Here is a 115,343-nt window from a genome sequence, read left to right as displayed (position 1 = left end):
TCTACCGGATCATGCTGCCTAACGCGATTCCTTCTATTGTTACGGTGTTGCTCTTCTCGTTTGTGTGGCAATGGAACGACAGCTTCTTCACCACGACCTATCTGACATCCAGTAAGGTGATGGCAACCCAGCTCGGCTCGCTGCCGTATAATCTGCAGATTCTGCTGGAGGACGGCGCCAATTCCAAGGCCGATCCGTTCTACCTCAGCATGGTCCAGGATACAGGGATACTGCTGGCGATTCTGCCGCTGATTATTATCTATCTGTTCGTGCAGCGGTATTTCGTGGAGAGTATTGAACGTACCGGGATTGTCGGGTAACCGTAGAAGGAGGATAACTGTGCGCCAAAATAACAGAACAAGCACTCCGGCCAGACTGGTCCGGAGTATAGTCTTCGCAGCCGCGCTTCTAGGGTTATCCGGCTGCTCCGCTTCTGGCGGGGATGCGGCTCCGGCCGCCCCTTCGCCCGGGCCGCAGGAGAGCGCAGCTTCATCCCCGGCCGCTTCACCCGCCGGGACTCCGGCACCTTCTGCCGCAGCTTCGCCTGAAGCTGCGGCGGAAGCTCCGGTGCAGCAGGAGGCCGCGCCGCTGGCGGCAGCCTATGCGGATTACTTCCCCATAGGCGCTGCGGTGGAGCCGGACCAGACAGAAGGAGCCACGGCAGAGCTGCTGAAGCGGCATGTGAACTGGCTCGTGGCTGAGAATGCCATGAAGCCGGATGCGATTGCACCGGCTGAGGGTACCTTCACCTGGGAACGGGCCGACCGGATCGTTGCCTTCGCCAAGGCGAACGGCATGGGGCTGCGCTTCCATACTCTGGTGTGGCACAGCCAGACACCGGAGTGGTTCTTCCGGGATGAAGCCGGTAAGGCGATGGCGGATGAGACCGATGCAGCAAGGCGCGAAGCGAACAAGAAGCTGCTGCTGAAGCGGCTCGATAGTTACATCACCGCTGTTGTCAGCCGTTACAAGGACGACATCTCCTCCTGGGATGTAGTGAATGAGGTGATTGAGCCGAACGACCCTGACGGTATGCGGGCCAGCGACTGGTACAAGATTACCGGCACGGGATTCATCGAGACTGCCTTCCGGTCGGCCCGCAAGGCTGGAGGACCGGAGCTTAAGCTGTACATTAATGATTACGGCACAGAGAGTCCGGAGAAGCGGGACCGTCTCTACGAGCTGGTGAAGGACATGCTGGCGAAGGGAGTGCCGATTGACGGGGTTGGCCACCAGACCCATATTAATCTGGAATATCCTTCGGTGGAGAGCATAACCCAGTCCATGGAGAAGTTCCATGCTCTGGGCCTGGATAATCAGATCACCGAGCTGGATATGAGCCTGTATGTCTATAATGATCTCAGCGATGTCGGCCCTGTAATCCCCGAGGATATCCTTCAGAAGCAGGCCGCGCGGTACGGCGAGATATTCGCTGCACTAAGAGACCGGAAGGAGCTGTTAAGCGGGGTCATGTTCTGGGGGATTGCGGATGATCATACCTGGCTGAGCAGCTTCCCGGTCAATCGTACCGAGGCGCCGATGCTGTTCGACCGGCAGCATCAGCCCAAACCGGCCTTCCAGGCGGTCACCGATTTTTAAATGGTAAAGAACGGGTAAGCCAAACAAGAATTGCACCTTACAATTCCTTTATTTTTGCCGGGATAATATAATATTCTGGTAGTAATAATCTTGCAAAGTGAGGTTGCAACTGGTGCCCATAACAATCAAGAACACAATGGCCTGGACTGTCGCTGCATGCATGGTCGTAGGGCTGATGACCGCTTGTGAGAGGGGCGATAGCCTTGCGGAGCGTTCTCCGGTCCCTGAGGGACAGCCGGGGAGCGCTCCGCTGTATGAGGAGCCGGGTCTTAGCAAATATGATCCGCCGATTCAGCTGTCGTTCGTACGTGAGAACAACGATGCGCTGGAAGAAATACTGAAGGAATTGCCGGGGGAGACGCTGGAGCATAACCGCTGGACCGAGCTGTATGAAGAGGTACTCGGCATTAAGATTACCTATGACTGGACGGAGTGGAGCTCCATCTACTCCCGCAAGCTGGGGGTATCCCTGGCCTCTGGGGATATCCCCGATATTGTGCGGGTGAATGCTTCGCAGCTCAGGGTGCTGAGCAATGCAGGGCTGATCCAGGACCTGAGCGGAGTCTATGACGAGTATGCAACCCCGTTAACCCGCAAGGTGCTGAGCGAGGAAGGGGCGGGTCCGTTCGAGACGGCTACGCTTGACGGCAAGCTCATGGCGATCCCGGAGACCAATTCGTCGATTGAGGGCGCGATGTTCCTGTGGATTCGGACGGACTGGCTGGAGCGGCTCGGCCTTAAGCCGCCGCAGACGATGGCAGAGGTGCTGGCTATTTCGAAAGCGTTTACGGAGCAAGATCCTGACGGTAACGGCAAGCATGATACCTACGGTCTTGCGGCAACGAAGTACCTGTGGGACCCGGTTATGGGACTTACCGGGTTCATGGCCGGTTATGGTGCTTATCCCGGCATCTGGATTAAGGACAAGACCGGTAAGCTGGTCTATGGAGGTATCCAGCCGGAGGTCAAGCATGCCCTGCAGGTACTTCAGGATTTGTACCGGACGGGACAGATTGACAGGGAATTCGCCTTCAAGGATGGGGTCAAGGCCAGCGACTGGATTGAGCAAGAACAGGTCGGAATGATGTACGGGGAGCAGTGGGGCTCCTTCCTCGTGCAGCTCAGCCGTGAGCATAATCCGCAGGCCGAATGGCAGGCCTTCCCGCTGGTCTCGGAGTCCGGGGCACCGCCGAAGGTGCCGCTTCCGTTCAGCACCAACCAGTTCCTGGCGGTCAAGCGGGGCGTAGAGCATCCTGAGGCGCTGATCAAGCTGATTAACCTGCATCTGGAGAAGAACTGGGGGGCTACGAGCGAGGTGGAGCGGTACTATAATGCTCCGCAGGCGGTGTGGAAGCTCTCGCCGGTGACACCGTTTCCGGTGCAGAAGAATCTGGAGGCCTTCCGGGAGCTGGAGACCTTCCGGCGCACCGGCGATGCCTCCGTACTTCAGGATGAAGCGAAGACGATCCAGAAGCGGATTGCCGCTTACGAGGCCGGAGGTGCGGACAGCGAGACAGGCTGGGGCTGGGAGCGGACATATGGGCCTTCGGGCGCTTTTTCCATCCTGGACGGGTATGAGCGTAATCACCAGCTGCTCTATGAGAGCTTCGTCGGTGCACCTACAGAGACGATGATCGAGAAGCAGAATATTCTAAATAATCTTCAGATTGATGCCTTTCTTGATATCATTCAGGGCAGACCGCTCAGCGAGTTCGATAATTTCGTGGCACAGTGGAGCAAGCTGGGCGGCGAGCAGATTACGGCTGAGGTCAACGACTGGTATGCAGAGAAGGGCGGAAGCGGCAAATGATCGGACATGAGCAGACGAGTGGAGGCGGTGCACATGCTTAAGTTTCCTGCGGTGTCGATGCGCCACACTATTTTTATCCGGATGGTTGTCACTTATCTTGCTATTATTCTGCCGATTCTGCTGCTTGGACTCTACCTCTACAACTGGAGCTACAAGAATGCAAGTCAGGACCTGTCCAGAGCGACCCTGTCGCAATTAAAATATTATCTGGAGGACCTGAACCGCGAGGTGGAGTGGATGGAGATCCAGCAGTATGATCTTGCCCAGGATACCGAGCTGAACAAGATTGCCGTTACCTGGAACTATATGGATGATGTTCAAAAGCGGGAGAGTCTGAACTACATTACGCAGCGGCTAACTTCCCTGAAGAACAGCAGCGCCTACATCGGTGATGTGTTCGTACATATCCGTACCATTAACAAGACGCTGTCTGCGATGAACGGCATTGATCAGTTTGACAGCAGCAAGTTCAATTTCTTCCGGTCGGTTGATCTGAGAAAAGAAGGGCGGCTGATCAACTGGAACAACTTCCTGGAGCTCAGCGTTACCCAGTCGAGCGGAAGGATGGGCGAGCCGCCGCTGTTCATTGTTCAGATCGAGCTGGACAACGAGAAGCTGAGGGATTCGCTCCGGGCGATTAACGCGTACGAAGAGAGCGGCTCGCTGCTGGTCTCGCGCCTGACGGATTACGCACTCGGTACAGAGAACAGCTCCCCGGAGCTGATTAAGAGCTATCACCAGGCAGTTGATGAAGGGAACCTGTACAACTGGGAGCTGGACGGAATCCGGTATCATATTGACAGCTTCACCTCCGACAGGCTGGGGATGGCTGTTGCCACCTATTTGCCGGAGAAGGCGGTCAAGCGCCCGCTGACCAAGTTCGTGGTCTGGGCGTGGCTGTTCGCGGCGGTGTCCTTCCTGGCGGTGCTGATCTATTCTTACGCGACCTATAAGTTCGTCCAGAAGCCGCTGCTTGTGCTGATCCGCAGCTTCAAGCGAATGGAGAGCGGCTCGCTGGATATTCAGATTGACCATGGCCGCAAGGATGAATTCGGCTATCTGTATCTCCGGTTCAACCAGATGCTCAGCAGGCTGCGAATGCTGATTGACCAGGATTACACCCAGAAGCTTATGATGCAGCGGGCGGAGCTGAAGCAGCTCCAGTCGCAGATCAACCCGCATTTCCTGTATAACAGCTTCTTCATTCTCAGCGCCCTGGCGAAGCAGGGGGACAGCTCCCGGATTGAGGAGTTCGCGGGCATGCTGGGCGAATATTTCCGGTTCATCACCCGTAACGGAGAGGATAATGTCCGGCTTGCGGAGGAGACGCGCCATTCCCGGATGTACACGGAGATTCAGAAGATGCGCTTCTCCAGGCGCATTCAGGTTCAGTTCGATGAGCTGCCGGAAGCCATGGAGGAGCTGCGGGTTCCGCGCCTGATTCTCCAGCCGATTATCGAGAATGCCTATGAGCATTGTCTGGAGAAGCAGGCGGAGGATGGGGAGCTGCGGGTTTCTTTTGAACAGGAGGAACGGGAGATCCGCATTATTGTTGAAGATAACGGAAGCGGACTGACCGATGAACGGATCGAGACCTTGAGAAGGCGGCTGAATCAGAACAGCGGTACGCATGAAGTCACCGGCATGAGCAATATTCACCGGCGCATCCAGTTAATCTACGGGGAAGGCAGCGGCCTGTTCCTGGACAGAAGCACACTAAGCGGCCTCCGGGTTGCAATCCGGATCAGGCTCACAGGAGGTGAAGGTCTTGTACAGACTATTGATCGTTGATGATGAAGAGATTATAACGGACGGCTTATACGAGGCGTTCAACCAACTGCTACCGGACAAGCTTGATGTCTACAAGGTCTATTCGGCCAAAGCAGCCCTGGAGTGGCTCTCGCGCACCCGGATCGATATTGTGCTGACGGATATCCGCATGCCCGGCATGAGCGGGCTGGAGATGTCTGAGCAGATCCGGGAGTTTTGGCCGCGGTCGCGGATTGTTTTTCTGACCGGCTACAGCGAATTCGATTACGCCTATAGTGCGCTGCAGCTTCCCGGTGCCCGTTATCTGCTGAAGACGGAAGGCTTCGACAAGATTATTGAGACGGTGCAGGAGGTGCTGCAGGAGATTGAGCAGGGCAATATGCTGAGCGAGCTGCTGGAGCAGTCCAGGGAGCAGCGCGATTCCATGGAGACGGCAGCACAGGGGGATTATCTCCGCCATCTGCTTCAGGACAGCCAGTCCTTGTGTGCAGATGCGGACACGTTACGTGCAGATTTCAGCAAGCTGGGTATCACCCTTAAGGCTGAATCTCCGGTGATGCTCGTTCTTGGACGGCCTACATACCCGGAGGGCATCTCTTATATGGACCGTCGCGAGCTTCTGACCTCTTCCCGGCTGATCTGGAATTCGCATCTGGCGGAGATGACCCGGCATGCCTGGGTGCTTGACCGGCACGGAGATCTCTTGTGGCTGCTGCAGCCTCTGGATAATGCCGGGGCTGCCTTCGGCGGGAATTTCACGCGGTATCTGGAGGGAACGCTGGAGATGATTCAGGATTCCTGCCGGCAGACGCTGGGCCTGCCGGTTGCTTTTACAGTCAGCGGCTCAGCCTGTGCCTGGACAGAGACCGGCCGCCATTACGAGCGGCTTCACCGGCTGCAGCAGATGAAGATCGGGGACGGCATCTCCATGGTGCAGATTGACCGCAGCGGTCCGCCGGGGCCTGACGTCATCCGTGAGACGGGGGTCCGGCTCCACCAGCGGGTGGAGAATCTTGCGGCTCATCTGGATGCCGGACGGCGGGAGCGGTTCGCGGAGACGCTGGAGGAGATCCGGGAAGGCATTCATTCGGGCATCTCTGCGGAAGAGGCAGCCGAGCTCTATTACACGGTTGCGCTTGTGCTGCTGTCCCATATGAACCGTTCGGAGCTCTACAGCCTTGTCAATGAATACGGCAAACTGATGCGGCTGGACGAGCATTCATCCCTGGGGGAGGGCATCTATTATCTGGAGAGGCTGGCCTCAGATCTCTTCGAGCGGAGAAGCACAGCCGAGAAGGAGCGCTCCTCGGAGGTCATTGAACGGATCTGCGATTATATCCACAGCCACTTGGGCGAGGATCTGTCTCTGGTGCGGCTGGCTGAGCTGCATTATTTCAATCCGTCGTACCTGTCCCGCTTCTTCAAGCAGGAGCAGGGCATTAACCTGTCAGAGTACATCGATCAATGCCGGGCGGTCAAGGCGAAGGAGCTGCTGGGAAATGAAGCGCTCAAAATCCGCGATGTAGCGCTGTATGTCGGCTATGAGGCCCATCATTCCTTCACCCGGTTCTTCAAAAAAATGACGGGAATGACGCCCCAGGAATACAGGGAGTCTATGCATGTAAATCTATAATTTATAAGTAAATAAACTATAATCTGTAAGTCTATCAACTATAATCACACAGGTTTCCGCCCGTCTCCGCGCAGAGTACAATTCAGATGTATTCGCTTTCATTAAGACGGCATCCGCCGATTCCATGAAATGAGAAGGAGATGGGTATCTGTGAGAAAAAGGAAGTTAAGCTTATCCATGAAGCTGCTGGTGATGCTGGCCCTGCTGCTGACGCCAATGCAGTCCGGCGGCGGCAAGGCAAGCGCTTGGGAGGGTTCGCCTGTTCCCAAGCTGCATGTTAGCGGCAATCAGCTGGTGAACAGCAGCGGACAGCCTGTACTGCTGAGCGGCTGGCATCAGCCTACCGGGGCTTACTGGACGTATCAGAACAGCAATTATTATCTGAACCGCAACGGCGGGAACCGGCATAAGGCCACTCTGGAGTACCTGAAGGAGATCACAGATACCTTCACCAGCACCTCCGGCAAATACGGGAACAGCCACGGCTGGTACTCGAATCAGGTCCGCTTGTTCATCGACCGGGAGGATATGGGCGATGTCGCTGCAGGAACGTATAACTTCGCGGGCCTTCAGGCAGCTACCCAGAATCTGATCATTCCTTATGTAGAGTACGCGAAGACGAAGGGGCTGTATGTCACGCTGGGACTGGACTTCACCCTGCTGGACAACAAGGCGACTACCCAGGCTAACCTGGACAAGTTCAATCAGATCTGGGGTTATCTGGCCTCCCAGCCGGGACTCAAGAGCGCGGATAATGTGATGTTCGAGCTGGTGAACGAGCCGGTGCTGAGCGATGTGAACGGACAATGGGGCGGCAATCCCTCCCAGCCGAACTTCGCGGCGTTCTGGAATTCTTTGAAAAACTTCCAGAACTCGATGATCTCAACCATCCGCAGCAAGGGCGCGGACAATGTGATCTGGGCTTCCGGACTTGGCTGGGATCAGCATTATCAGCTGACGGCATCCAGTCCGCTGACCGATCCGCTTAACAATTACGGATATGCCGTGCACTGGTACCCGGGCTACGGCGCTTATGACAACTACAACTCGCTTCAGCAGATATGGGATAGCAGCATCAAGCCAGCGGCCGATGCTTACCCGATCAATATTACTGAAACCACCTGGTTCAAGAACCAGCCGGGCGACTCCTCGTATTGGGATCTGTTCAACGGTACGAACGCAGGCTTCGGCAAGAATACCAAAGCAATCTTCACTGCCGCCGGCAATGTCAGCATTGCCGTCCATATGAACGGCTTCCTGCTCGATCCCGGTCCCAAAAGCTCCTTCGCCGATCCGGACGGCGGATTGCTCTATGACGGCAATACGGTCCGCGACGGCATGGCGCGCTTTATCTTCGAATGGTACTACGAGCGGGCCCAGTTCAACCCTTGGAACGGGGTGTGGAACGGAGTCACCAACAATGCGAAGTATAAGCTGATCAACCGGGGGTCAGGCAAAGCGATTGACGTTCCGAACGGGCAGAATACGAATTCCCTTCAGCTCCAGCAGTGGCCGGAGAACACCGCACTGGCTCAGCAATGGACGGTTACGGATATGGGCACGTATAACAATATTTACCGGCTGCGCAGCGTGAACTCCTCTGACAACAAGGTGATGGATGTGCGTAACGGCACGAAGAACAACGGCGAAGCCATCCAGCTGATGCAGGATTTGAACAACACCGCCCAGCAGTTCCGGCTCATCAAGCTGAGCAACGGCTACTGGAGCATTCTCAATGTGAACAGTAACAAGGCAGTCGAAGTCACAGGAGCCTCCACCGCAGACGGCGCGAAGCTCCAGCAGAACCTCTACCGCGGCGACCTGCACCAGCAATGGAAGCTGGTTCAGGTGAACTAGAGCTTAATGGTAAAAGCCCCCTTCTCCATCTACGGGGCGGTCCGGGACAGTACCGGATTGCCGTGTGGGGGGAAGGGGGATTTTTTGAGCGTACGGCAGGCGCGTTGGGGAAATGTAATCGAAAAACCGATTACATTCGGCGCTGCGGAGGGGCGTGGGCTCAATGTAATCGAAAAACCGATTACATTGGGCGCTGCGGAGGCGCGTGGGCTCAATGTAATCGAAAAACCGATTACATTCGGCGCTGCGGAGGGGCGTGGGCTGAATGTAATCGAAAAACAGGCATGACAAGACAGAGACCTTGTCACCCCCAGGAATGAAAATAAGTGGGTGGCATCCGTCGCATCCATTCTAAAAGAGGCTGTAGTCGTCAACACTACATATACAAATCAAAGGGCGGAAACGGTTACTGGGATACACCCCGTGCGAAAAACTGTTCTATTGCGCTTTTCGAGCATCGCCTATTGTAGCCCCCAAAAGTACGTGTATTAAATTACACTCACTCGAGCGCATGATTTGTAAGCTGACGATGGAGGATGATTGGAATGGATGCTGTACGTATGTGTTGCGCCGGTCTGGACGTGCACCAGGAAACCGTTGTGGCCTGCGTGTTGAAAGGACCGATCGAACAGAAACCCCAATGTCACCTGAAAACCTTTGGGACGACAACCAAAGAATTGCTAGGCCTGCAAGATTGGCTGAGTGAACAAGGCTGTCGGGAGGTGGTGATGGAGAGTACGGGCGTGTTATGGAAACCGGTATGGAACATCTTAGAGGGCAGTTGTGATCTGGTCTTGGCCAACGCCCAGCGGGTAAAGAATACGCCGGGTCGAAAAAGTGACATGCAAGATGCGCGCTGGTTAGCGCAATTGCACCGTTGCGGGCTCATTGAAGGCAGTATGGTGCCCGAACAAGACATCCGGGATTTGCGAGACTTGACCCGTTACCGGAGTAAGATGGTGCAGGCGGTGACGGCGGAGAAAAACCGCATTCACAAAATCCTGCAGGATGCCAACATTAAGCTAACCACCTTTATGTCCGATCTATATGGGGTTTCGGGACGGGGCCTGCTCCAGAAGATCATGGACGGCGAGGTCATCGACGAAGGGACCGTTAAAAACCTGGTCAAAACCCGTTTGAAAAAGAAAGTTCCGCAGTTGCTAGACGCGCTCAATGGCAAGTTGCGCCGTCATCACCGCGAGATGATTCGAGACCACTGGGACCACTTGGTCTATTTGGAGAAAAGGATCACGGAGCTGGAAGCTCGAATCGAGGCGAAGGCAGAACCGTACCTGGAGGTGATTGAACAAATTGACTCCATTCCAGGAATTGAGCGGACGTCTGCCGTGACCATCTTTGCCGAAGTGGGGCCGCATGTCGCGGAAATGTTCCCGAGTGATGCGCAGTTTGCATCATGGGCGGGGGTGTGTCCAGGGAACAACGAAAGCGCGGGAAAGCGAAGAAAGTCAAAAACGATGCAAGGGAACAAGCATCTGAAAGGGGCCTTGTGTCAGGCGGCTTGGGCGAACTCTCGCTCCTCGAACCGGATCGGCCAATTTTTTCGACGAATACGTAAGAGAAGAGGCGATAAAAAAGCAAACGTCGCCACCGCGCATTTGCTGATTCGAATCCTCCATGCCCTGATGCGGGAGAAGAGGTCATACCAAGAAATAGACGTCTCACTAGGCGATGAGACGTCCAAGAAAAACACGTTAGATAGGTACGTGAACTATATCCAGCAGTTAGGATATAGCGTGCAATTAAATCCTATCCAATAGTCTTCCCTTTTTCAAAAAAAACGAAACGTTTTTTTGGGGCGGTGGGTCTTTTTTTGTCAAAACCCGTTCTGCTGCGCATTTTCCGGTACTTTTATTTTCGTATTAAACCGATTACATTCAGCGCTGCGGAGGCGCGTGGGGGAAATGTAATCAAAAAACCGATTACATTCGGCGCTGCGGAGGCGCGTGGGGGAAATGTAATCGAAAAACCGATTACATTCGGCGCTGCGGAGGGGCGTGGGCTGAATGTAATCGAAAAACCGATTACATTCGGCGCTGCGGAGGCGCGTGGGGGAAATGTAATCGAAAAACCGATTACATTCGGCGCTGCGGAGGGGCGTGGGGGAAATGTAATCGAAAAACCGATTACATTCAGCGCTGCGGAGGCGCGTGGGGGAAATGTAATCGAAAAACCGATTACATTCGGCGCTACGGAGGCGTGCGGGCTGAATGTAATCGAAAAACCGATTACATCGGGCGCTGCGGAGGCGCGCGGGCCCAATGTAATCGAAAAACCGATTACATTGGGCGCTGCGGAGGCGCGAGGGGGAAATGTAATCGAAAAACCGATTACATCGGGCGTGTGAAGAGGTGCGGGAGACGGGTGTCGGAGGCTGGAGGGCCGGGCGCAAATGTGTGGAGGGAAACAGTTGCCTTTTATACACTTGCTGATGAATGAAAGGCTTCTCCTGCGCCAACGGTTGGAAAAACAACACTTAATTTTGCGCATTTCCACCAAAGTGACGAGATCAAACTAAATAGTTGCTCCTTTTCCACTTACTCCCGCCCAATCCTGAGATTCCAGTAAACTAAGGTACGTTTTTCCACCTATTTCCGAGAGAGAAGAGATGACACAAGTAGTTTTGCTTGCAGCAGGGCCAGAGAAGGTATGATTTTTCAACCAGCCTACCCGCCCAGTCCCCTCGAAGTTGCTGCATTCGCGCCCACAAGCATCACAATCCGCATAAAACAAACCAAGCTCTTTACACCTTCCACTCTCTCACTCCTTATATATGAAAAGCAACATACATCCATACAAAAGCAACGTTAAGCTATGTATTATAAAGGGTTTGTGTGATTAAATACATAAAGAATACAGCATTTTACCCAGGGATCAATATCTGTCATAATGCGAAAGGAATGAATACAAATTATGGACAAACAGCAACAGCTCGGCTTAACGCCGCCGATGGGATGGAATTCGTGGAACACTTTTACTTGGGATATCAACGAGCAATTGATCCGGGAAGCAGCTGACACGCTCGCAGCCGACGGATATAAGGATGCAGGGTACGAATACATTGTTATTGACGACTGCTGGAGCCTGAAAGAACGGGACAAGGATGGCAAGCTGGTCGCAGATCCGGTCAAATTCCCGAACGGAATGAAGGCGGTTGCAGATTACATTCACTCCAAAGGACTGAAGTTCGGGATGTACTCTTGTGTGGGAACACATACCTGCGCCGGGTATCCGGGCAGCTTCGAGCATGAATTCCAGGATGCTGCGTCGCTGGCGGAGTGGGGTGTAGATTTTCTTAAATATGATTACTGCTTCAAGCCCAGACATATGTCGGGGGAGCTGCTGTACAAACGGATGAGTCTTGCGCTTAAGAACTGCGGACGGGATATTCTTTTCTCCGCATGTAATTGGGGCGAGGATAATGTCTACCAGTGGATTCGTGAATCCGGCGCACATATGTACCGGTCTACCGGCGACATTCAGGACAGCTGGGAATCGATCAAGACCCTCGCGCTGTCGCAGCTTGACAAAGCCGCCTACACCGGGGCCTACTGCCACAATGACCTGGATATGCTCGTTGTCGGCATGTACGGGGGCAGCAACAGTGACTTCATCGGCAGTCAGATTGGCGGCTGCACGGATGTGGAGTACAAGACCCACTTCTCGCTGTGGAGCCTGCTGGGTTCTCCGCTGATGATCGGCAGTGACATCCGGAAAGTAAATGAAGCGACCAAGAATATTCTGCTTAACCCGGATCTGATTGCTATTAACCAGGATATCGAGGGCCGCGGAGCTTACCGCATTAAGCCTGAGCCGCAGTGGTTCCATACCAATGAAGTATTCATGCTGGTAAAAGTATTGGCAGACGGTGACCTGGCCATCGGGTTCTTCAATCTGAGTGACGGTCAGCGAGAGATGTCGCTGCAATTCTGGGATTTCGGACTTCCGTATGCCTCCGGCAAATCGCTGTCCCTGTATGACTGCTGGGAGCACAAGGAGCTTGGGGTGTTCAGAGAACGCTTCGCTCCGGTCGTGCCAGCCCATGACTGTCTGATCGTGCGGGCGAAGCTGGTATAGAGACAAGAAAGAAGAGAAGCGTATGAGCATGAACAGAACCTGCAGGCAATGCGGTGTTCCGCTGATGACAGATGATGTGGCGATTTACCTGAAGCTGGTCACGCGCAATGCCCAAGATTTCCTGTGCATCGACTGCCTCGGCGTTCAGTTGAAATGCGGACGAGAGCCGATTGAGCGGCTGATTAAGTATTTCCGGGAATCGGGAAAATGCGTGTTGTTCCGTTAACACCTGCCAAAATGTAAAATTAGGTCTGTTCCGCAAGGCATTAGCGCTTGTGTGGGACAGGCCTGTTTCGGCTGAGCGTACCTATGGAATCCCAATTAACAGTCAACAGTAGGCTAGATGCAGGAAGTGAGAGGGATAAATCCCTCTGAATGGGCCGGATGTAGACGGAATGTGGAAATGAGATGTATAAATCCCTCTGAATGGGCCGGAAGTAGACGGAATGTGGAAATGAGATGTATAAATCCCTCTGAATGGGCTGGAAGTAGACGGAATGCGGAAATGAGAGGGATAAATCCCTCTGAATGGGCCGGAAGTAGACGGAATGCGGAAATGAGAGGGATAAATCCCTCTGAATGGGCCTGGAAGTAGACAGAATGCGGAAATGAGAGGGATAAATCCCTCTGAATGGGCCGGATGTAGCAGAATGAGCAAATGTGAGAGAGATATCCCTCTAGGTGCTGGAGTGAACGGCCAGGGGGGATTGGGAGGAATAGATGGTAGATTGAGCCCATTGCGAGGGAGGCGTAATTGAATAAACAGAGCAGCATATCTCCGGTATTCAATACCCAAAGACTGCTGCTCTGTTTGTTATTGACTATGAGTGTGCCCTGTAAGTAACCAACCAGTATCTAGCGGGTCAGTTCACGAAGCCCGCCTGCTCCAGTAATCTTAGAATCACAGTAGCGGCCTCCGCGCGGGTGGCCGATTGGCCCGGGTGGAATTGCCCGTCAGGCGTTCCGGTGATCAGACCTGCCTGAACCGCCTTGGCAACATCCTGCTGTGCCCAGTCGGCAATCTGGCCTGCGTCCTTGAACGCTGCTTGCTGTGACGCTGAATCTGGGAGCGGCGCACCTGCAAGGGCCATAGCCTTCACCAGGATGGCTGTCATCTCCTGGCGTGTAACCTTGTCGCCCGGCCGGAAGGTATTGTCCGTTCCACCCCGCACCAGGCCCAGCTCAGCGGCTGTCCCGACGCTTCCGGCGTACCATGCACCGGCGGGGATATCCTTGAACGAACTGGCTGCCGGACCAGAAGAGGAGAAGCCGAGCGCACGGACGATCATCGCTGCGAATTCAGCGCGCGTTGTGGTACTGTCCGGTGCGAATTGGCTGTCTGTTAAGCCAGTCAGAATAATCTTGGAGGCCAGCTTGTGGACAGCTTCCTGTGCCCAGTGGCCGTTCATGTCTGCAAAGGTCCTGTTGCTTGAGATTACAGTAAATGTACCGTTGCTAGGACTGTAGAAAGATGCTTCGCTTCCGTTAAAAACTGCCGGGACGAAGGTGAAGCTGCCGTTATTCTCCAGCCTCACGACTGTCGCATTGCGGCTGTTCACCGGAGTGCTGAGCGGCAGGGTATGCCGGGCATAGCTGCTGCCGAAGCCCGGGATCTCCACCGACTTGCCGCCAGCCTCCGCCTTCACCGTATATTCTACCGCCTGGCCGATGAGCTGGCCTTGAGCAGAGAGGGCAGCTTGACTTATCGCTTGCTGCCGCTCTTCCGGGAGTATCGTCATGCTGACGGTAAGCTTCCAGCTCTCACTGCCCAGTTGCTGCCCCAGCGCTGCCGGATTAAGAGCCCTCACAGGGAAGTGGATGGTGCCTAGTGTAGAGGTAACCGTAATCTGCTCTGCCGCCTGAACCTGCTTGGCGTCCAGAGTGGCTGTTGCCAAGGTGCCGTTAACCGTAGCTTCAACGTTAAGCTGATTGCTGCCCGGAGCTACAGTCTGCACCGAACCGACGGTAGTATTACTAGTGCTACTTCCACCATTACCACTAGAAATCCCGCCATTGCCACCGCCGCTATTACCGCCGCTGCCATTACCGCCGCCGCCATTACCGCCGCCGCCATTATCGCCGCCGCCATTATCGCCGCCGCCATTACCGCCGCCGCCATTACCGCCGCCGCCATTATCGCCGCCGCCATTACCGCCGCCGCCATTATCGCCGCCGCCATTATCGCCGCCGCCATTATCGCCGCCGCCATTATCGCCGCCGCCATTATCGCCGCCGCCATTATCGCCGCCGCCATTATCGCCGCCGCCATTATCGCCGCCGCTATTACCGCCGCCGCCATTATCGCCGCCGCCGTTATCGCCGCCGCCGTTATCGCCGCCGCTTACTTCAAGCGTGTGGCGGGCATACAGATCAAACCGGTCGAATGCCGGTGTGTACTGGCGTGGAACCGCCGTGTAAGGCGTGAAGCCTTGCGCGCCGCTTCCGCCATAGGGGTTGGAGCCGCCGTTGTACGTATTATTGTTGGAGAAGCGGATCGTATTCATGCCTGCCTTCAGCTCCACATCCAGCGTCTGGGTAGCAAATTGCTGCCAGGAGATGGTGTTCTTGAAGTAGACCGTCTGAGGTTCGCCGCCGTTGACGCTTACTTGCGCATAACGCTCAACGACATCATTGTTGTAAGCATGGGTTCCCGCACTTTCACCGTTAGCATAAGTGACCACCAGCTTGTAGGTGCCTGCCTTAGGCGCGTTAATGTTCCCAAGCTCCAGATAGCGCTCTGCCCCGTCGTAAGTGGTAATGCCACTCACATATTTGCCGCCGGAGGCGTATTTGGCGAACGCATCCTCCCGGATAAGCGGCAGCTCGGAACCGGCAGGCGTTCCGACCACGGTTGCCGCCTCAGCCTCCACAGAATATAGAGCGGCCTTATTTACAAAGGCTGCATTAATGTAATCCAGACTGAGCGCCGCGCTGGAGTGCACGTCGATCAGGTTAATGCCTTTGCGCAGGAAGACTGGAGCTTTGGCATCCTGCCATTGACCGTTCGTATTCACCACAGGGAGATCAATCAGAGGCTTGCGGTCATGGGCAAGCTGCAGCTTCCCGCTGTCCGCAGAAGCATAGCGCGCTGTCAGCTCATACATCCCGTCCTCCAGAACGCTGAGGACGAACCGCGTGTTCGCTGCTTGGCTGCCGCCGTAGCCGCTCACATATCCGGCCCCCTCGAAGCCTTCCAGGCTGCCGGCCCGGGACAAGCCCTGCTCTGAATCATAGTCGGCGAATTCCGCCTGCACACGATAATTCGGAAGTGCGCCAGGCAGCCCGTTATACGTCAGCTCGATGGCATCCAGAGTGGATTCGCCCTGGCCTGCTTCTCCCGTGTCCGGGTTGGTTCTGCTGATGCCGATGGAATGGGTGCCCTCCGTCAGATCGGCGAGTAACGTATTGCCGCCAAGCAGTTGCATATTGTAGTCAGCACGCAGTACGATTTTGGCTGCCGGCTGATCGTCAATTTTGACGAACCATTCGGAATTGATGCGCTGATTCGCATCACCCGTGTTCGATTGATTACGCAGCGAAGCGGTCGCGCCGCTGCCGCCAATCAGATCCAGCCGGTAGTTCCCATCTGCAGGAACGGTTACCGAAGTCCATTTCACGAGGCTGTCCGCTGCCTTGATGCCTGACACATACTGGCCGTTCGAAGACGAGCGCCCCGTACTCTTGCGCGGGTATTGGTCCACCTTGGACACATTCGTCTGTACCTCTGCATTCTCCGCTTCGTAACGCTTGACGAAAGTCTCCTTCGGAGCATGGCCCACCGCTGGTGTAATGACGGCATAATAGGCCGAGGTGTAATCATTCAGGTTAATCCCCAGCGTAACCGAGCCGTTCTTGACCGGAAGATTGCGGTTCAGAATCTGCGCAGGCTCCACCAGGAAGCCGGTCAGGCCGGTATAACCCGCATAGAAGACAGAGACATGCACTTCTTCAGCTCCTGCCAGGAAGGAAGGGCTGTTCCCGTTACCGGTGACGTTGTTGAACACGATCTGACCGTCGCCTTGGGTCCCGCCGAAGGCGATACTGACCTGCTGCTTCTGGTCTTGAATCGAAGTTAACCCGTACAGGCCGGGGCCGAAGGCGTCATTCTCAGCTCTGGCGTTAATCACATTGACCTTAGCCATGTCGCCGCCCATCATGTCGGCATACCACTTGTAGAGCCACCATGCCCCGTTCGGCTCGTTCTGTCCGGCGAGCAGGGACCCGTAGGAGTTGGCCGTATTCCAATACGGCAGCATGCTGTTCATCTTCAGCTCATCGTAACGTGCGATGTAATGGATAAGCGAGCCGCCCACAGCGATCTCTGAAGTGGCCGCATATTCATTAATATCGACTTTGAGCGGGAAGGGAAGAGGGCGGTCCGGGTACAGCTCTTTATAGCGCTGTAAGGACTTCGCTTCCACTGCTCGGAAGGTTGTGACGTTCGAGGCCGCCTGATTGAAGGCTTTGTCCCACAGCATATGCCAGCTGATGATATCGGGCAGACAATCATTCTCCACACAGAAGGGAATGAAATCCTCGAAGACTTTAGCCCCGTACTGGGTCAAATTAACGCCGGAAATGACTGCACCGGGATCGATTTCTTTGATCTTCTTGACTACGGCGAGCCAGTCGGCATTGAACACGGCTCTGGAGTTCTTCCCCGTCTGGCTGTCGGACAGCAGCTGGGGATAACGGGTATTATTCTGTTCAGGCTCATTGAACGGGATATAGATGAAGCTGGAATTGACATTGCGGCCCGGATTCTCCGCTGCCCATTGATCCTTGTAGGCTTTGACCGCCGTGGTGATCGGAATGACTGCTTCCTGGATATATTCCTCTGCCGTTCTGGAAGGATAATACCAGTGCTGGTAATAATCCTGCATGACGATATTTACGGCTTCCCCGCCAGCCTCGAAGAAATAATCAGACACTCTGAGCGCATCGCCTGTAGGATGCTGGATGCCGTTCGGCGGCTTCTGCGAGATATGCGAGGGCTTGATCGGTATCAGCGTGTTGATATCCGGCACGTTCGGCTCACTGAGGGCATACAGAGCGCCGGAAGCCCCGTGGTATACAGGTCCTAGCGAGCGGTCGGCGAGATCGACTGTTATTTTGGCCGGGTTAGTTACAATGACCTCTTCATGCTTGGTCGCTGTATAGAGTGCGCTGACCTGACTGGCCGTGAGCTGGACATTGTAGATCCGCAGGTCGTCGAATCTCCCCTTGATATCTCCATCCGAGGTGTAGAGCGACCTGCCGAACGCATTGAACTTCAGGGCGTCCAGATAGTCACGCGCAAAAAAGTGCTGGAGTACCGAAACCATCGTTGCACCTGATGAGCTTTTGCTCTGATCCAGTCCCTTGATGCCAACCGGGACGCCGTTCAGGTAGATCTCATAGGCTCCGCTGCTGGTCATAGTGACGGTCACCTGCTGCCATTTGCCCTTGGCCGGGTTGCGGTTCCAGACGATATCGCCTTTGTAGCTGGCAATCTGGCTTGGGTTCGTCCCGGTATAGATCCGGTTGCTGAACGTGCCGTCCCCGGCGATCATAATGAACTCCGAGTCCTGCCAGCCGCTTACCCCGGCATTCGTCAGCCCCTTCTCGGTAATCGTGGAGGACAGCAGACGGGTATAAGCGTTAGCCGAAGAGTCAATGTTGGCCCAAAAGGAGATGGACAGCTCATCCTTGATCCCGCTGTAGAGCTGATCGGGCAGCTTCAGCCAAGCAGTACCGTTCCCGCCGCCGGGCAAGGAGAGGACGTCTCCGCGCTGTTCGTCATAGACAATGGAAGCTACTCCCTTCAGCTCGGCGCGTTCAGCGGCCGCATCGGGGTAGACGCTGTTCACTACCGAGGTGCGGCCAATCACCTGCCCGGAGCGGAAGCTCCACTGGAACAGCGGGGACGCTTCAGCGGCGGCTTTCATCTGGACTTGAGGCGCAGTCTCCTGAACAGGAGCAGCCTCCGGCCTTGCGGCCGTATCTGGCCCTGACGAGGTCGCAGGAGCCACAGCAGGCTCAGGCTCCACCGGTGCATCAGGTGCTTCATCAGAATCAGGTGCCGTAACCGGATCGGTTACTAACACCGGCTCAGTCACCCATACAGCATCTTCCACAGGAACCGGGTCTGCAGGGGGAACGTTGGAAGCGCTTGCCAAACTGGAGGGCAGGAGAGTCAGAATTGCCAGTATAGATATCAGTGAACGCTTAAGATATAGCCTCAATAGATACTCACCTCTTTTGTTTTTTGAGATACCTTTGCCTAATGTCCTAATGTCCTTACGGTGATGATCGTCTGCACAGTCTGCCGTGAAGGCCCCCGCACTTGGAACGCTTTCTTATCCCCTCACCCGCTATCTCCGCATAGGCACCGCAACCTCCCTGTCATGGCTGTTTCGCTTCACCGAGAATGTTAAGGGAATGACTCTTACTATAAAATCAAGCTTTTTTACTGTTTTTGTTCTTTTCTTTACGTGTCTGGGTTACTGCCTGGAGCGGGCAGCCCGGGGAGCTTGAGCGGTAGCCGCAGAATTCTTCCAGCCCTTCCTCCGTAATTCCGGTACATGTAAAAAAGGGAACGAAAAGAGTAAAAAAAAGACATGCAGAGCAGGGTGGCGGGAACGCAGCCGGGAGTCTATCATTAAAGGTATTCCACAAAACTCTGCTGCCGGAGGTTATGACTTGAAAGCACCCTTCCCTTTGAAGCCCAGCCGCCGTTTTGTGAGCGTGAAGAACAAAATGCTGTTCTTTTTTCTGCTGGCCATTCTGATTCCGGTTGTGATCCTGTTCGTGAACTCCTATATCTCCTCGCAGCAGATGCTTGAACGCAAATATACGGACCTGCTGGCCGATGTGACGAGACAGTCGAATATCCGCATTGAGGAATTCCTGGAGGACACCAAGCAGATTTCGCTTATCGCCAGCTATGGAATCAATAGCTACATTTCTGCCGTCTCTCAGGAGAATTATCCGGTGCAGAACTATCTGCACGAGAGCTCCGTGACGAACGAGCTACAGGCCACGCAGCTGCTGATGAACTACATAACAATGAAGGACCGCGCCATTTCTATCTATGTCTACAATTTGGTGAATGGCAGCGATCTCTATGTGGCCCCGAACAAGCCTGTCGATTATACCTACAACCCCCGCAAGGAGGACTGGTTCACCGAATTCCTGCGTTCTGACGATATTACGCGGGATTTGCCGACCCGGCTGGACCGGCAGACCAAGGCGGACAACAACTGGACGATCTACAATCTGCGCAAAATCTTCGATATGGAGAACGGCAAGCTGCTCGGCGTTATGGCGGTAAGTGTAGACATAGATTTCATCAACCGGCTGAACAAGCGGATGGAGGCAGGCAACCGTTCAGCCTTCACCGTTACCGATGACAGCGGTAGGATTATATTCAACAACAATTATAACCTGATCGGCAAGCCGTTCAGGACACTCTTTCCGGTGCGTGAGGAAGAACTCGCCGCAGGTTCAGGCAGGCAGATAGTCCGCGTAGCCGGGAAGAACTATATTCTCATCCAATCGCCGTTTGAGGTCCATAACTGGAAGACTTATATGTATATGCCGGTGGAAGAGCTGGCGGTCGAAGGCGACATCCTGAAGCGCAACCTGTGGACGATTGCTGTTGTGCTTATCCTGTTTGCCCTGGCCAGTTCGGTGTATATGTCGAATCTGATCACCCGTCCGATCAAGCAGCTGATCCGCAATATGACGCTGGTGGAGCAGGGGAAATTCGATAATCTGCCGGCGGTCCGCTCGAATGATGAGATCGGGGTGATGGCCAGCCGGTTCGAGCAGATGTCTGCAGAGCTGAAGCAGCTGGTGGAGCGGATCTACGTGGAGCAGGAGCAGAAGGTGGAGGCCGAGATCCGTGCATTGCAGGCGCAGATCAGCCCCCATTTCCTGTATAATACCTTGAATTCGGTCAAATGGATCGCCACCATGCAGCAGTCGGAGAAAATTGTCGAGATGACCGGGGCGCTAATCTCCATGCTCCGTTATACCGCCAAGACGGACAACCGGCTGGTGCCGGTCCGTGAGGAGCTGGAGCACATCAGGCATTATATCGTCATTCAGAAGGTGCGATATTTCAACCGGATCGAATTCCGCTCTGAGGTGGAGGAGACCCTTGCGGAGCAGGAGATTCCGAAGCTGAGCATCCAGCCGCTGGTGGAGAATGCGATCTTCCACGGGATTGCCGACCAGGAGGACGGACTGCTGTCCATCGAAGTCAGACAGGCCGGAACTGCAGAACTCACCATTACGGTAAAGGACAACGGCGCAGGCATGAGCGCTGAGGCGGCTGCGAAGCTGCGCAGCAGGCTGGGCGGCGCAGAGGACAGCGGCGGCATCGGGGTGATCAATGTGCATCAGCGTGTACGCCGGTTATACGGCGAGCCGTATGGGGTATCATTCGAGAGCAGCCCGGAGCAGGGTGCAGTATTCGTGATCACCATTCCCATTCGGGACAGGAAGGGGGACTATTGAGTATGCTGGGTGTGATTATCGTGGATGATGAGCTGCTGATGCGTATCGGTCTGAAGTCGATCATCCAATGGGAAGATGAAGGATTCACGATTCTGGGCGAAGCCGCCAACGGGCGCGAGGCGCTGGAGCTGGCCAGGACGCACCGGCCGGATCTGATTATTACGGATATCAAAATGCCGGTGATGGACGGCCTGGAGCTGATCCGCGAGGCCCGGCGGCTGGACATCGGCGGGCAATTCGTCATCCTTAGCTGTCTGGAGGAATTCCAGTATGCGCAGGAGGCGCTCCGGCTTGGGGCGGCGGACTATCTGATCAAGAGCGATATGAAGCCGCAGCAGCTGGTGAATGTGCTGGAGACAGTCAAAAAGCGGGCCGTCCGCCTCTCCGCAGGCGGCTCCGCCGGAATGCCGCCCGGGTCCTACAGGGAGAGCATCGAGCATTTGAAGGAGATGCTGTTCAAGGAAGTGCTGAGCGGCTTCAAGGGCGCCGAAGAGGTGCTCGCCCGGCGCGAAGCGCTGCACATCCGCCTGCCGGATCAGCCGATGGTACTGATGAAGCTGCGGATCAACCGGTTCGACCAGCTGCGGCGCAAGTATGTGGAGCAGGACGAGAAGCTGCTGCGCTATTCAGTGGCGAATATTCTGGAGGAGATCCTGCCCCGCAAACGGGCGAAGGAGATCATCGTCATGAATTCCGCAGAATATGTGCTGCTGCTTGATCTCGGAGAGGAAGGGCGGATTGTGCGCGCGGAGATCGAACGCGCCGCCGCCAAGATCCAAGAGGCGATGAAGGATTTCCTGAAGCTGACCCTGTCGATCGGCGTCAGCGCTCCGGCCTCCGGCTTCGACCGGCTGAAGCGTGCATACCAGGAGGCCGACATGGCCCTGGATGCACTGTTCCTGGAGAACGGCAGCGGCCTGTGCTTCTACGATCAGGCCCGCAGCAGGCAGAGAAGCGGAGAACGGCTGAACCTCGACAAGTCTGCCCTGCGCAGATTCAGGCAGGATACAGAGAGCGGCAGCGGGGAGGCGATAGCCTTCCTGAACCGCTTGAAGGAGTCCTTGCTGCAGGAAGGCTGCACGAAGCAGGCAGCGCGCTTAGTCTATATCAGGATGCTGGCGGTCATTCAGTCCTGCTTCCCGGCACTGCCCGAGCCGAACGAGGCTGGGCTGACCCTGTATGAGAGCATCCTCGGGGAGGAGAGTCTGCAGGGGCTGCACGGGCTCATTACCGGTTATCTGGAGCAATGCAGAGCGCAGATGTCGCAGGGACAATCCTCCCGGAGCTATGCGGAGCAGGCGAGTGAGCTGATGATGCGGCTCTACGCAGAGGATATCTCGCTGCAGTCGGTGGCGGAGCAGATTAACGTGAATGCCTCCTATCTCAGCCGGGTGTTCAAGCAGGAGACGGGCGAGAACTTCGTCAGCTTCCTGACCCGGCTGCGTATGGAGAAGGCCAAGAGCATGCTAAGGGACAGGAACGTCAAGGTCTATGAGGTTGCCGAGCGCGTGGGCTATCCGAACACCGCGTATTTCAGCAAGCTGTTCAAGAAGCTGAACGGCATAAGTCCTGAGGAATACCGGGGCTAGAGTGGCAATTGTCAAAAAAAGAACAGAGTCTGTAAAAGAAGTGCATCCGCTGCGGGTGCACTTTTTGCCGCTTCCGGGGATTGGTCAAAAAAGGGAATGTTTCCGTAAAAAACGGCCATTCCGGGAGCGGCGGGGTTCGCCTACCATTGGAGATGCAGCAGATGCAGCATATCCTAAATGGAAGTTGGGGGTAATTCTAGTGAAGAAAAAAGGCTTAGCGGCCGTATTGTCCATCCTGCTTACAGCGGCCACCTTGACCGCATGCGGTAACGGCAACGGCAACGGCAATAACAAGGCAGCTGCCCCATCGGCAAGCGCGCCTGCAGAGGCGGCGGCAACACAGCAAGCAAGCGGAGAGAAGGTCCAGCTGACCTATGCAATCTGGGATTCCAATCAGGAGAAGGGCCTGCGGACCATCGCCGATGAATTCGAGGCTAAGAACCCGGACATCAAGGTCAATATTGAAGTGACCGGCTGGTCCGATTATTGGACGATGCTGGAGGCCGGAGCTACCGGAGGCTCGCTGCCGGATGTCTTCTGGATGCACTCGAACGAGATTTACCGCTATGCCAGCAACGGCATGCTGCTTGATCTCACAGACCGGATCGGCAAGAGCACCGAGGTGAAGCTGGAGAATTACCCGGAAGGTCTAAACCAGATCTATAACCTGAACGGCAAGCAGTACGCGGTGCCGAAGGATTTTGACACGATCGGGCTGTGGTATAACAAGACGCTGTTCGATCAGGCGGGCATTCAGCACCCGGATGAGAATTGGACCTGGGATGATCTGAAGCAGGCGGCCAAGACGCTTACAAAGGACGGGGTCTATGGCTTTCTTGCTCCGCTGCATAATCAGGAGGGGTATTACAACTTCGTCTATCAGAACGGCGGAACCATTATTACAGCGGATAAAAAATCAGGCTACGATGATCCCAAGACCATTGAAGCGCTTGATTTCTATATCGGCCTGGTGCGTGAGGGATTGTCACCTGAGGTCTACGGCGATGCCGAGCGTGCCGATCTGCTGAAGAACGGTAAGGCGGCCATGGGGCTGTTCGGCTCCTGGAACCTGAGCGGCTTCACGGAGAATGAATACATGGCTAAGAATTTCGATGTGGCTGTGCTGCCGAAGAAGGAGAAGCAGGCCTCGATCTATAACGGCCTCGGCAATGCCATTGATGCCAAGACCAAGCATCCTGAGGAAGCTTGGAAGTTCGTGGAATACCTGAGCTCCAAGGCAGGTCAGGAGCGGCAGGCAGAGCTTGGCGTAGCGATCTCCGCATACACAGGCGCAGCCGATAAGTGGGTGGATTCCAACAAGACCTTCAACATCAAAGCCTTCGTGGATATGGTCAGCTATGGCGTGATCCGTCCCTATTCCAATACAACGGCGGTCTGGGAAGACAAGGCCTATGAAGCGCTTAAGCCTGCGTTCACCGGCAAGATACCGGTAGCGGAAGCCGCGAAGAATGCGGCTAAGGTGATGAATGAGAGCTTGGCGGAAGAGAAATAAGCTTGAGAACAGGACCGCGGCGCCCTGAGGGTGGCCGCGGGTTTGACTGGAAAGATAAGAATTTATATGCTTCGCGCTATAACTATCCTTATCTTTCTCACTGAAACGGTACCGTCCTTCAAAAGGACGGCAAAGCCGTTTCCACTTGAAATATAACGATGCGTCCCCTACAAGGACGGCAAATCCTTTCCGCTTGAGAGGTGAGTCCATGAATCAACCCGTGAAGAGAAGAATAGGAGCTGCCACCCGGAACGAATGGTACTGGGGCTGGCTGCTGATCGCACCCACCATGCTCGGGCTGCTGGTGCTCAATTTTATTCCGATTATCCAGACCGCGTACCTGAGCTTCTTCAAGAGCGGAGACTTCGGCAAAGGCAACATCTACATCGGGTGGGACAATTACAATAAGCTGATTCATGATCCGCAGGTGTGGCATGCTGTAGGTAATACCCTGCTGTATACTCTGCTGGTTGTACCTGCAAGTGTGGCTATCGCTATGCTGGTGGCCGTGCTGCTGAACGGCAAGCTCGTGGGCCGCTCGCTGTACCGCACGATCTACTTCATCCCGATGGTCGCTGCACCCGCAGCGGTCACCATGGTCTGGCGGTGGATGTACAACCAGCATTATGGCCTGATGAATTACGGGCTGTCCAGAGTGGGCCTGCCGGCGGTCAATTGGACGACTGATCCGCGTGTTGCGCTGATCTCCATCGCCATAATCGGCATCTGGAGCGTGATCGGCTACAATATGGTGCTGCTGCTCGCCGGTCTGCAGGAGATCCCGAAGGACTTTTATGAAGCGTCTGATATCGACGGGGCCAGCAGAGTACGGCAATTCTTCATGATCACCCTGCCGCTGGTCTCGCCAACCCTGTTCTTTGTAGTGGTGACCTCGGTCATTCAGGCGATGCAGGTCTTCGACGTGATCTACATGATGATTGATGTGACCAACCCGGCTTATGATCATACCGTATCGCTGGTGTATCTGTTCTATAATAATTCGTTCAAATACTCGAACAAGGGCTATGGCTCGGCAGTTGTACTGGTGCTGCTCACACTGATTATGATCATTACGTTCTTTCAGATGCGGGCGCAGAAAAAATGGGTCAACTACATGTAGGAGGGTGCAACATGGATAATCCGAAGCGTTATAACCGTATTCTGTCCCACACTGTGCTCCTCCTGGGAGCGGCCGCAATGATTCTGCCCTTCGCCTGGATGCTGCTCACCTCCTTCAAGACGGTGACGGAATCGACCTCCATGAATCCGTTTGTATTCCTTCCTAGGACCTGGAGATGGGAGAATTACATAGAGGTCTGGCGGCAAAATAACTTTTTGATGCTGTACTGGAATACGTTTGCGATGATGGCTCTGCGGGTGCTGTGCGCGGTGATGTTCAGTGCAATGGCAGCGTATGCTTTTGCGAGGCTGAGATTTCCGGGGCGTGACTTCTGCTTCAGTCTGGTGCTGTTCCAGATGATGGTGCCGACCCAGATCTTCATCATCCCGCAATATCTGATGGTGGATGCGCTGGGGATGCGCAATACGATCTTCGCTCTGCTGTTCCCCGGGCTGGTCAGCGCCTTCGGCACGTTCCTGCTGCGGCAGTTCTTCATGGGGCTGCCGAAGGAGCTCGAGGAGGCGGCGAAGATCGACGGCTGTAATATCGGCCAGACCTTCGCCAGAATAATGCTCCCGCTGGTCCGCTCCGGCCTGGTTGCACTCGGCATCTTCACGGCTCTCTTCTCCTTTAAAGACCTGATGTGGCCGATGATCGTTAACACCAGCTCGGATGCAGCGACCCTCTCCTCGGCCCTGGCGAAAATTCAGAGCGCCTTCTCCGTGGACTATCCTGAGCTGATGGCGGCTTCCGTGCTGGCCATCTGGCCGATGCTGCTGATCTACATTCTGTTCCAGCGGCAGTTCATTGAAGGCATTGCCACCTCGGGCGGCAAGCTCTGATGACCCGTTGACGGGAAACGGAGATGTCCGTCAGAATAGAGGGAGAATGGCTGAAGGAGGGAGAGAAGCCCATGATGGCAAGAAGAACCGGGAGACTGTGCGCCGCTGCACTGCTGCTCTTCGTGCTGGCTGGCTGTGATGCACAGGAGCGCACGGACGCCTCCCTTCTGTCCAGCCAGCTGCCCGGTGAAGATGAACCTGTCACCCTCCGCTACTCCAGCTATCTGCTGGATACGGCGCAGGCGGGCAAGGTATATTTCGATGCGATTGCCGAATTTGAACGTCTGCATCCCGGGATTAAGATTGAAGCCGACTTTATTCAGAATAATAATTACACGGCAGGGATCAAGATCAGGCTGCTGGGTGGCGAGAGGGTGGATGTATTCGATACATGGTCGCCCAGTCTGTTCGAGGAATTCCGCGCTCTGCGCAGCGATATGTATCTGGACCTGACGGGCGCTGAATTCCTTAAGGAGTTCTACCCCAATTCACTGCTGCCGGTAACTATTGACGGCAGGGTATACGGCGCTCCTGAAGTGATGCACAGCGACGGGCTGCTGTACAACAAGACCCTGTTCGATGAGCTGGGACTGGCAGTCCCGCGCACCTGGGATGAGTTCCTGGCGCTCTGCCTGAAGCTGAAGGAGGCCGGGGTGATTCCGGTAGCGATGGATGCGGAATGGTCTACGGCCCAGTTCTTTTGGGGTTCAATCATGTCGGACAACGGGGCGGATGCCGCCTGGACGAAGAAGCTGGAGCGCGGGGAGATCACTATTGATGATCCGGTGTTCACCGATGCAATCAAGAAGCACCGGGAGATCATTGACCGGGGGCTGGTGCCGCCGAACTGGAAGAGCCTGAAGCATGAGCAGGCGAAGGACCTGGTGGGCACGGGCCGGGCAGCTATGATCATTACCGGAACCTGGGATATTCCCAGCATCAAGGAGCGGAATCCGGCGCAGGATATCCGCTTCATGATGGTGCCGGGCAGTGTGCGGACGGTGCCGAACATCAATGTCGGTACGTACCGTGTCATCAGCTCCCGGACGGAGCATCCGGAGGAGGCCAAGCAGTTCGTGGCGTTCATGAACGGCAGAGCCACGCAGGAGAAGCTGGCCGCAGGCGCACTCGCCGTGCCATCCGTCATCTCGGCGCCCACGGACCGCAGCGATTCGGTCTCGTCCATTGCCGCTGCAGTGACGCGCGAGGATGCGACCCTATACTGGCCGCATACGGTATCGACGGAATCGCTCCAGGTGAAGATTCTGGAGGGGGTCAATCAATATCTGGCCGGACAGCCGCTGGAGACCGCCCTGGCCGGCATCCAGCGGGCGGTTGATGAGGCTGCGGCTAAGCGGCGGGCAGCCCGATAGCTGACGGGAGGGATTTATCCCTCTCATTCCGGCAATCGGCCCGCATACGCCGAATTCAGAGGGATTTATCCCTCTCATTCCGGCAATCGGCCCGCATACGCCGAATTCTGAAGGTCTCAACTTAATGGTTGCTGCGGGCGCTGTTCCTCGGAATTGCTTCGCTGCCCATCCGGTATTCCCGCAGAGTTCCCTTTCACTTGTAGTCTAGTCAGTGCTCCCGGCATCACCCCGATGCCCCATTCTTCCTCCCGTTCCCGCCTACAGCGACTTGCGGAATTCCGCCGGAGTCATGCCGGAGAAGTTACGGAACAGCTTGATGAAGTAGCTGACGTTGTCATAGCCAAGCTGCTCCGCGATCTCCACGATGGTCAGGTTCGTCTGATTCAGGAGATCGCGGGCCTGCTCCATTTTCACCCTCGTTACGTACTCAATGAAGGTCAGTCCGGTCTCCAGACGGAATAACCGGCTGAAATGGGTGGGGTTCAGGCCCAGGCGCTTCGCCATCTCCTCCATTCCAACCTTCTCGCTGATATGATTCATGACATAACGTTTGGCTTCAGCGACCTCTTTGCGGACATTCTGCTTCCACATGGAGCTCAGCATGAGTATTTTATCCTTCAGGAATTCCTCCAGCCATTCCATGAGCTGCTCCAGCGTTTCGAATTCCTGGATCGAGCGCTGAAGCCGCTCACTGTTGAAGTTGTTGACGAAGTTCTGCATGACTACATATTTCAATTCCAGCTCCATCACCATCTTGAGCAGCCAGCTCTTCACACTCTCTACCGGATATTTCTGGTCCCCGATATACTGCTTAATCTCCCTGACCTTGGCCGCAATCTGCGAGCTGTCCTCCTGCTGAATGCAGTCCCTTAGCTGCTGTAGAATCTCCGAATAATGCACGAACAGGTCCTCGCCGCTGGTCTGGACAGGCGCATACTTCATAATCGCCCCCTCGGCGGTATAGAATCGCAGGGCATGGGAATCCAGCAGCGCCTGAATCTGCTTCTTGATGTCAATCAGACTTGGAGTAGCCTCCCCGTAAAAGAAGGAAATCCCCATCCGCAAATGCAGCTTCGCCATTCTCTGAACATGCCGGAAATGATCACGGAACTCCTCATACAGATTGCGGACGAGGATATGCGGCAAAGGAATGAACAGGATGAACTGCCGTTCCGTCAGCGCGAACTGGATAATGCCATCGATCTCCAGGAATTCCTGCAGCACATTATCCATCACGAACTGCAGGTTCACCACTCCGCTGAACCGCCGTTCCAGCTCATAGGAGCGCTCCGGGACCGCCAGTACGGGCAGATACGGGGTGCCTTGGTGCAGGCTGATGCCCATCGCTTCGGCTTGTCCGAACCACTCGGCTTCATCCCAGACCGGCTGCTCCACGAACATGCGGATGAACCTGGTCCGGATGGCGGCGTGGTTCTGGCTGACCAGCTTCTCCATCTGGAGGTAGTGGTTACGGGATTTCAGCTTCACCTCCAGCCGGGCTACCGCCTCCGTTAATACAGCAATCACTTGATCGATCTGCAGGCTCTCCTTCAATATATATTCGGCCACATTCAGCTTCACAGCCTGCTGGGCATATTCGAATTCCCCGTGGCAGGACAGGATAATCGTCTGCAGCTGAGGGTTCATCTCCCGCGCCTTCCGGATTAATTCCAGTCCATTCATCGCCGGCATGCCGATATCCGTAAGCAGAATATCCGGCTGATGCAGCTGGCAGGCTTCCCAGGCCTGTCTGCCGTCCGAGCAGCAAGCCGACAATTCAAGGCCGAGGGTGTCCCAAGGGATCGCAGCACTTAAATACTCCAGGACAGGATAATGATCATCTGCTAGTACTACTTTATAGGTCATGAATATCTGCTCCTATCCGCTTCACGGGCATGATTAACTGTACGGTGGTTCGCTCCCCGTGAATGCTCTCAATGTTCATCTCGAAGCGCTCCCCGTAGATTAGCTTGAGCCGCTGGTAGACGTTGATTAATCCGATGCCGTGAGCGGGCTCAGCCACGGGCGTCCCGTCAGCACTCAAGGCGCCTATCTCCGCATCCTTCTGCCTGATGTGCTGAAGCAGGGCGGCGAGCGTATGCTCCTCCATTCCCGTGCCGTTGTCCTCAATGTGAATGGTCAGCCTGGACTGAACGAGTCCGATGGTAATGACCACCCGTCCTCCGCCCTGCAGGAACCCGTGCTTGTAAGCATTCTCAATAATAGGCTGCAGGATGAACCTTGGCACTGTCTCCAGCAGCAGCTCTTTGTCCACATGCACTGCATAATCCGTAGGATATCTCATCGTGAACCGCATTAATTCCATATACTGTTTGGTGAAATCAAGCTCACTGGCAATCGAGACGAATTCCTCCCGGCTGGAAAAGCTGGCCCGCAGCATAGCAGATAGGGAGCCGACTATAGCAGCATTCTCCTCATCCTGCTTCATGAGCAGCTTGAGCCGGATCGAGCTAAGCACATTGAACAGAAAATGCGGGTTGATCTGGGCCTGCAGCATCGCAATTTCCGCCTGGCGCTTCAATTCCTGCTCCGTCTCCACCTGTCTGAGCATCAGCTGCACCCGGTCCAGCATGTTATCGAAGGAGTGCCCGAGGCTGCCGATCTCATCGGTTCCCCGGATGCCCGAGCGGACCATGAGATCTCCGTCCTCGACCCGGCGCGCCGCCTTGCCCAGGACAAGCACGGGCTTGGTGAATCTCCGCAGCAGAACAGTAAGCGCGAACAAGAAGCTGAGCGCAAACACTGTCTGAATAATCAGGCCGGTCCGGTTCATCCCGTTCAACCGTTCCGTCAGCTGCTCATAGGGAGCGACACTGATCAACTTCCATTTGGCATATTTCAGCGGCAGCGAGAGGAGGAGCTGGTTCTCCCCCTTGAACTTGACGATATCAGGGAAGGCCAGCTCATCTACAGGCAGCAGCTTGTCAAAGCTTGTGCCTATCAGCTCATGGCTGCGGTTCGACAGAATGTTATCCTCTTCATCCAGCAGATACACATCCTCTTCCAGTGAAGCAAACCGCTCACGGATCGAAGCCTCACTGCGGCTGACAATCAGGTAAGCGTAGGGGGCGGAAGTCGTTTCTTCTCTTAAGGCACGCGCTGTCATGAAGATATACGGCTGCTCAGCCTTCAGGGAGGTCAGATAGTTGTCCTCTGCTCCCATAAATAAGGTGTCATACGGCGGGAGCTGCTCCAGCGTAGCGAACCAGCGCCGCTTCAGAAATTGCCGGGGATCATAATCATAGAAGGAATAATCGGAATAGGCATGTCCTTCCTTGTCCAGCAGGGTGATCCGCAGATCAATGGTGTCTCCGGCCACCTGCTCCAGGCGGCTGGTCAGGGTCCGCGCTGCTACGGGATTGGTCTTGGCATCCTCCAGCAGGGTCTTGATCTCCGGATCGAAATGGACGAAATTCGACACCGATACCATCTCTTCGAAGATCACATCAATCTGCGACTGGACAATTCTCAGGGACTGCGTGGACTTCTCCAAGGAATGCTCCCGGATAATCAGCTTGGAATAGACATTGGTAATATATAGCATCCCCAGTGCCGGAATGACCAGGCAGGCGATGGAGGTAAGGATTAGCTTTTGCCGGAAGGAGAGCTGACTGAGCCTGTGCTTTTCTTTCATTAATATCCCTCCCGTAGTAGACCTTCACAGACTTATGGTACTTGATTCTGCGGTTCGGCTCATCCAATAATTTTTTCAATTTAGAAAAAATAATGCTATACAAAGTTTTCGCCACAGATAAATTCGTTGCATGTGCTATGAAATTTGCCCTTCTATAATAAAGCTACAAACATAAAAAGAGGTGGATAAAGTGGAGGTTATTACTGAAGAGGGGACGGCAAAACGGTCCGGCAGCCCCGGGATAAGCAAGATGCGCAAGCAATCCTTTTACGACAATATTGCAGGGTATTTATTCATTGCCCCCATGCTCATTCTGACCGTAACGCTGGTAATTATTCCGATTCTCCTATCCGGTGTGATCAGCTTCTCGAACTGGAACTTTGTATCCGGTCTGGACGGGTTCGGGTTTGTCGGTCTGGATAACTACACCCGGCTGGTGCAGGACGAGTCCTTTCACCGTTCGCTCTACAACAACCTGATCATGATCGGCGTCGTTCCGGTGGCGATGTTCCTGGCGCTGGTGCTGGCGGTGCTGATCAACAAGGCAACGTATTTCAAAACCTTTTTCAAAGTGATCTACTTCATGCCCTTCATCTCAAGCTTCGTGGCGATTGCCCTGCTCTGGAGAGTGCTCTATCACCCGAACAACGGTCCGATCAACGGCTTCCTGAGATCCATCGGGGTGGAGCATCCGCCCATGTGGCTGGCTGATCCCAAGTTCGCCCTGATCTCGGTCATGATTATTATGGTGTGGACCTCACTCGGCTTCAATATGGTCATCTATCTGGCCGGCCTGCAGAATATCTCACGGGATCTGTATGAAGCCGCCGATGTGGACGGGGCCTCACCGCTCAGACAATTCTTCAGAATTACACTGCCGATGCTGTCGCCTACGTCCTTCTTCCTGTTGATCACAGGGGTTGTCGGGTCCTTCAAGGTCTTCGATCTGATTATGGTGTTAACCGGCGGCGGCCCGGCAGGCTCAACCTCCGTCATTGTCTACTATCTGTACGAGGTGGCATTTGTGAATCTGGAGTCGGGCTATGCTTCGGCGATGGGCATTATTCTGCTGATCCTCATCCTGCTGGTGACCTTGTTTCAATGGGTCGGACAAAAGAAATGGGTCAACTACTAGGAGGTTTATACATGCGATCGATCAAGCTTAACCGTGTTATTGTTACCGTTGTCATGGGGGTTGCGGGCATTCTGTTCATCATGCCGTTCTTATGGATGCTCTCCGCCTCCTTCAAGCCCGAGCTGGATGTCATGAAATATCCGATAGAATGGATTCCATCGAAATGGAATGCGGCGGAGAACTACAAGCAGGTATGGGCGGGTGCCGTGCCGTTCACACTCTACTACTGGAATACGACAAAGGTTACTCTGATGTCTACAGCGCTGTCACTGATTATCTCCGCTATGGCGGCTTACGGTTTCTCCAAAATCATTTTCAAAGGGCGGGATATGCTCTTTCTGGTGGTCCTGGCCACCTTCATGATTCCAACGCAGGCCATTCTGGTTCCGCAGTTCATTATGTACCGCTGGCTTGGACTGTTCGACAGCCATTTCGGGCTGGTGCTGCTTGCCGCCTCCGGGGTGCTTGGAACCTTCCTGCTGAGACAGTTCTTCCTTGGAATCCATGATGAAATTATTGAATCGGCGCGGATTGATGCAGCGGGCCACTGGACGATCTTCATGCGGATTGCCATGCCTCTGGTGCAGCCAGCCCTTGCTACCTATATGATTCTCCGCTTTATCTGGACCTGGAATGATTACCAGAATCCGCTGATCTTCCTTCGTTCCGATTCATTGTTTACCCTGCAGCTGGGCATCCGGAAATTCGCTGATTTCAGCGGCGAGTTCTACTCCTTGATGATGGCAGGCGCTGTATCGGCCATTCTGCCGTTGTTAATTATTTTCATGATCGGCCAGAAGCAGGTGATTGAGGGAGTTGCGATGGGCAGTGTCAAAGGCTAGACTAATTACATTACAGGGGGCCAAATCATGTCAAAAGTAAAACGCAATCTATTCATTGCTGTACCGCTGTTATCCCTGCTGGTATCCGGATGTGGAGGCGCGGGCAATGCAGAGAAGGAGCCGGCGGCAACGGGTGCAGGAGCAGGTGCAGAACAAGCGGTAACCATTAAGCTGAGCAACTGGTATGCCAAAAAAATGGACAATTGGGATATCGTGATTGCCGAGTTTGAGAAGCAGCATCCGAACATTAAGGTGGAATTCGCCTCTGCGGAGGATAACAACTCCAACGAGTATTATAAGAAGCTCGACCTGGCGGTGGCCGGGGGGGACGATCTGGATATCCTCATGTTCAGTAACATGACCTTCCTGTCCCAGCGGGCAGGGCTCGGCATGATCCAGCCGCTGGATGATTATCTGGCCAAGGACGGCATTAATTTCAAGGATGAATATACAGCGGATACCAGCATTGACGGTAAGATCTATGGATTGCCCGGCAAGTCCTCGCAAGGTCTGGTCATTATCAACGAGGATCACCTAAAGGAAGCGGGACTTGAGCTGCCAAAGGATTGGACCTGGGATCAGTACATGGATTACGCCAAGGCGATGACGAAGAAAACGGGCGATAAGACCCGTTATGGAACCTACTTCCACAGCTGGATTCAATATGGCTATGTGGCTCAGACCTTCGGCCAGGCGGTGAATGCGAATCTGACTACCGATGACGGCAAGACCGCCAATATTGACAATCCATTCATGCGCAAGTCGCTTGAGCTGCGGCTTCGGGGAGAAACGGAAGGCTCCGCAACCCCGTATTCCGAGGTGGTCAGCCAGAAGCTGAACTACAGACCGCAATATTTCAACCAGGATACCAGTATGCTTGTCACCGGCTCCTTCCTGATCCCGGAGACTGGCGGAACCGATACCATTCCGGCCAGCTTCAAGACCGTGTTCGCTCCGCTGCCGAAGATGAAGATCGAAGATCCGATGTCCTCGAACGTCAGCGGGGATGTCCTGAGCATCTACAGCAAGTCCAAGCATAAAGACGAAGCCTACACCTTCATCCGCTGGTTCTCCACCGAGGGGATTGTGCTGCAAGGGAAGAATATTCCGTCCTGGAAAAAAGCTGACTTGAAAGATGTGGTGGACCGGATTATCGCAGGCAGCAAGACCCCGGAAATGATCGACAAGGCTTCGCTGCTCTATGTTCTGGAGAATACTATACCGACTACGGCAGCTACAGCGGTGCCTTATCACGCTGAGCTGGAGAAGGTGCTGCTGGAGGAATTCGACAAAATGCTGCTGTCCGGTCAAAGCATCGATGATACGATCGAGCACGCACAGACCAAAATACAGAAGATTATCGATTCCAAATCCTAAGCAGCAGATAATACAGATTAGATAGGAGTGCTGACCGTGCTGTATCCAATAATGACGGAAACCCGCAGTCTGTTCGATCTGGGCGGGGTATGGAATTTCAAGCTGGACGATGGCTCCGGCTGGGAGGAGAATTGGCAGGCCTCCAAGCTGACAGATACAATCCCTATGGCGGTGCCTTCGGCTTACAATGATCTGGGCGTAAGCCCGGAGATTCGTAATCATGTCGGCTGGGTGTGGTACGAGCGGGAGCTGACGCTCCCTTCGGGCATCCTGAATGAGCGGCTGGTGCTGCGCTTCGGCTCGGCCACCCACAAGGCGAAGGTATTTATCAATGGAAGCCTGGTGATGGAGCATGCCGGCGGATTCCTGCCCTTCGAGGGCGTGATCAATGACTTCATTCGGCCGGGAGCCAACCGGTTGACCGTGGCCGTGCATAATGTGGTGGATTACACCACATTGCCTGTTGGCCTGTATACGGAGACCGAAGGGCCGGACGGGAAGATTAAGGTGAAGAACCAGCCGAACTTCGATTTCTTCAACTTTGCCGGACTCCAGCGGCCGGTGAGAATCTACTCTACACCGCAAACCTTCGTAGAGGATGTTACGGTGGTCACGGATTATTCTGGTGAGAACGGAATCGTCAAGTACAGCGTGGACATTAACGGCGAAGCGGATATCCGGGTTACGGTACAGGATGAAGAGGGGAATACGGTCTGTTCAGGAAGAGAGCCGTCCGGTGTACTGGATATTCCCTCTGTCAGACTATGGCAGCCGCTGAATGCCTACTTGTATACTCTGAGAATTGAGCTTGTGCAATCCGGGCAATTGATTGATGTCTATGAGCTGCCGTTCGGCGTGCGGACGGTAGAAGTGAAGGACGGGCAGTTCCTGATTAATGGCGAGCCCTTCTACTTCAAGGGCTACGGCAGACATGAGGATACTCCGTTCCATGGACGGGGCCTGGATGAAGCCGCGAATATTATGGATTTCAATCTGATGAAATGGTCCGGGGCCAACTCCTTCCGCACGGCGCATTATCCGTATGCCGAGGAAGTGATGCGGCTGGCCGACCGTGAAGGCTTCGTCGTGATCAATGAGACTCCGGCAGTAGGCCTGGACCTTAATTTCCTCGTGATGTTCTCAGGGGGTTCGAAGAAGGATACCTGGGCAGAGGTCCAGACCTTCGGACATCACCAGCAGGTGATCCGTGAGCTGATCAACCGCGATAAGAACCATGCCTGCGTGGTGATGTGGAATGTAGCGAATGAACCGGCCTCCTATGAGGATGGGGCGTACGAATATTTCAAGCCGCTGATCGAGCAGCTGCGGGAGGATGATCCGCAGCACCGTCCGGTGACCCTGGTAACGCATATCGAAGCCTCACCGGCTAACGACAGAATCTCTGAGCTGATCGATGTGCTTGCCTTCAACCGGTATTACGGCTGGTATGTGGACGGAGGGGACCTGGAGTCGGCGAAGGTCAATCTGCGGCAGGAGCTGGAAGCGTGGACCCGGCGCTGCCCCGGCAAGCCGATGATGATGACTGAATACGGAACCGATACCGTGGCTGGACTGCATGATGTGGAGCCAATCATGTTCACGGAAGAATATCAGGTGGCGTTCTACCGGGCGAATCATGAAGTCTTCGATGAGTTCCGGGAGTTTGTGGGTGAGCAGGTATGGAATTTCGCCGACTTTGCCACCAGCCAGGGCATCATCCGGGTGCAGGGGAACAAGAAGGGCATCTTCACCCGTGACCGCAAGCCCAAGGCGGCAGCCCACGAGCTGCGCCGGAGATGGACGGAGATCCCTGATTTTGGCTATATGAAGTGAAATGAACTTTCGGTTGCAGCGCAAGCTTGCAAACCTGCAAGCCTGCAAGTCTCCAACCCTTCAAGCCTCCCGTTATGGGAGGCTTGTTTTTTTTATACAACAACCCCCGGCTCGGCTGGGGGCCTTAATGATTCGTAGCAAGAGGGAAGGGCGGATGGAGTTGGAAAAAAGGCATTTAATTTTGCGTAATGGAGGATTAGGGGGAAACGGCTGGATAAAGTACACTTAATTCCTGGAATATGATTTATTTAGCAGAAGTTGGACCGAGTAAGCTGCATTTTTCCAACTAATTAGTTTACGTACCCCTTTACCGCCAAATTAGATGTACAATTTCCACTTCTATAAGTCCGCCGTCATGAGTCAGACGCTGTAAGCCTACCCTAATGATCCAGTCCCGCCTTCCGCAGACACTGCGCCTTCCCGCTCCACTTCCCGCGAACATTCTACATTCTGTTTTATTCCTGCTTAGCATATCTGCCCGGAGATACTCCGGCCACCTTGGTGAAGCTGCGGATAAAGTTCGCGTAATCGCTGAAGCCGGATTGATAACAGGCCTCGGTAAGACTAAGGCCGTCCCGGAGGTAAGCCTTGGCTAACGAAATCCGGCGGTCCAGGATATAGGAGCGCAGCGTTAGTCCTGTGTGTTGTTTGAACTGTCTGCTGATATAGGTGCTGTTCAGATGAAAGAGGCCGCTAAGCTGCTCAAGCGTGAGGGGCTGCCCCAGGTGGGCATCAATATACTCCATCGTCCTGCGGACCAGCTCCGGCATGATATCCGCAGGAACGATGCTTGTTCTATGAAACACGGTGTTGGTCAGCACCAATAATTGAGCAAGCATGCTGTTGGCGAGGATATCTGCCCCATACATATCGGATGAGAGGGCCTTCTCCAGATCGCCGGTCAACCGGAGAACCTGCTGAAGCTCGGCTTCCTCCAGATGAACGATGTTGCCCTTTCCCTTCGGACGGTAGTCGAAGCACCAGGATAGTGGAGTAGCCGGAGTAGAGAGGCGGTGCAGATAAGATTTTTGCAGATTGATCGTAATCCTTTCATATTCTGATTCATCCTGGCTGAAGGAACGGTGCATCTCTTCCGGGTTCAGCACAAGCAGATCTCCGCGCCGCAGGTGGTAGCAGCTGTTCTCAATATAGAACTTGACGTTGCCGCGCAGAAATAGGTACAGCTCATATGCTTCATGGCGGTGATAGAAGGTTCCCATATTATAGGTGGTTGTCCTGTGCAGGTAGAGGTAATCTTTATGGATAGGGTCATAGCGAAGCTCAAAAGGCTCGTTCATGGGTAACCTCCGGATCATTTCGCGCAATAATAACAGCGGAACCTGCAATGATTCTTCTCTGGAACTACTTTAAAATGACATTATCCTAGCATGCAGGAATAGGATTTGCAATCATTTTATCGTAATAGAGCAGACTGGAGGACAGAATAGTGGAACTGATTATAACGGCAAGAAGCAAGACTCAGGAAGCTTCAGAGTATACCGGACTTAACGGGCATGGACTGCATGCATCTGTAGAGATAACAGGCGGGACAGGCAGTGCACAGCATCCCTTTCAGGCTCATGTGCAGCTCACGAATCTGAACAGCGCGCCTTGGTCAGGCGTCATTCATGTGGAGTTGCCGTTCGCCAAGGCTGATCCGCGCTTTTTTCTTCCTGCATTTATGTATGGCCGTAACCGGGGAGAAGCTCCGCAGAATGTCCCGAACGAATTCCCGAGATTAAGGGAGGGGAAGCCCGCGCGTCCTTCATCTTCCTGGTGGATGGTGCGCAGCGACCGGCTGTCACACCCTGCTGCGCTTGTATATGACACCGGGACAGTGTACGGATTATGCGCCAGCCCTTATTTTATATACAGGGAGGGAGAGAAGACCCCGTGGAAGCCTGGGCTGGAGGGGGAGTTCTTCCAGTATGGCGGCTTCACCTGCTCGCTTGCCAAGGGAACGGTCGGGTATACGCTGGGGTATGAGAATGCACCGCTTCTGTTCATCAAATCGCATCTCGTCAAGGAGCGGGCACCGCTGGAGGAGAACTGCTTCGAGCTGGCGGCTTCGGAAACTGTAACGTTCACATTGGATCTGTATGCGTATACGGCCGGATCTGAGCTGGGTATCCATGCTGCACTGGAAGAGATTTATTCCCGCTATCATCAGCCCCCAAGATCCGGCAGTGATAGTCGGACCGCAGCGGCCGATCTGTCGAAGGCCATCTATCAGTATGCATGGCTGCCTGAGGACCGGAGCTACACAACCTTTGTCTATGAGGACAAGGAGAAGGGCGGGTACCGGTATAATAAAATCATCTCCACCAGCTGGACAAACGGTTTGACTGTAGCCACTCCTATGCTGATGGCTGCGCTGCGGCTGGGAGATGAGCCTATGCGCGGGCAGGCCCTCTCCTGCATTGAGAATATCATCGCGAACTCCCTGAACCCGGCTTCCGGTCTCCCTTACGAGGCCTATCAGGACGGCAGATGGAGCATTCACGGCTGGTGGTTTGACGGGATGCGCACGCCGGGACATTCCGCTTATCTGTGCGGACAGGCCTTATTCTATATTATGAAGGCCTACGAATATGAGAAAAGACTGAGCCATGTCATCCACGAGGACTGGGTGGACTTCGTGCGTAAGATTCTCCCTGTACTGGAGAGAAGCCGGAATTCGGACGGTGAATACCCTACGATTCTCTCCGAGAGAACCGGTGCCGGTCTTGAATATGATTCCTTCAGCGGGACGTGGGTCTTGGCGGCCATAGCTTACTATAGCTGGCTCACCGGAAACCGGTCGCATCTGGACAGCCTGAAGCGCAGTGAGCGGCATTATTATGAGACCTATGTGAAGCGGATGGAATGTTATGGAGCGCCGCTTGATACGGATAAAGCGATTGATTCTGAAGGGATTCTGGCGTATATCCGGGCGGTCCGATATCTGCATGCCCTCACTGGGGATGAGCTGTATCTGGATCATATGAGAGATGCGCTTGCTTACGAATTCACCTTCAAATTCGCGTATAATTCACCGGTTAAGGTACCGCCGCTCAGCACCGCGGGCTGGTCCAGCTCCGGGGGGAGCGTGACCTCAGTCGCCAATCCGCATATTCATCCCATGTCGAGCAGCGTGGTAGATGAGCTGTATTATTATGTGCAGCAGTGTGAAGATCCGTATGTGAAGCAGCGGCTGCTGGATACCGTCGGCTGGGGCTGTCAGACCTACAACAGATATGACCGGGAGTTCGATCATGGCTTGACGGGCTGGATGTCCGAGAGATTCTGCCACTCGGAGGGTCTGGTGACCGAGACCTACAGTGACGGCTCACCGGCCAGTACCTGGTTCTGTCTGATGCCCTGGGCCAGCGGCAGTATTATAGAAGGTCTGGTTGGCGATTACTGGGAGACGGACAGCGAGTAGCGCTGTCCATTCTCAAGGTTGATATTCTGTTAAAAATATGGGGCTGTCGCAAAAGCGACAGCCCCTTTATTGTGGGAACAATGTATGTGGAAACAGCATACATTTGCCTGGCGCGCAGGGATGAGGCCCGAATGTATGTGGAAAACAGCATACATTTGCTGGCGTGCGGGCGTGAGGCCGATGGCGTAAAGTAAGTTGTGTACCAAGATTTGGAGTCTAGTCAGACACCAAAAAAGTAGGGTATCCTCGGGATTGCGAAACCACCAAGGAGGAACCCTACCAATGAATATTTTACCCGAAAGTTCTCTGAATAATCTATTTGAAAAACTTGTTAAAGATTTTGTGAAAGACAACATGGAACGCCTGTTGCGCGCCGAAATCCAGGGGTTTATGGACAGTGAAGAATCGGGTGCCAGTAATAGTCGCAACGGCTATTATACGCGAGACTTGCACACGAAATACGGCCATATCGAGGATCTTCAGGTGCCCCGGGACCGCCAAAGCCTTTTCCAAACGCAGATGTTTGAGCCGTACCAGCGGCGGGACGGATGGTTAGAAGAGGCTGTCATCCAAATGTATAAATCGGGCATGGGCACGCGGGATGTGGCCCGGTTCATTGAAAGTATGTTTGGCAGCCACTACTCCCCCACCACGGTCAGCAATATTACGGCTACGGTGCTGGACGATATCCACCAGTGGCAGAAACGGCCCCTGAGCAAACGGTACTCCGTGATCTACTTGGATGGGCTGTACGTGAAGCTGAAACGGGGCACGGTCCGTGGCGAAGTGGTCTACTTTGCGATGGGGATTGACGAGGAGGGACAGCGTCAAATTCTCGGGTTTTACGTGGGCGGCCAAGAGAGTTCGAATGGCTGGCGGGAGGTACTCAAAGACCTGTACGACCGCGGAGCGCAGGAAGTCCTGCTGGGTGTGTTTGACGGACTACCGGGGCTGGATGCGGCGTTTAAAGAGACCTATCCTCAGGCAGATGTACAGCATTGCGTAGTGCACAAAGTGCGGGCCACGTTCCCTAAAATCCGGATGGAGCACAAAACTGATGTCCTTGAAGCGTTGAAAACCGTATATACCGCACCGGATGAAGTGGTAGCCCGGGCTAACTTTGATACGGTCAAAGCGAAGTGGAACAAGCTATATCCGAAGGAAATGAGGTCCTGGGAGGAACAGTTATCCACACTCCTGACGTTCTACAAGTATCCGGAATCGATCCGTAAAGCGATCTACACGTCGAACCCCATCGAACGGATGAACAAGGAAATCCGCAAGCGTCTGAAACCGATGAACAGTCTGACGAACATGGATGCGGCAGAGAAAATCGTGTACCTGGAGATGCTGGAATACAATGAACGTCATGCAGGGCGGGTCGCCCAAGGCTTTGGCATGGATGCCGTTAAAAAGAAGCTAAAAGAGCTATTCGAAACACGCTACCCCTCTTTACCCGCACCGGAAGAGGCGTAGCAGAGAAATCCAGTTTCTGGGGGTCGGGGTTCCCCCTCCCCCCAGAAACACTGCACCCCAACCCGTAACCCGGGGGAGGTACTTCTACTCTCTTACACAAACTTCTTGACGCTACCGTGAGGCCTGAATGTATGTGGAAAACAGCATACATTGTGCTGGCGTGCGGGCGTGAGGCCCGAATGTATGTGGAAAACAGCATACATTTGCTGGCGTGCGGGCGTGAGGCCTGAATGTATGTGGAAAACAGCATACATTTGCCTGGCGCGCAGGGATGAGGCCCGAATGTATGTGGAAAACAGCATACATTGTTCTGTTGCGGAGCGTTCCCCTCCCCCAAGTGCTCACGCTGAATCTACTCCAGCATAAAGAGAGCTATCCCAAGCAGCCGTTTCATGGCTTCTGGGACAGCTCCAATTAAGCTATCGTAAATTTCATACCCATCGTATGCAGTTCATTTCCTTGAATTTCAGTGAAATCATCTTCTACAGAGACCGGAATTTCAATTCTTTTTTCAGTGCCCTAACTTCCTCTAAATCTACAGTATCAGCACATTACCCTGGATGTAAGGGAAAAGACAGCTATAATGAACCTTACCTTTTTCAAAAGAATGCCTGTGCACTTACGGCAGCATACCAGCCCGGTATCTGCCAGGAGACATCCCGGCGACCTTGGTGAAGCTGCGGATGAAGTTGGCGTAATCGCTGAAGCCGGACAGCTCGCAGGCGGCTGCGACGCTCTTGCCGGAGGTAAGGTGGCTCATGGCCAGGGAGACGCGCTTGTTCACGATGTATGAGCGGACGGTAAGTCCTGTGTGCTCTTTGAATTGCTGGCTTATATATTTGCCGCTGTAATGGAATTCCTGCTCTAGCTGGGCGGAGCAGATCGGTTCGAGCAGATGCTCCTCGATGTAAGCCATTGTCTGGCGGACCAGCTCCGGCATGAGATTATGCGGCAGGGCGGCAGAAGACTGCTGCAGCGTGTTGATGAATACAAGCAGGCGGGTGGCATAGGAATCGGCCAGCAGATCCTGTCCGAACTCCTCGGAGTGAAGGCTATGGATCAATTGGTCCGCCAGTCTGGTATAGAAGGCGCACTGGTCGCGGGAGAGCCGGATCAGCGTGTTCAGCCCGGAGGGAAAGGGGTTGAAGCAGGCCAGCAGATTCGTACGGCTACTGGACAGCCGCCGCAGGGCGGATCTTCTCAGGTTCAGCCCGATCCGTTCATAGGGCTGGTTGTCGGCACAGACACATCGGTGCATCTCACCGGGTCGGATCAGGAGCAGATCGCCGGGGGAGAGCTTGTAGCAGGACTGCTCCACATACATGTAGGTATTGCCTCTCAGGAACAGGTAGATTTCGTAGGCATCGTGCCGGTGATAAGGCTGAGCCGGGCTGAGCTGCTCCGTGGTGGTTGATTTGTGGAAGCAGATCATTTCTTCGGGGATCGGGGTGAATACATATTGGGTAAGTTGCTCCATGGCATTCATTCCTTTATTTGGATATATAAGGATTATCGGTATCCGCGCAATATAGTATCGCTGATATGCAACGACGATATATCAACTATTTAATATAATACAGGAATAGGAAGCGCTTGCAAGTGTTGCAAGGAAAAAGGACAAGCCTGTACAGGGTACAGCTGCCGCTTCGATTAGACAGGAGGTGCGACCAGGGGCAGAATTCGGCAGGAATGTTGTGCAGAAATCATATAATAAGGAGATGAAGCAATGAAATCAACGTTTAAGAAATCATTATGTACCTTGCTGGCAACAGTAACTATGTTGTCTGTGCTGGTGGTGCCGCCGTCCAAAGTGAATGCAGCCAGCGATGTGACGGTCAATCTGTCCGCCCAGAAGCAGGAGATTCGCGGATTCGGGGGCATCAACCATCCGAACTGGATTGGGGACCTGACCGCCGCACAGCGGGAGACCGCCTTCGGGAACGGGGCGAATCAGCTAGGATTCTCCATTCTGAGAATCTCTGTAGACGAAAACAAGAACAACTGGTATAAGGAGCTGGACACGGCCAAGGCGGCCGTTGCCAAGGGAGCGATCGTCTTTGCTTCACCATGGAATCCGCCCAGCAGCATGACGGAGACCTTCAACCGCAACGGGAATACCTCGGCCAAGCGTCTCAAATATAACCAGTACGGCGCATACGCCCAGCATCTGAATGATTTCGTGACGTATATGAAGAATAATGGGGTTAACCTGTATGCGATCTCGATACAGAATGAACCGGACTATGCCGAGACCTGGACCTGGTGGACACCTGCCGAAGTCTTGAACTTTATGAAGAATTATGCCGGTTCCATCAATTGCCGGGTCATTGCTCCCGAGTCCTTCCAATATCTTAAGAATATGTCCGACCCGATTCTGAATGATTCCCAGGCACTGGCCAATATGGATATTCTGGGTGCGCATTTGTATGGAACACAGGTGAACAACTTTGCCTATCCGCTCTTCAAGCAGAAGGGTGCAGGCAAAGAGCTGTGGATGACTGAGGTCTATTATCCGAACAGCAATAACAACTCGGCCAATCTGTGGCCGGAAGCGCTGGAAGTAGCATACCATATGCACAATGCGCTGGTGGAAGGGGATTTCCAGGCTTATGTATGGTGGTATATCCGCCGCCAGTACAGCCCGATGAATGAAGACGGCAGTATCAGCAAGCGCGGGGACAGCATGGCCCAGTTCTCCAAGTTCATCCGCCCGGGTTATGTAAGAGTGGACGCGACCAAGAATCCGAATACCAATGTCTATGTCTCGGCTTACAAGGGCAGTAACAAGGCAGTTATTGTGGCTATTAATAAAAGCACTTCGGCCGTCAGCCAGCGGTTCGTCCTGCAGAACGGCACAGCCTCCAGCTTCGCTTCGTGGATTACCGACGCCAACCGGAAGGTGGCTGCCGGCTCTAACATTAATGTGTCGAACGGCGCTTTCACCGCCCAGCTGCCTGCGCTTAGTGTAACTACCTTCGTAGCCACACTCGGAAGCAGCAAAAGCTCCGTAACGGATGCAATCTATGACATTGAAGCAGAGCCTGCTTTGGCTGAGGAAGTTCTTGCCCAGTAGAATGCAGTCGCAGCATTTATGACTTAACCGCAGTTAGACCCGCATCCCGGCCTGTAAACCGCAGCTTGTATAGTGCGTTTACAGGCCGGGATTTTTGATATTTTAAAGGACGGCACAGCCGTTTCTGCTTCTTTCGGGGCAAACGTTTAAATTTGAAAGAGAATAGTGTTATTTTAAAATGAATCGTGCATCCTTCTGCTACAAATGTCCAAGTTCAGTTGTTAAGATATTACCAGGCAAAACCATGAAAGCGCATACAAGAGGAGGAATATCTAGGATGAGTAAAAAGATCAGGAGAAAGGCACTCTCAGTTTCCATGGCTGGTGTGCTGCTGCTATCCGTCATTACCCCTATGCCATTCTCTAACCCGCTTCAAGCTGCTCCGGCTGCTGACGTGCAGGCTGCTATTGCTCCGGCACAGGTAACAGCAGATTGGTACAAGAGCTATCAGACGATGGATGGTGTAGGAGCCGCCTATGCGTATACGGATTCCGTGCATATGCTGCAGCTCGCTTCAGCCGGCCATCAGGATACGGTCCGGCATCTGCTGGATCTGACCTTCAGTGAACAAAAGGGTACAGGCCACGACATTGTCCGGGTGATCATTGGTGATAACGGCGGCCTGACGGCTTCCGGGGCTACTGCGGCAAGCCCGGGGTTCAACCCGCTCACCAGTCTCCTGGCCGATGTGAATCATCCCGGCTTCGACATTGATGGGAATGCCATTCCCATGCGTGGAACAGCAGGACAATACGGCTACAAGATCGAAGCGGAGAACCGTTATTACGACGGCAATACTGACAGCATCTGGCCGGTCGAACCGGAGCATGCTCCTGGAACCCTTGTACCTGTGCAAGACTTTGTATGGGATTATCCCTCCTGGAACCAGCCGATCGGCAATGACGACGGCGGCCCGACCAATCTCCTCAGTAAGCCTGGTGAACAGCCTGTAGTCATCAAGAATTCCCCGCGTACCCGCAAAGAGCTGTTCGATATCGATCAGGTCTGGACTATGCTCCAGGCACAGCAGTATGGCGTCAAGCAATTCTATGCCTGCACCTGGACCGTCCCTTATTGGATGAGCCAATCCAACACCAATTCTCCCAGCAAAATTATCCGCGGCGACATCGCCACCATCGACGGAAAACCGGTCAAAATATATTATCAGGCCTATGCAGATTATCTTGTCAATTATATTCGCGGCATGTGGGAACAGTGGGGGATTCCGATAACCCACATCAATCCTTTTAACGAAGTCGATCTGGCGGGCGGCTCAGCCGCTTATGTTACGGAACTGATTAACGGCTATATCGGACCTGCCTTGAAAAAATCGATGCAGCCCGGCGGCGATCTCTATGATATTAAGAACCCCGAAGGCAAGCTCATTGATTTCATTCCCCAGCTTGCCGCCGTGGACGGCACGAATCTGGGCGCTTCCTTAAGCAGAGGCGGCGAGGTGTTCTCGCAGACGGACCCGGATAATGCACTCGACAAGAATCCCTATCTCGATGTATTCACCACCCATCTCTACGGTACAGTGGGGATCGGTACAGATGAGAACAAGCTGTATCATACCGGTGATTTCTCCAAGAGTCCTCTGGATTACACCAAGGATGGCAGCAAGTATCCCGAATGGCTGAATAAGTATAAGCTCTGGCAGGCAGAATTCATGAACCAGGACACCGGTGACGGATCGGCTGGCGCGTATACCCAGCGCTACGGCAATCAGAATATCAATGACGCAGTGCGCTGGTCCAATCTGCTGACCAATATGTTCACCAGTAGTCCGGGCTTCACCGGCTTTGTCTGGTGGAGCATGTGGGACAGCAACGGCGCGGACGGCTCTGACCTGATCCGCTTCGCGACGACCAACTCCCAGCAGGAGCCGGGACGGATCAGCACACTGACCGGTGAATACCGGTTGTTCAAGCGCTTTTACAGCTACGGGCATTTCTCCCGGTTCATGAATCCCGGCGATGTGCGCTTTGAGGTTACACGCGTACCGGCGCCCGATCTGAATGTGGTCGGCTTCAAGAATCCGGCTACGGGTGATTTCTCGATGACGGTATCGAATGCGAACAATGATGACAGCGTCCAGCCACTGGAATTCAATCTGAAGGACTTCCCGGCAGGAACAGACAGCGTGACCGTGTTCCGCACCTCGGGAAGCGAGAATCAGAAGAAGCTGGGTACGATTCCGGTATCGGGCGGCAAGTTCGTTATTGATATTCCATCGGCCAGCGTCGTAACGGTTGTTCCGTCTAAGGGAACCTTTGCCGCCTATCAGGGGCTGGACGGGGAACGCGATATCTTCTCCACGCTTGAGGCAGAGGGGAATGACAACCGTGTGCCCGGCGACAGTGCAGGCCAAGCAGGCCGTGCCAATGAGGCAGTGACACTGGGGGCAGGCGGGTACCTCGCTTACAACAATGTGAACTTTGCAGACGGCTCGGCGAACGGCGGCGTGGTCCGCAGACACTTGCTGTATCTTACCGCCCAGACGAAGTCGGCTCAGGGAGGCAAGCTTGCCGCTTACGTCCTTCCCGTAGGGACTGCTGCCGGCAGCAGCGCCGACATCCTGTCCCAGGGTACGCGGGTCGCAGCGATTGCGGTACCGGCCAATGACAGCTACGGCAAGTTCCAGACTATGGTCGATACCGGTGATCTCAGTGCTTACGGGCACAAGGATCTTTATATTGTGGCTGAGCCTAACGGGGCTGAGGGCACGATTACCATTGACCGCTTCCTGTTTGGCGCAGGTGATTCGGACTGGAGTGCGGCTGCCAACAACTCGGTCGTGACGATTCCGGGGAACCTGCTGCTGAATGGAGATTTCGATACAGCCACAGCCTCGAATACAGATCACTGGTCGGCAGGCCGTTACAATAACGGCAGCTTCGAGCCTGCTGTCACAGGACCTGTGCTTACGGCAGATACAGTGCAGAGCTACTCGGGACTCTCCCGTTACCTGAAGAACAGCTCTACCTCCAAGGTTGCCGGGTCCGGGAAGCTTGCGGGCCGCACTGCAGCCGCGGAGCAGTATGACGGCATCTGGCAGGATGTGACCGGCAAGCTGAGCCCGGGCGAGAGCTATAACTTCAAGGGCTATTTCCTCTCGATGATGAGCCGCCCGGACAGCTATGATGTCGCTGCGGAGCATCCCGGAGATGTGGAAGTGGCGCTGGTGTATTACGGCAAGGATGGAGTTCAGCTTGGCATGGACCCGATCAACGGGCGCGATATGCCGGAGCCTTATGCCGCCCGTGAAGCTGGTGATCCGGCGTACTGGCAGAACGGCCGGCTGGTTGGACGTATTCTTGAAGGCGGCCCGCTGGCCTTAAGCTCCTTCCAGCCTGTGGATGTGAAGGTGGCGGACTGGCATGAGACCCCTAATCAGCCGTTTACGTACGATGAGCCCGCAGGCACAGCAAAGGTGGTTCTGGCGGTGTATGCGAAGGATGCCAACATCCTGTATGCCGACCAAATGTCGCTTACTCCTGAGGCGGTTGTCTCCCGCAACCTCTTTATCAATGGCGTTCAGCCGTCTGATTTTGATGAAGGGAAAACTGAATATAAATATACAGTAACCGGGAATGCCATTCCGAAGGTTACGGCGGCAACCAGTGATCCGGCTGAGCTTGTAAGCCTCTCGCAGGCGGGCAGTGCGCAGGGCACGGCGGTGGTCCGTTTTATTAAAGGGCAACAAGTGAAGACCTATAAAATTTTCTTCAGCACAAACGAGGTGGTTGATTTCTCGAATGGCCTTCCGGCAGGCTGGGAGGTGGTAAATCCGGCTGAGCCGCAGGCGGCACTCCGCTATAGCGCGGATGGTGCAGAGATTCAGACCTTGAAGAGCGATACGGAGTATCCGGGCAGCCATAATATGCTGCAGCTTCCAGGCTCCGCTGACGGCAACTGGACGCTGACGGCGAAGCTTACCGTTGACAAACCGCTGAATGATCCGTCCATGGGCGAGAACTCCCAGGTGGGGCTTGGTATCAGCGGCAGTTCAAGCGGAGAATTTTACCGGATCAATGCAAGGAAGGTCAGCAGCAATATCAAAGTCAATAATTCAGGCAAAAGCGGCACCCAGTCCTTCACCAACAATACGAACCAAACCAACTTAAGCGGTACTAACTATTTCTTGCGGATTGTAAAAGAAGGCAATGTGGTGCAAGGCTATTTCTCCACCAACAGCGGCTCTTCCTGGACTGCGATGGGCAGTCCGTCCACGTATACTCCGGAATTCTTTAAGGCTGCCAAGGTGCAATTGTATGGAACCAATACGAGCGCTGTAACGGACTTCAAGGTCACCTTCTCGGGGGTTACTCTGGTGAAGACCCTGGGGGAGACGGGGGAAATAATCTGGCCTGAGGGAAGCAAGCTTGAAGCTACCGGTATTACGCGTACAGGGGTTACCTTATCGTGGCCGGCGGCAATGGATAATCTGGGCGTTACCGGCTACCGCATCTACAACGGGATTGCTGCCGAGCCGCTGCTTGTAACCGGCAGTGAGCCGGTGGAGACTGAAGCCGGAGCTGTATACCGTTATGAGATATCCGGGCTGCTGCCGAACACGCAGTATACCTTCAAGGTGGAGGCAAGAGATGCTGCGGGGAGTTGGAGTAAGGACGGACCGTCCGTTATAGTGACCACCCTGCCGGGTGAAGACATCACGCCGCCGGTCTGGGCCGAAGGAAGCACGCTTGCCGCTTCCAATATCACAAGTGACGGGTTGACGTTGACCTGGTCGGCTACGGCTACAGATGACAGAGGCATCTACGGATACCGGATTACGAACGGAACCGGAGATCAGCCGGTTACGGTTACAGCTGCTGTGTATACGGAGACCGTAACCGGTGCTGTATACAGTTATCAGGTAACGGGATTGCAGCCTGGTTCGCAGTATATGTTCAAAGTGGAGGCAGGGGATACGGACGGCAATTGGAGCGAGGATGGGCCCTCTGTGTCAGCAACCACGCTGCCTGCTGCGGATATCACACCTCCGGTCTGGATGGAGAGAAGCACACTTGAAGCTTCACGGATCACGGCATCCGGCCTGACGTTAACCTGGACGCAGGCTGGGGATGATACGGGAGTGACCGGCTACAAAGTCTATAGGGGAGCAGAGGAAATCGCTGCGTTATCTGGAACAGACCTGCGGTACGAGGTAACCGGGCTTACTGCGGGAACAAGGTATAATTTCTCGGTGCAGGCCGGGGATGAAGCCGGGAACTGGAGCATGAATGGTCCTGCCCTCTCTGTAACTACGCTAAAAGACAGCAGCGGTCCGTCTGAGCCGGCGCCAACAACTATACCGACGCCGAATCCGACACCAACGCCGACACCAGCGTCTACACCAGTGCCGACATCTATGCCAGCATCTAAGCCGTCATCTGCACCAACGCCTACTCCTGTGCCTGGTGCAGTAGTGTCGCCATCGCCGACACCGGCTGTAACTTCGGCACCTTCACCGGTGCCTGCCAGCCCGTTCCGGGATGTGCAGGCCAAGTATAGCTGGGCTTCCGAGGCGATTGACACGCTATACGGGCTGGGTATTATCACAGGAACCTCCAGTACCACGTTTAACCCGGAGAAGAACATCACGCGAGCGGATTTTGTGCTGATGCTCGTGCGGGCTCTCGGACTTGAAGCGGAGGCAGAGGCAGGCGCACAGGCAAACTCCAGCTTCACGGATGTTCATCAGGGAGCCTATTATTATGAAGCATTGGGCATCGCCAAGAAGCTGGGAATCATCCAGGGAGTGGGCGGAAGCAGCTTCAATCCGCAGGGAGAAATCACCAGACAGGATATGATGGTCATCGCTGCCAGAGCACTGAAGACGTTGAACAAATTGACGGTTAGCGGCAGTGCCGGAGAATTAAGCGGCTATACGGACAGCAGTAAGGTAGCAAAGTATGCCGTAAATAGTGTAGCCGCTCTGGTCAGAGAAGGCATTGTGCGGGGAGACGGCACCTCCATCCATCCCGCAGCAGTCACCACCCGGGCGGAAGCCGCAGTCATAATCTTCCGTATGATGAAGAAGTAAGTCAGAGAAGCACAATCCCGCAGGTAAAAGCATAGAATCACATCAAATCCCCCTCACGGCCGCAAGTGTCCACCCATCGGAAGATGGGCCGGATGCTGGCTGGTTGGAGGGGGATTTTTGATTTATATCTTCTTTTTTACAAATAATTAGTTTATCATTGCTTCATTCCAAAGATTAGGAGGATTTACTATGCGTGGAGTAATAAAACCTATAAGCCGGTTGTGTGCGGGGCTTATGCTGCTGGGTGCTGTATCCTATGCGGGAGGGGGGCGGGTGCTGGCTTCGCCTGCCGGGAGTGAACAGGTTACAGGTACAGAGGCTGCGGCTGCGGCTGCTGTCGACGTCAGTTCTTCCATTACCGTGCTGGGCAGCCCGTTCAAGAAAGCGGCTTATGCGCGTAATGTCTGGGACATGCAGCTTTTTGGCGGCAAAATCTATCTGGGTCACGGCAACAGCAGCAACAATGCGCCTTCGCCCAATGCGGGGCCGGTTCCAATCTACTACTGGGATCTTGCCCAGAATAAATTCTCTGTGCAGGATGTTACGTATACGAACCCGGCCACAGGCAAGGTGACCACCAATGTCTATGTCATGGATGAACAGATCGACAGCTTCAAGGTATTGAACGGGGAGCTGTATATTCCCGGGCATGACTCCAGAGTACCCGGGTGGGCTTACGGGAATTTTTACCGGCTGAACGGGGATCATTGGGATCAATACATGAACATTCCCGGAGGTATCCATGTGTACGACATGGCGTACTACAAAGGCAAGCTCTACGCAGCACTGGGCGCTAACGAAGGCCCCCTGATTTACGTGTCTTCGAACAGGGGAGCAAGCTGGACCCGCTTCGGGTCGGTCTCCCAGTATGGTATTATGCGTGCGTACAATCTGTTCGAGCTGGGCGACACACTGTATGCTTCCTCGGCTACGGCAGGGAAGACCCAGGGGATTGCGAATGAGAAGGGATATATGACCTCCATTAAGCAGGGCACAAGCGGGGGAATTCAGACGTCCAAGCTGACATTTACCAGTACCCAGCTGTTTCCGGGGCTCAGCTTCGTTACCAAACCCGGTGAAGTGAATGTTCCCGGTGTCAGCGGCCAGCCTTGGCTGAAGCTTCTGCGCACGACCCCGGTGAACGACCGGCTGCTCTATATTGCCGGGGTGATCTATAACGATCATCAATCGATTCCGCAGGGATTGTTCTCGGCCGGAGCTAACTTCCAGAGTGTGCGCAAGGAACGGTTGTCTGATTCTGCTGTAGTGCCAATGGATATTCTGGATCGCGGAGAGACGGTATATGTGCTTGGTTATATAAAGGAGGCTTCAGGACAATATACCAATGTTGTCTACCGCAAAAATGCTGTCAGCTTCGCTGCCGGCGGGGAGGGCTGGAGTGAAGTCTTCCGCTTCAGCCGGGATACCTTCGCCCGTTCCTTCGAGGAACAGGGTGGTGATTTCTATTTCGGACTGGGGAGTTACGCGGATGTCATTCCGGCTTCCACCGGCACGATTCTGAAGCTGAGCGCCGGGGCTTATTAAAGGCTACTCCCCAATAATCGCAATGTCCGAGTTGATCCATTGGGCTGTGTCTGTGCCCTTGGACAGTAAAAGCAGCGTGTTGATGATATCCTCGCCCCAGTTCTGCTCGTTCTGTGAGATTACGCGGGTGATCTGGCCGTTATCCAGCGCCTGCTGCAAGGCAGGGGTGAGGCCGAGGGCGAGGTTATAACGCTTCAGCCCCTTGGCCTTCCAGACCAGGACAGAGCTGGTGCTGGAGACAAAATCCAGATTGACCAGCGCGCTGAAATGGGGATGGTCCGAGATCATCTGCTCCAGCTGCCCGGCAGCCCGTTCCTCACTGCCGTCATTGTGGCGGATCTCCAGTACATCAATGTCCGTATGCTTAGTCAGATAAGCTTCAAGTCCAAGCAGGCGTTCCCGGGTGCTCTGCATCCGGGACATCCCGGACTCGACCAGAATCATTCCTTTGCCGCTTAGCAGACGTTCCACCGTCTGTCCCATCACTGCGCCGGTTGCCCGGTTATCCGCCCCGATATAGGCCGTTCTCCGGCTGACAGGCGAATCCGATTCGAAGCAGACCACGGGTATCCCTTGAGCGGCCGCCTTGTTAATTATCGCGGTGAGCGCCTGCGAATCCACCGGAGCAATTGCAATGCCGTCTACCCCCCGCTTAATCATCATCTCCATGATGCGGATCTGCTGCTCCAGATTGGCTTCATCGGGAGCCTGCACCAGCAGCTCTACGTTATGCTTCCGGGCTACCGCTTCCGCTTTTCCGGTGATCATCTCGTAAGTGGCATTCACCATAGGGTAGATAATGCCGAAGGTCAGCGGCGGTTCTTCACTTGTGCTTGCCGGGGGCTCTCCCGCGGCTATCTGAGGAGTATCCGTTGCTCCTGATGCCTTAAGACAGCCGCCAAGCAGGAAGCCCGCCGTCAGCAGCAGAAGAACCACAGACCATCCCCGAAGCCTGTTCACGCTCACGCATTTCCCGCCCCTCTGCGGAACGTGTGCAGCTGCTCCCCGGTATTTCCCTGCCTGCGGAATTCCATGGGCGTCATCCCCGTTACTTTTTTGAACAGGTTGGAGAAATAATGCTGATCGTTATAGCCGACCAGATAGGCAATTTCAAAGGTTTTGTGCCCCGTAGATTTCAGCAGCTCCTTGGCCCGGTCCATACGTGTAGCCGTCAGGAATTCCGTGATGGTCTGCCCGGTCGCCTGACTGAAGGTCTTGCTCAGATGGCTGGGACTGACCCTGACCACCTTGGAAATGTCATTCAGGGAGAGCTGCTCCTTGTCGTATTGCTCAAGGATATATTGCTTCACCCGGTCAATCAGCTCACGGTGCTTGTCTGCTCCTTCGGAACGCCATTCCCATAGCCGCTCGTATAACTGCTTGAGATACTGAATGCCGTCATCACTACTGGAGATTTGCTTCAGCTGTGTCTGCAATTCCTGGAGGATGCCGGCGCGGCCCGCGGCTGCGCGGAACCCGTTCTTCGCCGTCTGGACCAGCTCCAGGGTGATATCATTCATCAGATAACAGGCATATCCTGAGTTCCAGTTCATTTGCTCAAGCTCCTTGGACAGCTCCAGCAGGAAGCCGGACATCTGCCTGTGGTCGCCTGACTTCAGGAACTGGACCAGCCGGCTTCTGTCGAGCAGAACCCCATGGGCGCTAGGGTCATAATACGCCTCAAGCATGGCTGCGGAATGCATTCTGGACATCTGCTTGAACATCCGGTCATTCTCGGCCTCCAGATAGGAGAGGTGAATGCCCTGAAGACGTTCGCAGACCTTGCCCCGGCTGACGGACAGCTCCAGCCCGCAGCCTTCCCTCAGCCGCTGCTTCGCAGCCGCGCACAGGTCATCCAGGGTCTGGTTCATCTGGACCGGATCACTGCCTTTATAGATCAGGACCGTCTCTGTGCGGCTGCGCTTGTAGATGAAGCTGTCAGCCGCCTCCTTCAGCAGACCCGCTAACAGCGCCTCAGCATCCGGTGAAGCGGGGGGAGGCTCCGGAGACTCCTCCATAGGTTGCAGAGTAAATACAGCGGCGGCGTAGTAAGGAGCTGTTAATTGCAGTTCAAGCTGGGCCGCCGCTTCGTAAGCGGCAGCGGTGCTGATCAGGCCTCCGCACAGATCCGCGAACAGATTCTCGGGGGTGTAGGCATATTTGTGCCTGATCCTTAGTTCCTCATCAATCCGGGCGCTGACGCTACGCAGGAGCTGTAGCAGGTCGGCAGCGCTGAACGGCTTCAGGCAGTAGTCCTCCACCCCCAGACGCAGTGCCTTCTGGGCATACTGGAAATCATCATGGCCGCTGAGAATGATGATTTTGATCTGCGGGAATTTCTGGCGGACGACAGAGGTAAGCTCCAGGCCGTTCATGAACGGCATTTTGATATCGGTAATCAGAATGTCAGGCAGCTGCGCTTCAATGATAGGGAGCGCCAGCTCCCCGTCGGGAGCGTCACCGCAATAGAGGAAGCCCTCCTTCTCCCAATCGATGCATTCCCGGATATTCTCGCGGATCAGGATTTCGTCATCCACAAGCATAATCTTCTTCATCACTAGACCCCCCTGTTCTTGGGTATGCGAACCGTAATCTGTGTGCCATAGCCTTCCGAGCTGTCCAGACGGATACCATATTCGGGCCCGAAGTACAGCCGTAGCCGCTGATGCACATTTTGCAGGCCGAAGCCGCCCTGGCCGGTGTCCTCGGGTTCCTCCGACTGGATGGGATGCTCTACCGATTCCCTCAACGCTGTAAGCCGCACGTCGGGAATGCCGATGCCATTGTCCGAGACCGTAAGCATGATGGTGCCGCCGTCGGTGTACCCGCCAATGCGGATCAGTCCCATGCCCCGCTTATTCTTAATTCCGTGATACAGGGCGTTCTCAACCAGCGGCTGCAGGGTCATATTCAGTATCGGATACTCCTGCAGCTCCTCCGCCACCTCCACCTTGAACTCCAGGATGTCGTGGTAGCGCATCTGCTGGATAATCAGATAGCTCTGCACATGGGCAAGCTCGGAGCGGATTTGTACCCAGTCGCGCCCGTTGTTGAGGCTAAGCCGGAAGAACGCGGACAACGCCTTCACCAGCCGGATCACGCCATCGTGATTCCCCGCTTCAGCCATCCAGACAATAGAATCCAGCGTGTTATACAGAAAATGAGGGTTAATCTGCGCCTGAAGCGTCCGCAGCTCTGCCTTCTGTAATTGCTGCTGCTTACGGATGCTCTGGGCCAGCAGCTCTTTGATCTGCTCGACCATGATGTTGAAGCTCTGTCCGAGATCGGCGATCTCATCGGTACCGTCCGGCTTGACTTTGGCTTCCAGATAGCCACTTGCGGTCAGGCGCATCTTGTGCTGGAGCAGCTGGATGGGCCGGGTTAGCCGCCGGGTCAGCAGATAATGGAGCGTGATCGCAAAAATAATGCTCAGCCCCACGCTGATAATAATCAGCTGTCTGATCCGGTTCGCCTCGGCCACAATCTCCTGCAGCGGCGCTATGCCGATAATCGTCCAGCCTGTCGCCAGCGACGAGGTATGGACGATGAACCGGGGCGGGCCGCCCGTCTGAAGCACGAAGCTGCCGCTTCTGCCGCGTTCCCCCGCAGGAATCAGGTTGTCCTGAATAACGGCCAGTTCTCCCGCCCGCACAGGAGGGACGTAGAGGGGATTGTTCTGCTCGTCCAGCAGGTAGAAGAATCCGGTAGTGCCGATCGTCACCTTGTCGCAGAACTCTTTAATGAAGGAATCGTTCAAATCCACAATGATATAGCCGATGACTTCATGAGTAATCCGCTGCTTGACCGCCTTCATAATCGAGATCACGCCCGTATCCCCGTAGGTGAAGCCGTCTACCCGGTCATAGCCGGTAATCAGCGGCGGGGGCACCCGGAGGATCAGCTCCGGATTCTGGGATAACGCCTGGAAATGCGGATTGCGCAGCGGGTTGCTGGCGGACTGGAAGATTCCCCGGCGTTCGCTGATGCCTTTGCCGTACAGATTAATCAGGCAGATGTTGAGCACATTCTCATACTTGTAGGTGTCCCGGTAGAGGGTGAAGGTCTGCAGAATGTCCTTGGCCTCCTGATAGGTCTCCGACTGCGAGAACAGAAAGTGGATGACCTGAGGATTATTGCTAAGCTCCAGCAGACGCTCGGTATCCTTGAACAGGTTATCCATATTCGTTCCCAGCATATCGGCCTGAAGCATGCTTGAAGCCTTGCTGTGACTGGAGATGGATTGGTAGGATTTCTGGTAGGAAATGAGGCCGACGGCAATTAGCGGTATGGTGGACAGCACTATGAACAAAGCCAGCAGTTTGGCTCTAAGACTGGAGGAGATCCAGCGTGTAATCCGCATTATCGGGAATTCCCTTTCACAAATAGAGTAGATGCCGTTCCTATGTTTTATTTTATAACAAATACTGGAATACCGAAACAAAAAAGAAAGCGCAAACAAAATATCCACCTTTTGAATAAAAAAGTACACTAAAATACCTATTCGGAGGGAAAAAGCCAAAAATTAGAAAGCAAACGCCAAAGGCTGCCCGTATAATGCCCTTCTGTAAGCGTTCTATAATGGGCACAACACCGGAACATGGTGAACGTCAAGGGGGAGGAATAAGGAGATATGAAAAAGCTTGGAAAAGTGGGGGCTGTGCTTGCCCTGGCGCTGTCTATGACCCTGTTAGGGGCATGCAGCAGCAATAACGGCGGGAACACGGCGGCGGATGCGGGCAAGACAGACAGTGCAGCGACGAAGGCGCCGGCGGCCAATGCCACCAAAGAGGCCAAGGACATCACGCTCGGCTTCTCGCAGGTCGGAGCGGAGAGCGGCTGGCGCAGCGCGAATACGAAGTCGATCCAGGATTCAGCCAAGGAAGCGGGCTACACGCTGAAATTCTCGGATGCCCAGCAGAAGCAGGAGAATCAGATCAAGGCACTGCGTTCTTTTATCCAGCAAAAGGTCGATGTCATCTCCTTCTCTCCGGTAGTGGAATCCGGCTGGGATACGGTGTTGAAGGAGGCTAAGGCGGCGGGTATCCCGGTTGTTCTGACAGACCGTGCGGTAGATTCCAAGGATACCTCACTGTATGTTACCTTCCTGGGCTCCGATTTCGTGGAAGAAGGACGCAAGGCAGGGAAGTGGCTGAGCGAGCAGTATAAGGATGCTTCCGGGGACGTTAATATTGTAGAGTTGCAGGGAACTACAGGCTCTGCTCCGGCTAATGACCGGATGGCAGGCTTTGCCGAGACCATTAAGGATAACCCGCACCTCAAGGTTATTGCTTCACAGACCGGCGACTTCACCCGCGCCAAGGGCAAGGAAGTCATGCAGGCCTTCCTGAAGGCCAATAAGAAAATTGATGTGCTGTATGCCCATAACGACGATATGGCGCTGGGGGCTATTCAAGCAATTGAAGCGGCAGGCCTCAAGCCGGGCCAGGATATCAAGATTATTTCTGTCGATGCCGTGAAGGACGGAATGCAGGCTGCCAGTGAAGGTAAAATCAATTTCATCGTCGAGTGTAACCCGCTGCTTGGACCTCAGCTGATGCAGGTAGTTAAGGATGTGGTCGACGGCAAGCCGGTAGAGGCACGGATCGTGACTGAAGAGACCACCTTCACTTCCGAGCAGGCCAAGGAAGCGTTGCCTAGCCGCCAGTATTAATCAGCAAGCCAAAAGAAACCTTGCTCCGGCGGTCCTTGAACCGCCGGAGCGGTTGTCTATGGAGAATAAGGAGTGGATATAGCCTTGAGCACACAGCAGCCCATACTGCAAATGACCCGGATACATAAGCGGTTTCCGGGGGTGAAAGCCCTGACAGATGTGAGTCTGCGCCTGTTCCCCGGCGAGGTGCATGCCTTGATGGGCGAGAATGGCGCTGGTAAATCCACCTTGATCAAGGTGTTGACCGGCGTCTATTCGATTGATGAAGGCCTTGTGGAGATGGAGGGCACCTCCATCTCCATGCGCAGCCCGCAGGAATCACAGGCTGCGGGCATAAGTACCGTGTACCAGGAGGTGAATCTGTGCCCCAACCTGACCGTGGCCGAGAATATCTTCATCGGCCGGGAGCCGCGGCGGTTCGGCTGCATCCAGTGGAAGCAGATGAACCTGCAGGCAGCGGAGCTGCTCCGGGAACGGATGAATCTGCATATCGACGTCACCCTGCCTCTGCAGAGCTACTCTGTTGCAGTTCAGCAATTGGTTGCCATTGCCAGAGCGCTGAATATCTCGGCGAAGGTGCTGATTCTGGATGAGCCGACCTCAAGCCTGGATCAGAACGAAGTGGATCAGCTGTTCCGCATTATGAGGAAGCTTCAGCAGGAGGGGCTGTCGATCCTGTTTGTGACGCATTTTCTGGACCAGATGTATGAAATCTCCGACCGGGTCACCATTCTGCGTGGCGGCGAGCTGGTCGGTGAATACATGGCGAACGAGCTAAGCCGCCTGGATCTCGTACTCAAGATGATCGGCAAGGAGCTTCATCTGCTGGATGAGCTGCCAACGCTTGCGGCACAGGACAAGAACAGCCTGGGCGATGAGCTGCTGAGGGCGGAAGGGCTGGGCCGCCGGGGCGGAATCGAGCCGTTCGACCTGAATATCCGCAAGGGAGAGGTCGTCGGACTGGCCGGACTGCTCGGCTCCGGGCGGACGGAGGCAGCCCGCCTGTTGTTCGGTGCCGACAAGCCGGACTTCGGGCAAGTGATCCTGCCGTCATCCGGCGGCGGGGTGCACTCGCCCCGGGAGGCCATAGGACGGCGGATCGCTTTCTGCTCGGAGAACCGCAAGACTGAGGGGATCATCGGCGATCTGACGGTAAGAGAGAACATTATTCTGGCGCTCCAGGCCAAGGATGGCATGTTCAAGACGATCCCGCGTGGGCGGCAGGAAGAGCTGGCCGGAGAATACATCCGCATGCTGAATATCAATCCTCCCAGCCCGGACCACCTGATTAAGAACCTCAGCGGCGGCAATCAGCAGAAGGTGCTGCTGGCCCGCTGGCTGCTGACAGAGCCGGAGCTGTTCATCCTCGATGAGCCGACTCGGGGGATCGACATCGGAGCCAAAGCAGAGATTCAGAAGCTGGTGCTGACACTCTCCCGGCAGGGGATGTCGTTCCTGTTCATCTCCTCGGAGCTGGATGAGGTGCTGCGGGTCAGCGACCGGATCGCCATTCTGCGCGACCGCCGCAAGGTGAAGGAAATTTCAGAGAAGGACATGAGCCAGCAGCAGATTATGCAGGCGATTGCGGGAGGCTGAACCAATCATGAGCGTAGTAATGAAGCATCATTTATTCTGGCCGCTGTGCGTACTGGCTGTGCTGCTGCTGTTCAACCTGTGTTATTCGCCGGATTTCTTCTCCATCACCGTCCATGACGGGCATTTATACGGCAGCTTGATCGACATACTGAACTTCGGTGCGCCGCTGATCCTGGTAGCTATCGGGATGACGCTCGTAGTGGCTACCAAGGGGATCGACCTGTCGGTCGGTTCCATAGTAGCCATCTCGGGCGCTATCGCCTGCCTGAGCATCAGCAGGGGAGCGGATGAGAACAGTATGGGACTGATCTTGACCTCGGTGCTGCTGGCCGCAGGCCTGTCCCTGATGCTGGGGGCCTGGAATGGACTGCTGGTCTCCATGGCCGGGATTCAGCCGATTATAGCCACACTGATTCTGATGGTCGCGGGAAGAGGGATCGCCCAGCTCATTACCGGCGGACAAATTATTACGGTAACCAGTACTAAGTATGCGTATATTGGGTCCGGTTCACTGGCTGCGCTGCCTTTCTCTATTTTTGTCGTAGCGCTGGTTCTGGTGATTGCCCTGCTGCTTACCCGGCGGACGGCCCTCGGCCTGTTCATTGAATCGGTGGGCTGTAATCCGGCCGCCAGCAAGATGTCCGGCATCCGTGCCCACTTAGTTATCCTGGCCGTCTATGTGTTCTGCGGCCTATGCGCCGGCATCGCCGGCCTGCTCCTCAGCTCGAATGTCTCCAGCGCTGACGGCAACAATGCCGGTCTCTGGTATGAGCTGGACGCTATTCTGGCCGTGGTCATCGGCGGAACGTCGCTGAACGGCGGCCGCTTCTATCTGACCGGCACCGTGATCGGAGCGCTGATTATCCAGACGCTGACCACCACCATCTATATGATCGGTGTGCCGCCGGAGATTACGCTGGTTGTTAAGGCCTGTGTCGTCCTGGCCGTCTGCCTGATCCAGTCGGACACCTTCCGCGCCGCGATTGCCGCGCGCTGGAAGTCGCGGCATTACCCCGCTGAGAAGGAGATGAGCCGTCATGCCTCTTAACCGCAAGTATATTCCGATCGTTGTCACCATTCTGCTGTTCATTGTCATGTTTACTGCCGGTTCCTTCCGGTACACCGGCTTCTTCTCCCTTCAGGTGCTGATGAATCTGCTGGTGGATAATGCCTTTCTGCTAATCACGGCGGTGGGCATGTCCTTCGTCATCCTGTCCGGAGGCATCGATCTGTCTGTCGGCTCGGTGATTGCGTTATCCACAATGGTCTCGGCGAGCCTCGTGCAGCAGCAGGGCTGGCCGCCCGCCGTGGTCATCCCGCTTGTACTCCTGATGGGCGCCGTATTTGGTACCATTATGGGCGCAATTATCCATTATTTCGCCATCCAGCCGTTCATCGTCACACTGGCCGGAATGTTCCTGGCCCGGGGCTTATGCTATGTTATCAGCATCGATACCATTACCATTGATAACACCTTCTACACCGCCATGGCGCAGACGCGGATTCCGCTGCCGGGCGGCAGCTTCCTCTCCATTAGCGCTGTTATCGCGATACTTGTCGTAGCAGCCGCTATCTTCACGGCTCACTATACCCGGTTCGGGCGCAATGTGTATGCCCTTGGAGGCAGTGAGCAATCAGCGCTGCTGATGGGATTGCCCGTGGCGAGAACCAAGGTGCTGGTCTATACGCTTAGCGGACTATGCTCGGCGCTGGCCGGTGTGGTGTTCACCTTTTACATGCTGTCGGGGTACGGGCTGCATGCCGTCGGCTTCGAGCTGGACACGATTGCGGCGGTTGTCATTGGCGGCACGCTGCTGACCGGAGGGGTCGGATATGTGCTGGGTACCTTCTTCGGGGTACTGATCCAGGGCGTGATTCAGACGATTATCAGCTTCGAGGGCACACTCAGCTCCTGGTGGACGAAGATCGTCATCGGTCTGCTGCTGTTCATCTTCATCCTGCTGCAGCGGGTGCTAAGCTCCAGGCGGCTGACCTTAAAAGAATAGGTATTGTGCATGGAGAGACAAATTATACTTGTCTCTCCATTTTTTTGCTATATAATTGTAATCGCTATCATACGGAAGGGGGAATCTGCGTGCGAACAGTAAAAAAATGCCTGGTTGTGCTGCTGGGCATCGTCCTGACACTGATGCTGCTGGGCGGTTGTACGGGTGGCGGGAATAACGGCAGGCCGCAGGCGCTGCCCATACCTGAGCCTTCTCCTCCGGCGCTTACAGTCCTGCTGCCCTCCACAGCAGAGACCGCTGCAGACAAGCCGGCCCGGCTGGGCTTCTCCCAGCTCGGTTCGGAGAGCACCTGGCGGGAAGCGAACACCGCATCGATCCGCGAAGCCGCCGAGGAGGCGGGGATTACGCTGCTGCTGAAGAATGCTGAGCAGGATCAGCAGAAGCAGTTCGAGGCCATCCGTTCTTTTATCCGCAGCGGGGTCGATGTGATTGCCATTGCGCCTGTGGTGCAGACCGGCTGGGAGCCGATTCTGCTGGAGATTAAGCAGGCCGGAATTCCGGTGATTATCCTGGACCGTTCAGTGAATGTACCGGACAGCTCGCTCTATGTCACGTTCATCGGCTCTGACTTCTATGAAGAAGGAGTGAAGGCGGCTAAATATGTGAGAGACAAGATGCGCCATCACAACGGTGAGATCCGCATTGCAGAATTGCAGGGAACCGTAGGCTCAACACCGTCCATCGACCGCGGACGCGGGTTCCGCAAGATGCTGGACGATCAGCCGAACCTGCAGATTACCCTCAGTGCACCGGCGGATTTCACACGCAGCGGCGGTCATGAAGTGATGAAGACCTTCCTGCAGCAGCCGAAGGAGCAGTGGCCGCAGGTGCTCTATTCCCATAATGACGATATGGCCATTGGCGCGGTGGAGGCTATTAAGGAGGCCGGACTTGTGCCGGGGGAGGATATTATTATTGTGTCGGTGGACGGGACGCGGCGGGCGTTCGAGCAGATGGTGGCGGGCAGCATCAACGCTGTGGTCGAATGTAATCCGCTGCTGGGGCCGCTGCTGACGCAGGCCGTGAAGGAGATTATGGCCGGCCGGACTCTGCCGAAGCGGATGGTGACCCCGGAGGATATATACACCCGTGAGCTGGCTGCTATGGAGATCAACAACCGCAAATATTAAGACATAAAAACCAAAAAATTTCAACTTTTCAAACAAAAATCTACATTGTTCATTGGGCGGAAGTATATTAAGATGATCTCGAATAACAAATATTAGTAGATTCATTCAAGTAATTCAATAGGAGGGGAGGATTGTGAGCTTCCGGCATATGTAACGCATCCGATTGAAAGGGTTTACACAAATTGTAATGGAGGAGAATGCCAATGTTCAAAAAGCTCTCGGTGCTTGCGATGACCTTTGTTCTGCTGCTGGGCTGTCTGCCTATGCTGTCTGCTCAGGCGGCAGGGAACGCCACAGCCAAACAGCCGGGAAATTCCAATCCGCTGATGGACCACAAGCTGGGTGCCGACCCCTTTGCATTGACGTATAACGGAAGAGTCTATATCTATATGTCGAGTGATGCTTATGTCTATAACAGCAACGGAACCGTGAAGGACAATGATTTCAGCGCACTGAACAAAATCAATGTCATCTCTTCGGCAGATATGGTGAACTGGACAGACCATGGCGCCATTCCGGTAGCCGGAGCCAACAATGTCAACGGTTCTGCGGGCATTGCCAAATGGGCCTCGCTCTCCTGGGCGCCTTCAGCCGCCGTGAAGAAAATCAACGGACAGGACAAGTTCTTCCTGTACTTCGCCAACGGTGCATCAGGCATCGGGGTACTGACAGCCAACTCTCCGATTGGCCCATGGTCCGATCCGCTGGGCAAAGCACTGGTGACAGGCAGCACGCCGGGAATGTCCGGGGTGACCTGGCTGTTTGACCCGGCGGTACTGGTCGATGACGACGGCAGCGGCTATCTGTATGCGGGCGGGGGCATCCCCAACACTTCCGACCCGGCATCTATCGCGAATCCCAAGACAGCCCGCGTGCTGAGACTCGGTGCGGATATGACCAGCATTGTTGGAAGCGCCTCCACTATTGATGCTCCCTATATGTTCGAGGATTCGGGCATCCATAAGTACGGCGGCAAATATTATTACTCGTATTGCTTCAACTTCTCCGGCACGCACCCGGCTGCCTATCCGGCAGGTGAAATCGGGTACATGGTCAGCAACAGTCCGATGGGACCTTTTACGTACACCGGACATTTCCTGAAGAATCCGTACACCTTCTTCGGGGTAGGCGGCAACAACCACCATGCCGTGTTCAACTTCAATAATGAGTGGTATGTGGTGTACCATGCCCAGACTGTAGCAAAGGCTGTACTCGGAGACGGCAAGGGCTACCGCTCTCCGCATATCAACAAGCTGGTCCATAATTCCAACGGAACCATTCAGGAGGTTCAGGGAAATATGGCGGGCATCGCCCAGATTGCCAATCTGAATCCGTATAACAGAGTCGAAGCCGAGACGATCGGCTGGAACGCGGGCATCACCACTGAACGCTCCTTGGCCTCCGGCGGTCCGGTAGGCAATATGAATGTGACCAATATTAACAATGGAGACTGGGTTGCCGTGGGCAATGCCGATTTCGGCACTGGCGCTTCCAGCTTCAAGGCGAATGTGGCTTCCGCCACAGGCGGCGGCAAGATCGAAATCCGGCTCGACAGCGCAACCGGCCCGCTGGTCGGCACGCTGAATGTTCCAAATACAGGAGGAGCGCAGTCCTGGCAGGAAGTACAGACTACGGTCAGCAATGCGACAGGGGTGCACAGACTCTATCTGGTCTTTACCGGATCAGGCTCTGGCAATCTGTTCAACTTCGATTACTGGCAGTTCTCGACGGGCGGCGATGGCGGCACAACACCTCCTCCGGTGAGCAAGGTGGAAGCGGAGGACATGACGCTCAGCGGAACCTATGCGGGCAAGATCACTTCCCCTTTTAGCGGAGTGGCGCTGTACGGGAATGATGACGCTGTATCGTTCAATCAGTATTATGCCTACGGCACGCATAACTTCTCGGTCCGGGGGGCTTCCAACAATTCCTCTACGGCGCGGGTGGATCTGCTGATCGGCGGTGTGAACGTTGGCTCCTTCAATTTCAGCGGCACAACGCCCTCGGTACAGACATTGACCAATGTGGCCCACGCCACCGGCAATCAGGAAGTCAAGCTGGTCGTAACCACGGATAATGGAAGCTGGGATGCCTATGTGGATTATATTGAATGGAACCAGTGACGAGGTAAGCATACGGGAGGAGGGATGCTATGGCAAGTAGAAACGGCTTTGCCGTCCTTTTTAAGGATGGTACAGTTTCATCGGGAAATAGAAGGATAGGTTATCGTGTGCAACATATAAATTCTTCTATTTTTAAAAAGGCAGGGCTGTACCTGCTGGCAATCTCGCTCATGCTCGGTATTCTGTTCAATCCTTCTACGGCGGCTGCTGCTACCTTTACGAATCCGTTCATTTATGCAGATGCCCCGGACAATGATGTCATCAGGGTAGGCAATGTGTATTACATGACCAGCACCACCATGCATATGACCCCCGGTGTTCCTATCATGAAGTCCTATGATCTGGTGAACTGGGAGATCGTGAATTATGTCTACGATACGTATGCGAACGGGGATGCGCAGAATCTGAACAACGGACAGAATGAGTACGGCAAGGGCTCTTGGGCCAGCAGCCTGCGATACAATAACGGGATCTACTATGTGTCCTTCGGGTCCAATTCAACCGGCCGGACGTATATCTATCAGACCTCGAATATTGAAAATGGCCCTTGGACCTCGTCGGTCCTCGGCAGCTATTATCACGATGCTTCGCTGCTGTTCGACAATGGCCGGGTCTTTCTGGTGTACGGGGCGGATAACATCAGCCTGATTGAGCTGACGGCAGATGCCAAGGCTATTAAGTCCGGCGGAATCAGTCAGGTTATCATCCCGAATTCCAGCAATATTGCCGGTTCGAACTTCATTGTGAAGGCCGAGGGCGCGCATATCCAGAAGATCAACGGCTATTATTATGTGTTCCTGATCTGCTGGCCTTCGGGAAGCGGACGCACTCAGTTGACCTACCGCTCCACCAGCTTAACCGGAGGCTACACAGGTCAGGTCTCGCTGAACGACTCGGGCATTGCCCAGGGAGGCATCGTGGACACGCCTTCCGGCTCCTGGTACGCGATGCTCTTCAGGGATAGCGGGGCGGTTGGACGGATGCCGTATCTGGTGCCGGTAACCTGGTCCGGCAACTGGCCGGTCTTCGGAAGCGGGGGTAAGGCGCCGCGGACTCTGAATCTGCCTGTTGAAGGGTATCCGGTTAAGAAAGTGTATGCATCGGACGAGTTCACTGCGCCTTCGGGTGGAAACGGATTAGCCAAGGTCTGGCAGTGGAACCACAACCCCGATAACTCGAAGTGGTCGCTGACCCAGCGCCAAGGCTTCATGCGGCTGACCACCGGCAAGGTAAGTACAAGCCTGCTGGATGCCCGGAACACGCTGACCCAGCGGACGTTCGGGCCGAAGAGCACAGGCGTGACGGCCCTGGAAACGGGCGGGATGAAGGACGGAGATGTTGCCGGACTGGCTGCTTTTCAGGCTAAATACGGCTTCGTCGGTGTGAAAATGTCCGGCAATTCCAAATCCATTGTGATGGTCAACGCCAGCTCCGGGTCCATGACTGAAGTGGCGGGTGTGCCGCTCAGCCAGAACAGAGTCTATCTGAAGGTGCTCTGCGATTTCACCAATCAGACGGATAAGGCGTACTTCTCCTATAGTCTGGACGGCAACAACTGGACATCCATAGGGAATACGCTGCAGATGTCTTATACGCTGCCTCACTTTATGGGCTACCGGTTTGCGCTGTTCAATTATGCGACGAAGTCAGCGGGCGGCTATGCTGATTTTGATTATCTGCGCCTGGAATAGGTGCGCTTTAAGTCCATTAAGAAAAAGGAGATGTATTCAATTGAAGAACAGAATTAAAAAGGTTGTGGGCGGGCTCGCCCTAGCGAGTGTCCTGCTCACCTCTGTGATGGCAGGCAATGCCAGCGCAGCAATTACCAATGGATCGAAGTTCCTGGGGAATATCATTGCAGGCAGTGCACCAAGTAACTTCACCACCTATTGGAATCAGGTCACCCCTGAGAACGGCACCAAATGGGGAGCCATTGAAGGCAATCGCAACCAGATGAACTGGGGCAATGCGGACATGATCTATAACTATGCGATTAGCAAAAACATCCCGTTTAAGTTCCATACCCTGGTCTGGGGAAGCCAGGAGCCTAACTGGGTCGCCGGCTTACCGGCAGCGGAGCAGAAGGCGGAGATCAGCTCATTCATTACTCAGGCAGGGCAGCGTTATGCGGCAAAATCAGCCTTCGTGGATGTTGTCAATGAACCGCTGCATGCCAAGCCCTCGTACCGTAATGCCATCGGCGGCGACGGAAGCACCGGCTGGGATTGGGTCATCTGGTCCTTCCAGCAAGCCCGTGCGGCGTTTCCGAATTCCAAGCTGCTGATCAATGAATACGGCATTATCGGTGACCCCAGTGCAGCCGACAAGTACGTGAACATTATCAATATCCTGAAATCCAGAGGACTGATTGACGGAATCGGCATTCAGTGCCACTACTTCAATATGGATAACGTCAGCGTCTCCACTATGAATACCGTGCTCAATAAGCTTGCTGCTACAGGCCTGCCTATCTATGTCTCCGAGCTGGATATTACCGGTGATGACAACACCCAGCTTGCCAGATACCAACAGAAATTCCCTGTGCTCTGGAACCATCCTTCCGTTAAGGGCGTAACCCTGTGGGGCTACATCCAGAATCAGACCTGGGCATCGGGTACCCATCTGGTGAATTCCAACGGCACAGAGCGCCCTGCCCTGAAGTGGCTGAAGCAATATCTGGGCGGCTCATCAGCCCTGATGGAAACCACTGACGCCCAGGACCTCACGATCACTGACAGTCTGATCCAACCGGACAGTGTGGTTGAGCCAGACCCTCAGCTCGACCTCCAGCCGGTGCTGGAACCCGCTCCGGCCGAGTAAGCTGAGACAGGCACGAGGTATGTAACATTACTTAAGGTCTGCTCCCATGGCGTAATGCGCCGGGAGCAGCCCTTTTTTGGTGGGAGGGGTAGTGTAGAATCGCGCGGGCCAAATGTATGCGAAAAACCGAATGCAATGGGCAGTGCGGAGGTGGGGGGGGGATCGAATGTATGCGAAAAACCGAATACAATGGGCAGTGTGCAGTTGGATCGTAAGGCGTTTTGTGATCTTCATCTTGCTTTCGCTGAGCAAAAGTGGCACACTAGTAATAGATATATTAAACGTGGCAAAGAATGCCCCGCTCTCTTCTCTTGCAGAAGGAGGCGGGGTTTTGTGCGTTTAGAGATTAATCTCATTAGCTGAGCGGGGGAATTAGAGTGGGGTTTACAGAAGAACATGACTAATGGTTAAGCAAGCATTTGAAACGAAGAAAGGGGGAGCGGCTCGATGCACTTAAGCGGGGGCATAGCTATGGTAACCGCCTATTTGTTGAATGTGTATGGTGGCCGCTTACCGGACATTTTAACGGACTCCATCCTGAATATGAAGTTAAGGACTGGCGCGGCAGATCCTATTTTATCGATTTACTGTGGAAGGTTGGTTCTTCGCGTGTTGCATTTGAGATTATGGATTACGGATCGCATGGAACGGACCGGAGCAAATACCGGATGGACTTGAATCGCGGTCTCTTCCTGCAATCCCAGGACTACATGGTTCTCTATATCTCGCTGGATGAGATGAAAGAGAATCCGTCTTTCGTCCTCTCCACGCTGCGGAACGTTATGTCTCCTTATTTGTTGGCAGGAACGGCTAATAGTAGCACTGAGAAATCATATTCCAGAATTGAACGGGATTTGATGAGGTTAGCTATCCGTAACTATCGTGTCCTTCGTCCCGGCGATGCTGCGCGAGAGCTTGAGCTACACTACACCACAATTATTAAATACAGCCGTATGCTGGTGGATAAGAGGAAATTCCGACCTGTAGCGAGAGAGATATCTCCACGAGTTACATACTACGAGTACATAGGTGCAATTCAAAGTCCAGATCTGGTCTGAAAAACAGCGTCACCTGAATGTAATCGGAAAACCGATTACAATGGGCCGGGTGGGAGGTGTAGCCGGAAATGTAATCGGAAAACCGATCACATTGCGCCGGATGGGTGGTGTAGCCGGAAATGTAATCGGAAAACCGATTACAATGGGCCGGATGGGTGGTGTGGACGGAAATGTAATCGGAAAACCGATCACATTGCGCCGGACGGGAGGTGTGGACGGAAATGTAATCGGAAAACCGATCACATTGCGCCGGACGGGAGGTGTGGACGGAAATGTAATCGGAAAACCGATTACATTGCGCCCGCCAACGCTCACCGCACAGGCAGCTTCTCCCCGCACCCGCCATTCTCACGCCCCACCCCCATCCGCCGTTGGAAGGGAAACCGTCCCCTCCCTATACACCTTTCTGTACTGTGACGGCGTGTAAGAAGTAACCTTTTTGAATATCTTCGAGAAGTACAGCGGGTCGTGGTAGCCGACCGAGTAAGACAATGACTTCACCGACAGCCGCGACTCCGCCAGCAGCTCGCAGGCCCGCCGGATGCGTACGGTGGTCAGGTAGCCGGAGATGGAGAGGCCTGTCTCTTTTTTGAACAGCCGGAACAGGTAACTGCGCTCAATCGTCACATAGACCACCACATCCTGCACCGACAAGGAAGACTTCCAATAGTTACTCTCAATATAGGCCTTCGCTGACCCTACATAGTCCTTCTTGAGACTGGCCTGCTCACTCGGATAATACTCCATGTAATACGACAGCAGCAGATGAAGCGCCGCATCCGAGCGCTCCCTTACATACGGCTCCTGTTGATACCCCTTGACCTGCTCGAACATAACCCTGAAATCCTGCGGGGCGGCCGTTACAACGGGCTGCTCCGGTGAGATATGAATCATAGCAAGCAAGCGCAGAGCCTCCGCCCCGCTGAATTCAATCCAGCAATACGCCCACGGGTCCTGCGGATCAGGATAATAATACACCTCCGTCTGCGGAAAAATCATAAAGCTCTCGCCCGTCTCCACAGGGTATACCGCCTGGCCGGTCTTCAAGTAACCTCTGCCGCTTACGATATAATGCAGCGCATATACATCCCGGACGCCGGGTCCCCATCTATGCAGATTGGGGGGCTTGTACCCGTTCCCTTTTACTATTGGACCTTCACTGTGTCCGTATTCCATAGAGTTCATAGTCGGCACCTGTATCTTTCATCTTAGAGCTTCTGTTATTAGAAGCACTAAAGAAATTAACGAAAAGCAAAAAGAAGCGGAGGGGAAATTTGGAACTGTAGGAGCGGTAGCGACCGCCTGAAAGCTTTCCGCAGGAAAGCTCGCATCGTAAGCATCAGCTAGTCACCGGATTTCTACCGCGAAGAGCGGTTACAATCAGGAAATCCAAAGACAACAGCGGCCGGAAGTCCAAATGTTCACCGCAGTGACGACCAAGCTTCAAGTTCAAATCTTAAGTCTGTCTTCTATACTATAAGACGAATACAACAAATAAACAAAGGAAGCGTATTCAAAAATGACAACGCTTTCTTAAGAATGTGAACTTACGGCGCCCCGCCGCTTGCAGGTAAACTAAAGGTACGAGGGAGGAGCGCATATGGAATTGGAAACACAGCCAAGAAGTCCTGGAACCGGCGGAGGCCGGCGGTCGTTTTTATGGAAGCGGTTTAAAAAACAGAAAGTACTGCATTTGTTCGTTGGACTAGGCATGGTTTATCTGCTGATCTTCGCGTATACTCCGATGTTCGGCATTCTGATGGCGTTCAAGGATTACAGCATCTCCAGCGGCATCAAGGGAATCTTCACGAGTGACTGGGTCGGGCTGAGGTATTTCGATGAATTCGTCCATGACTATCAGTTCGGCAAGCTGGTCCGCAATACGCTGGTTCTTAGTCTGCTGAAGGTCATCTTTGCCTTCCCGGCGCCGATCCTGCTGGCGATTATGCTGAACGAAGTGAAGCACATGGCCTTCAAGCGGTTCGTGCAGACGATCAGCTATCTGCCGCATTTCATCTCCTGGGTCGTGGTGGTCGGCGTATCGTATGCCTTCCTGTCCACCGATGTCGGTGTCGTCAATAAGGCGCTGCTGGCGATGGGATTTGTGGATGAACCACTCGGTTTCCTGACCAGTCCTAACTACTTCTGGGGGCTGGCGGTAGGTAGCGCGGTCTGGAAGGAGATGGGCTGGTGGACGATTATTTTTCTGGCTGCAATATCGGGGATTAGCCCCTCGCTCTATGAGGCCGCAGAGATTGACGGTGCTGGCAGGCTGGCGCGAATCCGCTATATTACCCTGCCGGGGATGAAGGGAACCATCGTAGTTGTCCTGGTACTGACCATCGGGAGCATTCTCGGCGGCGGACTGGTCGGCTCCAACTTCGAGCAGGCCTACCTGTTCGGCAACAGCATTAATAATCCCACCTCTGAGATCGTCCAGACCTACGCATTCAGGGTAGGCTTAAGTGACGGACGGTTCTCCTATGCAGCAGCGATCGATTTAATTCAATCGGTGATCTCGGTAGCGCTGATTTTCTCCAGTAACTATATTGCCAAGCGGGTATCGGGCTCCAGTCTGTTTTAGAGAGAGGAGGGAAGGCTATGCTCAAGAGCCAGAGACAGAAGGATTTAGTGTTTGACAGCGTGATTTATGCAGCCTTGTTCATTATCATGCTTACTATGCTGTACCCGTTCTATTATGTGTTAATAGCATCATTTAATAAAGGCTCAGATTCGTTGCTTGGCGGGGTGTACCTGTGGCCCCGGAACTTCACCCTTGAGAATTACAGGATGTTCATGGATGATCCCAAATGGGTGCGGGCCTTCCTGGTGAGCGTACTGCGGACCGTCTCCGGTACCTTGCTCGGACTGCTGCTGACCAGCATTGTCGCCTACGGCTTATCACACCGGGATCTGTTGTTCAGCAAGGTCTATTTCACAGTGATTGTATTCGCTATGTACTTCTCCGGCGGACTGATTCCTTATTATGTGGTGCTGCGTTCACTGGGCCTTCTCAATTCGTTCGCCGTCTACATTGTCCCGTCCATGCTCAGCACGTTCTTCCTGCTCATTGCGATCTCATTCTTCCGTGAAATTCCCGGTGAGCTAAAAGAGTCAGCGCATATGGACGGGGCCGGGGAGCTTACGATATTCTTCCGGATTATCCTGCCGGTCTCGACGCCGGTACTGGCGACAATGGCCTTGTTCATGGGGGTCGGGCAATGGAACTCCTGGCTGGATTCAGCCTATTTCGTCCAGTCCGAGGAGCTGCGCACGCTGGCCTTCCGCATGATGGAGGTCATCAACAAGAGTAACTCCCCGATGGATTCCATTGCGGTGGCGAACAGCGCCTCGGCGGGGGTGACCAGCTTTTCCTTACAGGTGACCTCAATGGTCGTGTCGATTGTGCCGATTATCTGTGTGTACCCGTTCTTGCAGAAGTATTTCGTACATGGAATCATGCTGGGTTCGGTAAAAGGCTAGGACAGTACCTCAGTGTTCAAATGTTCCATCGCTCATACAGCTCATTATTTCAATCATGGAGGGATTCGCTTGAACAAAAGCAGAAGCTTCAAGATCGTGGCAGCCGCACTCTCAATGGCCGTAGTGTTATCCGCTTGCGGCGGTAACGGGGGAAATACCGATAAGCCCGCCCCGTCCGGCAGCCCGGACGCCGCCGCAGGCGGGAATGCAACCGCCCAGCCCGGACAGGTGAAGGAGCTAAGCCTCTTCATCGATGCGCCTTGGTATCCCGTAACGGAATGGAAGGGACCGGTTGCCGACAAAATCACAGAGAAAACAGGCGTGAAGCTGAAGGTCACGGTAGCCACCGATGACAAGCAGCTCCCGCTGATGATTGCCTCGGGCGATCTGCCTGATCTGGTGTTCACCTACTCCAATATTGACCGCTTATCCGACTCGAAGCTCTCCTATTCCTGGAATGAGCTGATCGAGAAGTATGCGCCGGATTTCAAAATCGACAAGACACGGATTGCCATCCATACGATGGATGACGGCAAATTCTACACCGTACGCAACTCCTTCGCTACCGAGGAGGAGATGAAGAACAGCAAATATTCTCTGGGCAGCGACGGCAACCCGGGCATCGCGGTCCGCGAGGATATTCTGAAGGAATTGGGCAATCCGCCGATTAAGACCCTGGACGATTTCGTCAAGGTGCTGGGGATGGTCAAGGAGAAATACCCTGATATGGTTCCGCTGATCATGGATAAAGACTGGATCGAGCAGTATTTCCTGGCCCAGTTCGGCACAGAGACGCTGCTGGACGGCTGGTATGAGCAGGACGGCAAAGTGGAATATGCGATCAAGCAGCCGAAGATGCTCGATTTCTTCAAATTCATGAACAGCCTGTACCGCAATGGCTATATCCTGGCTGAGAATTTCGCTCTGGCCAATGACCAGATCGATGACCAGTATGCCACGAACGGCAAGGCTTTTGCCCACAGCTATACTGTAACCACGGCGGATTCCGATAACATCAAGATCAAGAACAATCAAGGCAACTACACCTTCAAAATGCTGCCAAGCGTGCTGTCGAAGGATGCCAAGGTAGTCAGCTCCGGGCTTGGCTTCGCCGGAACCTTCATCACCAAGAAGAACAAGGACCCCGAGACCTCAATCAAGTTCATTCAGTATCTGGCAAGCGATGAAGGCAAGAAGCTGACGATGTTCGGTGTCGAAGGAGAGCACTGGACCTGGAATGAAGAGGGCCACCCTGATTTCAAATACAATCCGTCCGATGCCGACTTTGTGAACACCAACGGCATTAAGTGGTGGTATCTCTATAATGATGGGGTCACAGAGGGAATGCTGTCCTACGTGCCTGATCTGCAGAAGACCCAGGCGCTGATGGATCTGAAGTCGGTCCGCATCTACAAGCCTGAGATCGGGCTGATCCAGACCCAGCCGGATTCACAGGAGAAGACCATTAAGACCAAGATCGATGAGATGGTCAAGAATGAGAAGGTCAAAATCTATCTGGCTGAATCGGAGGAAGCTGCAGTAGCTGCCTATGAGAATATGCTGAAGAATGCGGAGAACATCGGCCTGCAGAAGCTTACCGACTGGGCGAATGAGACCTATCAGAAGAAGAAAGCATTGTTCGAATAAGCGAATTCCTGCCGGTAGAGACCTGTCTCTACCGGGTTTTACATGTTCATGATAGGATTAGAGAACACAAGTCAGGCACCGGAGGGACAGACCGCCGTGAGCATTGTACGCAAAATGATAGCAGGGTATATCCTTTTGATTTTTATTCCGGTAGTTGCGTTTGGCTACTATTATTACAGTAAGATCTACGACTCTGTAAGCGGCCAGTTTGTGGAGAGCCGTCAGAAGATTCTGGAGCAGGCCTATGCCAATATGAAGGCAGACCTGGCCCGGATTGATTCCACGCAGCGGATGCTGCAATACAATCCGTATGTCACCGATTATCTGGACGGCAGCTATGAGTCTGACGCTGAGAGTGTATATGCCTACAACCGTTACATCAATCCGCTCATTATTCAATCACTGAATATCAGTCCTGAGATTGAGTCGTTCAGAATCTATCTGACCAAGCAGGGGGTGTTGCCAATCACAGACCGGCTGCTTGAGTTGTCGTCACTGGATGCACAGGGGGCAGGAGCTGCCCGCCTGTTGCTGCCGGGACAGGGGAAGTGGATCATTCCCGATCCTGAGGTGGAAGCGCCCCCGCTGGTGTTCTATCAGAATATATATAACAATGACTTTACCGAAATTGTGGGACTGCTGGAGCTGCGGGTCAGCAGCGAGCTGATCCGCAAGTTCTACCGGGCGACCGGCGGAGGGGACTGGACCGCGCTGCTTCTGCCGCCGGAGGGCAAACCGCTGGAGCGGGAAGGCATTCCCGCAGCGGTGGACGATGCCACCTGGAGAAGACTGGCCTCGGGAGAAGCACAGACCTATTTTATCAACCGGGAGGTCATTGTTAATCAGTTATATATGAAGGAACTGGGTGTACGTGTCGCCGTCATCGGCAAGGTATCCGAGGTGTTCCGCTCCATCCGGAGCCAGGAGCTGGTGATGATTACGACCTTTGCGGTGCTGCTTGCGTTATTGTCGTTCGCCTATTACTCACTGGCTTCAACGATTACGAAGCGCGTTCTCCGGCTCGCCAGGCATATGCGCAATCTGAACGATGACAACCTGAAGCAGTCGGTCAGCAAGGAGGATAAGCCGGGCCGCAGGGATGAGATCAGCTTCCTGACCGAGACCTATAATTCAATGCTCCTGCGCATGGATGAGCTGATCAACAATGTCCACCGGGCCGAGCTGCGCAATAAGGAAGCCGCTTACAAGGTGCTTCAGGCCCAGATCAAGCCGCATTTTCTCTATAATACGCTGGAGACCATCCGCATGCTGGCCGAATCGAACAACGACAAGGAAGTGGCGGAGATCTCTTACTGGTTCGGGAAGCTGATGCGCTACAGCCTGTCCGCACAGGACGATCATACCGTTCTCTCCCAAGAGCTTGAGACGGTGGTCTTTTACCTTAATATTCACAAAATGCGGCTGCAAAAAAGACTCACCTATGAGGTCGATGTCGCTGTGGCTGCCGAGACCCTGATCTGTCCAAGATTCATCCTTCAGCCGCTGGTCGAGAATAGTATTATTCACGGAGCTGCCGTGACGCTGCGGCCGGTCCATATTCTGATTCAGGCCAAGGAGACGGCGGAGGAGATCCGAATCAGTGTATCCGACAGCGGTATTGGTATTCCTGAGGAACAGGTGCGGCTTATTCGCGCCCGGTTATCCCGCGGGGAAGAGATGAATACTCAGGAAGAGGCGGAGGGAGGCGTGGGCCTGTATAATGTCAGCGAGCGGATTAAATCATTTTATGGCGGGTCCTCACGGCTGGTACTTGAGAGTGAGGAGGGCAAGGGGACCAGCCTGACCATCATCCTATCGAAAGGGGCGGCAGAGCAAGCATGAGAATTCTGATCGTAGACGATGAGCCGATTATCCTTGGAGGGCTGGTGAAGGTGATTGGCGGAGCCGCGCCGGCCGGAGCGGAGATCCGCGAGGCGGGTGACGCCTTCGAGGCGCTTCAGATTATGAAGGAGTATATGCCGGATGTGACGGTAACGGACCTGCATATGCCGGAGAAGAACGGGTTCGAGATGATGGAGGAGGCGAAGGAGAACGGTTTATGTGAACGCTTCATTATTCTTACCGGACATGATGACTTCGAATATGCCCGCCGGGCGCTCCGCTACGGAGTAGTGGACTACCTGCTGAAGCCGGTGGATAAGGAGGAGGTAGCCCGGCTGCTAAGTCGGGTGAACCGGAATCTTCCCTCTATGAACAGTACGGACTGTCCGCCCCATGCCAAGCGGATTCTTGCCTATACCCGGCTGAATTATATGAATGACCTGTCGCTGGATCATCTGGCCGAGCTGATGAATCTTCATCCGAATTACATCAGCAGCCTGTTCAAGAAGGTCACCGGCGATACGTTCGTCAATTACCTGAATACTACCCGGATCAAGGAAGCACAGAAGCTGCTAAGCCTCCACCGGGATCTGCCGGTAGTCGAGATCGGACGCCGGGTCGGGTATGAGAACAAGCATTACTTCAACAAGGTGTTCAAAAAATACACCGGCAGCACCCCGGGAGCTTACCGTGACAATCACTGAAGCTTGCGTGCGGCCGGAGACCGGGCGCAAGGATGGGGCATGCTGTACCTACACGCCCCTCTTGGCCTTCATGCACTTGAGCTTGTAGGTACGCCCGTAGGCCTTGCCGTATCTGACGATCCTCTCCAGCATCCAGGTATCCTTCAGCTTGGTGAACGGGCAAGGATCGGGGGCGGTGTTCACTTCCAGAATCCAGGGAGTCAGCCTCCGGTCCAAGGCCAAATCCAGGCCGATTTCCTTAAGTCCGGGATAGGCAGAGCTTAACTGGATGGCGCAATTCACGCCAAGTCTGTTCATTTCGGCAAGCAGATCGCTGCGCTTCCCGGAACGGGTGTAAGCCTTCAGCAGCGTCTCCACCGGATAGATAGTTCCGCCCTGGCTGCCATTCGTAACCACCTTTTGCGGATGAGCCACGCGTCCCGCCGCTCCTGTAGCCTCCCACTTCCCCTGAGGATTACGCTGTACCATCACGCGGATATCAAACGGCCGTCCGCCGTAAGTCAGCAGCCGGATGCCCTTTTGCACCAGATAGGACCGGCCCCCGGTCTCCGCCAGGAGGGCTTGATATGCCTCGCTGTAATTACTGAATGTGTGTATCCTTGTCCCTGCCTGATAGCGGTATGACCACGTGGTCCCCGAATCAGCTTCGCTTCCGCCAGTGCGGCTACCACTCCGCAGCATCCGCTGTTCAACCCGTATGACCCCTTCGCCTAACGAACCGCAGCAGGGCTTAATATAGACCATTTGATGGTTTTGCAGCATGGCCTGGAGTACTCTCCGGCTTAATTTTCGGGTCTCCGGGATATGCCGCTTTAATTCAGCCTTCTTCGCCAGTACCGTTGTCTTCGTTAATTTATTGGATATGCGGCTGATTTGCTCCTTCATGCTGCTCCCCCGTTCTATGGACTCTAATAGGCTATAGTACGGTACAGAGCCGGATTTGGCTTGGGCGGATGCCCCGGGGCCGAACACACAGGCAGATGAATACATAGATTATTGAAGGTATTCATCCGGGGGCTGCGTTCAGGCAACCGGTGCGGGAGGCGTCGAAAGGAATGGCGGAGCAGTGGCGGGATAAGGTAAACGAAGTAATCAGGTACTTCCCCTGGTACGAGGATCTCATTGGCAATGAGCACGTGAATTATAGTCTGGAGCATCTTCCCCTGATGACTTCGGAGCTGCTGGACACTCATTATTATAATAATGAACCCGATGCCTCTCTTGCCGTCTACCGGACCTCGGGCACCAGTACAGGACGGCGCAAATCAATCGTCTATTCGGAAGAGGATGAGCAGCATTATATCGATATCAAAACCAGGCTGTTCGGGGAATTGCTTCAGGGAAGCGGATGTGCCAGGGCGCTGGCGGATATGGGGACCGGACATGCTGCGGATACGGCGCTGGCTATTTTTGCACGGCTGGGACTGGTGAACAGCTCCATTCCCTTCGAGTTGCCGGTAGAACAGCATATTGAGCGTATTCAGACTTTCAGGCCCGACCTGCTGTACACCATGCCTTCGATTTTGGATCATATCGTATATGCTGCGGAGGACCCCCGGACGTTTGGAATCCGCAAAATCATTCTGGTCGGCGAGATCGCCACCCGGGAGTGGCAGCAGAATATGGCCCGCCTGTTCGGCCTGAGACCGCAGGATATTACCGATACGTACGGGTCCATTGAAATCGGCACAATTGCTTATTATTCGCATGAGCTGGGCCGGTATCTGCTGGCTGAAGGCATCGTCGCCGAAGCTGTGGGAACGGAGATCATAGGGGAAGGACTCGGCCCGCTGGGCGTCGGCGAAGGCATTCTCGTGCTTACCTCAACCGTGCGTAAGCTGCTGCCTGCCCTCCGGTTTGTCACCTATGATGTCGTGAGGGATTTCAGGACCGTGCAGATAGAGGGCGCGGAGCGGCAGAGCTTCCAGTCTATCGTCAAAAGAGTGGGGCGTGAACTGAAGCACGGGGAGAAAATCAGCATCTACGATATTGAACAGGTCGTCTACCGTCATCTTCAGCAGGCCAGGGTCCGGGTCGGGGTCAGCCATAATGCATTATCTGTGTATATCCAGAGCAGGTCAGCGGCTCCCTCCTGCGTTCCGGTCATCAGGGAAGAGATCAGGGCATGCATCCCGGAGATTGGTCTGATGATCGCAAATCACCTGCTTGACGATATTGAGGTCATTCTGACGGCAGAGGACGGGGAGCTTGCGGGCGGGCAGGTGAAGAACAAGAAGCTGTATTATGAGAAGGAGAAGAAGAAGGAGAAGGAGCAAATGCAGGGAAGGGCGGAGCCCCGGCTTAACAACGGGATATTATCGGCTATCGGACATACACCACTGCTCAAGCTGGAGCATCTGTTTCACGCCAGCAGGTTCAGCGTATACGCTAAGATGGAGCTGATGAACCCGGGAGGAAGCGCTAAGGACCGCCCAGCCTTGCGGATGATCCGGGAAGCCTGGAAGGAAGGTCTTATCGGACCGGGGACCGTTGTTGTAGAATCCAGCTCCGGGAATATGGCGATCAGCCTGGCCATGATATGCAAGCAGCTCGGGATGACCTTCATCAGCGTAGTGGACGCCCGAACCACCGGGATGAATCTTCAGATGCTGAAGGCGCTGGGTGCGGACATTGATTTCATTGACCGCCCCGATCCTGAAACCGGGGAATTCCTGCCGGCCCGGCTGAAGCGTGTGCAGCAATTGCTCGCGGAGATACCGGGCAGCTATTGGCCGAATCAGTACGCTAGTCCCAATAACTATCTGTCCCATTATGATACGACCATGCCGGAGATCGTGACGGAGCTGGGGCAGGTCGATTATCTGTTCTGTAGTGTCAGTACCTGCGGAACGATAAACGGGCTGGCAGAATACGTGAAGGACAAGGGACTGCGGACCCGGATTGTGGCGGTGGATGCTGAGGGTAGTGTTATTTTTGGCGGCCATCCGAAGAAGCGGCTCTTCCCTGGACTGGGTGCCGGTATTGTGCCCCCGCTGCGCAGACTGGACCTGATCGACCGGATTGTGCATGTGACTGATGCCGATATGGTGAAGGGCTGCCGGGCGCTGGCCCGCAGGGAATCCATTCTGGCCGGAGCCTCCTCCGGGGCAGTGCTTGCTGCTATCCGGCAACTTAAGGAGGAGATTCCTCCCGGCGCAGTCTGTACCGCCATCCTGCATGATAAGGGAGAACGGTATCTCGATACGGTCTACTCGGATACCTGGGTTCAGCGCCAATTCGGAGCGGAGCTGCTGTCAGCTGCGGAAGAGTTCATGGTGTGACCACAACAGGGTGGATTTTTACGGGCAGCTAGCTAATCAAACCTTACTTTACCGATTCAGATATAGTCATCACCTGGGAAGATGGCCTATGGTATGATGGACATAATCGTAATAGCAGCACTGCCCGTGATTTTACACCCCATTAACATGCTTCATATGTTCGCGTGATATAACTGAAACAATCGGTTATAAGAGGAGAAGATGAGATGAAGCTAAGCAAAGAGGAGAGATCGTGGATTCTGTACGACTGCGGGAATTCCGCCTATTCCATGGCAGTGACTACAGCGCTGCTGCCGATTATCTTCGGGATGTTCGAGAATGTGGGCAGCAGCATGGACCTGGGGTACTTCAACTCGATCGCCAGTATTTTGGTGGCGGTCCTCAGCCCGATTCTGGGCACGATTGCCGATTATAAGGACCGGAAGAAGCGGTTTTTTATTTTTTTTGCTGCGCTCGGTATCCTTGCCACTGCCTCCCTGGCCTTCGTGTCCCCGGACAGCGGTCAATGGCAGCGGCTCGTCGCCTTTTACATTCTGTCAGCGGTCGGCTTCGCCGGGTCCAACATCTTCTACGATTCCTTCCTGGTGGATATTACGGAGGATGAACGGATGGACAAGGTGTCTACCCGGGGGTTCGCCTACGGCTACATCTTCAGTTGTATTCCGTTCGGCATCAGTCTGCTGCTGATCTTCCTGCTGGGAATGGACAAGGCCATCGGCTACCAGATCGGGTTCATCATTACGGCGCTCTGGTGGGGACTGCTGACGGTGCCGATGATCCGGGATGTGAAGCAGAGATATTATATCGAGCCTGAGCCGAAGCCTGTGGTCCGGAGTTTTCAGCGTATCGCTGACACCTTCAGGAATATCCGCCAGCACCGGATGGTCTTTGTGTTCCTGCTTGCTTACTTCTTCTATATTGACGGAGTAGATACGATTATCAAGATGGTTGTGCCCTACGCCACCTCCGTCCTCGGCACAGATGCCCTGGACACCTTCACGCTGCTGGGAATTCTGCTGATCATCCAGATTATTGCCTTTCCCTGCGCGATTCTCTATGGCAATCTGGCCAAAAGCTACTCCACTCGGAATCTGATTATTGCTGGAATCTTCACCTACGTTATCTCTTGTATCGCAGCGTTTTTCATTACTTCGGTATGGCATATCTTCCTGCTGGGTGCGCTGATCGGCTCGGCACAGGGTGGTATTCAGGCGCTCAGCCGGTCCTATTTTGCTAAAATCATCCCGAAGGAGAATTCCAATGAATTCTTCGGGTTCTATAATATTTTCGGCAAGTTCGCGGCGATTCTCGGCCCTGCCTTAATGTCTCTGACCACTACCTTGGCGGGGGATGCCCGCTATAGTATTTTGTCGATTATCCCGCTCTTTCTGATCGGCTTCTTCATCTTCATTACATTGCCAAAGGGGACATAGTATGGAATTCACCGGACTGCAACCGCAACCACCCTCGGCAGCCAAGCATCTGATCGTTATCTCCTATGATGCCTTCTCTGAAGATCACTGGGAGATGGCCAGCCGCCTGCCCAATCTGTCGAAGCTGATCACCAGCGGTGCCTACAGCAACCGTCTCAGAAGTGTCTATCCCACGCTCACTTACGTGGTACATACGACCATTGCTACCGGCGTCTATCCGGATAAACACGGTGTCTATCACAATAATCCGCTGCAGCCGTTCGTGCCGGAGGAGGAGCAGCGCTGGTTCTGGTTCCGCGAGGCTGTTCAGGTGCCAACCATCTATGATGCGGCGCGTAAGGCGGGGCTGAGTACAGCGGGACTGCTCTGGCCGGTAAGCGGCAAGTCCTCGATTCAGTATAATATCCCGGAGATCCGTGCGCTAAAAGGGGAGAATCAGGCGCTCAAGGTACTGCGAAGCGGCAGTCCCCTTTACTGCGCCCGGCTGGAGCTGAAATACGGACGGATCAGGCAGGGCATCGCGCAGCCGCAGCTCGATAACTTCACCACGAGGTGCGCCGCCGATACAATTAAGCGCCATAAACCGAACCTGCTCATGATGCATCTGATTGACCTGGATGACACCAAGCATCTGTACGGCACGGACAGCGGGGAAGTAGACGAGGTCATTCTGCGGATGGATAATCGGCTGGGGGAGATCATGCAGGCGGTAGAGGATGCCGGAATCCGGGAGGAGACGGTGATAATGGTGCTTGGCGACCATGGTCAGTTCAACGTACGCTACAAGCTGCATTTGAACAATCTTTTGCAGGCTAAGGGGCTGATCTATGATAAGGACGGCGTGATGCACTGGCGGGCCTACTTCCAGAGCGGCGGCGGTTCAGCTTATCTGCATGTGCGGCCCGGAGATGAGGAGGCGCTGCGGCTAGCCTTGGCGGCGGTGGATGAATATAGGAGCGGCGGGGGCCCCGGAATTGAGAGCGTGTATGGAAGAGAGAAGCTGGACCTGCTTCACGCCAGTCCGGTGGCAAAAGTTATGCTTGAAGCGCAGCGGGGCTACAGCTTCGATGAGGCGCTGGCGGACACGCTGGTCACCGATCTACAGGCGGCGGGCATACGCTATGCTACGCATGGTTACTCGCCGGATGCAAGCGGATACCGCTGCAATCTCATCATCGCAGGCGCGGGGATCAAGCAGGGCTATTCCATCGGCGGTCTGGAGATGGTCGACATCGCCCCGACGATGGGCCGGATGCTGGGACTGGACTTCGGGCCGGGGGACGGGCGTGTGCTGGAGGAGATTTTTGAGGAGTAGCGGGGGATAGTGAGCGGATTAGTAATGATAGTGTGAGTGATGGATAGTATGACAAATGGTAAACAGGATGAATGGTAAAAAAGGATGAATGGTGAAGAGAGAAACTTGTCCCAGTCTAATCAGGTTGTCCGCGCTCGCGGCCGCCGGGTTAGGCTTTTTTGTTTATTGTACCCGGCAAATATGATGTTAGTTTGCTTATGCGGAGCTGCGGTGTGTGGTACGAGTACGCGCAGGTCAGATGTATGTGGAAAACCGAACACAATCTGCTGCGGCGCAGTAGAGAGGCGTTTACCTCAGAAAATAGGTGGATTTCCTCCACTTGCTGATGAACGAATAAGCGTTTCCCGGACAACAGTTGTATAAACAACACTTAATTTCAGCGAATGCAGCCGCAGAAGGCCCAAACAAACTATTTTAGTTGTACTATTTCCACTTGTTTCCTTATATTTGCCTGAAGTGGGCTGATTAAGATACGTTTTTCCACCTGTTTGCGGCTAAGAATGAGACGCCCTGCCTGCGGACATGCCTAGGACCTTGGACACGAATATACGTTGGAGGAGTAGCCACGACTGTAATTTAAATTTAAATTACCGTTGACATCTTGCCTTTGATCAAATATATTATCCATAAGAATAAAAGTTTCCTTTGGGAAACAATTGTGTTTATGAGAAACAATATACACAATAGATTCATTAAATTGCTATATAGATTGAACTTGAAAATATATGTAAAGGGAAAAGTGGCGGAGGGGAATTTTGGAACTGGAGGAGCGGTAGCGTCCGCCTGAAAGCTTTCCGCAGGAAAGCTCGCATCGTAAGCATCAGCTAGTCACCGGATTTCCACCGCGTACAGCGGTTCGAATCAAGAAATTCTTACGACAACAGCGGCCGGAAGTCCAAAACTTCTCTGGAGTCACGGCCAATCCCAAATCAAAAAATCATTAGTTCAATTTATATAGATAGACCAAACAAGAGACGGGGTGCAGACATGATTCAGATTAAAGGCTTGAACGTTGATTATTTCGGCAATTCAGCGCTGGAAGGAGTGACGCTCGATATCCCCTTCGGGCATTCGGTCGGCATTATCGGGCCCAATGGTGCGGGGAAGTCTACGTTCATTAAGGCGCTGCTGGATGTGATCAAGAAGAGAAGCGGAACGGTGAAGGCAGAGGGCAAGGACATTGCCCTGTACAGACGGAATATCGCCTACGTGCCGCAGAAGAACGATATTGACCTGACGTTTCCCATTACTGTTAAGGATACGGTGCTGACCGGAACCTTTCCGAACCTGAAGCTGTTCCGGCGTTCAGGCAAGAAGGAGCGGAATATTGCGGAGCGCAGCATGGCGATGGTGGAGATCGGTGACCTTGCGGATAAGCAAATCAGTAACTTGTCCGGCGGGCAGCTACAGCGGGTGTTTATCGCCCGGGCGCTGGCCCAGGAGGCCAGTGTGTTTTTCCTGGATGAGCCGTTTGTCGGCATTGATATGGTCAGTGAGCGCATCATTGTGAACCTGTTCAAGCAGCTCCGTGAGGAAGGCAAGACCATTCTGGTGGTGCATCATGACCTGCATGAGGTCGAAGAATACTTCGATAAAATCATTCTGCTCAACAAGCAGCTGATCGCCTTTGGAGATGTGCAGGATACCTTCACCACAGAGAATATCCGCCGAGCTTACGGTACTTCCTTGGGCAATGTGATGATCCAGGGGGCAGGAGGTGCCGCTCATGCTTGAGTCCTTATCCGGTCTACTGAATATTCCGGTATACGCCCTGAACGCCGGGTTATCTGCGATTATCCTCGGGATTGTCTCGGGGGCGCTGGGCAGCTTCATCGTTCTGCGCAAAATGTCGCTGATGGGCGATGCCTTATCTCACGCGGTGCTTCCGGGCGTCGCCCTGTCTTATATTCTGGGCATTAACATGCTGCTGGGCGCTTCGTTGTTCGGACTGTTAGCCGCTATTCTTATTCAATTCATCACCAGCCGCAGCAATATCAAGAGCGATACCTCCATCGGCATCATTCTCAGCTCGTTCTTTGCACTCGGTATCGTCCTGATTACATTTGCCCGCAGCGGGCTGGATCTCACCCATATTCTGTTTGGCAATATTCTGGCGGTTCCGCAATCCGAGCTGCTGCAATCCTTCATCATCATGCTGGCGGTGCTTGCCATTATTACACTGCTGTACAAGGAGCTGCTGATCAGTTCATTCGATCCGGTGGTAGCGAAGGCGTACGGGCTGAAGACCGGCTTGTATCATTATCTGCTGATGATGCTGCTCTCCGTAGTGACCGTCTCCTCCTTGTCCCAGGTCGGGATTGTGCTGGTCATTGCCATGCTGGTCATCCCGGCAGCCACCTCGTATCTGTGGTCCAATTCCTTGCTGCATATGATCGTATTAGCGTCCGCAGTTGGGGCAGCCTCGGGGATCATCGGCGTATACGTGAGTTTCCGCTACAATCTGCCGACAAGTGCAACAATCGTGCTGGTAGGCGTCACCCTGTTCAGCATTTCATTCATCATATCGCCCAAGAATAATTTTCTGCGGAAAGGACTGAAGCAAGCATGAGACGTACCAATCGGATTCATATCGTCAAAATCATAACCGTATCCCTGCTCCTTATCTTACTCGCAGCATGCTCCAACACCAGTAAGGGGGGAGCGGATGACGGCAAGCTGCAGATTGTGGCCACGTATTCGATCATTGCAGACATGACGCGGAATATCACTGGAGATAAGGCGGACGTCTACAGTATGGTGCCTATCGGCACAGATCCGCATATGTATGATCCGCTACCCGCAGATACAGGCAGGGTTTCCGGCGCGGACCTTATTTTCTATAACGGCTTGAATCTGGAGACCGGCAAGGGCTGGTTCCAGGATCTGCTCAAGGTGACCAAAAAGGAAGCGGCCGCGTTTGCTGTCTCCGAAGAGGTCACGCCGATGTACCTGACCGAGAAGGGGAAGGAGTCCCAGGTTGACCCTCATGCCTGGCTGGATATCCAGAACGCGGTCAAATATGTGGATGTCATTACCGCACGTGTGATCGAACGGGACCCGGACAACAAGCAGTATTATCTGGATAACCAGACCGCGTACGTGAAGGAGCTGACGGAGCTGGATCAGTATGCTAAGGAAGCTGTGAGCAAGGTCACGCAGGAGAAGCGCGTGCTGGTGACCAGTGAAGGGGCCTTTAAATACTTTTCCCGGGCCTATGGCTTCGAGTCTGCCTTCATCTGGGAGATCAACACCGACAGCCAGGGAACACCGGAGCAGATGAACCGGATCATCGGCATCATCAAGGAGAAGCAGATTCCGGCGTTATTCCTGGAGACGAGTGTCAATCCCAAGACGATGGAGACGATTTCCCGCGAGACCGGGGTGCCGGTCCACTCCAAGATTTTCACAGATTCTCTGGCTAAGGAAGGCGAAGACGGAGACACCTACCTGAAGATGATTAAGTGGAATATCGATAAGGTGATTGAGGGCTTGTCGAAGGAATAGAAGGATATCTATATTTGAAAAAGAAGCTGCAACCACAAATAACCCGCAGAGCCGGATAGCCTTGATGATCCTTGCCTGCGGGTTATTTGTTATTCGGTAACAATTCCAAGCACGAATCCGTCATAACCCTTGCTGCCTACCGTCTGCAGTGCAGTAGCGTCTATACGCGGCTCTGCGGAGAGCAGCTCCATGAACTGCCGGATGCCTTGAACCCGGTCATCCGCACTGCCCGGGTCAATCACCTCGCCGTCACGCACCACGTTATCCGCTACGATGACCGCGCCCGGCCGCGCCAGCTTCAGCGCCCACTTCAGGTAATGCGGATTGTTCGGCTTGTCGGCATCAATGAAGATGAAGTCAAACGGCTCACAGCCCCGGGCTTCCAGCAGCGCCAGCGAATCCAGAGCCGGACCTTCCAGCACTTCAATTTTGTCTGCTAACCCCGCCATTCTAAGGTTATCCTCAGCTACTACAACATGCTTGTGCTCGAATTCCAGTGAGACCAGTCTGCCCGTCTCCGGCAACGCCCGCCCCAGCCAGATGGTGCTATAACCGCCCAAAGTGCCGATCTCCAGAATGTTGGATACCCCTTTCATCTTGGCCAGCAGATACAGCAGCTTCCCCTGATTGGGAGCGACATCAATATTCGGTAAGCCGGCCCCTGCATTCGCATCCAGCGCAGCGTCCAGGACCGGATCTTTCGTCAATAATCGGTCATTGAAATAAGTGTCTACGTTGCTCCATTTGTTCTGTTCTTCCATGTGAATCCCTCCGTTAGTTGTGTTTTTGTATTGTTGTATTGGATCTGCTTTAAATATAAGGTAAAATCATTCATAATACTAATATATGTTAATGGTTTACTCATAATAATAAGTTATGAATAAAAGCTATGAATAGGAGCGTAATTATGAACATTCACGCACTGCGGCTTTTTTATTATGTGGCCGAGACGGGAAGCGTCACCAAGGCAGCAGCCCGGCTGAGGATCAGCCAGCCTGCAGTTACCAGCCAAATCAAGAGGCTGGAGAAGGATTTGGGCCTAGCCCTGTGTAGTCCCAGCGGCCGGGGCATCTCGCTGACTCCCTTCGGGACAGAGCTGGCGAAGCAGGCAGGCAATCTCTTCACCTATGAAGAACGGATAGAAGAGTTCGTAGAGGATTACCGCCAGGGGCGGAAGGGGAAGCTGCGTATTGCCGCCACCTATCTTCCGGCGAATTTCCTGGTCCCGGGCTGGGCCGCCCGGTTCAAGGCGGGGCACCCGGAGATGGAGATTGAGATTACCACCACCAACTCGGCGCAGGCCTTTGAACAATTGCAGCGTCATGAAGCAGATGTCGCCTTTTACGGGGGCGGAGCCAAGGAGAAGCCGGAGGATGTCGACTGGCTGGAGCTGTTTGAGGATGAGTTGTGGTTTGTAGTGGCACCCTCCCACCCTTTTGCCAATAGTACGGTATCACTGCCGGAGATGATGCAGGAGCCGTTCGTGATGCGTGAGGTAGGCAGCTCCACCCGGGAGCGTCTGGTCTCGCTTTGTACAACCTACGGTCTGAAGCCGCCGCGTGTGACCCTGCAGTTCAGCGGACTGGGCGAGGTGATCCGTTCGGTTATGGCAGGGTATGGCACCAATTTCATCTCCTCACTGGCTGTGCGGGACTATGTAGAGTGGAAGCAGTTATGCCGGGTACATGTGGAGGGCATTCAGCTTAGCAACCATATTGCTGTCTGTACACGCAAGAACGAGACCCTGTCAGCCGGGCTACAGCGGTTTATTGACATCTGCCGGAAATGATGAACAACAATAATATATTCTTTTTCGATTAAAATATATTGATAAACAATAAATACTATGCTAAGTTATACTCACTCTAACAAGTGAGGTGTATGTGTGATGAACCGTAAGCCAGGCTCAACCACGTTTCTGAAGGCGGTACTTATTCTGTTCGCGCTGGCTGCGCTGGCCTTGTGTATCTTTGTGGTCCCTGCCATATCTGACTTCGCGGCGGAGCTGTATCCAGACCATTCTTACATCCAGGTGCTGGTGATGATAGATCTGTACGGGGCGGCTCTGCCGTTCTTCATTGCACTGTCCCAGGCCTACAGGCTGTTAGGCTTCATTGACCGTAATGAGGCTTTCGCTGAGGGTTCGGTGCGGGTGCTGAAGCATATCAAGCATGCGGCTGTATCGATTAGCGGAATGTTCACCTTGGGGCTGCCGCTGTTCTATCTGATGGCGGAGAAGGATGATGCCCCGGGCATTATTGTGATCGGGCTGATCCTTATTTTCGCCTCCATGGTGATTGCTGTATTCGCGGCGGTACTCCAGAAGCTCCTGAATGAAGCGATAGCATTGAAATCTGAGAATGATCTGACAGTCTGAGGTGGCGACCATGGCGATTATAGTGAATATTGATGTGATGCTGGCTAAGCGGAAAATGAGTGTGACCGAGCTAACGGAGCGGGTGGGAATTACGATGGCGAACCTGTCCATCCTTAAGAACGGCAAGGCCAAGGCGATCCGCTTCTCAACACTTGAGGCAATATGTAAGGCACTGGACTGCCAGCCGGGGGATATTCTGGAATATACAGCGGATGCTACAGAATGATGGGTAACGGGAGCGGGGAGGGGACGTTATTGAGAGCCGTGATAAGGCTGCTGCACTTCGGGTATCATCAGGCGATGAGCTGTATCTTTCCGGTGGCGATCTTCGGGACTCTCATTCTTACGGACACGTTCCGGCTGCCGTTCATCCACCGCTATGATCTGATTCTGCTGCTCCTGCTCACTGTGCAGTACCTGATGTACCGGAGCGGGCTGGAGACGCTGGATGAGATCAAGGTCATCTGTGTGTTTCATGTGATCGGTCTGGTGCTGGAGCTCTATAAAATCCAAATGGGCTCCTGGGCGTACCCGGAGCCCGGCTATACGAAGCTGTTAGGCGTTCCGCTGTACAGCGGATTCATGTACGCCAGCGTGGCCAGCTTCATGTGCCAGATCTGGCGTAGGCTGCAGATGGAGCTGACCGGCTGGCCGGGCCTGGCTTCGGCAGGACTGCTGGGCGGCGCGATCTATCTGAACTTCTTCACCCACCACTTCATTCCCGATTTCAGATGGTGGCTGACAGCCCTGGTCGTGATAATTTTCTGGCGTACCTGGATCATCTACCGGGTGCAGGGCAAGACATACCGGATGCCGCTTGTGCTGGCTTTTGCCATTGTGGGGTTCTTCATCTGGCTGGCCGAGAATATCGCGACCTTCCTGGGGGCGTGGCAATACCCGGACCAGCACGGGAGCTGGCAGCTGGTAGGCTTCGGCAAGATCAGCTCATGGTTCCTGCTGGTGATTATCAGCGTAATTATTGTCGCCCAGCTTAAGCATGTGAAGGCCGGCCGGAGCGGGTCCAGATAGACATTCCCTCCAGCGGATAACGGAAGGACGGCCCGGTTCCGCCCGAGGCGGATGGAATTAGCGAGCATTGTTCCCCGTGTGAATCAAGGGAGAATAGCTGCTCAATGTGATAGACACCGGGAGGTGGAGCTGACTCGTAGAGTCTTAGTGCAACTCCGGCCGCCGTTTGAGCTGTGATGGATGCTTCATGTACGCCTGTAATGCTGTATTCTCTGGAAGCGGCTCTGCCGTCCTTTGTGCCGTAAGCATCCACTTTGACCGCATAGCGCTCCGAGCCGAAGCGGAAGCGGGTGAACGCCTGGACCGCAAGGTTGCGTAGCGTCCGGTTACGCAGCAGACGGGACAGTCCGGTGCGGCGCAGCAGCGCTGCTGCTGAGGTCATGCTCCGGGAATCGAAGCAGAGCCGGGTCGAGACAGAAGGGACATTAAGGATCTGAGGCAGAGTCATCTGATCCGAAAAAGGAAAGCGGTAGGCGCGGTGCTGCCGCAAGTCAAAGCCGAAATCAGCAGCTGTGGCTTCTGTGAAGCTGGAGACGGTACGCGGTCTGCCGTGTTCGGTAATCTCGAAGTCGGCTCCGAGATTGTCCACCGTCCACTCCATTGCCGCCTGTCCATGGCTGTCGCCCAGCCCCAACATGATCGAGATGCCGATCTGCTCCGTATGGTCCAGCTCCTGGACGGCACGTGCCGCAAGCAGGTTCGTTAACCCCGGAGCGAGGCCGACACTCAGCACTGCCGCTGCCTTGAGATTATGCTCCACAGGGTCTAGCCTTTGCAGCATGGTCAGGAAGTCTCCGCTTGCCGAGACATCTACATAATGGGTGCCGGTCTGCAGACAAGCTTCAGCCAGCCGCGTGTCCTGCTGATCAAGGCACATGATGACCAGCTTGACCTTCTCCAGCAGCTTGGGTTCCAACGGCAGGTCGGCGCTCAGCTGGAGCGGTTTCACTTTCCCTCCGGTGCTGCGGGAGAATTCCTCGGCCCGGTGCAGGTTTCTTCCTGCCGCGTATACCTTGCCGGGGTGCCGGGCCCCGAGCAGCCGGCAGATCTGTGACCCGACATGGCCGTAGCCGCCGATTACTACTATATCTGTTTTCATGATTATTCCCGTCCTTCGTGGTGGATTGCAGGTTCTGCGGTATAATTAACGTTACGTATCATTATCCTGCTAAGAGGGGCGGCAGACTATCCCACATTTGTGGGATTTCGGAGAGGGGAGGACAGAAGATGAACAAGGGAATACATACCCTATTACAGCTTGATCCTGCCCGGGGCGGGCCGGTGCTGGATTCGCAGCAGTACCGGGAAGCGGTGATTGCCAGACTCCGCCTGCTGGTGCCGTTCTCTGCGGCCTGTTGTACGACAGTAGACCCGCATACGCTTTTAACCACAGGGGCGGTCACGGAGCAGGGACTTAAAGAGGTTCATCCGCTATTGTTCGAATATGAATATCTGCATGAGGATTATATGAAGTATGAGCAGTTAGCGGCGGCGGATATTCCGGCAGCCTGCTTAAGCGGAGTGACCGGGGGAAGCCTGGGGATAAGCGCGCGTTACCGCAAGGTGCTGCAGCCCGCCGGATTCGGGGATGAGCTGCGCGTGGCACTGCGCACAGGCGGGGTCTGCTGGGGATTCTTGACCCTATTCCGTCCGCTGGGGCAGCCGCCGTTCCAGGAGCAGGATTGCACCTTGCTGGCTTCGGCAGCTCCGCTGATCGCTGAACGTCTGCGCGCATATGCCTCTGTCCTGCCGGTAACCGGAGCGGACCGGGCAGCGCCTGAGGATGACGGAATTCTGGTGCTGAGTGAACAGTTGGTCCCGGTCAGTGCGAATACAGCGGCCCGTTACTGGCTGAAGCAGATCTGGAACCTGGAGCAGCTCGAAGAAGGGCTGCTTCCCGGTCCGGTACGTGCTGTTTGCCTGCGGGTGCTCGGCGCGAAGAAGTCTGCCGGAACCGGGACTGCTCAGGCAAGAACAAGTCTTCCAATCGGAGACGGAGTGTATCTGACGGTTACCGCAAGCCTGCTTGGCGGTCCGCAGACACAACTCGCCGTATCCTTCGTCAGTGCCCGCTCCGGCGATGTCTTCCGGCTGCTGGCCGAAGCCTTCACCCTGACTGCGCGGGAGAAGGAGCTGGTAGAGCTGCTGGCGCTGGGACTATCGACCAAGGAGCTGGCAGGATCGCTGCATATCTCCGCTTATACGGTGCAGGATCATTTGAAATCGATCTTCGCCAAGACTGGCGTGTCCAGCCGCAGAGAGCTGATCAGCCGGCTGCTTCCGCGATAAGGGCTGAGAATTATTAATGTAGAACAAATAAGGGGAATCTCCATAGCCATCTGGCTGGAGATTCCCCTTGCTTCATGTTCGGACTTGTATAGATCTGGAACTGCTTCGAATGAACTCTTACTGGCGCAGTGTCTTCAGCGCGCCGCTCCAGGCCAATACCTGATCCAACATGGCGTTGACGTTGGCAGTATGCAGGTCAGCAGGCTTGAACACAGAACCGTTCTCGAAGTCGGTGAACAGCGAGAGCAGCGGGTGTACACGCACATCGGCTACGGACAGCTCGCCGAGAATACCGCGCAGATGCTCAGCGGCGCGGGCGCCTCCGGCGGAGCCGTAGCTGACGATACCGGCAGCCTTGTTGTTCCATTCTTCACGAGCAGAATCCAGTGCGTTCTTAAGTGCCCCGGATAGACTGTGGTTATATTCCTGAACGATGAATACGAATCCGTCCAAGGTAGCCAGCTTAGCTGCCCAAGCCTGAGCTTCAGCATAGCTGTCGCTTTCCCCGAGCAGCGGCAGCTTGAAGTCGGCAATATCTACGATTTCGTAATTAGCATCTCCACGGGCGTCAGCGATCCCCTTCACCCATTCCCCTACCTGCGGGCTAACGCGGCCCTGGCGTGTGCTTCCAAGAATAATTCCGATATTAAGTGTTGTCATTTTAATTCCTCCCTGGTTTTTGTTTTCCGTAATTTGTTTTGCTTGTTATGTTTTTTATTATAGCTGATAACTTTAATAAAGCAAGTGAAATTTTGAAACCTAGTTAAATTTTTAGCTAAAATTAAAACGGCCCAATTACCGTACCGAATCTGGGTAGGTCATCGATATGTCATTTTGCATAACATTGTAAAGTTGTTTTTAGGCTCGAAACCAAAATTTTCAGCTAAATAATTGATTGTCATGATGAATTTAGCTTAAAATACACTCAACAAGTCAGTTATTATGACATATAATTAAGAAATCTTATGTATCTATACTATATGGAGAGGTGGGGCAGCCATGTTAGAGGAAAAGAAACGGCAGGCAGAGCTTGAACTCCCGCGTGATTGCACCTTCTCACCTGAAGACTGGCGCATTCTGGCCCGGTATTGGTATCCGGTGGCTACGGCAGCAGAGGTACAGGATCAGCCGGTGGCGGTCAAGCTGCTGGATATGAAGCTGGTGTGCTACCGCAGCGGAGGCAAGGTGGTTATTGCCCGGGATCTGTGTTTTCACCGGGGAGCCCCGCTGAGTAAGGGGTGGGTGGAGAACGGGGAGATTGTCTGCCCGTATCACGGGTTCCGCTATAACTGTGAAGGGAAATGTACTGCGGTACCGGCGCATCCCAGCGCCAAAATCTCGCCCAAATTGAAATTGATCGTCTATCCGGCCATCGAACGGTACGGTCTGATCTGGACCTGCCTTGCAGATGCGCCGGAGCAGATTCCCGCCTTCCCGGCCTGGGAGGACCCCGACTATATTAATATTCTGATCCCGAGCTTCGACATAGCCGGCTCTTCCGGGCGGCAGATGGAGGGGTTCCTGGATGTATCCCATTTCGCCTACGTGCATACGGCAACCTTCGGTGACCGCAATAACACTGAGGTCCCCCAGTACAAGGTATGGCGCGAAGGGGAGACGGAGCTGGTCGCCGAATACTGGAGCACGGTCAGCAACTATGGCAAAGGGCAGGAGAATCCTGCACCTGAAGGCTTCCAGTGGCTGCGGGAATTCCGTGTATTCGCCCCGTTCGCCGCATCGCTGACGGTTTATTTCCCGGATGAGGGCAGGCTGAAGATTCTGAACTGTGCTTCTCCGGTGTCGGCCCGTTATACCCGGCTGTTCTGCCCGATCTCACGCAACTTCGATAAGAACGCCCCAATCGAGGATACCGTCAAGTTCAATCTACAGGTGTTCCAGGAGGATGCGGAGATGGTAGAGTCGCAGACGCCGGAGGATCTGCCGCTGGATCTGCAGGCTGAAGCCCATATTCCGGCAGACCGGACATCCATTGCCTATAGACAGCTGCTAAGCAGCCTTGGGCTGGGGCAGAATTATACGTCCTGATGCATCCTTTCAATTACTCAGGCATTATTAACAGCACACGCCCGGCGGCAGAGATTAGAATCTCGGCAGCCGGGCGTGTGCTGTTGTGTTGATCGGGCCGCCTGCGTAACGCAGAGTTAGCGCAGCAGCTAGACCGTATAATTTTCCAGTGAAAGGCTCCATCTTCCATCTACATGCTCAATTCTGTGCAGGCTGGTATAGGAAGCCGGAAATTTACTGCCGCGGTTATTCCAGCCGATCCCTTTGATGAGGTGATAGATGATGTTTATGACACCGCCATGTGTAACAACCATCAGGTTATTATCAGGGCCGTTGTCCGCATGCTCTTCGCACAGCCGGGTGAAGGCTTCCTGAATCCGTGTGAAGAATTCGAGCGGACTCTCTCCGCCGGGGTAACGCTCGTCCATCCGCAGGCCTGAGAAGTATAAGCCGGGATACCGTTCATTCACGATTTCGTTCGGCATACCGGCGATCACGCCATTGTTCATCTCCCGCCAATCCGTACTGCGCTCCAAGGGTAACTCCAGTTCTCTTGCCAGCTCACCGGCTGTATCCAGCGCCCGCTGCAGATCGCTGCTGACTATACGTTGTATAGGGAATGAAGCCGAATTCTCTCTCAAAAAACGGCCAAGCTTCTCGGCTTGCCGGTAACCCTGGCTATTCAGCCCCCGCTGGCTCCATCCGCCGCGATATCCTTCGTCATCCTTGCCGTGTCTAACCAGATAAATCGCCAACTGCTCTTCGGCCTCCTGTTCTATGATGGGTTGATATCATTCCTTTGAAGATTCCTTCAAGTAGCGTACCCTGCTAAGTCTATCACTCACTTTCCAGAATGTTCAAGAACAGAAGTTACAATCGAAGCAACTCAGCTTGACGATACCCGGACATAGCTTGTACCGTCCTTTAAAAGGACGGCAAATCCGTTTCCGCTTGCGGCACGAAGACAATACGCTGCTGACTGGCCGGCGGAGTCTTCCATACCTGTTCAATCTGGGAGAGCGGATAAACGATAGGGTTCGCTGTAAGCTGACCTTCTGCAATCGCATGGATCAGCGCCGGAAATTCCGCCAGATAACCGGCTGGCGTGACGGACCCCTGGCCGCTGCCGATGATCTGGAAGTTGGCAGAACGGAGCGCAGCGGAAGGAATCGCGGCGTCCGCACCTGCTATGGAACCGATCTGAATCCAGGTTAACAGCCGGCTGCGGTCGGACCGGCGGGTTAATATCGGGAGCATGGCGAGTGCAGCAGGCTCACCCCACAGATAGTCGAGAACGATATCCACTTCGGCTGAGGCTTCGCCGAGATTCCGGGCCACTGTCCCGGGATCTCCGGTTAGCGGTATGAGTACATCCGCACCATGCTGTGTAAGCGAACGGAGACGTTCCGGGTTGCGCCCGGCAGCGATGATCTGACTGGCTCCCATAAGCTTGGCGATCTGAACGGCCATCTGCCCGGAGTTGCCGGTGGCGCCCAGAATGAGCACCTTGAACCCGGGCTTAGCCTGAATCCGGCGGCGGAGAGTCACCCATGAAGACATGGCTGGATTCATGGCGGCGGCGATGAGCACGGGATCAGCATCTGCGGGTAGCGGGACAGCGCGGCGGAGATCGATGAGGGTCTGGTCTGCGAACGATCCCAAGGCATTATCGGTGGCAACAAAATAGACCAGCTTACCATCCGGGAGCCGTCCGACGCCGTCAATACCGGGGATTAACGGCAGTTCATCCGTACTCGTGTAATGAGAACCGTTGGCCTGTGCCCGGACCCGGAGATGTAATCCGGCAGCCAGCACATCCACCAGAGCTTCGTGTTCTCTTGAGGGTGCCGGAGCTTCAATCTCTTCGTATTTCGGAGCTGAATTGAATGATCTTACAATAGCAGCGTACATAAATAGGCCTCCATTTACCCAGGTGGTATACCTGGATGAGTGATTTTTGTTTGTGAAACAAACTAATAAGTTTGTAATACAAACAATATAGTTTGTATTACGTACAAAGTCAACGGCTGCTGTGGTACAATAGGAGCAAACAGGTCTGAAATATACAAAAGTGGAGTGAAATCAATGAGCAGTTATGATAATTCTTTTGATAAACTGGAAGATCTGTCGATGGTAGACAGCCTTGTGCAGCTATCCTTCCTGGTGCAGAATATCCTGGCCCGAATAGGAACGGAGCATGATCTGTCGATCATTCAGATCCGTCTGCTGGGGATATTGCGCGACCGGGAGCCGGGTATGCTGCAGCTGGCGAAGCATCTGGGCCTCGATAAATCCAGTATTACAGGGCTCGTCGACAGGGCGCAGCGCCGCGGGCTGGTAGAACGAACTGTATCAGAGAGTGACCGGCGGGCATTCAATGTACGGGCTACTCCGGCAGGCTGGAAGATTATTCATGAGGTCGGGGAGCAGATCGAGCGTCAGATTACGGCGGTAACCGAGGGTCTTACCGGGGAGGAGCGGGCGCAGATGATTGCCCTGGCCAGCAAGATTCTGGTCACTGCTCCAGGGGTGAGCCGCTGAAGAAGAATTAGGATTCGTGACGATGAAGCACATAGGAGGGATTTCCATGGATCAGGAATTGATGGATGAACTGGCGTCTCAATTCAAGAATTCGCTGAAGGTGCTGAACGCGGTCGGTGCCGAGACCCGGCAAGCCATCCTGATGGCCTTGCTGCAAGGGCCGCAAGATCCGGGCATGCGTGTAGGCGAGATCAGAGGGATCACCCACTTTTCCCGTCCGGTCGTGTCCCATCATCTTAGAATCTTGATAGAAGCCGGAATTGTTAGCGTCCGCAAAGAAGGCACCCGCAACTATTACCGGCTGGACTCCGGAAGCAAGCTGATGGTGCTCAAAAGCTTGGTGAACGGGCTGGAGAAGGTGCTGGCACAATGCGGGCGTGAGGCAGGGATTCTCTGATATGGAGAATCCCTGCTTTGCGGTATGCAAAAAACCGAATACAATCGCTGCTGTGAGGGTGCGTAAGCCAAATGTAGGTAAAAAATTTAAGCTACCATGTTCCAGCCAAGCGTGATATGCTATAATCACTCACCGACAGACAGTCGGTCGGTGAGTGGGTTTATTACAAATAGAGTTACGGTTACACCCAAAGTTAGTATCATCCCAGCTTCACCATAAGGAGACATGACCATGAGAGTTGTAAAAGAAGCGGAAGCCCGCAGAAATGAGATTCTGGATGCAGCCGAGGAACTGTTCGGACAGAAGGGCTTCGACGGTACGAGCACCGGCGATATTCTGGGCAAGGTCGGCATTGCGCGCGGGACACTGTATTATCACTTCAAGTCGAAGGAGGATATTATGGACGCGCTGATTGAGCGGACGAATGCCACTATTCTTCATGCCGCGCAGCAGGTTGCTGAAGACAAGAGCATACCCGTCATTGACCGGATTCTCCGTGTAGTCATGGCGCTGAACATCAGCAGCGGAGACAGCAGCAGCACGGAGATTATGGAGCATATCCACAAGCCGCAGAATGCACTGATGCATCAAAAGGTTCAGAAGGCGGTCATCCGCAGCGTTCCGCCCATTCTGGCCTCCATCATCAGCGAGGGAATAGAGCAGGGGATATTCAATACTCCTTATCCGTATGAATGTATGGAGATGGTCGTTGTCTATGCCACCACGATTTTTGATAATGATATGGTTGACATGACGGAGGAGGAGCGTATGTCACGCATTCTGGCCTTCATCACGAATGTGGAACGGCTGCTTGGTGCCGTGCGCGGAAGTCTGATGAGCGTAATGCAGATGTTCGGCAGCGCCAATGGAGCGAAGGGAAATCAGGGTGATGAGTAAATCCGGCATAGGATTCGGCAGATTCCTGTTTCTCTGGTCAGGACAACTGATCTCAGCCATCGGCAGCGGGCTTACCGCGTTCGGGCTGGGGATCTATACCTTACAGCAGACCGGGCAGACGTCGGCTATGGCGCTGGTGACCCTCCTGGCATTCATGCCGTCACTGCTGCTCAGTCCAGTCGCAGGCGTGCTGGCGGACCGTTATGACCGCAGGCTGCTAATGGTGGTAGGGGATACGCTCTCTGCTTTAGGTCTGATCTATATTCTGGTCTGCCTGCTGAATGGAGAAGCACAGCTGTGGCAGATCTGCTTAGGGGTAACCGTCAGCTCGGTATTCTCCTCGTTGCTTGATCCCGCCTATAAGGCTACGATCACCGATCTGCTAACCGAGGAGCAGTATACGAAGGCCAGCGGGTTTGTGCAGATTGCCGGCTCCGCCAAATATCTGATTTCGCCGCTCATTGCCGGGCTGCTGCTTACAGTCTCTGATGTGAAGCTGCTGCTGATTATCGACATCTGCACGTTTTTGGTAACCGTACCTACTACACTTGCGGTCCGCCGTGGTCTTGCCTCCAAGAAGGCGGAGCAGGCACCGGCCTTCCTCCGGGAGTTTCAAGAAGGCTGGCGGGCGGTCTCCGGGAACCGTGGGGTGCTGGTGCTGGTGATTATGACCTCGGTCATGACCTTCTTCATCGGGTTCATCGAGACCTTATGCATGCCGATGATTCTGGCGTTCTCCAGCAGTGCGGTCTTGGGGACGCTTGAGACGGTCATGGCATCGGGAATGCTGGTGTCGAGTGTCATTATAGGGATGCTGCGGATACAAAAGAATTTCGTGCGCATGCTGGCAGTGTCGCTTTTCTGCTCAGGGATCAGTATCGCCGTCTTCGGGCTGCGTGAGAACATTGTATTGATCGGCGCTGCGGGCTTTATGTTTTTTGCCATGCTGCCCTTTACAAATACTGCCCTGGATTATCTGGTCCGCACCAATATCGACAATTCCGTCCAGGGGAGAGCCTGGTCACTGATCGGACTGCTCTCGCAGCTTGGATTCGTGGCGGCCTATATGCTGGCAGGTGTGCTGGCAGACTACGTATTTACTCCCTTGCTGGTAAGCGGCGGAGTTCTGGCGGGTAGTGTGGGACGGATCATCGGCACTGGCAGCGGGCGGGGGATGGGACTCCTCATCATCATTGCCGGCCTGCTGTTAAGCGCCTCTTCGGTCATGATCTATCGGCTCAAATCCATTACAAGTCTTGAGAGCAGGGGGTAACTTATGTTTTACCGAATCATCCGCAGAGATATCCGCACAAGCAAGGGAATTACACTCACGACGATGCTGTTCGTAGCTGCTGCAGCCATGCTCGTCTCTCTGTCAGCCATTCTGGTTGTCAATCTGAGCGGGGCGATCGATCATCTGATGACGCAGGCGAAGACGCCGCATTTCCTGCAGATGCATTCCGGCCAGCTGGATCAAGCCCGGCTCAAAGCTTTTGCAGAGCAGAACAATAAGGTTGAAGAACACCAGGTGCTTGATTTCCTTAATGTAGAAGGCGCTAGGATTGTCATGGACGGGCATACGCTTGCGGACAGTGTGCAGGATAACGGCTTCAGCACACAGAGCGGGAAATTTGATTATCTGCTTGATCTGGACGGGAATGTGATTAATGTACGGGGCGGCGAGGTGTATGTCCCGATAAGTTACATGAAGGATGGCTCCGTCAAGGAGGGAGGGACGGTTACCGTGGGAGACACAAGTCTCACCGTAGCGGGGTTCCTGCGGGATTCACAGATGAACTCGCTGCTCGCTTCGTCGAAGCGGTTCCTCGTCAGCCCGGCGGATTATGCGGAGCTGGCACCGTACGGAACCACAGAATATCTGATTGAGTTCAGACTGAGGGACCTGTCGATGCTGGGAGCCTTTGAGACCGACTACACCGCAGCAGGACTGGAAGGGAACGGTCCGGTAATTACCTATCCTCTGTTCAGAGTGCTTAATGCAATCTCTGACGGGCTGATGATTGCGGTGATCCTGCTGGCGAGTGTGCTGGTCGTTATTATTGCTTTTCTATGTATACGGTTCACCCTTATGGCTACCATCGAGAGCGATTACCGGGAGATCGGCGTTATGAAGGCCATCGGTCTGCGTGTCTCGGATCTCAAAAGAATCTATCTCGCCAAATACGCAGCAATAGCGGCTATGGGAAGCATCCTCGGCTTTATATTAGCGTTCAGCTTCCGGGGTCTGCTGCTTGAGAATATCAGGCTGTATATGGGCGAAAGTGCGCATCCGGCCCTTGCTCTGGCGTGTGGCGTCTTTGGTGTACTGCTTGTATTCCTCACTATTATTGCCTATGTGAACCGGGTGCTGAAGCGTTTCCGCAGGATTTCGGCGGTCGAAGCCATCCGGTTCGGGACAGTTCAGGAGACCCGGAGAGGCTCCAGACGTTTGACCTTGAGCGGCAACCGGCTGTTCAGCACGAATGTCTACCTGGGCGTTAAGGATGTCTTGTCCAGAAAAAGTCTATACGCAACCATGCTTGCGGTGCTCGTCATCTCTTCCTTCCTTATGATTGTGCCCCAGAATCTCTATCATACGATCTCCTCTCCGAGCTTCATTACATACATGGGCATCGGTGACAGTGATCTGCGGCTGGATATCCAGCAGACGGACCATATTGCTGAGAAGGCCGCAGCTATTGCGCGGGTCATGGACCAGGATCAGTCGGTCTCCCGCTATGCGGTACTCACCACGCGGGCGCTTAACGTACAGCTGGAGCATGGAGCGGAGGAACGGTTGAAGGTTGAGCTGGGGGACCATTCTATATTCCCGGTGGCCTATTCGGAAGGGCGCAGACCGGAGACAGCGAAAGAAATCGCCCTGTCCGCCGTAAATGCGAAGGATCTGGGCAAAAAGCCCGGAGACTCCCTGATCCTGCTGATTGAAGGAGAACCCCGGATGCTTACGGTAAGCGGAATTTATTCCGATGTGACTAACGGCGGCAAAACGGCCAAGGCCGTATTCACCACCCCATCCGCAGAGGCGATGTGGTCTGTCATCTATGCAGAGCTGGCGGATAAGTCGCAAGCAGGCAGCGCGGTAAGCGAATATGCCCGGCAGTTCAGTTATGCGAAGGTGTCGGGGATTGACGAATATGTGACGCAGACCTTCGGCTCCACCATTCGCTCAGTCGGTAAGGCTGCATGGGCTGCTCTAGCTGTGATGCTGGTTCTGAATGTACTGATTACACTCTTGTTCATGCGGATGCTGGTAGCTAAGGACCGTTACCCTATTGCCGTCATGAAATCGCTGGGCTTCCGGAATTCCGATCTGACTGTACAGTATTATGTGCGTGCTGTATTTGTATTGGTGACCGGGATGGTTCTGGGCACCCTGCTCGCGAACACTCTGGGACAGATTCTTGCCGGGGCTGTGATCTCCTCCTTCGGAGCTTCGTCCTTCAAGTTCGTGGTCCATCCCCTCTCCGCGTATCTGCTGTGTCCGCTGATTATGACTGGTTCTGTACTGATAGGGGCAGTCTTCGGCACATCGGGCATCGGCCGAATTCAAATATCCGGCAATATTAAGGAGTAGATCAAGAAGATGAAGAAGATTATTTCGGGTGAAAATATAACCAAACAATACGGCACTGGCGGGGAGCGCCGCAAGGTGCTGGACGCAGTATCCGTTGATATTCACGAAGGTGAATTCGTCTCGGTGATGGGACCTTCAGGCTCAGGGAAATCCACGCTGCTGTTTGCACTGAGCGGTATGGAGCGGATCGACTGGGGGCTGGTTACTTTTGAGGGCAGCGATCTGGCGATACTGGAAGGCGATGAGCTTGCTGATCTCCGAAGAACAAGAATGGGCTTCGTGTTCCAGCAGCCGACGCTGATGAAGAATCTGAACATTCTGGATAATATCATTCTGCCGTCGATGCGCGGCAACCGGCGGAAGGTTGCGGCGATTACGGAAAAGGCGCAGCAGCTTATGCAGAAGGTGGGCATTGCAGACTTGGCGAAGCGTGATATTACGGAGGCTTCGGGCGGACAGCTGCAGCGGGCCGGCATCTGCCGGGCGCTGATGGGGAGTCCGCGGATTATTTTCGGGGATGAGCCGACCGGTGCGCTGAATCTGAAGGCCGCCGGGGAGATCATGGACCTGTTGTCCGGGATCAATGAGGAAGGGACGGCCATTATGCTGGTCACCCATGATGCCACTGTGGCGGCCAGAACGCAGCGGATTATGTTCATGTGTGACGGCCGGATCGTCGATGAAATACGCCTCCCGAAATACAGCGGCGGGACACTTGAGCCCCGCATGAACTTAATCACGGCAAAAATGCGGGAGATTGGGATTTAATGGAAATGAACGATCTGCCCGGATGGTTCGTATTATAGTTATTTGCTAACACCAAGGAAGAGGTGAGAGGAAATGCTGACCATCAAGAATTTTACGAAGAGTTATAAAGGCGGGGCTAAGGCGGTGGATAATCTTAGCCTTGAGGTTGAACGGGGCGACATCTACGGCTTCATCGGGCATAACGGCGCAGGCAAGACCACGACGATCCGCGCTGTGGTGGGCGTGCTTGATTTTGAACAAGGGGAGATTGAGATTGACGGTATCTCGATCCGCAAGAATCCGGTAGCCTGCAAGGCGAATATTGCCTACATCCCGGATAATCCGGACCTGTACGATCACCTGACGGGGATTCAGTACCTGAACTTCATCGGCGATCTCTTCAGTGTATCGGGGTCCACCCGGGAGCGGCTGATCAGGCAATACGGTGACGCCTTCCAGCTTACAGCGAGTCTGGGTGATCTGATCTCCGCGTATTCCCACGGCATGAAGCAGAAGCTGGCCATTATTTCTGCACTTATTCATGAGCCGAAGCTGTTAGTCCTGGATGAGCCTTTTGTGGGCCTTGATCCGAAGGCGGCGCATACGCTGAAGACGATCATGACGGATCTGTGCAGCAGGGGCAGCGCCATCTTTTTCTCCACACATGTTCTGGATACGGCAGAGAAACTCTGTAACAAGATTGCGATCATCAAGGGCGGACGGCTGATTGCCCACGGTTTAACGGAAACGGTAAGGGGCGAGAAAAGCCTGGAAGACGTATTCATGGAGCTGATCGATCATGATTAATGTCTGGAGATTAACAAAGCTGCAGCTGTTGTCTTCCTTCGGCCTCAATCAGGCGCTCCATACGAAAGACCCTGCACGCAGACGCAAGGCGCTGCTGATCAGCCTCTTGGTGATAACCGGTATACTCATGATCGGGGCTGTATCATTCAGCTACAGCTTCATGATGGCGAAGTCGTTCGAGCAGCTTGGGCGGATGGAGCTATTGCTGGCTGTGATGATGGCGGTCACTTCACTGGTCGGCTTCTTCACTACGGTCTATAAAGCCAGCGGGGTATTATTCAGCTATAAGGATTACGATATGATTATGTCCCTCCCGGTGAAGACCAGCCATGTTGTGGCGAGCCGGGTGCTTCAGCTCTATGTGATGAATCTGTTCTTCACGCTGCTAATCATGCTTCCGGCGGGGGCCGTGTATGCGATACATGTGAAGCCGGGCGTGCTCTATTATTTGTTTTTTCTAATGACACTCTTCTTCATTACCTTACTGCCGATTATAGCGGCTACGCTTGTGGGCTCCCTTATTAGCTGGGTCTCTTCCCGGTTCCGGGCGAGTAAAATCCTGAATATGATCCTCACCTTCGCCTTTATCATTGTACTGATGCTGGGCTCGTTCACGCTCAATCAAGGGCAGCAGGCGATTGCAGATGTTGGAGCCGCCTTAGGTGATATGATCTTCAAGGTGTATCCTCCGGCTTCCGTGTATGTTGACGCGGTCTGCTCGTACCGGGTTAGCGCCCTGATCTTCTTCATCGCAGTGTCTGTGCTGGCCTTCATGCTGTTCTCTGTCCTGCTGGCGACCCGGTACAAGGCGATTCATACAGGGCTTATGACCAGCCGCGCAAGCCGTGGATATAAGATGAAGCCGCTACAGGCTAATTCAGCATTCAAGGCCCTGTATCTGAAGGAGCTGCGCCGTTACTTCAGCTCGGTCAATTATGTGCTGAACACAGGGATCGGGATGGTGCTGCTCCTGATGATGTCTATTTCCTTATTATTCGTCAGCTCTAAGCAGCTGGGAGCTATACTAGATATCCCGCAACTGTCAGACTCTCTCAGTACGCTGAGTCCGCTGGTTATCTCTCTATTCGTTGTTCTGAGCTGTACGACAGCCTGCTCTATTTCGCTGGAAGGCAATCATCTGTGGATCTTGACCAGCTCCCCCGTGCCCAAACCGGCGATTGTATTCAGCAAGGTGGCGGTGAATCTCACCATTACATTACCGGTGATTGCCGTAAGCTGGGGACTGCTGGCCTATACCCTGCATGCCGGATGGATGGAGAGTATACTCATGCTGACTGTTCCGGTCATCTATGCCTGCTATTCCGCGCTGCTGGGCGTTATGGTGAACCTGAAGCTGCCCAAGCTGGACTGGACCAGTGAAGTTGCGGCGATCAAGCAGAGTGCGTCGGTGCTGGTAACGATGCTAATCGGTGTCCTAACGCTGGCTGTTCCCGCCATACTGTTCATGCTTCTTCCTGGGGTGGGCGGAAATCTCATCCTGCTGGGATATGGCGTGCTTCTGGTAGCGGTTTGCGCCGGCATGTACAGATTTATCCAGATTAACGGAGAGCGGTTGTTTCAGAAGCTGTAGTCATCCTGGTTGTTGTGAACGCATCAAGCAGTCCCAATTAAGTTAGGAGATGAAACTGTGCAGACCCTGCGTGAGAAATTGGAGGATTATACGAATCAGTACCTGAAGCTGTGGAGTTTTTACGGCGTGATTAAGGTCATCAGGAAGGGCGAGGTGCTCTTCGAGCGGGCCAGCGGGTATGCAAGCATGGAGTTTGGAATTGAAAATACGCTGGCGTCACGCTTCTCCCTCGCCTCCATGTCGAAGCAGTTTACGGCCTTCGCCGTCATGCTGCTGCATGACAAGGGCCTGCTGGATGTTGACCAGCCTGCACGCCAGTATCTCCCGGCAGAGCTGGCCATTGATGATTCGATCACTGTCCATCATCTCTTGTCACATACCTCCGGTCTATATAACTTTTATAATTTTGAGAATGATTTCTTCGGCGGAGACTACCGGCTGGACTATTCCCGGACAAGGTTCTTCCGGCAATACATTAACAAGAAGCCAACCAAGCCGGCAGGAGCAGACTACGATTATAATAACTCCAACTACAATCTGCTGGCCTGGATCATCGAGCATGTCTCGGGAGAGAGGTACGGGGAGTTTCTACACCATCATATCTTCCTGCCACTAGGGATGAGCAGAAGCACAGTGGATGACGGCTGCGCCGTGATTGAGAATAGATCCAGCAACTATATCACAGACTTCGCGGACACCGTCAAATGCCCGTATTATAACGAGAAGTTCAGTATCGGTGCAGGCGGTATGGTAACGGACTGTGCGGATTTGTACAAATGGTATGTCTGTCTGCGCGGCCGGCAGCTCCTGTCCTCTGCTGCTTATGAACGATTCTTTCAAGAGAACGAGAACAGCTACTGTTACGGCCTGGAGCATCACCTGCTATACGGGCAAGACCGGTATTCCCATGGGGGCGATCAGCTGGGGATATGCACGTATATGCAGCATTTTTACGCTGAAGATCTGTGCATTATCATCCTCTCGAACAATGAGGGCATCAATCAGTACAGACTGGGCCATGCGCTCGCGGATATACTGCATCAGGTGGAGGTGAAGGCTCCAGCCAGGCATACTGAGCTTCAGCTTAGTGAGTCAAGCCTAAGGGCGTACTGCGGAACCTATCTAGCGGACAAAATTCAGATCGAGCTGATCGGCGGGAAGTTATACTTCACCAGATTCACTGGCAATGTACATATAGAGCTATATCCCGTAGGCGATGGAGAATTTGTCCAGCGTTACTATGACCAGCTCCACCCCTATAGGATCACTGAGAATGCGCAGGGGGAGAAGGTTTTTTTCGGATATACACGGTTAGCCCCTTGAAGTTGCCGCGGCGTCAAGTGATAGGATAAGGATGTGATCACAGGAAGGAGGGAGAAATGAACAGGACTGTTGTTACCATACAGCAATTGTCGGAGCAACTCGGGCTGACGAGCCGCACCTTGCGGCACTGGGAAGCGGAAGGATTGTTTCAGAGTAAGCGAGAGGTATCTTCCGGCTGGCGTACATATGATGAACATGCACTTAAGTGTATCAGGATCACAGCGCTGCTGCGGAGAATGGATATTCCGATCAGAGAAATACAGGCTGTCTTGGATAATAGTTCTGTGTCTGCGCTTAAACAGGTCATACAGAACAGGATAATGGCTCTACAGGTGCACCAGGAAGAGCTTGAACGGATGGGACAGCAATTACATCAGCTACTCGATTACCTGAATAATTCCAATAAGAGGACCTCCATTCAGGAGGAACTGCTTAGCGAAATGGAGAATGTTTTTATGAGTAATGTAACGGGGAGGTCCACATTCAAAGTGATTACCCTGCCGGCGATGAGAGTTGCTTATCATATCGTGGTAGACCCCTCTCCCGAAGAGAAAGCGATGGGTCCTATCATGGATTGGCTGGAATCTGCTAATCTTCTGGGCACGGCCCGGTTATTCGGCGGGAATATGAAGCCTATGCCAAGTAGTGCAGGTACACCCTATGGCTATGGAATGTGTGCGACAATTCCGGATGGAATCAGCGTCCCTGAGCCCTTCAAGGAAATGATCTTGCCCGGCGGGCTATATGCTAAGTTGGATAGCAGTGATGATATTGGCGGCTCCTGGAAGATACTGATGGACCAATTAGTCGATAGCCCAAAGTACCGCTCTGACCGCAGCAGACTCTGCCTGGAAGAGCATATACGCAATGACAGCCCTCCGTGCGGCGGGAATTTGTATGATTTGAGTCTGATGGAACCTGTAGTATTGAAAGGAAGGTAACTATACATTCCGGTAATAACGTCAGGAGGTACATACTATGAAAAAGTCAGAGGTTACACTAAGTAAAGCTACGGTGGAGGATGCGGCAGATATTCATGCTATGCAGCTTCAGGCCTTTTTGCCGCTCTTGGAGAAATATCAGGATCATGAGACAAGCCCAGCCAATGAGACACTGGAGAGAATCGTGGAACGGATGAATCAGGATTTTATTGATTACTTTATCATCCATAACGCCGGGATTGCGGCAGGAAGCGTCAGAGTCAAGAAGAAGGACAAGCATGAGTACTGGCTCGGCCAGATATGTGTATTGCCGCAATACCAAGGCCTGGGCATAGCACAGCAAGCCTTCGCCTTGATTGAAGAGGTCTATGCCGATGCGCAGAGCTGGGGGCTGGCGACCATTATGCAGGAGGAGCGAAACTGCTATTTGTATGAGAAGCTGGGCTATAAAAGGACGCCAGAAACTCAAGTAATCAACGACAAGCTGACCTTGTGCTTTTACGAGAAAACTCTAAATTGAAGTTGAAGTTAACGCCTACAGCTATGAAATGCTGCACAAATTGCAACTCCGATTTATTGATATAGTAGTTTTCGCGAGGATTGTTGTATGAAAAGCAGGAATAATCCGTTCAGCGGCTTAGCAGATGCGGGAAAACTGCCTTTTGTGCAACAATTTTTGGTTTTCGGACTATATAAAGAGATGAAAGTTGCAATATGTGCAGGATTGTGACTGGTAATCTGGTATGTGCGGGGGATGAGAACCCTGCGCGTCAGCGACCTAGCACGAACCTCACGGACTACAAATCCGTTATTTCGGCGGATTACAGCAAATCCGCAGATTATGGGGACAGAGGTCCAATTATTGTCTACAGCCGCTCCGGCTTTGGCAGACCGGGTACATCGAGCGCTTCGCCCAGCGTATAGGTGAAGCTCCGGATCAGCCACATTTATTTGCCTGCCAGATGGAATGGTGTGTAATTCAGACAATGGCTTCAACAAGTACTTGACAACTGTAACTATAGAAAGTAAAGTAAGGATATAAATTATCTTAACTTAAAGATAATATTTAACCAAATATCTTAATATAAAGATATAATCCGAATCAACAACTTAGGAGGCAATTCAAATGAACAAGCAAACCATGGGTATTCATCATATCACCGCTATTGTCGGGCATCCGCAGGAAAATATGGACTTTTATGCAGGGGTACTGGGGCTGAGGCTGGTGAAGCAAACGGTCAATTTCGATGATCCGGGAACGTATCACTTCTACTTCGGCAATGATGGCGGGAAGCCGGGAACGATTATTACCTTCTTCCCGTGGGCGGATGCGTATCAGGGTAAGATCGGCGGGGGCCAGGTCGGCGTTACTTCGTATGTGATTCCAGTTGGGGCGATGGCGTTCTGGAGAGAGCGGCTCACGGCATTCAAGGTGGCTTACACAGAGATGGAGCGGTTCGGGGAGCAGTACCTGGAATTCGATGATCCGCATGGCCTGCATCTGGAGCTGGTGGAACGGGAGGCGGGTGAGCGTAATGAATGGACCTTCAGCGGAGTAACACCGGAGGTGGCAATCAAGGGCTTCGGCGGTGCAACACTGCTGTCCACACATCCTGAACAAACGGCTGAGCTGCTCGAGAAGGTGATGGGACTTACATTCGTGGGGCAGGAAGGCGATGTCGCCCGCTACCGTTCGGCTGCGGATCTGGGCAATGTGGTTGAACTGAAGGTAACGGCCGTACCGCGCGGTGAAATGGGGGTCGGAACTGTCCATCATATCGCCTGGAGAGCGAAGGATGACCAGGATCAGCTTGAATGGCAGGAAGTTGTGCATGATAATGGATATGGGGTAACGCCGGTGCAGGACCGGAATTATTTCAACGCCATCTACTTCAGAGAGCATGGGGAGATTCTGTTCGAGATCGCTACCGATCCTCCAGGCTTCGCTCATGATGAAACACCGGAGACGATGGGAGGCAGCCTGATGCTGCCTGCACAATACGAGCCGCACAGAGCACAGATTGAACAAGTTCTGCTGCCGGTTTCGGTAAGAGAGCTTAACTAATCTGCTTTGACATTAAAAAGGAGGCACGAGTATGATCCCTATTGATCCGCAGCAGGGCACCGAACGGGATAATTATAAGCTTCTGGTCGGGACGATTATTCCGCGTCCGATTGCTTTTGTAACCACCTTGTCGGAGGATGGGGTCTTGAACGGTGCGCCGTTCAGCTACTTCAATATCGTATCCTCCAACCCGCCGATGATCTCCGTCTCTATTCAGCATGCCGGGGGCCGGTCCAAGGATACTGCACATAACATCAAGCAAATGAAGGAGTTTGTGGTTCATATTGTGGATGATCAGAATGTCGGACAGGTGAATATGACGGCTGCGCCGTTGCCGCCTGATCAGAGTGAGGTCACCTTAGCGGGGATGACGCCTGTGGATAGCCTGCGCATTAAGGTTCCCGGCATTCAGGAAGCGAAGGTACGGATGGAATGTGTCCTTGAGCATAGTCTTGCATTGCCTAACAATGATCTGTTGATTGGCAGAATCGTGCAGTTTCATCTGGACGAGGCGATCTACGAGCAGGGGAGAATTAATCCGGTGGCCTTAGGGGCGGTCAGCCGTCTGGCCGGGAATAGCTATGCGGGGATTGGGGAGATTTTTGAGCTTGAGCGGCCGGTGTAACAGTGAGCTTTGGCATGGCCAGAACATTAGTTAGATAAACGCATCGATTATCATCCCTGAGCTAGTGTAGAAAATCCAACTGTTGCCCCGGCACATCCGTGAACAGCGCTGATAGGCAATTTAGGCCAAATAGATACTTTTGGCTCATACCACAAATAAAACCCTGGCGGAAGCGCCAGGGTTAGCTGTGTCATATAAAAGGATTGCATCGCATCAGGGAATATGTTAATGTTAATAAACTGTCGGCCATTTTATTTGTAAATGGTCAGGGTTAATGCATCTTATTTATATATTAAGTATAGCAAACGGACATCCAGTTTGTCAAGCCGCCAGTGTGGAACGATTTCAGCAAGAAAAAGGAGTGTTCAGAGGATGGAAGAGACAAAGGTCTGGAAGCAGGAGCAGGAGTGGCTGGAGCAGGTGAAGGAGCAGCTGATAGCGGGGATAGCGGAGCTGGAGCCTGAGGTCGGGCAGCTAAAGGAGCAGGCTACGGATATCCGCCGGGGATTCTGGGAAGAGGTCACGGTCGATACGAACTCGCAGGAGGATTTCGAGGAGAGCTTCTTCACCATCACCCAGCAGGAAGCGGTTTTGTCTGAACGGGAACGCAGTCATGCGCGGAAGCTGCGGCAATGGAAGAATATGCAGCGGCTGCTGCCGTCCCCTTATTTTGGGCGGATTGATTTTCAGGAGGAAGGGCAGAAGGGGGCGGAACAGGTCTATATCGGGGTCTCCTCCTTCGTGGCTGCGGATGGCCTGAGCTTCATCGTCTATGACTGGCGTACCCCGATAGCGAGCCTGTATTACGACTATCCGCCGGGACACGCGGCCTTCGACACACCGGGAGGACGGATCACCGGCTTGATGGAACTGAAGCGGCAGTACCAGATCCGCAGAGGTCAGCTCCAGCATCTGTTCGATTCGAGCGTGACAATCGGAGATGAGCTGCTGCAGCAGGTACTGGGTCAGGGCGCAGACTCCCAAATGAAGAGCATCGTAGCTACGATTCAGGCGGAGCAGAATGCCATTATCCGTAACGATACGAGCCGGATGCTGATTGTGCAGGGAGCGGCGGGCAGCGGCAAAACCTCGGCAGCGCTCCAGCGCGTAGCCTACCTGCTGTACAAACACCGTGAGCGGCTGACGGCCGATCAGATCGTACTCTTTTCGCCCAATCCGATGTTCAACAGCTATGTGTCTACCGTGCTCCCGGAGCTGGGGGAAGAGAATATGCAGCAGACGACCTTTCAGGAGTATCTGGACCGATGGCTGGGAGCCGCGTTCCGTCTTGAAGATCCGTTCGATCAGATGGAATATCTGCTCACCGCCCAGCAGGAGGAGGGTTATGCCGCCCGTCTTAAGGGCATGGAGTACAAAGCATCGGAAGCTTTCCTCCACGCACTTCAAGGGTATGCCTGCTTGCTGAAGCAGGAGGGCATGCTGTTCAACGATATTTGCTTCCGGGACCGTGTGCTCATATCGGGTGAACAGATCCGGGCCAAGCTGTATAGCTATGATCCTTCCATTCGTCTGCCGAACCGGGTGGAGCTGGTGCAGAAATGGCTGCTCACCGAGCTGGCGGCACTACAGAAGGAAGAGCAGGGGGCAGCCTGGGTAGAGGAGGAGATGAACTACCTCGATAATGAGCAATATGCCGAAGTCCACGGTAAGCTGCACAGAGATAAGGGCGTGTTCGACTTCGCGGAGAAATACCTCCGCTTGCAGGAGCTGCTGGTGCATAAGCGGGAGCAGGATGAAGGGGATTTCGATTACGCCGAGCGGGAGCAGGAGCTGCTGGGAGAGATGATCGTGAAGGAGCAGTTCAGACCGCTGAGACGGGGGATCAGAAAGTTCACCTTTATCGACATGGCCGGGCTCTACCGTCAATTATTCAGTGATGAAACGGCCTACAGGAAGATGACAGGTGAAGCGGAGGTACCGGAGCTATGGCCGGAGATCTGTGCGCAGACCCGGGAGATGCTGGACAGCGGAACACTCTTTTATGAAGATGCGACCCCGCACTTGTACATGCAGGAGCTGATCGAAGGCGTGCGGACGAATACGCAGGTGCGGCATATTTTCGTGGATGAAGGCCAGGATTATTCGATGTTCCAATACGAGTTCGTCCGCAAGCTGTTCCCCCGCGCCCGCATGACCGTTCTGGGAGACTTCAGCCAGGCGATCTTCACACAGGCCACGAATCTGTATGGGGACCATTCACCGCTGCTTCATCTGTACGGGGAAGAGGAGACTAGCCAGTTCCTGCTGGTCCGCAGCTACCGCTCGACCTTCGAGATTGTGGAGTTCACCAAGCAGCTGCTGCCCGGAAGCGAAGGAATTGTGGCTTTTGAGCGGAGGGGCAAGAAGCCTGTGCTGTCTAAGCTGGCGAGCAAAGAACTGAAGGCAGAGCGCATCCTGGAGGATCTTGCTGAGCTTCAGGCTGAAGGCTATAGCTCCATCGCTGTAATTACGAAGACGGCCGCCGGGAGCAGAGAAGCATATGAGAGTCTGACTGCCAGTGGCCGGGCGCATGAGCTGAAGCTGATTACGAAGAACACGCCAACTTTTGAAAAAGGAGTGCAGGTGATCCCCGCCTATCTCGCCAAAGGCGTCGAATTCGACGCGGTGCTAATCTACGATGCTTCTGCGCAGACGTATCATAGGGAGAGCGAGCGGAAGCTATTTTATACGGCATGTACCCGGGCTATGCACCGGCTGCAGTTGTATGCTGCGGGGGAGTGGACACCGTTTGTGGATGGGGTAGATCGGGAGTTATATATTGACATCCATTGATAGTTACACTAAACTGTAACCAACACAGTTAACTGTAACTATTGTTCCGCAAGGAAGGAGAGTCACATGAATACCTACACTGCGAAGCAAGTGGCTGAGGTATTACAGAATGAAGATCCGCAGATGAATCTGCGGACGGTCAGGTACTATACGCAGATTGGAATGCTGCCGCCGCTTGAGCTGGCCGGGAACAAAAGGGTGTACACCGACAATCATCTGCATTATCTGCGCGCTATCCTTGTATTGTCCAAGAGCGGCGAGACGCTGGCCTCGGCACAGGAGAAATTGGCGGGGCTGCCACTGGATGACGTGATCAAGCTCGGGGATAATCTGCGGCTGTACCAGTCGGATCAGATGCTCCACAGTGAGCTGCGTGTCATCAGTGAAGATGTAATTCTCTCCATTAGCCCGCGGATCTCACCTGTGCTGAAGGAGAAGATGGTTGAGGCCGTCACCCGTTTACTTCAAGAGGAGGGACAGGTATGATCAGAATCCGTTTTGCAAAATCTGCTATTGAGCATGAGGAAGGGATGAATCATCTCTGGCTTCAGATCATGCCGCCCGGCGCTGGACAGAACGTCTGCTTACAGTTAATACTTCCGGAAGGGCTAAACCGGTCCCCTGATCTGAGTGGTGCTGTTGAAGACGGCAGCGGGAGAATAAAGATTAACGAGGTGCTGGCAGTAACGGACCTGTACATTGAAATTTTCACCCGGGAGCCGATTCCCTGCGGGAAGTACAGCCTGGCGGCTGAATTGTCTTACACAGACGGTAATGGCGTGTTTACTACTGTACGGGAGGACATTCCGCTGCTGGTGGTGTCCGAGGAAGAGGCGGCTGAGATCCGGACGGACGAAGAGGTTGTACGCAGAATTAAAGAGCTGCGGTTCCTGCCGGACAGCGGCGGAGCCAATTCGTCTACGTCTATCGAATATACTCCGGCAAAGCTGATTCGCTTGGACTCCAGCCATGTATCGGAATGGGAGAAGAAGTACCGCGTGGAAGGTGCTCTAGAATTGTAATTGATCTACTGGCAGGTGAACCTATGAACTATGAGAATGCCGGGGAGCTTTTGCCGGAGAAGCTGCTTAAGGAAGTGAAGAAATATGCGGCAGGCAAGCTGCTGTATATTCCGCAGGACGATGAGAAGAAGGCGTGGGGGGAGGCTTCGGGCTACCGCCAGGTTCTCGTCAGACGCAATCAGCTGATCTACAATAAGTATCTTCACGGAACCCCAATCGCTGAGCTGTCGAAGGAATATTATTTGTCCCAGGAGACCATTAAACGTATTGTATACTCCAAAAAGGACACCAACAAACTGGATTACGATCCCACAGCACCGTCCGCCGCAGCGTATGCAGAAGCAGGGATGCTGGAGGAGTGGGTGCATTCCTATGTGCTGTTCGGCCGCCGCAACAAGAATTTCTCGGAAGGCCTTGCGCTGATGAACAGAACGTATGAGGGGCCGCTGTGGATTCCGCTCTCCTTGCTGAGCAGAACGAGCGGCCCCGAGAGCGGGATGAAGTGGAGGGTGGACCGGGAGGATTTTGAGCACAAGGTGATGCACTGGACCCAACAGATTCAAGCGGGTGAAGCCGCTCCGCCCCTCATCGCGAAGGTTGCGCAAGGGAGAATGGAGCTGAACAGCGGTAATCCGTTACTGGAAGCGCTCCACCGCGCTGGGGTAAGCCAATATCCTGTCATTGTCTGGATGACGGAATTAGCTGATAATGAGCAATATTTGAAACAGTATGCTATGTACAGACCGGACTGAGCAGATATGGCGGAAACAGCTTAAATTATTTTCGGTATAGGCTGTCTGCTGCGCTCACGGCTATGATGAAGATATCCCACAAGGAAAGGCAGACATTCAGGATGATATACGGGACAACTGGTTGTGCTATGGAATATGCCGGGCGGGGGGCTATCCACGAGTGGGTGCAGCTTTTTTTGCGGAATGACGGGAAGAATGTGGTGCTGGCAGACGGATTATTGCTGGAACCCAGAGTCTATACAGGGCCGGTGATTGTAGATATTACGAGGTTCGGAATAGAGGAAGGTGCGCCCTCGTATCTGACTGCATTAGATGAACAAGCCCGTTTCTTCAGTATTGTAGAGACAATGACAGCCTGTTACAGCAAGTGGGATATGCCTCCGTTAATTGTAAATTATGCTGACGGGACGTTTGCAATCAATGATGGACGCCACCGGAATGTGGCCTTGCGCCGGATGAACATTACGCTTGCACCCGTGGTGTTCTGGACAAGCTCGGAGGCGGATCAGCGGTACATATCGGAATATTTGAGTGAAGAGAGGATGGAGGACCTATGACTGCCAAGTTGCCATTATTCATTATCACCGGAGCCAGCGGAGTAGGTAAAACCACGGTCATGCACGAGCTGAGGGAGCAGATGCCGGAATTCGTGCTGTTCAGTACGGATGATGATAACTTCGGAAGCACGGGAAAGAAGCTGGAGTACCAGGACCGGTATAATGTGCTGTTTCATTGTGCGCGTGCCGTTGCGTTGTCGGGGAGAGGAACGGTTATTTGCGGGACGATGATGCCTTGGGATGCCAAGAAATGCGATGTATATGATGCGTTCAGCGAAGTGCACTTTATTAACCTGCATTGTGACGATGCCACCCGGAATGCCCGCCTGCGGGGCCGGGAGGATGCAGCTACCTGGACTGAAGATATGCTCAGGCAGCACGAGGAATTCGCGCAGTGGCTGCTGGAACATGCCGATACGGACTATGATCCGCCGATGCCGACCTTTGAATCAACCTCTACACCTCCAGCCCGTGTGGCGGAGCAGATTAAGGAGTATATCGGGTCGAAATGGAGGCAGGGAACATTAAGTTAACTGCTGCTGTTGCGGATAAAAGGATAAAAGCCATCCCGCCGGATGGCTTTTCGCTTGCTGGTTAGGAGAAACCGAATACAACGGATGCTGCTGCGCTGAGGGATAGGTCCAATCTCCATAGCCAGTAGCAGGTATAGAGGAATCCTGCATGAAATACAACAATACTGCCCAATACAAACGGTATATGCTGAAATCCTGCACGAAAGGCAACAAATCCAGGGTTAATTGGCTCTGAATACCGAAAATTGTGCAAATATTGCAACATTGTACTTCAGCCGGTAATAGGTTCAGAGGAATCCTGCAAGAAGTGCAACAACTCACTCTATAAGCGGCCAGTGAGTGTAAGCATCGGCATAGGCTTAAGGCTCCATGCTGCTCCACAGCGCCTTGAAGGCACCGGGTTCAACCTCGAAGAATACCGGAGCATTGCTGTAGCGCACGAGTCCCTGGCCGAACAGGGTCAGCTCGACCCGGGTTTTGTCCGCAAGCTGGAGATAGACCAGCTTGCGGTCGTCTTGGTCATAGATGCCTTGCTCCATGAGCGGATCGGCGGATAGGGGCTTGGCGGTCATGAGGGCGTTCAGGAACCCGTCAAGCGCTGCGCCTTCGGGCAGCGGCAGGTATTGCTGTTTGCCGTTATTCCAGCTGTCGAAGCTCTCCCACTGGGCGGAGGCAATGCGCCCGTCCAGGT

General features: G+C 54.0%; 88 protein-coding genes (2 of these 88 cut by a window edge). 71 read left to right on the top strand and 17 right to left on the bottom strand.

The window, feature by feature from the left end:
• The 11 genes from NSU18_RS07640 to NSU18_RS07590 form a co-directional block, all read left to right on the top strand.
• Window positions 1-320: the final stretch of a carbohydrate ABC transporter permease gene (locus NSU18_RS07640; protein ID WP_341020734.1), read on the top strand. The gene continues 631 nt to the left of window position 1, outside the view; the window shows 320 of its 951 coding nt (coding positions 632-951); the start codon falls outside the window, past its left edge; it ends in the stop codon at window positions 318-320.
• Window positions 321-339: 19 nt separating this feature from the next.
• Complete coding sequence (locus NSU18_RS07635; RefSeq protein WP_341148701.1) at window positions 340-1,599, top strand: endo-1,4-beta-xylanase; 1,260 nt, start codon at window positions 340-342, stop codon at window positions 1,597-1,599.
• Window positions 1,600-1,735: 136 nt separating this feature from the next.
• Window positions 1,736-3,409, top strand: a complete 1,674-nt coding sequence (locus NSU18_RS07630) for an extracellular solute-binding protein (protein WP_341148700.1) — start codon at window positions 1,736-1,738, stop codon at window positions 3,407-3,409.
• Between the two features lie 33 nt (window positions 3,410-3,442).
• Window positions 3,443-5,200 carry a sensor histidine kinase gene (locus NSU18_RS07625; protein ID WP_341020740.1) on the top strand — a complete coding sequence of 586 codons (1,758 nt, stop codon included), beginning with the start codon at window positions 3,443-3,445 and terminating at the stop codon, window positions 5,198-5,200.
• Window positions 5,178-6,812 (top strand): response regulator, encoded by a 1,635-nt coding sequence (locus NSU18_RS07620; protein ID WP_341148699.1) that lies wholly within the window; start codon window positions 5,178-5,180, stop codon window positions 6,810-6,812. The genes NSU18_RS07625 and NSU18_RS07620 overlap by 23 nt, the downstream gene beginning before the upstream one ends.
• Window positions 6,813-6,962: 150 nt before the next feature.
• On the top strand, window positions 6,963-8,669 hold the full coding sequence (locus NSU18_RS07615; protein WP_341020744.1) for an RICIN domain-containing protein: 1,707 nt from the start codon (window positions 6,963-6,965) through the stop codon (window positions 8,667-8,669).
• A gap of 84 nt (window positions 8,670-8,753) precedes the next feature.
• Window positions 8,754-8,957 carry a hypothetical protein gene (locus tag NSU18_RS07610; protein WP_341148698.1) on the top strand — a complete coding sequence of 68 codons (204 nt, stop codon included), beginning with the start codon at window positions 8,754-8,756 and terminating at the stop codon, window positions 8,955-8,957.
• A gap of 257 nt (window positions 8,958-9,214) precedes the next feature.
• Window positions 9,215-10,447: an IS110 family transposase gene (locus NSU18_RS07605; RefSeq protein WP_341148273.1), complete on the top strand. Its 1,233-nt coding sequence runs from the start codon at window positions 9,215-9,217 to the stop codon at window positions 10,445-10,447.
• Window positions 10,448-10,500: 53 nt separating this feature from the next.
• Window positions 10,501-11,034: a hypothetical protein gene (locus tag NSU18_RS07600; RefSeq protein WP_341148697.1), complete on the top strand. Its 534-nt coding sequence runs from the start codon at window positions 10,501-10,503 to the stop codon at window positions 11,032-11,034.
• A gap of 566 nt (window positions 11,035-11,600) precedes the next feature.
• A complete protein-coding gene (locus tag NSU18_RS07595) occupies window positions 11,601-12,764 on the top strand; it encodes a glycoside hydrolase family 27 protein (protein ID WP_341148696.1) in 1,164 nt (387 codons plus the stop codon).
• 22 nt (window positions 12,765-12,786) lie between these two features.
• Window positions 12,787-12,990, top strand: a complete 204-nt coding sequence (locus NSU18_RS07590) for a hypothetical protein (protein ID WP_036693380.1) — start codon at window positions 12,787-12,789, stop codon at window positions 12,988-12,990.
• 637 nt (window positions 12,991-13,627) lie between these two features.
• Here the strand turns inward: NSU18_RS07590 and NSU18_RS07585 are convergent.
• Window positions 13,628-18,880: an S-layer homology domain-containing protein gene (locus tag NSU18_RS07585; RefSeq protein ID WP_341148695.1), complete on the bottom strand. Its 5,253-nt coding sequence runs from the start codon at window positions 18,878-18,880 to the stop codon at window positions 13,628-13,630.
• 610 nt (window positions 18,881-19,490) lie between these two features.
• Here NSU18_RS07585 and NSU18_RS07580 point away from each other — a divergent pair.
• The 6 genes from NSU18_RS07580 to NSU18_RS07555 all read left to right on the top strand — a co-directional run bounded on the left by NSU18_RS07580 (window position 19,491) and on the right by NSU18_RS07555 (window position 27,703).
• Window positions 19,491-21,266, top strand: coding sequence for a sensor histidine kinase (locus NSU18_RS07580; protein ID WP_341148694.1), 1,776 nt, complete (start codon window positions 19,491-19,493; stop codon window positions 21,264-21,266).
• A 2-nt stretch (window positions 21,267-21,268) separates the two neighbouring features.
• Window positions 21,269-22,855: a response regulator gene (locus tag NSU18_RS07575; RefSeq protein WP_341151001.1), complete on the top strand. Its 1,587-nt coding sequence runs from the start codon at window positions 21,269-21,271 to the stop codon at window positions 22,853-22,855.
• A 199-nt stretch (window positions 22,856-23,054) separates the two neighbouring features.
• A complete protein-coding gene (locus NSU18_RS07570) occupies window positions 23,055-24,368 on the top strand; it encodes an ABC transporter substrate-binding protein (protein WP_341148693.1) in 1,314 nt (437 codons plus the stop codon).
• A 220-nt stretch (window positions 24,369-24,588) separates the two neighbouring features.
• Window positions 24,589-25,488: a carbohydrate ABC transporter permease gene (locus NSU18_RS07565; protein ID WP_341148692.1), complete on the top strand. Its 900-nt coding sequence runs from the start codon at window positions 24,589-24,591 to the stop codon at window positions 25,486-25,488.
• A gap of 11 nt (window positions 25,489-25,499) precedes the next feature.
• Complete coding sequence (locus NSU18_RS07560) at window positions 25,500-26,330, top strand: carbohydrate ABC transporter permease (RefSeq protein ID WP_341020761.1); 831 nt, start codon at window positions 25,500-25,502, stop codon at window positions 26,328-26,330.
• A 23-nt stretch (window positions 26,331-26,353) separates the two neighbouring features.
• On the top strand, window positions 26,354-27,703 hold the full coding sequence (locus NSU18_RS07555) for an ABC transporter substrate-binding protein (protein WP_341148691.1): 1,350 nt from the start codon (window positions 26,354-26,356) through the stop codon (window positions 27,701-27,703).
• Window positions 27,704-27,961: 258 nt separating this feature from the next.
• On the opposite strand, the gene NSU18_RS07550 is transcribed toward NSU18_RS07555, so the two are convergent.
• Together NSU18_RS07550 and NSU18_RS07545 are read right to left on the bottom strand one after the other, a co-directional pair.
• Complete coding sequence (locus tag NSU18_RS07550; protein WP_341148690.1) at window positions 27,962-29,569, bottom strand: response regulator transcription factor; 1,608 nt, start codon at window positions 29,567-29,569, stop codon at window positions 27,962-27,964.
• Window positions 29,559-31,358 (bottom strand): sensor histidine kinase, encoded by a 1,800-nt coding sequence (locus tag NSU18_RS07545; RefSeq protein WP_341020766.1) that lies wholly within the window; start codon window positions 31,356-31,358, stop codon window positions 29,559-29,561. The genes NSU18_RS07550 and NSU18_RS07545 overlap by 11 nt, the downstream gene beginning before the upstream one ends.
• 250 nt (window positions 31,359-31,608) lie before the next feature.
• Between NSU18_RS07545 and NSU18_RS07540 the strand changes: the two genes are divergently transcribed.
• Genes NSU18_RS07540 through uidA form a run of 4 tightly spaced genes read left to right on the top strand, consistent with a single transcriptional unit; the run spans window position 31,609 to window position 36,545 of the window.
• On the top strand, window positions 31,609-32,493 hold the full coding sequence (locus NSU18_RS07540) for a carbohydrate ABC transporter permease (protein ID WP_445321848.1): 885 nt from the start codon (window positions 31,609-31,611) through the stop codon (window positions 32,491-32,493).
• Window positions 32,494-32,504: 11 nt separating this feature from the next.
• Entirely contained in the window at window positions 32,505-33,335 is an 831-nt protein-coding gene (locus NSU18_RS07535; protein ID WP_341020769.1) for a carbohydrate ABC transporter permease, read from the top strand.
• A gap of 27 nt (window positions 33,336-33,362) precedes the next feature.
• Window positions 33,363-34,712: an ABC transporter substrate-binding protein gene (locus NSU18_RS07530; protein ID WP_341148688.1), complete on the top strand. Its 1,350-nt coding sequence runs from the start codon at window positions 33,363-33,365 to the stop codon at window positions 34,710-34,712.
• Between the two features lie 36 nt (window positions 34,713-34,748).
• Window positions 34,749-36,545 (top strand): beta-glucuronidase, encoded by a 1,797-nt coding sequence (uidA, locus tag NSU18_RS07525; protein ID WP_341148687.1) that lies wholly within the window; start codon window positions 34,749-34,751, stop codon window positions 36,543-36,545.
• A 455-nt stretch (window positions 36,546-37,000) separates the two neighbouring features.
• On the opposite strand, the gene NSU18_RS07520 is transcribed toward uidA, so the two are convergent.
• Window positions 37,001-37,843, bottom strand: coding sequence for an AraC family transcriptional regulator (locus NSU18_RS07520; protein ID WP_341020774.1), 843 nt, complete (start codon window positions 37,841-37,843; stop codon window positions 37,001-37,003).
• 149 nt (window positions 37,844-37,992) lie between these two features.
• Between NSU18_RS07520 and NSU18_RS07515 the strand changes: the two genes are divergently transcribed.
• Window positions 37,993-39,969, top strand: coding sequence for a hypothetical protein (locus tag NSU18_RS07515; protein WP_341148686.1), 1,977 nt, complete (start codon window positions 37,993-37,995; stop codon window positions 39,967-39,969).
• A 282-nt stretch (window positions 39,970-40,251) separates the two neighbouring features.
• Window positions 40,252-41,445, top strand: coding sequence for an IS256 family transposase (locus NSU18_RS07510; RefSeq protein ID WP_341148370.1), 1,194 nt, complete (start codon window positions 40,252-40,254; stop codon window positions 41,443-41,445).
• 619 nt (window positions 41,446-42,064) lie between these two features.
• Here the strand turns inward: NSU18_RS07510 and NSU18_RS07505 are convergent.
• Window positions 42,065-42,922, bottom strand: coding sequence for an AraC family transcriptional regulator (locus NSU18_RS07505; protein ID WP_341020777.1), 858 nt, complete (start codon window positions 42,920-42,922; stop codon window positions 42,065-42,067).
• A gap of 249 nt (window positions 42,923-43,171) precedes the next feature.
• Here NSU18_RS07505 and NSU18_RS07500 point away from each other — a divergent pair, with 249 nt between their 5' ends.
• From NSU18_RS07500 to NSU18_RS07490, 3 genes are all read left to right on the top strand, one after another.
• On the top strand, window positions 43,172-44,518 hold the full coding sequence (locus NSU18_RS07500) for a glucuronoxylanase (protein ID WP_341020779.1): 1,347 nt from the start codon (window positions 43,172-43,174) through the stop codon (window positions 44,516-44,518).
• 277 nt (window positions 44,519-44,795) lie between these two features.
• Window positions 44,796-50,567 carry an S-layer homology domain-containing protein gene (locus NSU18_RS07495; protein ID WP_341148685.1) on the top strand — a complete coding sequence of 1,924 codons (5,772 nt, stop codon included), beginning with the start codon at window positions 44,796-44,798 and terminating at the stop codon, window positions 50,565-50,567.
• 189 nt (window positions 50,568-50,756) lie between these two features.
• Window positions 50,757-52,112, top strand: coding sequence for a hypothetical protein (locus tag NSU18_RS07490; protein ID WP_341020783.1), 1,356 nt, complete (start codon window positions 50,757-50,759; stop codon window positions 52,110-52,112).
• A gap of 3 nt (window positions 52,113-52,115) precedes the next feature.
• On the opposite strand, the gene NSU18_RS07485 is transcribed toward NSU18_RS07490, so the two are convergent.
• Genes NSU18_RS07485 through NSU18_RS07475 form a run of 3 tightly spaced genes read right to left on the bottom strand, consistent with a single transcriptional unit; the run spans window position 52,116 to window position 56,472 of the window.
• Window positions 52,116-53,078, bottom strand: coding sequence for a sugar ABC transporter substrate-binding protein (locus NSU18_RS07485; protein ID WP_341148684.1), 963 nt, complete (start codon window positions 53,076-53,078; stop codon window positions 52,116-52,118).
• Window positions 53,075-54,667, bottom strand: coding sequence for a response regulator transcription factor (locus tag NSU18_RS07480; RefSeq protein ID WP_341148683.1), 1,593 nt, complete (start codon window positions 54,665-54,667; stop codon window positions 53,075-53,077). Before NSU18_RS07480 ends, NSU18_RS07485 begins: the two co-directional genes overlap by 4 nt.
• Before the next feature lie 2 nt (window positions 54,668-54,669).
• Window positions 54,670-56,472 carry a cache domain-containing sensor histidine kinase gene (locus tag NSU18_RS07475; protein WP_341148682.1) on the bottom strand — a complete coding sequence of 601 codons (1,803 nt, stop codon included), beginning with the start codon at window positions 56,470-56,472 and terminating at the stop codon, window positions 54,670-54,672.
• Between the two features lie 270 nt (window positions 56,473-56,742).
• On the opposite strand from NSU18_RS07475, the gene NSU18_RS07470 reads away from it, so the two are divergent.
• From NSU18_RS07470 to NSU18_RS07425, 9 genes are all read left to right on the top strand, one after another.
• A complete protein-coding gene (locus NSU18_RS07470; RefSeq protein ID WP_341020792.1) occupies window positions 56,743-57,783 on the top strand; it encodes an ABC transporter substrate-binding protein in 1,041 nt (346 codons plus the stop codon).
• A 72-nt stretch (window positions 57,784-57,855) separates the two neighbouring features.
• On the top strand, window positions 57,856-59,379 hold the full coding sequence (locus tag NSU18_RS07465) for a sugar ABC transporter ATP-binding protein (RefSeq protein WP_341020794.1): 1,524 nt from the start codon (window positions 57,856-57,858) through the stop codon (window positions 59,377-59,379).
• A 7-nt stretch (window positions 59,380-59,386) separates the two neighbouring features.
• Entirely contained in the window at window positions 59,387-60,427 is a 1,041-nt protein-coding gene (locus NSU18_RS07460) for an ABC transporter permease (protein ID WP_341148681.1), read from the top strand.
• Window positions 60,417-61,385 (top strand): galactofuranose ABC transporter, permease protein YjfF, encoded by a 969-nt coding sequence (gene yjfF / locus NSU18_RS07455; RefSeq protein ID WP_341020798.1) that lies wholly within the window; start codon window positions 60,417-60,419, stop codon window positions 61,383-61,385. Before NSU18_RS07460 ends, yjfF begins: the two co-directional genes overlap by 11 nt.
• 89 nt (window positions 61,386-61,474) lie before the next feature.
• Window positions 61,475-62,536, top strand: a complete 1,062-nt coding sequence (locus NSU18_RS07450) for an ABC transporter substrate-binding protein (RefSeq protein ID WP_341148680.1) — start codon at window positions 61,475-61,477, stop codon at window positions 62,534-62,536.
• A 203-nt stretch (window positions 62,537-62,739) separates the two neighbouring features.
• Entirely contained in the window at window positions 62,740-64,659 is a 1,920-nt protein-coding gene (locus tag NSU18_RS07445) for a carbohydrate-binding protein (RefSeq protein WP_445321793.1), read from the top strand.
• A gap of 170 nt (window positions 64,660-64,829) precedes the next feature.
• Window positions 64,830-66,350, top strand: coding sequence for a glycoside hydrolase family 43 protein (locus tag NSU18_RS07435; protein ID WP_341151000.1), 1,521 nt, complete (start codon window positions 64,830-64,832; stop codon window positions 66,348-66,350).
• A gap of 40 nt (window positions 66,351-66,390) precedes the next feature.
• Entirely contained in the window at window positions 66,391-67,479 is a 1,089-nt protein-coding gene (locus NSU18_RS07430) for an endo-1,4-beta-xylanase (RefSeq protein ID WP_341020802.1), read from the top strand.
• A 419-nt stretch (window positions 67,480-67,898) separates the two neighbouring features.
• Window positions 67,899-68,537, top strand: coding sequence for a hypothetical protein (locus NSU18_RS07425; protein ID WP_341148679.1), 639 nt, complete (start codon window positions 67,899-67,901; stop codon window positions 68,535-68,537).
• A 9-nt stretch (window positions 68,538-68,546) separates the two neighbouring features.
• On the opposite strand, the gene NSU18_RS07420 is transcribed toward NSU18_RS07425, so the two are convergent.
• Together NSU18_RS07420 and NSU18_RS07415 are read right to left on the bottom strand one after the other, a co-directional pair.
• Window positions 68,547-68,852 carry a hypothetical protein gene (locus NSU18_RS07420; RefSeq protein ID WP_341148678.1) on the bottom strand — a complete coding sequence of 102 codons (306 nt, stop codon included), beginning with the start codon at window positions 68,850-68,852 and terminating at the stop codon, window positions 68,547-68,549.
• 33 nt (window positions 68,853-68,885) lie between these two features.
• Window positions 68,886-69,722 (bottom strand): AraC family transcriptional regulator, encoded by an 837-nt coding sequence (locus tag NSU18_RS07415; protein ID WP_341023256.1) that lies wholly within the window; start codon window positions 69,720-69,722, stop codon window positions 68,886-68,888.
• Window positions 69,723-70,137: 415 nt separating this feature from the next.
• Here NSU18_RS07415 and NSU18_RS07410 point away from each other — a divergent pair, with 415 nt between their 5' ends.
• The 5 genes from NSU18_RS07410 (at window position 70,138) to NSU18_RS07390 (ending at window position 76,213) form a co-directional block, all read left to right on the top strand.
• The gene (locus NSU18_RS07410; protein ID WP_341020805.1) at window positions 70,138-71,121 is read left to right on the top strand and encodes an ABC transporter permease; all 984 of its coding nucleotides are present in this window, start codon (window positions 70,138-70,140) and stop codon (window positions 71,119-71,121) included.
• 17 nt (window positions 71,122-71,138) lie between these two features.
• A complete protein-coding gene (locus NSU18_RS07405; protein WP_341020807.1) occupies window positions 71,139-72,020 on the top strand; it encodes a carbohydrate ABC transporter permease in 882 nt (293 codons plus the stop codon).
• Between the two features lie 69 nt (window positions 72,021-72,089).
• Complete coding sequence (locus NSU18_RS07400; protein WP_341148677.1) at window positions 72,090-73,667, top strand: ABC transporter substrate-binding protein; 1,578 nt, start codon at window positions 72,090-72,092, stop codon at window positions 73,665-73,667.
• Window positions 73,668-73,763: 96 nt separating this feature from the next.
• The gene (locus tag NSU18_RS07395) at window positions 73,764-75,509 is read left to right on the top strand and encodes a sensor histidine kinase (protein WP_341148676.1); all 1,746 of its coding nucleotides are present in this window, start codon (window positions 73,764-73,766) and stop codon (window positions 75,507-75,509) included.
• Entirely contained in the window at window positions 75,506-76,213 is a 708-nt protein-coding gene (locus NSU18_RS07390) for a response regulator transcription factor (protein WP_341020814.1), read from the top strand. Before NSU18_RS07395 ends, NSU18_RS07390 begins: the two co-directional genes overlap by 4 nt.
• 48 nt (window positions 76,214-76,261) lie before the next feature.
• On the opposite strand, the gene NSU18_RS07385 is transcribed toward NSU18_RS07390, so the two are convergent.
• Complete coding sequence (locus NSU18_RS07385; RefSeq protein ID WP_341020818.1) at window positions 76,262-77,098, bottom strand: YheC/YheD family protein; 837 nt, start codon at window positions 77,096-77,098, stop codon at window positions 76,262-76,264.
• Window positions 77,099-77,268: 170 nt separating this feature from the next.
• Between NSU18_RS07385 and sbnA the strand changes: the two genes are divergently transcribed.
• The 6 genes from sbnA to NSU18_RS07355 all read left to right on the top strand — a co-directional run bounded on the left by sbnA (window position 77,269) and on the right by NSU18_RS07355 (window position 85,746).
• On the top strand, window positions 77,269-79,494 hold the full coding sequence (sbnA, locus tag NSU18_RS07380) for a 2,3-diaminopropionate biosynthesis protein SbnA (RefSeq protein WP_341020821.1): 2,226 nt from the start codon (window positions 77,269-77,271) through the stop codon (window positions 79,492-79,494).
• 206 nt (window positions 79,495-79,700) lie between these two features.
• Window positions 79,701-80,927, top strand: a complete 1,227-nt coding sequence (locus NSU18_RS07375) for an MFS transporter (protein ID WP_341020825.1) — start codon at window positions 79,701-79,703, stop codon at window positions 80,925-80,927.
• Window position 80,928: 1 nt separating this feature from the next.
• Entirely contained in the window at window positions 80,929-82,242 is a 1,314-nt protein-coding gene (locus tag NSU18_RS07370; protein WP_341148675.1) for an alkaline phosphatase family protein, read from the top strand.
• Between the two features lie 990 nt (window positions 82,243-83,232).
• Window positions 83,233-83,976 (top strand): metal ABC transporter ATP-binding protein, encoded by a 744-nt coding sequence (locus tag NSU18_RS07365; RefSeq protein ID WP_341150999.1) that lies wholly within the window; start codon window positions 83,233-83,235, stop codon window positions 83,974-83,976.
• Complete coding sequence (locus tag NSU18_RS07360; RefSeq protein ID WP_341148674.1) at window positions 83,969-84,811, top strand: metal ABC transporter permease; 843 nt, start codon at window positions 83,969-83,971, stop codon at window positions 84,809-84,811. The genes NSU18_RS07365 and NSU18_RS07360 overlap by 8 nt, the downstream gene beginning before the upstream one ends.
• Window positions 84,812-84,831: 20 nt before the next feature.
• A complete protein-coding gene (locus NSU18_RS07355; protein ID WP_341150998.1) occupies window positions 84,832-85,746 on the top strand; it encodes a metal ABC transporter substrate-binding protein in 915 nt (304 codons plus the stop codon).
• Window positions 85,747-85,835: 89 nt separating this feature from the next.
• On the opposite strand, the gene NSU18_RS07350 is transcribed toward NSU18_RS07355, so the two are convergent.
• Window positions 85,836-86,507, bottom strand: coding sequence for an O-methyltransferase (locus NSU18_RS07350; RefSeq protein WP_341148673.1), 672 nt, complete (start codon window positions 86,505-86,507; stop codon window positions 85,836-85,838).
• A gap of 146 nt (window positions 86,508-86,653) precedes the next feature.
• Here NSU18_RS07350 and NSU18_RS07345 point away from each other — a divergent pair, with 146 nt between their 5' ends.
• From NSU18_RS07345 to NSU18_RS07330, 4 genes are all read left to right on the top strand, one after another.
• Window positions 86,654-87,535: a LysR family transcriptional regulator gene (locus NSU18_RS07345; RefSeq protein ID WP_341148672.1), complete on the top strand. Its 882-nt coding sequence runs from the start codon at window positions 86,654-86,656 to the stop codon at window positions 87,533-87,535.
• 99 nt (window positions 87,536-87,634) lie between these two features.
• Entirely contained in the window at window positions 87,635-88,123 is a 489-nt protein-coding gene (locus NSU18_RS07340; protein ID WP_341020833.1) for a DUF2975 domain-containing protein, read from the top strand.
• A 10-nt stretch (window positions 88,124-88,133) separates the two neighbouring features.
• Complete coding sequence (locus NSU18_RS07335) at window positions 88,134-88,349, top strand: helix-turn-helix domain-containing protein (protein WP_341020834.1); 216 nt, start codon at window positions 88,134-88,136, stop codon at window positions 88,347-88,349.
• A gap of 29 nt (window positions 88,350-88,378) precedes the next feature.
• The gene (locus NSU18_RS07330) at window positions 88,379-89,152 is read left to right on the top strand and encodes a DUF817 domain-containing protein (RefSeq protein WP_341148671.1); all 774 of its coding nucleotides are present in this window, start codon (window positions 88,379-88,381) and stop codon (window positions 89,150-89,152) included.
• On the opposite strand, the gene NSU18_RS07325 is transcribed toward NSU18_RS07330, so the two are convergent.
• Window positions 89,115-90,251, bottom strand: coding sequence for a saccharopine dehydrogenase family protein (locus NSU18_RS07325; protein WP_341148670.1), 1,137 nt, complete (start codon window positions 90,249-90,251; stop codon window positions 89,115-89,117). The genes NSU18_RS07330 and NSU18_RS07325 overlap by 38 nt on opposite strands.
• 128 nt (window positions 90,252-90,379) lie before the next feature.
• On the opposite strand from NSU18_RS07325, the gene NSU18_RS07320 reads away from it, so the two are divergent.
• A complete protein-coding gene (locus NSU18_RS07320; RefSeq protein WP_341148669.1) occupies window positions 90,380-91,441 on the top strand; it encodes a LuxR C-terminal-related transcriptional regulator in 1,062 nt (353 codons plus the stop codon).
• A 117-nt stretch (window positions 91,442-91,558) separates the two neighbouring features.
• Here the strand turns inward: NSU18_RS07320 and NSU18_RS07315 are convergent, their stop codons facing one another.
• On the bottom strand, window positions 91,559-92,101 hold the full coding sequence (locus tag NSU18_RS07315; RefSeq protein WP_341148668.1) for an NADPH-dependent FMN reductase: 543 nt from the start codon (window positions 92,099-92,101) through the stop codon (window positions 91,559-91,561).
• Window positions 92,102-92,440: 339 nt separating this feature from the next.
• Here NSU18_RS07315 and NSU18_RS07310 point away from each other — a divergent pair, with 339 nt between their 5' ends.
• Entirely contained in the window at window positions 92,441-93,487 is a 1,047-nt protein-coding gene (locus tag NSU18_RS07310; protein ID WP_341148667.1) for an aromatic ring-hydroxylating dioxygenase subunit alpha, read from the top strand.
• A gap of 128 nt (window positions 93,488-93,615) precedes the next feature.
• Here NSU18_RS07310 and NSU18_RS07305 read toward each other — a convergent pair whose 3' ends face one another.
• Window positions 93,616-94,221, bottom strand: a complete 606-nt coding sequence (locus NSU18_RS07305; RefSeq protein ID WP_341148666.1) for a histidine phosphatase family protein — start codon at window positions 94,219-94,221, stop codon at window positions 93,616-93,618.
• Window positions 94,222-94,390: 169 nt separating this feature from the next.
• A complete protein-coding gene (locus NSU18_RS07300) occupies window positions 94,391-95,377 on the bottom strand; it encodes a quinone oxidoreductase family protein (RefSeq protein WP_341148665.1) in 987 nt (328 codons plus the stop codon).
• A 174-nt stretch (window positions 95,378-95,551) separates the two neighbouring features.
• On the opposite strand from NSU18_RS07300, the gene NSU18_RS07295 reads away from it, so the two are divergent.
• The 19 genes from NSU18_RS07295 to NSU18_RS07205 all read left to right on the top strand — a co-directional run bounded on the left by NSU18_RS07295 (window position 95,552) and on the right by NSU18_RS07205 (window position 114,652).
• A complete protein-coding gene (locus NSU18_RS07295) occupies window positions 95,552-96,007 on the top strand; it encodes a MarR family winged helix-turn-helix transcriptional regulator (protein WP_341020847.1) in 456 nt (151 codons plus the stop codon).
• A 46-nt stretch (window positions 96,008-96,053) separates the two neighbouring features.
• Complete coding sequence (locus NSU18_RS07290) at window positions 96,054-96,404, top strand: ArsR/SmtB family transcription factor (protein WP_341148664.1); 351 nt, start codon at window positions 96,054-96,056, stop codon at window positions 96,402-96,404.
• Between the two features lie 231 nt (window positions 96,405-96,635).
• The gene (locus NSU18_RS07285) at window positions 96,636-97,301 is read left to right on the top strand and encodes a TetR/AcrR family transcriptional regulator (RefSeq protein ID WP_341148663.1); all 666 of its coding nucleotides are present in this window, start codon (window positions 96,636-96,638) and stop codon (window positions 97,299-97,301) included.
• Window positions 97,294-98,574 carry an MFS transporter gene (locus NSU18_RS07280; protein WP_341148662.1) on the top strand — a complete coding sequence of 427 codons (1,281 nt, stop codon included), beginning with the start codon at window positions 97,294-97,296 and terminating at the stop codon, window positions 98,572-98,574. Before NSU18_RS07285 ends, NSU18_RS07280 begins: the two co-directional genes overlap by 8 nt.
• Before the next feature lie 3 nt (window positions 98,575-98,577).
• Window positions 98,578-100,896 carry an ABC transporter permease gene (locus tag NSU18_RS07275; protein ID WP_341020855.1) on the top strand — a complete coding sequence of 773 codons (2,319 nt, stop codon included), beginning with the start codon at window positions 98,578-98,580 and terminating at the stop codon, window positions 100,894-100,896.
• A 9-nt stretch (window positions 100,897-100,905) separates the two neighbouring features.
• Complete coding sequence (locus tag NSU18_RS07270; RefSeq protein WP_341020857.1) at window positions 100,906-101,664, top strand: ABC transporter ATP-binding protein; 759 nt, start codon at window positions 100,906-100,908, stop codon at window positions 101,662-101,664.
• Between the two features lie 72 nt (window positions 101,665-101,736).
• A complete protein-coding gene (locus tag NSU18_RS07265) occupies window positions 101,737-102,450 on the top strand; it encodes an ABC transporter ATP-binding protein (RefSeq protein WP_341148661.1) in 714 nt (237 codons plus the stop codon).
• Window positions 102,443-104,041: a hypothetical protein gene (locus NSU18_RS07260; protein ID WP_341148660.1), complete on the top strand. Its 1,599-nt coding sequence runs from the start codon at window positions 102,443-102,445 to the stop codon at window positions 104,039-104,041. The genes NSU18_RS07265 and NSU18_RS07260 overlap by 8 nt, the downstream gene beginning before the upstream one ends.
• A 57-nt stretch (window positions 104,042-104,098) precedes the next feature.
• Entirely contained in the window at window positions 104,099-105,364 is a 1,266-nt protein-coding gene (locus NSU18_RS07255; protein ID WP_341148659.1) for a serine hydrolase domain-containing protein, read from the top strand.
• A gap of 56 nt (window positions 105,365-105,420) precedes the next feature.
• A complete protein-coding gene (locus NSU18_RS07250) occupies window positions 105,421-106,305 on the top strand; it encodes a MerR family transcriptional regulator (protein ID WP_341020868.1) in 885 nt (294 codons plus the stop codon).
• 37 nt (window positions 106,306-106,342) lie between these two features.
• On the top strand, window positions 106,343-106,825 hold the full coding sequence (locus NSU18_RS07245) for a GNAT family N-acetyltransferase (protein WP_341148658.1): 483 nt from the start codon (window positions 106,343-106,345) through the stop codon (window positions 106,823-106,825).
• 606 nt (window positions 106,826-107,431) lie between these two features.
• Window positions 107,432-108,370, top strand: a complete 939-nt coding sequence (locus NSU18_RS07240) for a ring-cleaving dioxygenase (RefSeq protein WP_341020878.1) — start codon at window positions 107,432-107,434, stop codon at window positions 108,368-108,370.
• 31 nt (window positions 108,371-108,401) lie between these two features.
• Window positions 108,402-108,995, top strand: coding sequence for a flavin reductase family protein (locus NSU18_RS07235; RefSeq protein WP_341148657.1), 594 nt, complete (start codon window positions 108,402-108,404; stop codon window positions 108,993-108,995).
• A gap of 372 nt (window positions 108,996-109,367) precedes the next feature.
• Complete coding sequence (gene helD / locus NSU18_RS07230) at window positions 109,368-111,788, top strand: RNA polymerase recycling motor HelD (protein ID WP_341148656.1); 2,421 nt, start codon at window positions 109,368-109,370, stop codon at window positions 111,786-111,788.
• 66 nt (window positions 111,789-111,854) lie between these two features.
• Window positions 111,855-112,274 (top strand): MerR family transcriptional regulator, encoded by a 420-nt coding sequence (locus tag NSU18_RS07225; protein WP_341020883.1) that lies wholly within the window; start codon window positions 111,855-111,857, stop codon window positions 112,272-112,274.
• Window positions 112,271-112,810, top strand: coding sequence for a hypothetical protein (locus NSU18_RS07220; protein WP_341148655.1), 540 nt, complete (start codon window positions 112,271-112,273; stop codon window positions 112,808-112,810). Before NSU18_RS07225 ends, NSU18_RS07220 begins: the two co-directional genes overlap by 4 nt.
• A gap of 23 nt (window positions 112,811-112,833) precedes the next feature.
• On the top strand, window positions 112,834-113,562 hold the full coding sequence (locus NSU18_RS07215) for a CD3324 family protein (RefSeq protein WP_341148654.1): 729 nt from the start codon (window positions 112,834-112,836) through the stop codon (window positions 113,560-113,562).
• A 128-nt stretch (window positions 113,563-113,690) separates the two neighbouring features.
• Window positions 113,691-114,119 carry a hypothetical protein gene (locus tag NSU18_RS07210; protein ID WP_341148653.1) on the top strand — a complete coding sequence of 143 codons (429 nt, stop codon included), beginning with the start codon at window positions 113,691-113,693 and terminating at the stop codon, window positions 114,117-114,119.
• Window positions 114,116-114,652, top strand: a complete 537-nt coding sequence (locus NSU18_RS07205; protein ID WP_341020893.1) for an AAA family ATPase — start codon at window positions 114,116-114,118, stop codon at window positions 114,650-114,652. Before NSU18_RS07210 ends, NSU18_RS07205 begins: the two co-directional genes overlap by 4 nt.
• A 359-nt stretch (window positions 114,653-115,011) precedes the next feature.
• Here the strand turns inward: NSU18_RS07205 and NSU18_RS07200 are convergent, their stop codons facing one another.
• Window positions 115,012-115,343, bottom strand: partial view of a hypothetical protein gene (locus tag NSU18_RS07200; protein WP_341020896.1) — the 3' portion only. The gene runs 634 nt beyond the window's last position; only the last 332 of its 966 coding nucleotides appear in the window; the start codon falls outside the window, past its right edge — the gene reads right to left on this strand; the stop codon is at window positions 115,012-115,014.

It is taken from the genome of Paenibacillus sp. FSL H8-0048 (assembly GCF_038002825.1).
In the GTDB taxonomy this organism is placed as follows: Bacteria; Bacillota; Bacilli; order Paenibacillales; family Paenibacillaceae; genus Paenibacillus_AQ.
The sequence above is the reverse complement of the archived record's forward strand: the minus strand, read 5'-3'. Positions and strand labels throughout refer to the sequence as shown.

Excerpts from the sequence above, each read along its gene's own strand:
- NSU18_RS07630 (WP_341148700.1), top strand. The coding sequence starts at position 1,736 with ATGGCCTGGACTGTCGCTGCATGCATGGTCGTAGGGCTGATGACCGCT.
- NSU18_RS07625 (WP_341020740.1), top strand. The coding sequence starts at position 3,443 with ATGCTTAAGTTTCCTGCGGTGTCGATGCGCCACACTATTTTTATCCGG.
- NSU18_RS07605 (WP_341148273.1), top strand. The coding sequence starts at position 9,215 with ATGGATGCTGTACGTATGTGTTGCGCCGGTCTGGACGTGCACCAGGAA.
- NSU18_RS07595 (WP_341148696.1), top strand. The coding sequence starts at position 11,601 with ATGGACAAACAGCAACAGCTCGGCTTAACGCCGCCGATGGGATGGAAT.
- NSU18_RS07590 (WP_036693380.1), top strand. The coding sequence starts at position 12,787 with ATGAGCATGAACAGAACCTGCAGGCAATGCGGTGTTCCGCTGATGACA.
- NSU18_RS07575 (WP_341151001.1), top strand. The coding sequence starts at position 21,269 with ATGCTGGGTGTGATTATCGTGGATGATGAGCTGCTGATGCGTATCGGT.
- NSU18_RS07560 (WP_341020761.1), top strand. The coding sequence starts at position 25,500 with ATGGATAATCCGAAGCGTTATAACCGTATTCTGTCCCACACTGTGCTC.
- NSU18_RS07555 (WP_341148691.1), top strand. The coding sequence starts at position 26,354 with ATGTCCGTCAGAATAGAGGGAGAATGGCTGAAGGAGGGAGAGAAGCCC.
- NSU18_RS07550 (WP_341148690.1), bottom strand. The coding sequence starts at position 29,569 with ATGACCTATAAAGTAGTACTAGCAGATGATCATTATCCTGTCCTGGAG.
- NSU18_RS07545 (WP_341020766.1), bottom strand. The coding sequence starts at position 31,358 with ATGAAAGAAAAGCACAGGCTCAGTCAGCTCTCCTTCCGGCAAAAGCTA.
- NSU18_RS07540 (WP_445321848.1), top strand. The coding sequence starts at position 31,609 with ATGCGCAAGCAATCCTTTTACGACAATATTGCAGGGTATTTATTCATT.
- NSU18_RS07535 (WP_341020769.1), top strand. The coding sequence starts at position 32,505 with ATGCGATCGATCAAGCTTAACCGTGTTATTGTTACCGTTGTCATGGGG.
- NSU18_RS07530 (WP_341148688.1), top strand. The coding sequence starts at position 33,363 with ATGTCAAAAGTAAAACGCAATCTATTCATTGCTGTACCGCTGTTATCC.
- NSU18_RS07520 (WP_341020774.1), bottom strand. The coding sequence starts at position 37,843 with ATGAACGAGCCTTTTGAGCTTCGCTATGACCCTATCCATAAAGATTAC.
- NSU18_RS07510 (WP_341148370.1), top strand. The coding sequence starts at position 40,252 with ATGAATATTTTACCCGAAAGTTCTCTGAATAATCTATTTGAAAAACTT.
- NSU18_RS07505 (WP_341020777.1), bottom strand. The coding sequence starts at position 42,922 with ATGGAGCAACTTACCCAATATGTATTCACCCCGATCCCCGAAGAAATG.
- NSU18_RS07500 (WP_341020779.1), top strand. The coding sequence starts at position 43,172 with ATGAAATCAACGTTTAAGAAATCATTATGTACCTTGCTGGCAACAGTA.
- NSU18_RS07495 (WP_341148685.1), top strand. The coding sequence starts at position 44,796 with ATGAGTAAAAAGATCAGGAGAAAGGCACTCTCAGTTTCCATGGCTGGT.
- NSU18_RS07490 (WP_341020783.1), top strand. The coding sequence starts at position 50,757 with ATGCGTGGAGTAATAAAACCTATAAGCCGGTTGTGTGCGGGGCTTATG.
- NSU18_RS07480 (WP_341148683.1), bottom strand. The coding sequence starts at position 54,667 with ATGAAGAAGATTATGCTTGTGGATGACGAAATCCTGATCCGCGAGAAT.
- NSU18_RS07475 (WP_341148682.1), bottom strand. The coding sequence starts at position 56,472 with ATGCGGATTACACGCTGGATCTCCTCCAGTCTTAGAGCCAAACTGCTG.
- NSU18_RS07470 (WP_341020792.1), top strand. The coding sequence starts at position 56,743 with ATGAAAAAGCTTGGAAAAGTGGGGGCTGTGCTTGCCCTGGCGCTGTCT.
- NSU18_RS07460 (WP_341148681.1), top strand. The coding sequence starts at position 59,387 with ATGAGCGTAGTAATGAAGCATCATTTATTCTGGCCGCTGTGCGTACTG.
- yjfF (WP_341020798.1), top strand. The coding sequence starts at position 60,417 with ATGCCTCTTAACCGCAAGTATATTCCGATCGTTGTCACCATTCTGCTG.
- NSU18_RS07445 (WP_445321793.1), top strand. The coding sequence starts at position 62,740 with ATGTTCAAAAAGCTCTCGGTGCTTGCGATGACCTTTGTTCTGCTGCTG.
- NSU18_RS07435 (WP_341151000.1), top strand. The coding sequence starts at position 64,830 with ATGCTCGGTATTCTGTTCAATCCTTCTACGGCGGCTGCTGCTACCTTT.
- NSU18_RS07415 (WP_341023256.1), bottom strand. The coding sequence starts at position 69,722 with ATGAACTCTATGGAATACGGACACAGTGAAGGTCCAATAGTAAAAGGG.
- NSU18_RS07410 (WP_341020805.1), top strand. The coding sequence starts at position 70,138 with ATGGAATTGGAAACACAGCCAAGAAGTCCTGGAACCGGCGGAGGCCGG.
- NSU18_RS07405 (WP_341020807.1), top strand. The coding sequence starts at position 71,139 with ATGCTCAAGAGCCAGAGACAGAAGGATTTAGTGTTTGACAGCGTGATT.
- NSU18_RS07390 (WP_341020814.1), top strand. The coding sequence starts at position 75,506 with ATGAGAATTCTGATCGTAGACGATGAGCCGATTATCCTTGGAGGGCTG.
- NSU18_RS07385 (WP_341020818.1), bottom strand. The coding sequence starts at position 77,098 with ATGAAGGAGCAAATCAGCCGCATATCCAATAAATTAACGAAGACAACG.
- sbnA (WP_341020821.1), top strand. The coding sequence starts at position 77,269 with ATGGCGGAGCAGTGGCGGGATAAGGTAAACGAAGTAATCAGGTACTTC.
- NSU18_RS07375 (WP_341020825.1), top strand. The coding sequence starts at position 79,701 with ATGAAGCTAAGCAAAGAGGAGAGATCGTGGATTCTGTACGACTGCGGG.
- NSU18_RS07370 (WP_341148675.1), top strand. The coding sequence starts at position 80,929 with ATGGAATTCACCGGACTGCAACCGCAACCACCCTCGGCAGCCAAGCAT.
- NSU18_RS07360 (WP_341148674.1), top strand. The coding sequence starts at position 83,969 with ATGCTTGAGTCCTTATCCGGTCTACTGAATATTCCGGTATACGCCCTG.
- NSU18_RS07350 (WP_341148673.1), bottom strand. The coding sequence starts at position 86,507 with ATGGAAGAACAGAACAAATGGAGCAACGTAGACACTTATTTCAATGAC.
- NSU18_RS07345 (WP_341148672.1), top strand. The coding sequence starts at position 86,654 with ATGAACATTCACGCACTGCGGCTTTTTTATTATGTGGCCGAGACGGGA.
- NSU18_RS07340 (WP_341020833.1), top strand. The coding sequence starts at position 87,635 with ATGAACCGTAAGCCAGGCTCAACCACGTTTCTGAAGGCGGTACTTATT.
- NSU18_RS07335 (WP_341020834.1), top strand. The coding sequence starts at position 88,134 with ATGGCGATTATAGTGAATATTGATGTGATGCTGGCTAAGCGGAAAATG.
- NSU18_RS07325 (WP_341148670.1), bottom strand. The coding sequence starts at position 90,251 with ATGAAAACAGATATAGTAGTAATCGGCGGCTACGGCCATGTCGGGTCA.
- NSU18_RS07320 (WP_341148669.1), top strand. The coding sequence starts at position 90,380 with ATGAACAAGGGAATACATACCCTATTACAGCTTGATCCTGCCCGGGGC.
- NSU18_RS07315 (WP_341148668.1), bottom strand. The coding sequence starts at position 92,101 with ATGACAACACTTAATATCGGAATTATTCTTGGAAGCACACGCCAGGGC.
- NSU18_RS07310 (WP_341148667.1), top strand. The coding sequence starts at position 92,441 with ATGTTAGAGGAAAAGAAACGGCAGGCAGAGCTTGAACTCCCGCGTGAT.
- NSU18_RS07300 (WP_341148665.1), bottom strand. The coding sequence starts at position 95,377 with ATGTACGCTGCTATTGTAAGATCATTCAATTCAGCTCCGAAATACGAA.
- NSU18_RS07295 (WP_341020847.1), top strand. The coding sequence starts at position 95,552 with ATGAGCAGTTATGATAATTCTTTTGATAAACTGGAAGATCTGTCGATG.
- NSU18_RS07290 (WP_341148664.1), top strand. The coding sequence starts at position 96,054 with ATGGATCAGGAATTGATGGATGAACTGGCGTCTCAATTCAAGAATTCG.
- NSU18_RS07285 (WP_341148663.1), top strand. The coding sequence starts at position 96,636 with ATGAGAGTTGTAAAAGAAGCGGAAGCCCGCAGAAATGAGATTCTGGAT.
- NSU18_RS07280 (WP_341148662.1), top strand. The coding sequence starts at position 97,294 with ATGAGTAAATCCGGCATAGGATTCGGCAGATTCCTGTTTCTCTGGTCA.
- NSU18_RS07275 (WP_341020855.1), top strand. The coding sequence starts at position 98,578 with ATGTTTTACCGAATCATCCGCAGAGATATCCGCACAAGCAAGGGAATT.
- NSU18_RS07270 (WP_341020857.1), top strand. The coding sequence starts at position 100,906 with ATGAAGAAGATTATTTCGGGTGAAAATATAACCAAACAATACGGCACT.
- NSU18_RS07265 (WP_341148661.1), top strand. The coding sequence starts at position 101,737 with ATGCTGACCATCAAGAATTTTACGAAGAGTTATAAAGGCGGGGCTAAG.
- NSU18_RS07260 (WP_341148660.1), top strand. The coding sequence starts at position 102,443 with ATGATTAATGTCTGGAGATTAACAAAGCTGCAGCTGTTGTCTTCCTTC.
- NSU18_RS07250 (WP_341020868.1), top strand. The coding sequence starts at position 105,421 with ATGAACAGGACTGTTGTTACCATACAGCAATTGTCGGAGCAACTCGGG.
- NSU18_RS07245 (WP_341148658.1), top strand. The coding sequence starts at position 106,343 with ATGAAAAAGTCAGAGGTTACACTAAGTAAAGCTACGGTGGAGGATGCG.
- NSU18_RS07240 (WP_341020878.1), top strand. The coding sequence starts at position 107,432 with ATGAACAAGCAAACCATGGGTATTCATCATATCACCGCTATTGTCGGG.
- NSU18_RS07235 (WP_341148657.1), top strand. The coding sequence starts at position 108,402 with ATGATCCCTATTGATCCGCAGCAGGGCACCGAACGGGATAATTATAAG.
- helD (WP_341148656.1), top strand. The coding sequence starts at position 109,368 with ATGGAAGAGACAAAGGTCTGGAAGCAGGAGCAGGAGTGGCTGGAGCAG.
- NSU18_RS07225 (WP_341020883.1), top strand. The coding sequence starts at position 111,855 with ATGAATACCTACACTGCGAAGCAAGTGGCTGAGGTATTACAGAATGAA.
- NSU18_RS07220 (WP_341148655.1), top strand. The coding sequence starts at position 112,271 with ATGATCAGAATCCGTTTTGCAAAATCTGCTATTGAGCATGAGGAAGGG.
- NSU18_RS07215 (WP_341148654.1), top strand. The coding sequence starts at position 112,834 with ATGAACTATGAGAATGCCGGGGAGCTTTTGCCGGAGAAGCTGCTTAAG.
- NSU18_RS07210 (WP_341148653.1), top strand. The coding sequence starts at position 113,691 with ATGGAATATGCCGGGCGGGGGGCTATCCACGAGTGGGTGCAGCTTTTT.
- NSU18_RS07205 (WP_341020893.1), top strand. The coding sequence starts at position 114,116 with ATGACTGCCAAGTTGCCATTATTCATTATCACCGGAGCCAGCGGAGTA.